General features: G+C 61.7%; 97 protein-coding genes and 6 pseudogenes. 52 read left to right on the top strand and 51 right to left on the bottom strand.

Annotated elements, in window-relative coordinates; all coding sequences use genetic code 11:
* Nucleotides 1-389: 389 nt before the first annotated feature.
* Nucleotides 390-794, bottom strand: a complete 405-nt coding sequence (locus tag LPA36_RS27490; protein WP_228883600.1) for a type II toxin-antitoxin system HicB family antitoxin — start codon at nt 792-794, stop codon at nt 390-392.
* A 378-nt stretch (nt 795-1,172) separates the two neighbouring features.
* Here LPA36_RS27490 and LPA36_RS27485 point away from each other — a divergent pair, with 378 nt between their 5' ends.
* Nucleotides 1,173-1,490 carry a hypothetical protein gene (locus LPA36_RS27485; RefSeq protein ID WP_228883599.1) on the top strand — a complete coding sequence of 106 codons (318 nt, stop codon included), beginning with the start codon at nt 1,173-1,175 and terminating at the stop codon, nt 1,488-1,490.
* 711 nt (nt 1,491-2,201) lie between these two features.
* Entirely contained in the window at nt 2,202-2,549 is a 348-nt protein-coding gene (locus LPA36_RS27480; RefSeq protein ID WP_228883598.1) for a Spy/CpxP family protein refolding chaperone, read from the top strand.
* Between the two features lie 149 nt (nt 2,550-2,698).
* Here the strand turns inward: LPA36_RS27480 and LPA36_RS27475 are convergent, their stop codons facing one another.
* On the bottom strand, nt 2,699-2,854 hold the full coding sequence (locus LPA36_RS27475) for a hypothetical protein (protein ID WP_228883597.1): 156 nt from the start codon (nt 2,852-2,854) through the stop codon (nt 2,699-2,701).
* 488 nt (nt 2,855-3,342) lie between these two features.
* On the opposite strand from LPA36_RS27475, the pseudogene LPA36_RS27470 reads away from it, so the two are divergent.
* A pseudogene (locus tag LPA36_RS27470) lies at nt 3,343-3,586 on the top strand (helix-turn-helix domain-containing protein); the annotation flags it as partial.
* A 181-nt stretch (nt 3,587-3,767) separates the two neighbouring features.
* Here the strand turns inward: LPA36_RS27470 and LPA36_RS27465 are convergent.
* Nucleotides 3,768-4,568, bottom strand: a complete 801-nt coding sequence (locus tag LPA36_RS27465; protein ID WP_228883596.1) for a PRC-barrel domain-containing protein — start codon at nt 4,566-4,568, stop codon at nt 3,768-3,770.
* 31 nt (nt 4,569-4,599) lie between these two features.
* Entirely contained in the window at nt 4,600-4,746 is a 147-nt protein-coding gene (locus tag LPA36_RS27460; protein ID WP_228883595.1) for a DUF3096 domain-containing protein, read from the bottom strand.
* 326 nt (nt 4,747-5,072) lie between these two features.
* Here LPA36_RS27460 and LPA36_RS27455 point away from each other — a divergent pair, with 326 nt between their 5' ends.
* The 5 genes from LPA36_RS27455 to LPA36_RS27435 all read left to right on the top strand — a co-directional run bounded on the left by LPA36_RS27455 (nt 5,073) and on the right by LPA36_RS27435 (nt 8,645).
* Nucleotides 5,073-5,231, top strand: coding sequence for a DUF3309 family protein (locus LPA36_RS27455; protein ID WP_228883594.1), 159 nt, complete (start codon nt 5,073-5,075; stop codon nt 5,229-5,231).
* 152 nt (nt 5,232-5,383) lie between these two features.
* Entirely contained in the window at nt 5,384-5,587 is a 204-nt protein-coding gene (locus tag LPA36_RS27450) for a hypothetical protein (protein WP_228883592.1), read from the top strand.
* A gap of 220 nt (nt 5,588-5,807) precedes the next feature.
* A complete protein-coding gene (locus LPA36_RS27445; protein WP_228883591.1) occupies nt 5,808-6,062 on the top strand; it encodes a DUF2513 domain-containing protein in 255 nt (84 codons plus the stop codon).
* A 1,131-nt stretch (nt 6,063-7,193) separates the two neighbouring features.
* Nucleotides 7,194-7,781 (top strand): BPSL1445 family SYLF domain-containing lipoprotein, encoded by a 588-nt coding sequence (locus LPA36_RS27440; RefSeq protein ID WP_228883588.1) that lies wholly within the window; start codon nt 7,194-7,196, stop codon nt 7,779-7,781.
* A gap of 60 nt (nt 7,782-7,841) precedes the next feature.
* Nucleotides 7,842-8,645, top strand: a complete 804-nt coding sequence (locus tag LPA36_RS27435; RefSeq protein WP_228883586.1) for a PRC-barrel domain-containing protein — start codon at nt 7,842-7,844, stop codon at nt 8,643-8,645.
* Nucleotides 8,646-8,759: 114 nt separating this feature from the next.
* On the opposite strand, the gene LPA36_RS27430 is transcribed toward LPA36_RS27435, so the two are convergent.
* From LPA36_RS27430 to LPA36_RS27405, 6 genes are all read right to left on the bottom strand, one after another.
* Nucleotides 8,760-10,211, bottom strand: coding sequence for an NAD(P)(+) transhydrogenase (Re/Si-specific) subunit beta (locus LPA36_RS27430; RefSeq protein ID WP_228883585.1), 1,452 nt, complete (start codon nt 10,209-10,211; stop codon nt 8,760-8,762).
* Between the two features lie 10 nt (nt 10,212-10,221).
* Nucleotides 10,222-10,572, bottom strand: a complete 351-nt coding sequence (locus LPA36_RS27425; RefSeq protein WP_228883582.1) for an NAD(P) transhydrogenase subunit alpha — start codon at nt 10,570-10,572, stop codon at nt 10,222-10,224.
* A 19-nt stretch (nt 10,573-10,591) separates the two neighbouring features.
* Nucleotides 10,592-11,788: an NAD(P) transhydrogenase subunit alpha gene (locus tag LPA36_RS27420; protein WP_228883581.1), complete on the bottom strand. Its 1,197-nt coding sequence runs from the start codon at nt 11,786-11,788 to the stop codon at nt 10,592-10,594.
* An 18-nt stretch (nt 11,789-11,806) separates the two neighbouring features.
* Nucleotides 11,807-13,189 carry an NAD-dependent succinate-semialdehyde dehydrogenase gene (locus LPA36_RS27415; protein ID WP_228883612.1) on the bottom strand — a complete coding sequence of 461 codons (1,383 nt, stop codon included), beginning with the start codon at nt 13,187-13,189 and terminating at the stop codon, nt 11,807-11,809.
* A gap of 59 nt (nt 13,190-13,248) precedes the next feature.
* Nucleotides 13,249-14,286 carry a zinc-dependent alcohol dehydrogenase family protein gene (locus LPA36_RS27410; protein ID WP_228883579.1) on the bottom strand — a complete coding sequence of 346 codons (1,038 nt, stop codon included), beginning with the start codon at nt 14,284-14,286 and terminating at the stop codon, nt 13,249-13,251.
* Nucleotides 14,287-14,790: 504 nt separating this feature from the next.
* Complete coding sequence (locus LPA36_RS27405) at nt 14,791-15,366, bottom strand: hemerythrin domain-containing protein (RefSeq protein ID WP_228883577.1); 576 nt, start codon at nt 15,364-15,366, stop codon at nt 14,791-14,793.
* A 300-nt stretch (nt 15,367-15,666) separates the two neighbouring features.
* On the opposite strand from LPA36_RS27405, the gene LPA36_RS27400 reads away from it, so the two are divergent.
* Nucleotides 15,667-18,090 carry a response regulator gene (locus LPA36_RS27400; protein ID WP_228883575.1) on the top strand — a complete coding sequence of 808 codons (2,424 nt, stop codon included), beginning with the start codon at nt 15,667-15,669 and terminating at the stop codon, nt 18,088-18,090.
* Nucleotides 18,091-18,094: 4 nt separating this feature from the next.
* On the opposite strand, the gene LPA36_RS29625 is transcribed toward LPA36_RS27400, so the two are convergent.
* The 4 genes from LPA36_RS29625 to LPA36_RS27380 form a co-directional block, all read right to left on the bottom strand.
* Complete coding sequence (locus tag LPA36_RS29625; protein WP_407674343.1) at nt 18,095-18,373, bottom strand: polyphosphate kinase 2 family protein; 279 nt, start codon at nt 18,371-18,373, stop codon at nt 18,095-18,097.
* Between the two features lie 99 nt (nt 18,374-18,472).
* Nucleotides 18,473-20,845 (bottom strand): HAD-IC family P-type ATPase, encoded by a 2,373-nt coding sequence (locus LPA36_RS27390; RefSeq protein WP_407674342.1) that lies wholly within the window; start codon nt 20,843-20,845, stop codon nt 18,473-18,475.
* A 174-nt stretch (nt 20,846-21,019) separates the two neighbouring features.
* Nucleotides 21,020-22,687 carry a phosphoglucomutase (alpha-D-glucose-1,6-bisphosphate-dependent) gene (gene pgm, locus LPA36_RS27385; protein WP_228883573.1) on the bottom strand — a complete coding sequence of 556 codons (1,668 nt, stop codon included), beginning with the start codon at nt 22,685-22,687 and terminating at the stop codon, nt 21,020-21,022.
* A 119-nt stretch (nt 22,688-22,806) separates the two neighbouring features.
* Nucleotides 22,807-23,679 carry a slipin family protein gene (locus LPA36_RS27380; RefSeq protein WP_228883572.1) on the bottom strand — a complete coding sequence of 291 codons (873 nt, stop codon included), beginning with the start codon at nt 23,677-23,679 and terminating at the stop codon, nt 22,807-22,809.
* A 509-nt stretch (nt 23,680-24,188) separates the two neighbouring features.
* On the opposite strand from LPA36_RS27380, the gene LPA36_RS27375 reads away from it, so the two are divergent.
* The 4 genes from LPA36_RS27375 (at nt 24,189) to LPA36_RS27360 (ending at nt 27,738) form a co-directional block, all read left to right on the top strand.
* On the top strand, nt 24,189-24,992 hold the full coding sequence (locus LPA36_RS27375) for a sensor histidine kinase (protein ID WP_228883570.1): 804 nt from the start codon (nt 24,189-24,191) through the stop codon (nt 24,990-24,992).
* Nucleotides 24,993-25,330: 338 nt separating this feature from the next.
* Nucleotides 25,331-25,510, top strand: coding sequence for a hypothetical protein (locus tag LPA36_RS27370; RefSeq protein ID WP_228883568.1), 180 nt, complete (start codon nt 25,331-25,333; stop codon nt 25,508-25,510).
* Between the two features lie 539 nt (nt 25,511-26,049).
* Nucleotides 26,050-26,553, top strand: coding sequence for a universal stress protein (locus LPA36_RS27365; protein WP_407674344.1), 504 nt, complete (start codon nt 26,050-26,052; stop codon nt 26,551-26,553).
* Between the two features lie 141 nt (nt 26,554-26,694).
* On the top strand, nt 26,695-27,738 hold the full coding sequence (locus tag LPA36_RS27360; RefSeq protein ID WP_228883564.1) for a lysylphosphatidylglycerol synthase transmembrane domain-containing protein: 1,044 nt from the start codon (nt 26,695-26,697) through the stop codon (nt 27,736-27,738).
* Nucleotides 27,739-28,069: 331 nt separating this feature from the next.
* Here the strand turns inward: LPA36_RS27360 and LPA36_RS27355 are convergent, their stop codons facing one another.
* The gene (locus LPA36_RS27355; protein WP_228883609.1) at nt 28,070-28,639 is read right to left on the bottom strand and encodes an acetate uptake transporter; all 570 of its coding nucleotides are present in this window, start codon (nt 28,637-28,639) and stop codon (nt 28,070-28,072) included.
* Between the two features lie 67 nt (nt 28,640-28,706).
* Complete coding sequence (gene acs, locus LPA36_RS27350; protein ID WP_228883562.1) at nt 28,707-30,680, bottom strand: acetate--CoA ligase; 1,974 nt, start codon at nt 30,678-30,680, stop codon at nt 28,707-28,709.
* A 680-nt stretch (nt 30,681-31,360) separates the two neighbouring features.
* Here acs and LPA36_RS27345 point away from each other — a divergent pair.
* A complete protein-coding gene (locus LPA36_RS27345) occupies nt 31,361-32,650 on the top strand; it encodes an NRAMP family divalent metal transporter (protein WP_228883560.1) in 1,290 nt (429 codons plus the stop codon).
* Between the two features lie 31 nt (nt 32,651-32,681).
* On the opposite strand, the gene LPA36_RS27340 is transcribed toward LPA36_RS27345, so the two are convergent.
* Both LPA36_RS27340 and LPA36_RS27335 read right to left on the bottom strand, forming a co-directional pair.
* Nucleotides 32,682-32,990, bottom strand: a complete 309-nt coding sequence (locus tag LPA36_RS27340) for a chaperone modulator CbpM (protein WP_228883558.1) — start codon at nt 32,988-32,990, stop codon at nt 32,682-32,684.
* Between the two features lie 6 nt (nt 32,991-32,996).
* Complete coding sequence (locus LPA36_RS27335) at nt 32,997-34,013, bottom strand: DnaJ C-terminal domain-containing protein (protein ID WP_228883556.1); 1,017 nt, start codon at nt 34,011-34,013, stop codon at nt 32,997-32,999.
* A gap of 157 nt (nt 34,014-34,170) precedes the next feature.
* On the opposite strand from LPA36_RS27335, the gene LPA36_RS27330 reads away from it, so the two are divergent.
* Entirely contained in the window at nt 34,171-34,584 is a 414-nt protein-coding gene (locus LPA36_RS27330) for an ATP-binding protein (protein ID WP_228883555.1), read from the top strand.
* Between the two features lie 102 nt (nt 34,585-34,686).
* On the top strand, nt 34,687-35,406 hold the full coding sequence (locus LPA36_RS27325) for a Crp/Fnr family transcriptional regulator (RefSeq protein WP_228883553.1): 720 nt from the start codon (nt 34,687-34,689) through the stop codon (nt 35,404-35,406).
* Between the two features lie 354 nt (nt 35,407-35,760).
* Here the strand turns inward: LPA36_RS27325 and LPA36_RS27320 are convergent, their stop codons facing one another.
* The 3 genes from LPA36_RS27320 to LPA36_RS27310 all read right to left on the bottom strand — a co-directional run bounded on the left by LPA36_RS27320 (nt 35,761) and on the right by LPA36_RS27310 (nt 37,430).
* Nucleotides 35,761-36,591, bottom strand: a complete 831-nt coding sequence (locus LPA36_RS27320) for a PRC-barrel domain-containing protein (RefSeq protein ID WP_228883544.1) — start codon at nt 36,589-36,591, stop codon at nt 35,761-35,763.
* 32 nt (nt 36,592-36,623) lie between these two features.
* On the bottom strand, nt 36,624-36,770 hold the full coding sequence (locus LPA36_RS27315) for a DUF3096 domain-containing protein (protein ID WP_228883607.1): 147 nt from the start codon (nt 36,768-36,770) through the stop codon (nt 36,624-36,626).
* Nucleotides 36,771-36,839: 69 nt separating this feature from the next.
* Nucleotides 36,840-37,430: a BPSL1445 family SYLF domain-containing lipoprotein gene (locus LPA36_RS27310; protein WP_228883605.1), complete on the bottom strand. Its 591-nt coding sequence runs from the start codon at nt 37,428-37,430 to the stop codon at nt 36,840-36,842.
* Nucleotides 37,431-37,628: 198 nt separating this feature from the next.
* Between LPA36_RS27310 and LPA36_RS29475 the strand changes: the two genes are divergently transcribed.
* From LPA36_RS29475 to LPA36_RS27295, 3 genes are all read left to right on the top strand, one after another.
* Complete coding sequence (locus LPA36_RS29475) at nt 37,629-37,817, top strand: DUF3309 domain-containing protein (RefSeq protein WP_324250988.1); 189 nt, start codon at nt 37,629-37,631, stop codon at nt 37,815-37,817.
* A gap of 730 nt (nt 37,818-38,547) precedes the next feature.
* Nucleotides 38,548-39,282, top strand: a complete 735-nt coding sequence (locus LPA36_RS27300; protein WP_228883542.1) for a CBS domain-containing protein — start codon at nt 38,548-38,550, stop codon at nt 39,280-39,282.
* A 63-nt stretch (nt 39,283-39,345) separates the two neighbouring features.
* On the top strand, nt 39,346-39,522 hold the full coding sequence (locus tag LPA36_RS27295) for a CsbD family protein (RefSeq protein WP_228883539.1): 177 nt from the start codon (nt 39,346-39,348) through the stop codon (nt 39,520-39,522).
* 19 nt (nt 39,523-39,541) lie between these two features.
* Here LPA36_RS27295 and LPA36_RS27290 read toward each other — a convergent pair.
* The 4 genes and pseudogenes from LPA36_RS27290 to LPA36_RS27275 all read right to left on the bottom strand — a co-directional run.
* Nucleotides 39,542-39,680 (bottom strand): annotated as a pseudogene (locus tag LPA36_RS27290) (SfnB family sulfur acquisition oxidoreductase); the annotation flags it as partial.
* Between the two features lies 1 nt (nt 39,681).
* The gene (locus tag LPA36_RS27285) at nt 39,682-40,146 is read right to left on the bottom strand and encodes a hypothetical protein (RefSeq protein ID WP_228883537.1); all 465 of its coding nucleotides are present in this window, start codon (nt 40,144-40,146) and stop codon (nt 39,682-39,684) included.
* A gap of 803 nt (nt 40,147-40,949) precedes the next feature.
* Nucleotides 40,950-41,570: a group II intron maturase-specific domain-containing protein gene (locus LPA36_RS27280; protein ID WP_228883536.1), complete on the bottom strand. Its 621-nt coding sequence runs from the start codon at nt 41,568-41,570 to the stop codon at nt 40,950-40,952.
* Between the two features lie 16 nt (nt 41,571-41,586).
* A pseudogene (locus LPA36_RS27275) lies at nt 41,587-42,159 on the bottom strand (IS110 family transposase); the annotation flags it as partial.
* Nucleotides 42,160-42,306: 147 nt separating this feature from the next.
* On the opposite strand from LPA36_RS27275, the pseudogene istA reads away from it, so the two are divergent.
* The 3 genes and pseudogenes from istA to LPA36_RS27260 all read left to right on the top strand — a co-directional run bounded on the left by istA (nt 42,307) and on the right by LPA36_RS27260 (nt 45,873).
* Nucleotides 42,307-43,538, top strand: a pseudogene (gene istA / locus LPA36_RS27270) (IS21 family transposase).
* Nucleotides 43,535-44,401 (top strand): IS21-like element helper ATPase IstB, encoded by an 867-nt coding sequence (gene istB, locus LPA36_RS27265; RefSeq protein ID WP_228883534.1) that lies wholly within the window; start codon nt 43,535-43,537, stop codon nt 44,399-44,401. Before istA ends, istB begins: the two are co-directional and overlap by 4 nt.
* Nucleotides 44,402-44,861: 460 nt before the next feature.
* Nucleotides 44,862-45,873, top strand: a pseudogene (locus LPA36_RS27260) (IS30 family transposase).
* 451 nt (nt 45,874-46,324) lie between these two features.
* On the opposite strand, the gene LPA36_RS27255 reads toward LPA36_RS27260, so the two are convergent.
* The 5 genes from LPA36_RS27255 to LPA36_RS27235 all read right to left on the bottom strand — a co-directional run bounded on the left by LPA36_RS27255 (nt 46,325) and on the right by LPA36_RS27235 (nt 53,102).
* Nucleotides 46,325-47,425, bottom strand: coding sequence for a porin (locus tag LPA36_RS27255; protein WP_228883532.1), 1,101 nt, complete (start codon nt 47,423-47,425; stop codon nt 46,325-46,327).
* Nucleotides 47,426-47,955: 530 nt separating this feature from the next.
* Complete coding sequence (locus LPA36_RS27250; protein WP_228883530.1) at nt 47,956-48,870, bottom strand: LysR family transcriptional regulator; 915 nt, start codon at nt 48,868-48,870, stop codon at nt 47,956-47,958.
* 38 nt (nt 48,871-48,908) lie between these two features.
* Nucleotides 48,909-50,042, bottom strand: coding sequence for a serine hydrolase domain-containing protein (locus tag LPA36_RS27245; protein WP_228883528.1), 1,134 nt, complete (start codon nt 50,040-50,042; stop codon nt 48,909-48,911).
* A gap of 37 nt (nt 50,043-50,079) precedes the next feature.
* Nucleotides 50,080-51,561 carry an NAD-dependent succinate-semialdehyde dehydrogenase gene (locus LPA36_RS27240; RefSeq protein WP_228883526.1) on the bottom strand — a complete coding sequence of 494 codons (1,482 nt, stop codon included), beginning with the start codon at nt 51,559-51,561 and terminating at the stop codon, nt 50,080-50,082.
* Nucleotides 51,558-53,102 carry a carotenoid oxygenase family protein gene (locus tag LPA36_RS27235; RefSeq protein ID WP_228883525.1) on the bottom strand — a complete coding sequence of 515 codons (1,545 nt, stop codon included), beginning with the start codon at nt 53,100-53,102 and terminating at the stop codon, nt 51,558-51,560. The genes LPA36_RS27240 and LPA36_RS27235 overlap by 4 nt, the downstream gene beginning before the upstream one ends.
* Before the next feature lie 285 nt (nt 53,103-53,387).
* On the opposite strand from LPA36_RS27235, the gene LPA36_RS27230 reads away from it, so the two are divergent.
* From LPA36_RS27230 to LPA36_RS27220, 3 genes are all read left to right on the top strand, one after another.
* Nucleotides 53,388-54,863, top strand: a complete 1,476-nt coding sequence (locus tag LPA36_RS27230; RefSeq protein WP_228883523.1) for a benzaldehyde dehydrogenase — start codon at nt 53,388-53,390, stop codon at nt 54,861-54,863.
* A 489-nt stretch (nt 54,864-55,352) separates the two neighbouring features.
* Nucleotides 55,353-56,546 (top strand): C45 family autoproteolytic acyltransferase/hydolase, encoded by a 1,194-nt coding sequence (locus tag LPA36_RS27225; protein ID WP_228883522.1) that lies wholly within the window; start codon nt 55,353-55,355, stop codon nt 56,544-56,546.
* A 124-nt stretch (nt 56,547-56,670) separates the two neighbouring features.
* Entirely contained in the window at nt 56,671-57,954 is a 1,284-nt protein-coding gene (locus tag LPA36_RS27220) for an MFS transporter (protein WP_228883520.1), read from the top strand.
* A 169-nt stretch (nt 57,955-58,123) separates the two neighbouring features.
* Here the strand turns inward: LPA36_RS27220 and LPA36_RS27215 are convergent, their stop codons facing one another.
* From LPA36_RS27215 to LPA36_RS27175, 9 genes are all read right to left on the bottom strand, one after another.
* Complete coding sequence (locus tag LPA36_RS27215) at nt 58,124-58,807, bottom strand: 2-dehydro-3-deoxy-6-phosphogalactonate aldolase (protein WP_228883518.1); 684 nt, start codon at nt 58,805-58,807, stop codon at nt 58,124-58,126.
* A gap of 99 nt (nt 58,808-58,906) precedes the next feature.
* Entirely contained in the window at nt 58,907-59,830 is a 924-nt protein-coding gene (locus tag LPA36_RS27210; protein ID WP_228883516.1) for a 2-dehydro-3-deoxygalactonokinase, read from the bottom strand.
* A 93-nt stretch (nt 59,831-59,923) separates the two neighbouring features.
* Nucleotides 59,924-61,108, bottom strand: a complete 1,185-nt coding sequence (locus LPA36_RS27205; protein ID WP_228883515.1) for a mandelate racemase/muconate lactonizing enzyme family protein — start codon at nt 61,106-61,108, stop codon at nt 59,924-59,926.
* Between the two features lie 20 nt (nt 61,109-61,128).
* Nucleotides 61,129-62,205 carry an ABC transporter ATP-binding protein gene (locus LPA36_RS27200; RefSeq protein WP_228883514.1) on the bottom strand — a complete coding sequence of 359 codons (1,077 nt, stop codon included), beginning with the start codon at nt 62,203-62,205 and terminating at the stop codon, nt 61,129-61,131.
* On the bottom strand, nt 62,192-63,151 hold the full coding sequence (locus LPA36_RS27195) for a dihydrodipicolinate synthase family protein (protein ID WP_228883513.1): 960 nt from the start codon (nt 63,149-63,151) through the stop codon (nt 62,192-62,194). The genes LPA36_RS27200 and LPA36_RS27195 overlap by 14 nt, the downstream gene beginning before the upstream one ends.
* Nucleotides 63,148-63,966, bottom strand: coding sequence for an SDR family NAD(P)-dependent oxidoreductase (locus LPA36_RS27190; protein WP_228883512.1), 819 nt, complete (start codon nt 63,964-63,966; stop codon nt 63,148-63,150). Before LPA36_RS27190 ends, LPA36_RS27195 begins: the two co-directional genes overlap by 4 nt.
* Nucleotides 63,963-64,802 carry a carbohydrate ABC transporter permease gene (locus tag LPA36_RS27185; RefSeq protein ID WP_228883511.1) on the bottom strand — a complete coding sequence of 280 codons (840 nt, stop codon included), beginning with the start codon at nt 64,800-64,802 and terminating at the stop codon, nt 63,963-63,965. The genes LPA36_RS27190 and LPA36_RS27185 overlap by 4 nt, the downstream gene beginning before the upstream one ends.
* 2 nt (nt 64,803-64,804) lie before the next feature.
* Complete coding sequence (locus tag LPA36_RS27180) at nt 64,805-65,734, bottom strand: carbohydrate ABC transporter permease (protein ID WP_228883510.1); 930 nt, start codon at nt 65,732-65,734, stop codon at nt 64,805-64,807.
* A gap of 118 nt (nt 65,735-65,852) precedes the next feature.
* A complete protein-coding gene (locus LPA36_RS27175; protein WP_228883508.1) occupies nt 65,853-67,097 on the bottom strand; it encodes an ABC transporter substrate-binding protein in 1,245 nt (414 codons plus the stop codon).
* Between the two features lie 229 nt (nt 67,098-67,326).
* On the opposite strand from LPA36_RS27175, the gene LPA36_RS27170 reads away from it, so the two are divergent.
* From LPA36_RS27170 to LPA36_RS27160, 3 genes are all read left to right on the top strand, one after another.
* A complete protein-coding gene (locus tag LPA36_RS27170) occupies nt 67,327-69,078 on the top strand; it encodes an SMP-30/gluconolactonase/LRE family protein (protein WP_228883507.1) in 1,752 nt (583 codons plus the stop codon).
* A gap of 290 nt (nt 69,079-69,368) precedes the next feature.
* Nucleotides 69,369-70,367, top strand: coding sequence for a porin (locus tag LPA36_RS27165; RefSeq protein WP_228883505.1), 999 nt, complete (start codon nt 69,369-69,371; stop codon nt 70,365-70,367).
* Nucleotides 70,368-70,655: 288 nt separating this feature from the next.
* Complete coding sequence (locus tag LPA36_RS27160) at nt 70,656-72,350, top strand: methyl-accepting chemotaxis protein (protein WP_228883503.1); 1,695 nt, start codon at nt 70,656-70,658, stop codon at nt 72,348-72,350.
* Nucleotides 72,351-72,432: 82 nt separating this feature from the next.
* On the opposite strand, the pseudogene LPA36_RS27155 reads toward LPA36_RS27160, so the two are convergent.
* Nucleotides 72,433-72,960 (bottom strand): annotated as a pseudogene (locus LPA36_RS27155) (substrate binding domain-containing protein); the annotation flags it as partial.
* 832 nt (nt 72,961-73,792) lie between these two features.
* Between LPA36_RS27155 and LPA36_RS27150 the strand changes: the two are divergent.
* The 3 genes from LPA36_RS27150 to LPA36_RS27140 all read left to right on the top strand — a co-directional run bounded on the left by LPA36_RS27150 (nt 73,793) and on the right by LPA36_RS27140 (nt 76,708).
* Nucleotides 73,793-74,506: a PadR family transcriptional regulator gene (locus LPA36_RS27150; RefSeq protein WP_228883501.1), complete on the top strand. Its 714-nt coding sequence runs from the start codon at nt 73,793-73,795 to the stop codon at nt 74,504-74,506.
* Nucleotides 74,507-74,544: 38 nt separating this feature from the next.
* Nucleotides 74,545-75,354 carry a siderophore-interacting protein gene (locus LPA36_RS27145; protein WP_228883500.1) on the top strand — a complete coding sequence of 270 codons (810 nt, stop codon included), beginning with the start codon at nt 74,545-74,547 and terminating at the stop codon, nt 75,352-75,354.
* Nucleotides 75,355-75,442: 88 nt separating this feature from the next.
* Nucleotides 75,443-76,708 (top strand): MFS transporter, encoded by a 1,266-nt coding sequence (locus LPA36_RS27140; RefSeq protein WP_228883499.1) that lies wholly within the window; start codon nt 75,443-75,445, stop codon nt 76,706-76,708.
* Nucleotides 76,709-76,732: 24 nt separating this feature from the next.
* Here the strand turns inward: LPA36_RS27140 and mmsB are convergent, their stop codons facing one another.
* From mmsB to LPA36_RS27120, 4 genes are all read right to left on the bottom strand, one after another.
* A complete protein-coding gene (mmsB, locus tag LPA36_RS27135) occupies nt 76,733-77,629 on the bottom strand; it encodes a 3-hydroxyisobutyrate dehydrogenase (protein ID WP_228883498.1) in 897 nt (298 codons plus the stop codon).
* Between the two features lie 46 nt (nt 77,630-77,675).
* Nucleotides 77,676-79,211: a CoA-acylating methylmalonate-semialdehyde dehydrogenase gene (locus LPA36_RS27130; RefSeq protein ID WP_228883497.1), complete on the bottom strand. Its 1,536-nt coding sequence runs from the start codon at nt 79,209-79,211 to the stop codon at nt 77,676-77,678.
* A 110-nt stretch (nt 79,212-79,321) separates the two neighbouring features.
* On the bottom strand, nt 79,322-81,031 hold the full coding sequence (locus LPA36_RS27125; protein ID WP_228883496.1) for an AMP-binding protein: 1,710 nt from the start codon (nt 81,029-81,031) through the stop codon (nt 79,322-79,324).
* Between the two features lie 50 nt (nt 81,032-81,081).
* Entirely contained in the window at nt 81,082-82,215 is a 1,134-nt protein-coding gene (locus LPA36_RS27120) for an acyl-CoA dehydrogenase family protein (protein ID WP_228883495.1), read from the bottom strand.
* A gap of 252 nt (nt 82,216-82,467) precedes the next feature.
* Here LPA36_RS27120 and LPA36_RS27115 point away from each other — a divergent pair, with 252 nt between their 5' ends.
* The 6 genes from LPA36_RS27115 (at nt 82,468) to LPA36_RS27090 (ending at nt 88,397) form a co-directional block, all read left to right on the top strand.
* Nucleotides 82,468-83,526: an AraC family transcriptional regulator gene (locus LPA36_RS27115; protein WP_228883493.1), complete on the top strand. Its 1,059-nt coding sequence runs from the start codon at nt 82,468-82,470 to the stop codon at nt 83,524-83,526.
* A gap of 65 nt (nt 83,527-83,591) precedes the next feature.
* Nucleotides 83,592-85,121 carry an NfeD family protein gene (locus tag LPA36_RS27110; RefSeq protein WP_228883491.1) on the top strand — a complete coding sequence of 510 codons (1,530 nt, stop codon included), beginning with the start codon at nt 83,592-83,594 and terminating at the stop codon, nt 85,119-85,121.
* Nucleotides 85,118-85,891, top strand: a complete 774-nt coding sequence (locus LPA36_RS27105; protein ID WP_228883489.1) for a slipin family protein — start codon at nt 85,118-85,120, stop codon at nt 85,889-85,891. Before LPA36_RS27110 ends, LPA36_RS27105 begins: the two co-directional genes overlap by 4 nt.
* 137 nt (nt 85,892-86,028) lie before the next feature.
* Nucleotides 86,029-86,304 (top strand): DUF4148 domain-containing protein, encoded by a 276-nt coding sequence (locus LPA36_RS27100; protein ID WP_228883487.1) that lies wholly within the window; start codon nt 86,029-86,031, stop codon nt 86,302-86,304.
* 98 nt (nt 86,305-86,402) lie between these two features.
* Nucleotides 86,403-86,927: a YaiI/YqxD family protein gene (locus LPA36_RS27095; RefSeq protein WP_228883485.1), complete on the top strand. Its 525-nt coding sequence runs from the start codon at nt 86,403-86,405 to the stop codon at nt 86,925-86,927.
* A 168-nt stretch (nt 86,928-87,095) separates the two neighbouring features.
* Nucleotides 87,096-88,397, top strand: coding sequence for an NCS2 family permease (locus tag LPA36_RS27090; protein ID WP_228883483.1), 1,302 nt, complete (start codon nt 87,096-87,098; stop codon nt 88,395-88,397).
* Nucleotides 88,398-88,553: 156 nt separating this feature from the next.
* On the opposite strand, the gene LPA36_RS27085 is transcribed toward LPA36_RS27090, so the two are convergent.
* Nucleotides 88,554-88,844, bottom strand: a complete 291-nt coding sequence (locus tag LPA36_RS27085; protein ID WP_228883481.1) for a DUF1488 family protein — start codon at nt 88,842-88,844, stop codon at nt 88,554-88,556.
* A 440-nt stretch (nt 88,845-89,284) separates the two neighbouring features.
* Here LPA36_RS27085 and LPA36_RS27080 point away from each other — a divergent pair, with 440 nt between their 5' ends.
* A complete protein-coding gene (locus LPA36_RS27080) occupies nt 89,285-91,231 on the top strand; it encodes a sigma-54-dependent Fis family transcriptional regulator (RefSeq protein ID WP_228883474.1) in 1,947 nt (648 codons plus the stop codon).
* A gap of 204 nt (nt 91,232-91,435) precedes the next feature.
* Entirely contained in the window at nt 91,436-91,744 is a 309-nt protein-coding gene (locus LPA36_RS27075) for a 2Fe-2S iron-sulfur cluster-binding protein (RefSeq protein WP_228883471.1), read from the top strand.
* An 8-nt stretch (nt 91,745-91,752) separates the two neighbouring features.
* Here LPA36_RS27075 and LPA36_RS27070 read toward each other — a convergent pair whose 3' ends face one another.
* The 4 genes from LPA36_RS27070 to LPA36_RS27055 all read right to left on the bottom strand — a co-directional run bounded on the left by LPA36_RS27070 (nt 91,753) and on the right by LPA36_RS27055 (nt 93,947).
* The gene (locus LPA36_RS27070; RefSeq protein WP_228883469.1) at nt 91,753-91,947 is read right to left on the bottom strand and encodes a YqaE/Pmp3 family membrane protein; all 195 of its coding nucleotides are present in this window, start codon (nt 91,945-91,947) and stop codon (nt 91,753-91,755) included.
* 46 nt (nt 91,948-91,993) lie between these two features.
* Complete coding sequence (locus LPA36_RS27065; RefSeq protein ID WP_228883467.1) at nt 91,994-92,218, bottom strand: DUF1653 domain-containing protein; 225 nt, start codon at nt 92,216-92,218, stop codon at nt 91,994-91,996.
* Nucleotides 92,219-92,234: 16 nt separating this feature from the next.
* Nucleotides 92,235-92,879, bottom strand: a complete 645-nt coding sequence (locus LPA36_RS27060; RefSeq protein WP_228883465.1) for a helix-turn-helix transcriptional regulator — start codon at nt 92,877-92,879, stop codon at nt 92,235-92,237.
* A 96-nt stretch (nt 92,880-92,975) separates the two neighbouring features.
* The gene (locus LPA36_RS27055) at nt 92,976-93,947 is read right to left on the bottom strand and encodes an ornithine cyclodeaminase family protein (protein WP_228883464.1); all 972 of its coding nucleotides are present in this window, start codon (nt 93,945-93,947) and stop codon (nt 92,976-92,978) included.
* A gap of 208 nt (nt 93,948-94,155) precedes the next feature.
* Here LPA36_RS27055 and LPA36_RS27050 point away from each other — a divergent pair, with 208 nt between their 5' ends.
* From LPA36_RS27050 to infA, 5 genes are all read left to right on the top strand, one after another.
* Nucleotides 94,156-94,932: an ABC transporter substrate-binding protein gene (locus LPA36_RS27050; RefSeq protein WP_228883461.1), complete on the top strand. Its 777-nt coding sequence runs from the start codon at nt 94,156-94,158 to the stop codon at nt 94,930-94,932.
* Between the two features lie 144 nt (nt 94,933-95,076).
* On the top strand, nt 95,077-96,318 hold the full coding sequence (locus LPA36_RS27045; protein WP_228883460.1) for an NAD(P)/FAD-dependent oxidoreductase: 1,242 nt from the start codon (nt 95,077-95,079) through the stop codon (nt 96,316-96,318).
* Nucleotides 96,319-96,475: 157 nt separating this feature from the next.
* Complete coding sequence (locus tag LPA36_RS27040; protein ID WP_228883458.1) at nt 96,476-96,694, top strand: hypothetical protein; 219 nt, start codon at nt 96,476-96,478, stop codon at nt 96,692-96,694.
* Between the two features lie 537 nt (nt 96,695-97,231).
* Nucleotides 97,232-97,513, top strand: a complete 282-nt coding sequence (locus LPA36_RS27035; RefSeq protein ID WP_090534236.1) for a hypothetical protein — start codon at nt 97,232-97,234, stop codon at nt 97,511-97,513.
* Nucleotides 97,514-97,626: 113 nt separating this feature from the next.
* Nucleotides 97,627-97,902: a translation initiation factor IF-1 gene (gene infA, locus LPA36_RS27030; RefSeq protein ID WP_228883456.1), complete on the top strand. Its 276-nt coding sequence runs from the start codon at nt 97,627-97,629 to the stop codon at nt 97,900-97,902.
* 80 nt (nt 97,903-97,982) lie between these two features.
* Here the strand turns inward: infA and LPA36_RS27025 are convergent, their stop codons facing one another.
* Nucleotides 97,983-98,723 carry a GntR family transcriptional regulator gene (locus LPA36_RS27025; RefSeq protein ID WP_228883454.1) on the bottom strand — a complete coding sequence of 247 codons (741 nt, stop codon included), beginning with the start codon at nt 98,721-98,723 and terminating at the stop codon, nt 97,983-97,985.
* Between the two features lie 238 nt (nt 98,724-98,961).
* On the opposite strand from LPA36_RS27025, the gene LPA36_RS27020 reads away from it, so the two are divergent.
* The 7 genes from LPA36_RS27020 to LPA36_RS26990 all read left to right on the top strand — a co-directional run bounded on the left by LPA36_RS27020 (nt 98,962) and on the right by LPA36_RS26990 (nt 109,200).
* The gene (locus tag LPA36_RS27020) at nt 98,962-100,242 is read left to right on the top strand and encodes a cyanate transporter (RefSeq protein ID WP_228883448.1); all 1,281 of its coding nucleotides are present in this window, start codon (nt 98,962-98,964) and stop codon (nt 100,240-100,242) included.
* A 504-nt stretch (nt 100,243-100,746) separates the two neighbouring features.
* Nucleotides 100,747-101,949, top strand: a complete 1,203-nt coding sequence (locus tag LPA36_RS27015) for a nitrate/nitrite transporter (RefSeq protein ID WP_228883446.1) — start codon at nt 100,747-100,749, stop codon at nt 101,947-101,949.
* A 16-nt stretch (nt 101,950-101,965) separates the two neighbouring features.
* Complete coding sequence (nirB, locus tag LPA36_RS27010; RefSeq protein WP_228883444.1) at nt 101,966-104,398, top strand: nitrite reductase large subunit NirB; 2,433 nt, start codon at nt 101,966-101,968, stop codon at nt 104,396-104,398.
* 16 nt (nt 104,399-104,414) lie between these two features.
* Entirely contained in the window at nt 104,415-104,738 is a 324-nt protein-coding gene (gene nirD, locus LPA36_RS27005) for a nitrite reductase small subunit NirD (protein WP_228883602.1), read from the top strand.
* Nucleotides 104,739-104,755: 17 nt separating this feature from the next.
* Nucleotides 104,756-107,437: a nitrate reductase gene (locus LPA36_RS27000; protein WP_228883442.1), complete on the top strand. Its 2,682-nt coding sequence runs from the start codon at nt 104,756-104,758 to the stop codon at nt 107,435-107,437.
* Nucleotides 107,438-107,471: 34 nt separating this feature from the next.
* A complete protein-coding gene (locus LPA36_RS26995) occupies nt 107,472-108,047 on the top strand; it encodes an ANTAR domain-containing response regulator (protein WP_228883440.1) in 576 nt (191 codons plus the stop codon).
* A 10-nt stretch (nt 108,048-108,057) separates the two neighbouring features.
* A complete protein-coding gene (locus LPA36_RS26990; RefSeq protein WP_228883438.1) occupies nt 108,058-109,200 on the top strand; it encodes a CmpA/NrtA family ABC transporter substrate-binding protein in 1,143 nt (380 codons plus the stop codon).
* Between the two features lie 6 nt (nt 109,201-109,206).
* Here LPA36_RS26990 and LPA36_RS26985 read toward each other — a convergent pair whose 3' ends face one another.
* Nucleotides 109,207-109,998: a phytanoyl-CoA dioxygenase family protein gene (locus tag LPA36_RS26985; protein WP_228883436.1), complete on the bottom strand. Its 792-nt coding sequence runs from the start codon at nt 109,996-109,998 to the stop codon at nt 109,207-109,209.
* Between the two features lie 171 nt (nt 109,999-110,169).
* Between LPA36_RS26985 and LPA36_RS26980 the strand changes: the two genes are divergently transcribed.
* Nucleotides 110,170-111,296: dihydroxy-acid dehydratase (locus LPA36_RS26980; RefSeq protein WP_228883434.1), on the top strand; the 1,127-nt coding region annotated here is incomplete at its 3' end.

The raw sequence follows: 111,296 nt of genomic DNA, 5'->3' as shown, positions 1-111,296 counted from the left end.
TCCGATGATCTGGCTTTCCGTGAATCTGGACGTCTTCATGCAAAATTTCCTGTTGATCCTGCTGCTAGAAAATTCTACCTTGAACACCCGTTAATTCTCGGGGGGACTACCGTATTACTTCGTCATCCGTCGCGGTCTCTGCTGCTTCTCCATCCTTCTTGCTTTCCGCTATTTCTTTTATTTCTTCCGCATTCACACGTTCATCTATCACGCTGCTCTCTCACTGTGAGACAAACTGGTTCGCCAATCGCCTGTTGCGGCCGCCCTCATCTTCATAGTTGAGTCGAAGCGCCGCATCGCAAGTTGGAATTCAAGTTGTAACGGCCGTCGCAACGTGAAGAGTGTCATGCATCGGCGAGAGACCGCCAGGCGGCCGGCCAGCAGGACGATTATCTGCTTTGTCGATTCTCCAGTTCATGCACGGCAGCCAGTGTGATGAACGCAGAGCGTGTCATGTGTCGTTCTTTTGCTGCTGCATCGACTTGCTGAAGCAGACTCTCAAGCAGGCTGAGTTGAAGGCCTACGGCTTTCGAGGTAACCCGTGCGAGGTTGATATCGACAAACATCCAGATTCCTTCGCCGTCGTCCATGTCGAGCACGTGCAATTCCGATGTATTGCAGGTGGGTGCGGGTATGAGCTGATCGCTGTGGTCATACATCAACTCCACTACCGCCTGAGCGTTGCGCGTCAGTTCGTCAAACGAATAGCCACTCGCATCGGCGTTGGGAAAGTCGGGGAAACTGGCGCGAAAACCAGTATTGCTATCGCGGTGAACATACAGCGGATATTGCATGACCTGCTCCTTGCGAACGGAGCGCCGACTGACGCTCACTGCGCAACGGTATGCTGGGGGGTGTTTTTTGTACGGACAACAGCCGATGAAGGCTGCACGCATGCTTCATTAGACGCTTCATGTGCGAATACGCAATGACTTTCTCGTGTCATGCTGACGCCGAACCATGTCATTGCGTGACGTTGTCCCGCCGGGAGATTGCTTGCACGATGCAGTAACTGCCCAAAGCACCCGGCTGGTATCTGTGCCGATAGCAACGTCCGCTCGCTGGACGAGCCCGTGCGCCTGGACCGGTCAGTCTTGGCTTAGACCGATAGTTGAGGCTCTTTGGCCACAACAGGGCTACACTCGAAATGGGATAAATTCCGGAGCAAGACCATGACTGACGCTACCCCTCAAAGCACATTTCGCGGTCTTCCCTTGACTCCGGACCAGGACACAGAAATCAGGCACTACATAAAGAAGAAAGAGCAGCATGATGCGCCGTGGGACACAGCGGAGTTGGAGGCCATGCTTCGAGACATGCTGGAGCCCCCGGGCGACGACGACGGAGGACTCGGCTCCACCGTTGACGAAACGAAGGCGGCCACAGAACGCGCGACAGCTTCCATCGACGAGACTATGGAACCCATTGAGGCCTGCGAAGAGCGGAACGCTGCGATGGAAACCGAGGGTATGAGGGGACCGAAGCGTTGAATCCCAGGCGGCGCCCGCCACTGGTGTCGACATTCACCCTGCGCGTTCAGACTGTGGCATGAGCCGCACGACTCCGCGGGACTCTTTATATCCGCGGCGCCCTGTCGGTGTATGCCTTATCGCGGAGCCACGCCGCGAGAAGACCCGCGTCCTGTCCTGGGACACTAACGCGCAAGAATCACTCGCGGCCTTCATGAGCCCCACGCGGCCACGCAAAGACTCTCTCGACCACCCCACAATACAAACGCTCACCTCGTGAACCCAACAAGGCAGTTGAAGAGAATCAATCGGACAGACAGTTAAGCCGATGCGATCGCCCTCTGGTACTTTGACGCTCCCCGAACGTACGAGTCGCGCATGCGCCAGGTCCAACCTTATTGAACCTTCCGTTTCGCCTCGCGCCAGTACGAATCCGTACGGTGCCGTACCGGCATCGCAAGAGCAAACCTGTTCAGCGTCCGGCACCGGACAGACGCCGGTCAGAAATGAGCACATACATGAACTGTTCGATCAAAGTTCGTCCGCGACGACAGAAAAGCGCTGGCGGGCGCCCACCAGATTGCCCCGGAGACCACCATGAAAACGAACACTCCCACCCTTCCGCCAGGACGTGCATCTGCAGTCGCAGCGGGGTTCTTTCTCGCGATAGCGGCGTTCACGAGCCCGGCAAGCGCCGCGACGCCCTCGCAAAGTCCCGCACCAGCACATGTGATGACCGCGGCAGCCCACGAGTCGATTGACTCGCGCATCAACAGCCTTCACAGCAGGCTTCAGATCACTCAGGCGCAGGAAGCGCTCTGGCAAAAGGTCGCGCAGGTCATGCGCGACAACGCGGACACGATGCACGCGCTTAGAGCGACTCGCGTGAGTCAAATGAACAGCATGAACGCCATGGATGATCTCAAGTCCTACAGTCAGGCCGCAGACGCGCATGCCGACGGTATAAGAAAGCTCACACCGGTCTTCCAGACGTTGTACGACAGCATGTCCGACGAGCAGAAAAAGAATGCCGATCTGATCTTCCGGACCGATCACCACCATCCGGCAAAGAAAAGCTGATCGCGAGCCACCCGGAATCGGCGTGACTCGAAGCAGCGTAGTGCGCCGCTTCGGGCCGTAGACAGGAGAACATGATGAGAAACACGGAAAGACGAACTGCATACAGGGGTTCAGCGAAAAGCCGGATTGCGATGGCATCCGCTGTCACGTTAGTCGTCAGCGGGGTGTTCGTTGCGCCTGCGCTGGGTGCCAACAACAATCAGCACGAGGAGCAGCAACACACGACCAGTGGCGGGAATCACCACGAGCAGGAACATCATGCCGCTCACCGGGATCAACATTATCAGCACGATGCCCGGCGTCATGGCGAGGACTATAGCCGTCAGGACTACGTCTACTCTCCACCGCCCGTTGTCTATGCTCCCGAGGAGTCACCTGGCATTAGTCTGTTCATACCAATTCAACTCCGCTAACAAGAATGACACGTAAGCCAGGCCGCGCGCGATGGAACTGACCTGCCATCGTAGAACAGAGGGGGACATAGAAGACTTCCCTGCGCGCACCTGTGGCCTTCGGATCGCTCCCCCGAAGCAGGCACGCGGAGGAGGCCGTCACCTGGAACCGTGCAGCCGTGAGCTAACCGCCAATGGCAGCAGCGTGCTTCGACACGGACGCGGTCCATGCCTGACCGCCGTCGTTGTTGGATTGAACTACTCCGGATGCGTTTGACGGCACCCATGCAGCGCGCACCGTCGACGCGTCTTTCATCTCATCTGGTTCGCGTCAATCTGCCCTTCGGACACATCGCATACGAGTCGGGTGATCGGCTCGATCGCGTCTATTTTCCTGTCGGCTCGATCGCCTGCCGTCCAACGAACTGAAGATGACGCAGAAACTGATTGCCAACCTGCTCGGCGTGCGGCGTTCGGGGTTACAGAAGCGGCGTTGACGCTTCAGGATGCGGGGCTGATTCGGTACACCCATGGTCATATTGAAGTGCTGCATCGTCCCGGGTTCGAAAAAAGTGTGTGTGTGAGTGCTACAACGTGGTGAGACGGGAATTTGATCGCCAGCTACCGGACCTCAAAGCGGTATAAACGGCGCGTCGCGAAGAACGCCCCCTAAGCCCCGATGATCGCCTTGAGTGCTCGCACGTGCGCAACGCTCACGTGAACGTTGAGGCTATCCCCGGGTTTGCAGTTGCAAGTAGTTCGTGGCCCGCTGTCGATTTGATTGCCGCGCAGCCAGCGCAGCGGCATGGGCGTCGTGATCGTAACGTTACGGCTTCAGCGATGCCGCAGTCATCCCTGACCAGTACCCGGGTTTCCCATAAAACAGATAAAGCTCTGTTTCGAAGTTACGCACTACCGGAACCGAGTTGTCGTAGGCCGGGCTGTTCTTGATGGAGTCGCGTGTGAGCTCGGTGGACACCGTGGATCCAAACCAGTCGATCAGGAAGATCCAGTCAGTCGCCAGCAGCACTTCTTTGCCGGTTGGCCACCAGCTTCGCGTATCAATGGTGAGATAGCGAATGGTCCACGTCTCATCGTCGAAAATAAATCCGGACACGCGACCGATCGCTCCATCAGCCGCTTCCACATGATAGCCGTTCACCTCATCCGTACTGCGCAGATGACTATCCCCTGGCGGCTTGTCACCGTACAGCGCGAGTTGATCGCGCATATCCGACGATACGTCCCACCGGGCCGCCGGACTGAACGCCGGGTAGCTGCTCATCCCCCACACACCCAGACCGCCCCAGTACGTCGGGTAGCCGAAATAGCGCAGATATTCGACTTCATGCTGCCGCGATACCGGTTTGTGAGTATCGATAGCGGGGCTGTCGCTTACCTGCTGCCGTGTCAGATTGACATGGACGCCTGTCGTCCCCGGATCCGTGTGTTTGACCGAGTAAGGGGAGATCAACACGCGTCTTTCGCTGATCCAGCTCCCCGTTTTCACCACGAGATACCGTACGCCCCACGCTTCATCATCGAAATAGACTTCTTCGATATGGCCTATTTCACCATCGCTGGCGGCGACGGCGACTCCCTTCAGACTCTCGACGCTTCGCAACATGGTTCGATCCTCCCGCCACGGTAACGCGGCGTCAGTGAAGATGGTTTCCGAACAGCCCCAGAAGCCCGATCGCGATCAGGTAAATCGCCACGATGTCATTCAAAAGGCGCGGCACCACCAGAATCAGAATGCCTGCGATCAGTGAAACCGGTGGGCCTTCCTTTGTCTGAAAGTGCATGACGGCTTTCGTCGGGACTGAACGAAGAATGAGTGCACACAGCGTCGCTGCGCCGCCCAGTAGAGCGATTTGAGCCGGGTCGCCTGTCCGTCATAGCATTCCCGCCTTCTTTCACTAACTGATGTTTCCGACGTTACGCGAGTGCCGATGCGAATGCGGTACGACACCGTACGGACAAGTCGTCGTGCATTTCCTGCGCCTGAGGCCAGATGACGGGTCAGACGATCCTCGGCCGCCCGGCATTGAGGGCACCCGCAAGGAAATCATTCAGGTCGTGGATTTCGAAGCGGGTCCCGTAATCGCACCAGGGCTCGAGAGGGGCCGATATGAGTATGGGCGTGCCTGTACTGATCGCCCTTGTCGTCCTGCTTGTCGCTGCGCTGCCGCCCTGGCCGCATAGCTGCAGCCAGGGTTATCTTCCGACCGGCATGCCGGGTGTGATCATGGCAGCGATACGCGTACTGGTTCTCATGGGCAAGATGTAAGACCTGTCCGCGCCTGGCTGTAACGTCGTCGGCCCCCTCTCTTGCTGCGGCTACGGTTCAGGCGGTCCATACGGCGTACGGTAGCGTGCAGACATGCAACTTCGTTCGCCACATACTTGAAGCGGGTTATTGAACGGCGCTCGAGGGGAACGATGCAGCACTATCAATTCGAAGAGGACCTTACGCACCTCGAACAGATCATTCCACAACTGTTCAAGGGAAATCCCCTTGGACTTTCATATTGGCGGCGCCGCGTCTCTGAATTGGCGATGTATCAGGGCCTGGTTCCCGACGGAACGAAACGGGTGACCCGGTTGCTCAGGTTATTCGAAGAAATCGAACGCACGATGACATAAGGGAGACCCGCGGATAGCCGGCACGCGCGCAATCGCGAGGCACAAAAAAATGCATTCGGTCACGTCACTGCAATTTTGACCGAGAACGTGTCACCTTTTTCACGGAATGTCCGCAGACATGACAAGCCGTGTTACGCGCCACGCCCAGGAGGCGTGCAGGGATGTTTTGCCCGCGACGCCCGCTCGATGAACATGCCTGGCTAAGACAGGAGCAGAGATCGTGAAACGCGATATGAATCTGGCGCTCGCAATTTTGAATGCGCTCGAGGAAAACAAGTCCCCGCACCTCAGCGAATTTGACATTGAAGGCGCGCTCAAAAATACGTTCGAAGTTTCGAACCGAGCTGTGTGGTATCAGCTGAACCTGCTGGCCGATGCCAATCTCGTGCGCTCGATGGGCAGCGACTGGCGGCTAACCTGGGACGGCCACGAGTTTTTGAAATCTGCCGCTCCGCATACCTTCGAAGACACCTGAAGAGCAATTGCGCGTGGGACACGTCCGTCTGTCCCGGAGAGGAACAACCCGAGTGAGCGCCCTTTTCGTGCGTTGCGCCCGCACTGAAAGTCAAGTTGACCTTGAACGCTTGTCGGACGTAACGAAGCAATCCCTAATCATATTGTCCGCAGTCAGATACGCACCTGATTAGCCCACGCGGTGTAGCAAGCGACCGGAACAGCATAATCCGCGGGCGCTTACACCATACGGGCGGCACTGTCCGACTATGACGCCCGCAATCTTCCAGCGGTTTCACGGTTGACTCCATGCCCGCTCGTTACATCCATTCTGCCGATCAGACCTCGGGACGACGCGGCGCGAATGAGCGAACGCATGTGAGGTGGACAGGCGCATATCAGGCGCCGGCAGGTCCTTACGCCATCACGTTCGCGCGCCATTGTTTGCAGGGGAAACTGCAGGCGATAGCGACCTCGCCAGTGAGCGTTATCGTGGCCCCGATGTGGTTATTGACATGTCATCCAGCGTGATCTGGCGCGTCGTGCTCGCGGCGGTTTTCGCGGGTCGATAGCGCCACTTTGCGGCTGCCGGATCAATCCTGGCCGCATCCTGCGCGCGCCTTTTCTCACGCTCCTCTTCGGCCTGACCGTATTCCACCCGTCTGTTCCGGGTGGGGTCATTTGCATCACGCAGGAATGGCATAAGGCCTCCTTTTGTCGGCTGGGTTGATGCTCAAAGCGATCCGGGCGGCACAAACCGGACGATCCACCCGATCGTGCGCCCCCGCTTTGATCGTTTCCGTGACTAGAGGCCGTAACGCTCACGCAACCTGTCCTGCTCGCGCGTTCCGGTCGACTGGCGGGGGCGCTGCCCATGCTCGGGCGGATGTCCATATCGGTAAAAGGAAACGCAAAAAATCAGCGCCATCCCGATCAGGATTCCCCACATTGCGTACGTCATGGTGTGCCCTTAAAGGTGGTAGAGACGGCTCATCGCAAGCGTTGCGTCGACACCTCTGGTGGAGTGCGAAACGAGTGAGAAGCAGGAACGCATAGTGCAGTCAATAAAGCCAGTCGTCTGTACGCTGTCGTACCGCATCTGCTTTCGCCAAGGCGCAAGGTCAGAGTCATCATCGGAAACCAGGAGAACACCATGCTCAGACGGACCTTCATATGGACTACGCCAGGGTCAATACTGGCAGTTGGCCTCGCCCTCGCTGGCTGCACCACAACCAGCCCGACCGACGCTCGCGGTCAGCAGATGGACAAGCGCCACACGATTGATGCAGAGGTCGACTCGACTCTGGCGCGCCTTTATGTCGCCGCAAATGGCTCGCGTGAACTGGTCGGCAAGGCACGCGGCGTGCTGATATTTCCGTCGGTCATCGATGCAGGCTTCGTGGTCGGCGGCCAGTATGGGGAAGGCTCATTGCGCGTTGGCGGAGATACCGTCGGGTACTACAGCACGGCAACGGGTTCGGTCGGATGGCAGATCGGCGCGCAGTCGCGGGCAATCGTGTTCCTGTTCATGACGGAGCAGTCGCTCAACCGGTTCCGAAGCACCGATGGCTGGTCGGCTGGCGGAGACGCGTCGGTGGCGGTACTGAAACTCGGCGCGAACGGCGCGGTCGATACGAGTACGGCCACGGGACAGGTTGATGCCTTTGTTCTGGCAAACGGCGGGTTAATGGCGGGCGCATCGCTCCAAGGTACGAAGGTCACCCGGCTCACATCGCTCTAGCGAGCTCGTCATAAAGAACATCGAATGTGAAGATGTTCTCCTTCAGGTTGTGGAGAAATCATGTTCCGAAGCATAAAAAGCCTGCACGGATGCGTCGTTCGTGCATTTGACGGCGACATAGGCTCTGTCAACCAGGTCTACTTCGACGATGAGTCGTGGGGTGTCCGCTATCTCGTGGTCGAAACGGGTAACTGGCTAAGCGACCGGCAGGTACTGATTTCTCCTTATTCGGTCGAGCATGCGGACGTGGCGTCAAACGCCATCCATGTGAGCCTGACCCGGCAACAGGTAAGGGACAGCCCGCATATAGACGCGCACAAGCCGGTGTCCCGTCAACATGAAATCGAGTACCTCCGCTATTACAACTATCCGACGTATTGGGGTGGGCCTAACCTGTGGGGAATGGGCGCCTACCCTGCGTTCGATCCGACAACATCGACGCCAGATGAAAATAAGGCGTTGCCGGCGCGTCCCATACTGCACACGAGCCGGCCGCGTGCCGACGTCCATCTGCGCAGTACGCAAGCGGTCAAAGGCTACCACCTGCAAACGGCCGACGGCAGTATTGGACACGTGTCAGATTTCATTTACGACGACGAAGCCTGGGTCATTCGTTATCTGGTTATCGATACGCGTAACTGGTGGCCCGGTGGCAAGGAAGTACTGATCGCGACGCACTGGCTGGACGAGATCGACTCGTTCGCGTCTACCGTGTCAACCTCGCTGACCCGCAAGGTCATCGAGCAGAGTCCGGCCTATGACGACTCGGTTCCACTCCACCGAAGTTACGAAGTAGCGCTCCATCACTTCTATGGGAAACACGGTTACTGGTTGAACGCAGGCCTTCACGGCCACGCTCCCTAATCCACATCCGGCTGCAAGGCAGACGCACCACCAACCATCGCCTGAGCCTTTTCGGATCGTGACGGGCGTTCAGGAAGCGCCCCGCTGTTCAGTTGAATCGAGTTCGATGCATTCTCAGGCTACGGCGGGCAACCCCAGCCCTCTGACTGCCTCGATCATCCTGATGAGCACGCCCTGGGCGTCGCCATAGACCATGCTGCAGTTGTCGGCGTAGAAGAGACCATTGACGATGCCTGCATAGCCCTTGCCCTCCCCACGCTTGATTACCAGCACCTTTTTGGCCATGTCGGCGTTGAGAATTGGCATGCCGTAAAGCGCCGAAAACCTGTCGGTGCGCGCGACGGGATTCACCACGTCGTTGGCGCCGATCACCAGTGCCACGTCGGTGCTGGCAAACTCGTCGTTGATATCCTCTAGCTGAAAGATCATGTCGTATGGCACGCCGGCCTCGGCCAGCAGCACGTCCATCTGACCTGGCATGCGGCCGGCAACCGGGTGAATCGCAAACTTCACCGATACCCCGCCCGCCTGCAAGAGCTTGACGAACTCGAAGAGCTTGCCCTGTCCTTGCGAGACGGCAAGACCATAGCCTGGCACGATGATGACCGAAGCGGCATAACGCATGTCGATGCCAGCGTCGCCGGGCTGCTCCGGCTTCAGTTCGCCCTTGATCTTGCCCTGCCTGTGCTTTGCTCCATCGCCGAAGTTTGTAAAGATCACATTGCTGACCGAGCGGTTCATCGCTTTGGCCATCAGCAGCGTGAGCAGCATGCCGGCCGCCCCTACCACCATTCCGGCAATCATCAGCGCGGGGTTCTGAAGCACATAGCCTTCGATGCCGACCGCAAGTCCCGTAAAGGCGTTGAAGATCGAAATCACGACCGGCATGTCGGCACCGCCAATCGGCAGCGTCATCAGGATGCCCACCGCCAGCGCGCAACCGAAAAATATATATACGGCGGTAGACATCATCAGTGTCCGCGCTGCCTCGTCCACGCTCGCGACGACGATGCAGGCACCCACGGCGACCGTGAGGAGCATGACGAGCCCATTGACGACCTGCTGTCCTTTCACGCGCACCGGCTGTTTGATGACCCCCTCAAGCTTGGCCCACGCGATCAGCGACCCGGACATCGACACCGCGCCGATCAGCGCACCCACCAATGTCATGACGAGTTCCGCATTGCCCTGCGCCTTGTCGCCCACCAGCACCACGGCGGCAATTGCGCCAGCCGCGCCGCCGCCCATACCGTTGTATATGGCCACCATCTGCGGCATTGCTGTCATCGCGACCTTGCGACCGCCCCACCAGGCCACACCACCGCCGATTCCGAGCGCAATCACGGCAAGTCCGACGTTTTCCAGCAGGTGTGGCCGGGCCGCGGCGCCGACGCCGAAGGCATACAGAAAGCTGGCGAGGACGGCGACCGCCATGCCGATGCCAGCGACGAAGATGCCCGAAGGCGCCGTCACTGGCGAGGACATGCGATGCAACCCGTAGAGGAAGAGAAAGGCAGCAGCGAGGTCGGCTGTATCGATCGCGAGTTGGGCAATGAGTGTCAGCATTGCGGTATCCTCAATGCTTCTTTGCGTGAATGGGCTTCACGCTGGCCGCCTTGCGGTGAGCTGGATGAGCGCTCGTCCTGAACATCGCGAGCATGCGATCGGTAACGGCATAACCGCCCGCGGCATTGCCGGCCCCCAGCAGGACCGCAAAAAAGCCGATCACCTGCTGCTCTACTGTGCTCGCGTTTAGCAGCGCATAGATCCCACCAACTACGACAATGCCGTGCACGAAATTCGAGCCTGACATCAAAGGTGTATGCAAAATGGCCGGCACGCGGCCAATGATCACCCAGCCGGCAAAAGCGGCCAGCATGAAAATGTAAAGCGCAATGAACCCGGAAACGCTGATGTTGAAGTACACGTCTGAACCCTCTGTCGACTCACGCCTCGGCCGGTGAGGCCGGTGTCTTCACAACAGGCAGCGTACCCGATGCCACCGCTCCGGCCGCCTTGACCGCAGGAATCGCGTTGTCGGCGATCTCGGCCTTGTTCTCGCCCGCATGCGTGAGGACCGTCCCAGCAAGAATTTCGTCGCTCCAGTCGATCTCGATGACGTTATTTTTCATCATCAGAGCGAGCAGGTTGTACTGGTTCTTCGCATATAGCTCGCTCGCGTCCTCGCCGAGCAAAGACGGCACATTCAGCGGCGCCACTATCGTTACCGGACCGATCCGCACGGTCTCACCAGGCCGTGTGTCGTCGCAGTTACCGCCGCCCTCGGCCGACAGATCGACGATCACGGCGCCAGCCTTCATGCCGGCCAGTTGCACGTGGCTGATGAGCTTCGGCGACGCCTTGCCCGGAATCGCGGCCGTGGTGATGACCAGGTCCGCGCTCTGGATGTGCTTCGTCAGCACAGCGGCGACGCTGCTCTTTTCCTCGGCGCTCAATTCGCGCGCGTAGCCACCTTTGCCGCGCGCATCGATGCCGGTATCGACGAAAGAGCCGCCCACCGAGAGCGCCTGTTCGCGGGTTTCGGGCCGCACGTCGTAGCCCTCGACAATCGCGCCGAGGCGATGCGCCGTGGCCATCGCCTCCAGTCCCGCTACACCCAGGCCCATCACCAGCACACGGGCTGGTCCGATCGACCCGGCCGCGCCGGTGATCTTCGGCACCACGCGGGTCAGCGTCGTCGAACCCAGTTGCACGGCGTAATACCCTGCCAGCGCAGACTGGCTTGACAACGCGTCCATCGCCTGCGCCCGCGTGATGCGCGGCACGCGTTCCATGGCAAAGCAGGTGATCTTCCTGTCGAGCAGGCGCTTCACCAGCGCTGGTTCGTTGTGCGCATAGATAAAGCAGATCAGAATCGCACCCTCCTTCATCGCGCTCACCACTTCCAGTGCCGGTGGCTGCACGGCGAGCACGACATCGGCATCCTTGACGAGTGCCGTACGATCGGCGATCCAGGCGACGTTTTGGAACGCAGCGTCTTCCAGATGGATAGCGGCTCCCGCGCACGGCTGCATGTGCAACCGGGCACCCAGCTTGACCAGTTTCGGAATCACGGAAGGCACGAGCGCCACACGGCGCTCGTGTGCCCGGGTCTCCGTTAGAACAGCAACGTTGACGTACATGGCGGCTTTCCTGATGCTCTATGCCGGAGCGTCGATGTGAGCGGTGCGAACGAGTTTCTTGTTGACGAATTCCTGGATGCCCATGTTGCCAAGCTCCCGTCCGTAACCCGAATCCTTGATCCCGCCAAATGGCAGCTCAGCGTCAGACCAGTCGATGTTGTTGATGAACATCATCCCGGTGTCGACTGCGCTGGCCACACGTTTGCCGCGCGCGGCATCTTCCGTGAAGACCGAACCGCCGAGACCGAAGTCGGAGTCGTTTGCCAGGGCAATCGCTGCGGCCTCGTCCTTGACGCGGAAGAAGGAAACGACCGGACCAAAGAACTCGTCACGGAAAGCCGGGTTGTCGGGCTTGATGTCCGTGAGGATCGTCGTTTCCATGAACGAGCCTGGCCGGTTGATGCGCTTGCCGCCCATGACCAGCGTGGCGCCATGTGCGACCGCATCGTCGACCTGTCTGAGCAGTTGTACGAGAGCGGCTTCAGTGGACAACGGACCATGCGTGGTCTTCTCATCCATTGGATCGCCAGGCTTCAATTCCGACAACGCTGCCTTGAACTTTTTGATGAATTCGTCCGCAATAGAATCGAGCACGATGAATCGCTTGGCCGCGCAACAGGTTTGGCCCGCGTTATACATGCGCCCCCAGACTGCCCACGGAATTGTCTTCTTGAGGTCAGCGTCATCCAGCACGATGAACGCATCACTGCCGCCGAGTTCCATCGACGTCTTCTTGAGGAATTGTCCCGCTCTCGCCGCAATACTTTTTCCCGCCGCGACGCTGCCGGTCAGCGCCACGCCCTTGATGCGCGGGTCGTCGATGACACGGTCAGACTGTTCATGCGAGATCAGCAGGTTGGTGTACGCGCCTTTGGGCGCGCCCGCGTCGATCAGCAACTTTTCGAACCCAATAGCACACTGCGGCACGCAGCCAGCGTGCTTGACCACCAGCACGTTGCCCGCCATCAATTGCGGTCCGGCGACGCGCGCAAGCTGGTAGAACGGAAAGTTCCATGGCTCGACGCAAAAGAGCACGCCGAACGGGCTGCTTTCCATATGCGCCTCGCCGACTTTGGGACTGAGCTTCGTCGGCGCCAGAAAGGCTTCGGCGTGCGCCGCATAATAGGCAAGGATATCGGCGCTGAACTTCACTTCGCCGCGTGCTTCGTCGATGCGCTTGCCCATTTCAAGGGTCGCGAGCTTTGCAAACTCGTCGACGTTTTGACGCATGATCGCTGCAGCCTTGCCGACAATTTGGGCACGTTCCGCGTAGCTCGTGCGCTTCCACGTCCCGGAACAGGCCTCGGCGGCAGCCAGGGACTGTTCGAGTTGCGCGTCGCTCAGTTCCTCGAAGCGCTTTATGGTTTTTCCATCGTTAGGGTTGACGCTCTGGTAAGTCATAGTATGGTTTTCGTCCTGTAGGGCTGTATCCGATCCTGAAGAGTTCATGGCAAGCATGGTCAGGCTTCGATGATCACCTTGAGCGCACGCGTATCCGCAGCGTGCGCGAAGGTTTCATAGGCGTCGAGAATCTGGTCGAGCCTGAAGCGGTGAGTGATCAGGAGCTTGGGATCAAGCTTGTGCGAACGCAGCGTGTTCATGAGCATCGGCGTGCTGACGGTATCGACCAGCCGGGTCGTGATCGTGACATTGCGGTCCCACAGATGTTCGAGATGGAGGTCCACCTTGGTTCCATGCACGCCGATGTTGGCTATCGTGCCACCGGGCGCGACAATGCCCTGGCACAATTCGAATGTGGCGGGAATCCCGACGGCCTCGATCGCAGTGTCTACGCCGCGGTCTCCCGTCATCTGCATGACTGCCCGGATGACGTCGCCATCGGCGCTATTGACGACCGCCGTGGCGCCGAACCGCTTCGCTGCTTCAAGACGGGTTTCGTCCAGGTCGATCATTATGATTTCGGCCGGCGAGTAAAACTGGGCAGTCAGGAGCGCAGCCAGGCCGATCGGGCCCGATCCGACGATCGCGACGGTGCTGCCTGGTTGAACCTTGCCATTGAGCACGCCGCACTCGAAGCCTGTCGGCAGAATGTCGCTCAGCATCACCAGCGCCTCTTCGTCTGCATCGTCCGGAACGCCATAAAGACTGGTATCCGCATAGGGAATTCTGACGAACTCCGCCTGGGTGCCGTCGATCTTGTTGCCAAGGATCCAGCCGCCGCTGGTGCAATGGGAGAACATGAGTTTGCGGCAGTAGACGCACTTGCCGCACGCGCTGATGCAGGAGATCAGAACCCGCTGGCCCGGCTTGAACGCCGTGACGGCCGGACCCACCTCTTCGATCACGCCAATTCCTTCATGGCCCAGAATGCGGCCTGGCTCGCACGTCGGGACGTCTCCCTTGAGAATGTGAAGGTCGGTGCCACAGATGGTCGTCTTGGTCATTCTGACGATGGCGTCAGTGGACGCCTTGATTTCTGGTCTGGGACGATCTTCCAGGGCTTTCTTTGCAGGACCGCGATAAACGAGCGCTTTCATGTTCTGACATCTCCATCGGGGGTCATTCGGCCACGAACTGCCGTTGTGGCATCCTCAGGAGAGCGGTGTCAGTCAGCAGTCGTGTAAGTACGTTGATGCCTTCGATCATAGGCGGCGACAGTGCGGGAGCGATAGCCTCGGAAACTACTCAGACTCGCCGCGCGCAGGTCAAGCCCGCTGGCCCGATTGATTTTCGATTACGCCAGCGAATGCGATGGAGCCTGTGCCATCGAAAGGGACAAGCCCAATTGCCGCGTGCCGAAATACGCGCGGAATACCAGACCCTTGATGGGTGGACAAAACTGTCACCGAGGATTTCGTCGCGCTCAGCGCGTATCCGACAAAAGAAACGCTCTTCTCACCTCATTGATCACACGTCGGACGAAGTTGCCGTAACCGGAACGGCCTGGCGCTTCCGCGTCCCGGTTGCGCACCTCACCATCCTGAAGCGAACGTGCGGTGAGCGAGATCGCGCCGTTTGCTGGTATCGAATCGGCGCTCCCGTTAAAGGATCTCTTCAGTGCAGGCAGCGTTTGCTTCGGCAGTAACGACACGATATAACTCGGCGAACCGCTCGGCGACCTGTCCGTCGAAGAGCGGATCGCACTGCCCCTGGGCTTCTTTGTCTTCTATCGCACGCCAGTCTTCATCGCCAAGGCTGCGCTCCGCAGCCGGAAACAGCGTCAACTCCTCGACGACCATGTTGTGTCGCAACCGCTCGGCGTAAAGCCGAACGTGGATGTCGACAAGCTCCTGCGACATATTTTCTCCCCGGGCCGCAGACTCCAGATCACGCAGCAGATCGCGGCCATCCCGGATCAATATCACGTGTTGTTCCTCGATCTCCCGTCCGACTTCAACGGATAACGCCTTGCGCGCCAGTAATCTTTCGACCATCCGGTCCTCAATGGTGTGATGCGTCACATCGGGAAAACGTGTCAGATAAAAAAGGGCGTCCACCAGCAACTCGATATTCGGCACGGTCGCATCGGTGCGCAAGAATGACTGACTGTCAAGCAGACGTACCAGACGTGCGAGCCTGACGTGCTCAGTGTGAAGTCTTTCAATGACGGTGTGCATTGTGCGCTCCTGCAAGTCCGCTGTGCCTTCATGCCGATACGTAACAGTCGTTCAGCTACGTAAAACCCGCACATTCTGCCCACCAGCGCAGGCCTGTTTGCCCGAGTCGTCGGCAAGGCACGTCCATGCTCGAAAAGCATACAGCCGGGCGATTGCCATGGACAGCCTCGGAAACTACTCAGACCTGGCCTGCACCGGGCTGGAAACACGGTCCTGGGCGTACCCGCGCGTTGCGGGGAAACTCGTGTACCATCGAATTTCGTCTCCTCTGCGGAGACATTCCCGCCAAGGCGAACTGTAATGCCTGAACGCCGTCCTCATCAGGCTGACAAATATCGATCGCAATCGAACAGGGAAGCATCGTCGATCAGGAAAGAACATCCATCGACAAATGAAGCGTTGCTGACGTCAAAGAAGGAATTGCAGTCGCTCAACGAGACGGTGACCGCACTCAACGGCCAGTTGCGGGATGCGCTGGAGCAACAACGCACGACATACAGCGATCTGCATAACTTTCTTGACAGCACCAACGTTGCGACCCTTTTGCTCGACAAGGATCTCAACGTCCGCTTTGTCACCCCAGCTGCGAAATTGCTGTTCAGCGTAATTCCCGACGACCTCGACCGGACTCTTGCCGGCCTGAGACCGTTCGCAAAGGACAGCGAACTCCTGCCGGATGCCCGAAAGGTATTGCAAACGCGTGAGCTGCTCGAACGAGAGATCGAAGCATGTAGCGACGTGTGGTTCATTCGCCGGATCCTGCCGTATCGCACACATGACAACGAGGTTGACGGCCTGGTTATCACCTTTATCGACATCACCGGGCAAAAACTTGCCGAGAATGCACTCGCCGCCGCTGCACAAGAGGCACAACGGGCCAATGATGTCAAAGCGCGCTTCCTCGCCGATGTGAGTCACGACCTGCGCCAGCCGATGCAGACGCTAAGGCTGCTTCACGGTCGTCTCTCGAAGCTGGCTGACGGCGAAGCCGCACAGACAATCATTGAAAGGCTCGATCTGACGTTAGCCGCCATGTCCGGCATGCTTAACACATTGCTCGACATCGACCGGATCGCGGCCGGTACCGTACATGCGGAAATCGTCAGTTTCCCGATCAACGACCTCCTTGTGCGACTCACAGACGAGTTCAGAGTGCACGCGAAGGCACAGGGGCTAACCTTTCGCTTTGTTCCGTGCCACCTGTCCATACGAAGCGATCCGCGTCTGCTCGATGAGATTCTCAGGAATCTGCTTTGGAACGCACTGAAATACACACCGCGTGGCAAGGTGCTGCTCGGTTGCCGTCGCCGCGAAGGCATGCTCAGCATTGAGATCTGGGGCACCGGAATTGGCATCCCTCATGCAGAAATCGATGCCATTTTCAACGAGTACGATCAGTTCGATAACGCCGCGCTCGAACGAGGCCGTGGGCGTGGCCTTGGGTTGTCGATCGCGCAAAGCCTGGCGGGGCTGCTGGATCATCGGATACACGTACGCTCACACCCGGGGAAAGGCTCCGTCTTCGCCATAGAGGTTGGAAAGCCAGCAGCTGAAGCAACAATAATGGACGCCATTCGCCAGCCGGCCGACAAAGCTTGCGCGCCTCAGCAGGCCCGACGAACCGGGACGATTCTCGTCATCGAGGATGAGCCCGATCTGCGTGATCTGCTTGAGTTGATATTCACGGACGACGGCCATCGCGTAGCAGTCGCACCAGACGGAGTCACCGCGATCGAACGGGTGATACGCGACAGGCTACAGCCGGACCTGGTGCTCGCCGACTACAACCTGGCTGACGGGATCAACGGCTTGCAGACCGCCGTGAAGCTGAGGGCTGTGCTTCACCGGCAGTGTCCCGTTGTTATTCTCACCGGCGACATATCGACGGAAACGTTACGTGCGATCACGTCGGAACACTGCACGCAACTTGACAAGCCGGTGCAGATGGAGAAACTCACGCAGACAGTCCAGCGCCTCCTTGCGTTATCGCCGCCGTCCTCGACTGTCGCAGCGGCTCATCGGGTTGAACTGGCCCAGGATAGCGGAGAACAGGCGCCCGCTGTCATCTTCGTCGTTGACGACGACGGTCCAGTGCGCGAGGCGATTCGAGCCATCCTCGAGGAGGACGGGCTTGCGGTCGAAACCTTTGCGACGTGCGAGGCTTTTCTCAAAGCGCGTTACGAGGGCCGGGAAGGATGTCTGTTGATTGACGCCTATCTACCGGGAATGAGCGGACTCGATCTGCTGGACCGGCTGCAGGAGGCCAGAGAGCCGTTGCCGGCCATCATGATCACAGGTCATAGTGATGTTTCGATGGTCGTCCGCGCCATGAAGGCAGGTGCCGCGGATTTCATCGAAAAACCCGTTGGGCGTATCGAGCTGCTAGACAGTATCAGGCGCGCACTGGAATTGTCACGCGACGCAAACAAGCTGTTTGTCTGGCGGGAAGCCGCCGCGCGCCACATTGCCACCCTGACGCAGCGACAGCGGCAAATCATGGAGCAGGTCCTGATCGGCCAGCCGAGCAAGATTATCGCCGCAGAGCTCGGGATCAGCCAACGCACGGTCGAGAATCACCGTGCCGCTATCATGAAGAAGACCGGCTCCCGGTCACTGCCCGCGTTGGCTCGCCTGGCGCTCGCCGCTGCATCGCCCGATGCGCAGGCACCATCGTCAGCGGGCGAGGATTTCCCGGTGACGCCCGTCGCGCGAAAATCGAGGTGACAGATCAGATTCGATAACGGACCCCTCGTGCAAGATCCGCAATCGATCGACACAGGTCGTGCCAGACCGCTTCCCTGTCGAGCGGCACATCCGGCAGCGCTTCGCGAGGCAGCATCTCTGGATGGAGACATACGATCAGCACTTTCTCGCAGGATGACCGGTTGAAAATCCCAATTTGGCCGCCCGTGGGCAAATCACGCGTGGTACGCCAGAGAAAATCGTGTTTCGCGTTCAAGTGGCGTGGGATGCTTGTAGCTGAAGACCTGGTATCCCTGCGACTCACCCCGACATCACATGTTTGATCGCACCTTCCTTGCCTGCCGCATCCGTCGCGGCCAATCGATCCGGAGTCCCGGTATCGACGGGAGCAATATCACGCGTTCTACGTGATCCTCAGATGAGCGAAGAGGGGTATCTTGATTGCGTCCAGCACGACTGAAAATACCACTGCTGCGGCAAGCAGCCCCGCTATCACAGCGAGCGGCAGCGACGTCATCGCGATCCCGCAGGCGGCCAGGATTACGGCGATCACGACATCCGTAACCGACGACGCAAACAGCCAGAGACTGGGACGGGAACCCCACCGTCGCCGGCGTTGACGAATCGCATACAGTGTCGCCTGACTCCCGAAGACAAGGACCAGGAACGTTAACGTCTGCAGTGCGCCGGCGCTCAGGTCCAGCACATACCTGCCGATTGCCAGCGCGCCGGTGCAGAACGCCAGCAAGGCGATGCCGATGATTACACCCGCAATCGTCAGGTTGCCGATTCGCCAAACATTGGGCGAAGGCGAAGGATGCACGTTGTCCGTCGTGAGCGACATGGCAAGAAAATCGCCAGCGATCATCAGAATCACCATCAACAACGGGGTCAGGATTGCATGGCCGGTCATGATGAGGCCGAACACCAGCAGAAGCGCAGTCACGATCTTCTTGATAATCGAATTCAACGTATACGTGAGGATGCGCTGGAACGTCACACGGCCTTCTTTCACCGCGGCCACGATGCCGCCGAGCCCGGGTTCGGTCAGCACCATCCCGGCAGCGGATTTGGCGACGTCCGTCGCCGTCGACACCGCGACGCCGATTTGCGCCTGGCGTAGCGCGGGCGCATCGTTGGCCCCGTCGCCGCACATGGCGACAATGTGGCCGCACTGCTGGAATGCCTTGACAAGTTTGTATTTGTCCTCCGGGAGCACCCCGGCGAACACTGCGAATGCTTCCGGCGTTATGCCGTCAGGAATCGGACCCGGCGGACAGATTGCGCCATCGAGACCGACCGCATGGGCGACGATGGCCGCAGTCGCTGGCGCGTCGCCCGTTACCATCACAGCGAGCACGCCGAGACCGTGCAACTCTGCGATGAGTTGAGCCGAATCGTCGCGCGGCGGGTCGCTCAGTGCAATGAGTCCGGCCAGCTTGAGCGCCACCGGCGTGCCGGCTGCAACGGCGAGCACCCGAAAGCCGTTCCCCTCGAGTTCGCTGGCCAACGCTACCGCGCTCGGAGACGGCTCTGCAAGCGCTGCCACGACCGCGAAGGCGCCTTTCACGATATGCAGCGCGCCGCCAGAGATATCGGTCGCGCTCGCTTCGGACATCTTCTTCGCAGGATCGAAGGCGGTGAACCGGACCAGTTCGGGCGCGTCGGAGTCGACCGCGACTGTCGCCGCTGCGCGAATCGCTGTATCGACTGGATCCTGGCCCCCTTCCGCGCTCGCTAGCGCCGCGAGCGTCAACACATGCTGGCTATCGAAGCCAGGCATCGGCTGCACAGTCATGACGGTCAGCGCGTTGCGCGTCAGCGTGCCCGTCTTGTCGGCGCACAGTACGTCCATGGTGCCGGCCTCGTCCACGGCGGTGAGGCGCGTCGACAGTACGCCGTGCCCTGCCAGGGCGCGCGCGCCGAGTGCGGCCGATAGCGTGAACGTGGCCGGCAACGCGACTGGAATTGACGCAAGCACGGCCGTCAACACGAGCGGCACGATATCGGATAGGGGCAAGTGAAGATACAGCGCGCAGGCAAACAACATCGCGATGACGACGCTGCTAAAAATCGCCAGATTGCGCACGACAAGCATTACCGCTTTCTGCTGCGAACTCACCACATGTGCGGTGCGAATCAGTTCGGCCGTGCGACCAAAGCGCGTGCGGACGCCCGTCGCCGTCACCACCGCCACCGCCTCGCCGCGCCGTACCAGCGCACCGGCAAATGTCTGCGCGCCTGCCGCGGCTTCGACCGGCACCGATTCGCCGGTCAGCATCGAGTGATCCAGTAGCGCGTTGCCCGAGACGAGCCTCATGTCCGCCGCGACCACGCCGCCCAGCGACAGCTTGACCACATCGCCCGGTACCAGATCCGTAGCCGGGACGATCGACCACACGCCGTCGCGCTGCACCGAAGCGTTAAGCGCAAGGCGAGATTTCAGCGCATTCAACGTCGCCTGGGCGCGACTCTCCTGAACGAGTCCGAGCGCTGCGTTAAACACGAGGAGTCCCGCAATGATTCCTGCCTCGACGAATTTCCCAGATATGCACTCCAGCACGATGGCCGCTTCCAGCATCCACGGCACCGGCGCCCAAAACTTCCCGAATGCTCTGCGCAACGGGTGCGCGGAGGTATCCGGCATTGCGTTCGAACCGGACGCCGCCAGCCTGCGGCGAGCTTCAGCACTGCTCAGTCCGCCCACAGCCGGAGCCACGGGTGAGCTCGCGGTATCGGTTGCGGTAGGTGGCGCTATCGCCGTCGCCGGGGTCATGGGGTGTTCTCCTGTGTGCACAGACACCAGCTAAAGCGGCCAGTGCGTCTCTCCGTTTTTACTTATCGGTAACTAAAGCGACTCGCTGCCTGCGTCTGAACGTTAGCGTCGGGGGAATCGGTACGGCGGCTTGCATTCGTACCGACTTCGCTTCAGGTTGCGAGCAACGTATCCCTACGCGCCATCATCCGCGGCGGCCTCTGCCTCAAGCGTGCTGTCGACCAGGGCCTCAGCCTCGTCGACGATGCGTGACAGGTGATCCTCGCCGCGGAAGCTCTCCGCATAGATCTTGTAGATATCTTCGGTGCCTGATGGGCGGGCCGCAAACCATCCGTTCTTCGTGACCACCTTGATGCCACCAATGGCCGCGCCGTTGCCAGGCGCCCGGTCGAGCACCTGCTCGATTTGTTCACCGGCAAGCTCAGTGTGGCGAAACTGCGCGGGCGAGAGCCGGGCAAGCAGCGCGCGTTGCGGCGCTGTAGCCGACGCCTGTACGCGACGTTCGACCGGCTCGCCCAGCCGCCGGGTCAGATCCCGGTAGATTTCAGCGGGATCCCGGCCTGTGCGGGTCGTGATTTCGGCTGCAAGCAACGCAGGCACGATACCGTCCTTGTCGGTGCTCCATGCCGTACCGTCGAGCCGCAGACAACTGGCGCCCGCGCTCTCTTCACCGGCGAAACCCAGCGAGCCGTCGAGCAGCCCACCGACAAACCATTTGAAGCCCACTGGCGCTTCGTAAAGCGGGCGGCCGAGTTTTTCCGCCACCCGATCGATCATCTGACTGCTGACAATGGTTTTGCCCACCGCCGCCTGAGCGCGCCACAGCGGGCGATGGGTATACAAATAGTGAACGAGGACCGCGAGATAGTGATTCGGTGGCAGCAGCCCTTCTTGCCGGGTAACGATGCCATGGCGATCGTGATCGGTGTCGCAAGCAAAGGCCACGTCGAAGCGATCTTTCTGGTTGATCAGCGTCTGCATCGCATACGGCGACGATGGATCCATGCGAATCTGCCCATCCCAATCGACGCTCATAAAGCGGAAGGTTGGATCGACCTCGTTGTTTACCACAGTGAGATTCAGGCCATAGCGTTCGGCAATCGGCCCCCAGTAGTGCACGCCGGCTCCGCCAAGCGGATCGACGCCAAGGCGGATTGTCGCGCCACGCGTCACATTCATATCGATGACGTTGACAAGATCGCCGACGTAAGCGTTGAGGAAGTCATGCCGGTGTGTCGTCGTGGCGCGCAGTGCTTTTGGCAAACATACGCGCAGCAGACCATCAAGCCTGCTTTCGAGCAATCCGTTCGCCGCTTTTTCGATCCAGCCGGTTACCGTCTCGTCGGCGGGCCCACCGTTAGGCGGGTTGTATTTGAAACCTCCGCTTTCCGGCGGATTGTGCGACGGCGTCATGACGATGCCGTCTGCGAGACCCGCAGTGCGGCCGCGATTGTATGCAAGGATGGCGTGCGACACCGCGGGCGTGGGCGTGTATTCGCCGTTTTGCGCGATCATGACTTCGACGCCGTTGGCGGCCAGCACCTCGAGTGCGCTTGCATAAGCTGGTTCCGATAGTGCATGCGTGTCGATACCGATAAAGAGCGGACCGTCGATACCCTGCTGCTTCCGGTAATGGCAGACGGCCTGCGTGATGGCCAGCACATGCCACTCATTGAAGCTGCGCACAAACGCTGAGCCGCGGTGCCCGGATGTGCCGAACGCGACGCGTTGCGCCGGGATCGCAGGGTCCGGCTTATCCGTGTAATACGCCGTCACGAGCCGTGGGACGTTGACCAGCATCGCCAGGGGCGCCGGCTTGCCGGCGAGAGGACTGAGGTTCATCACTGTCTCCAGGGGGCATCGCAATTCACGACAGCAATGCCTGCGCGCGACGCTACCGCCGGATCAACGCACACGTCGAACTGTCGTTTCATGAATCGGTGTCACCATCGCCGGTCCGTCTACGCTGCGGTCTTGAGCGGACTCACTGAAGCCTCTCCCGCAAGATCGTGCCCAGCGATCGCGAGCGCCAACGCTGGATTCAGGCTGTCAACCATGGAAGTTGGCATGAGGATGGTCGCCCCGCGTTCCTTGGTCGTTTCGTAAATGATGTTCATCGCACGAAGTTGAAGCGCGCCTGGCTGGTTTTGATAGACGCGGGCTGCCTCGACGAAATTCGCCGCGATCGCGGCTTCGGCGGAACCGAGAATGACGCGTGCCTGTTTTTCACGCTCGGCCTGCGCCTGCCGGGACATCGCGTCCTGCAGCGCGACCGGAATCGCAACGTCTCGAATTTCCACGGAACCGACCGCAATGCCCCACTCAGCCGTCTTGCTGCCAATCACGTCTCTTAGATGGGAATCCGCGTACGCCCGATCCGAAAGCAGTGTGGCCAGCATCGACGATCCGATTAATTCGCGCAGCGTGGTCTGAGATACCCGATCGATGGCCTGGCGATAATCTGTAATGGCGAGCGCCGCCTTTTTTGCGTCCTCGACATGCCAGAAGATGATCGCATCGACATTGACCGGCACCGTATCTTTGGTCAGTGCCTGTTCTGCATTGAAAGCCGTGGTCTGGATGCGTTCATCGATGATTGCCACAACGTGATCGAGCATCGGAATGATCATGAAAAATCCCGCGCCCTTGACGCTCTGCAGTTTGCCAAGCCGCAGGATCACGAATTTCTCCCACACATTGGCCACCCTCACGGACAGTCCTGTCAGGATGCCGATGATGATCAAGGGGGGTGCCAGATAGATGCTGAGCCATTGGCCAGCCGCAGCGCCGGCCAGCACAAAGGCAACGGACAGAAACAAGGTAATCGGATTCATGGTTGCTAACCCCGTCTTGTGGAGGATCGCAACCGGTGAAAGCGATCGAACAGGATCGTGTCTCACGCAGCCGCGTCGAAAGCGCCTCGAAACTAAAAACGTAAGGCCTCGGAGACACGGTGCACATCATTGAGATCGGAGTCGGTACGGTGCCGTACCGGGGTCCGGCCTGAAAGCAGGCCGGACCGGCAGCGCAATCGGGATCAACGACCGTTGGCGGAATCAGACGTCCGCAAACCACTCGCCATATTTGCGCAAAGCTGCATGAGTATCTATCGGCGATACTAACTTGAACGCCACCGTACAGACTTACCTCAACGTAGGTGGGATCGTGCTACTTCAACCTGCTCATAGCAGTGACCTTCGGGTCACACCCGCGAAGCAGGCACTGGCGAATCGCCTGCTACTGATGCATCGCGCCCGAAGGGTGCGACATGAGGATCAACATGTCAGTACGTTCAACGTCTTTCCGGTGGTCTGTTGGCACTCACGACGCATGCCGTGCAGAAGTGACAGATGAAATCATCGAACACCCCCTGCGGCGCCCGGCCGTCGTCCTCCTCAATGCGGCCCGTCCGGTGGGCGACCATGTCGGCGCACCGAAACTGAAGAATCAGGTTCTAGCCATGGTGGCGCACGAGCTTCGTGGGCCGCTCACGCCTCTGCAGCTCGCTACCCAACTCATTCGCAGGGCGTCGGCAGATCGACCGGAAGTGCTTCGGTCGGTTGACATGATCGACAGACAAATCGCACAGATAGCCCGGCTCGCAGAGGATTTAATGGACGCTACCCGGATCGGGCGCGACGCCCTTCGCATGAGCCAGGATCGCGTCGACGTAGTCTCGTTTCTGGCCGCCCCACTCGCCGCGGCTGGACTGGCGACGGCCAAACGTGGCCAGACATTCATGGTGCAGATTGCCGACAGGACGCTACGCGTTGAAGGCGACCCGGTCCGTCTTGCACAGGCCGTCAACAACCTCCTGCATAACGCGGTGAAATACACGCCTGAAAGTGGGAGCATCGAGGTGAATGTACTTTCAGACGGAAAGGACTTCGTCGTATCTGTCAAGGACAATGGTCTTGGCATATCGGCAGCGCTTTTGCCACATATATTCGACCTTTTCGCTCAGTCCAGCAGAACGATCGCTGCGAGTGCTGGCGGTTTGGGAGTGGGTCTTGCCGTCGTGAAAGCCATCGCCGAGTCACACGGAGGAAGCATATCGGCGACCAGTGCCGGGGCAGGTGCAGGTAGCGAATTCACACTCCGGCTACCCATCGTGATCGAACGACGCGTAGCAGGTGAGCGTGCATGATGGCGGCAATTCCGCGCGACCGTCCTGTCTGGAGCTTGCCCGGCATCCGTGCGGCCCTCCGTAACCGGACGGCGGGTCGACAGTGCCGAATGACAAGAGCGACAGATCGTCATCCGACGCCCCGATCGAGAATCTTCCTTGAAGGTCCAGTCGATGCAATTTCAACAAACACATCAAGTTCCCGCCCCACCAGATAGACAGGTCTCAAGCCAGTTCTTTTAGCTTTGACTGTTGCTGCGCTAATGCGTATTGCCGGCATCACATTCAGTGAGCGAACACCACGCCGAAGGCGCACAACCAGATTGCCGCACCCAGCATAACCCTCTTAAGGAGTAGCCGTGAGCACCGAAGCCATGAAGGAATTGTGGGCAAAGTTCGATGACCTCGCCTCGAAAAGCGAGAACGAGGACGTTCAATTTATGATCAAGGCGATCAAGTTACATGCGGAAGTAGTGAGCTCCCGCCTCAGCGCACTTGAAGCAACCGCGAATACGATGGCCATGCAATCAGCGAAGTAGCGCCAGACGGTCCGGACGACGGATCCGGCCGGCCGCCGCCACTTTTGGAACTATCCTCTCGAGAAGGGAAAACCTGTTTCAGGTTGATGATCGGACACCCTGTCCGGCACTTTAAACGCTCGGCAGGAACTGAGTGCACACACATGCAGTTGATCTGTACGCGCCGTTGCGGGACGGGCTTCGCGTCGACCTGACGCGTGATCGCACGGTCATTGAAAATCGGGGCAATTTCAGGAGTCGGATAAATCACGATGGCGCACGAGGCGCCAGATTGCCTGACGCTTCGACGAACTGGAGCGCGTATCGAATCTTCCGTTACATCCTTCAGGGTCTTTCGAAATGCGTCGTACGGCATCGTACCGACTACGGTCACGATTGCGAGCACACTTTCCGTGACTGCGGCGAGGTCAACTCCAGAATACTCGTGCCGTCGGCCTGCGCGGGACAGGACCTTCTCCGCACGCCAGCTTCTCCCCTCATGGTTACTCCGTAAATGTGCTGCGGTCCCGCACCCAATGGAGGCCCTTCCCAAGGTCAATATGTTTAGACGAATTCTGGTAGCGATCGATGGCAGTGAGACGGCCAGGCAAGCCTTTGAAGCAGCATTGCAACTCGCTCGCGAAAGCAGTGCACAACTGCTGCCTCTCTACGTCGTCGACAATCCGCTAATGGCCTACGATGCGTTAGCGTATGACCCTTCGATCCTGCGCGAAGCTTGTCTTGAGGCGGGTCGCGGGCTCGCCGCAGCTGCATTGGCAGAGATGAAGCGCGCCGCCGTAGCCGGCACGCCCAGGATCGTCGAGGTGGATCACGCCGGCGAGGACATTGCTGAGCGTATCCGGATCACCGCGAACGAATTCGCGGCAGACCTCATCGTGCTCGGCACGCATGGTCGACGTGGGTTTCGACGGCTTTTTCTCGGTAGTGTTGCCGAGCGCGTCGTACGTATCGCGTGTTGTCCTGTGCTGCTGGTGCCAGGTCAACACGGTCGTCAAACGTCAACGCCGGCGGCTGCCCGGGAACCGGCGGACGAGCCGTTGTAACAGTAAAGTTACCGTGTCTGGCCTTCCTGTCTCCATGAGATGAGCATTCCACACGTTCGCCCCGTCCGTCCGCGTATCGCGTCCCGCGATGATGCGTTCCTGCCGCAGTCAGGGCCACCGCCCGCTACCAGGACAGGATTGGTGCGCGTCGCACCGGGTCTGCCAGGCAAAGCGTCACGGCTACATTCACTCCTGTTCTGGGCGGTTGGTCTGGTTGCGTTTCTCGCTGTCATTCTTGTCGTGCTGCACTTCGGCTCACTGCAAAAGATGGTTGAACTTGCGCGATCGGCACGTCCGGGCTGGCTGCTCGTCGCGCTCCTCGTACAGGCGGCAACGTATGTCAGTGCGGCCTGTGTATGGGATCGGGCGTTATATCGCGCCGGACATCCGCTATCGTTGCGGACGCTCGTTCCGCTCGGGATAGCCAAGGTCTTCACCGACCAGGTTCTGCCGAGCGGCGGCATCAGCGGCACAATGCTGGTCGTTCGCGGACTGATCCGGCGGCACGTGCCGGCTGAGATTGCTATGGCAGCCATGCTGGTCGGCCTCGTGTCGTACGACGGCGCGTATCTCATCGTCGTGCTCGCCAGCGCCAGTGTGCTGTGGCTACAACATCGGATGAACCTTCCGCTCTTCGTCGGAGTCGCGATTTTCGTGGTCGTCACGGTCGCGGCCCCGACTGCAGTCCTGGGACTGAAACAGTGGGGCAAGCGCAAGCCGATTGCCTGGCTCAGCAAATGCCTGGGCAGCACCGCCCTCCTTCAGGAGCTGATCGACGCGCCCACCCATTTGCTGCGCAGCCCGCGCCTGCTTCTGCAAACCGTCGCGCTGCAGTTGGCCATCTTCGTCCTTGATGCCTTCACGCTCTGGCTGGCATTCAATGCGATCGGAAAAGCGCCGCAACTCTGGGTCGTCTTCGTTAGCTTCACCATCGCATCAATGGTAGCAACGATTGGCCCGATTCCAGTGGGCCTCGGGACCTTCGAAGCCACCTCGGTAGGTATGCTGAGCCTGCTTGGCGTGTCGGTGGAGGCGGCATTGGCAGGGACGCTCCTGCTCCGCGGGCTGACCTTCTGGCTGCCGATGTTGCCCGGTGTCTGGCTGGCGCGGCGGGAACTGAATATTCCACGCCAAAGTGAACAGGGGTTTCAGGGCAAAAAGAACACGGATTCCACGGCAACGTGAATGCCGGGTCCACGGCAAAAAGAACAGGGTTTCCGCGCCATCGCGAACAGTATTATGGGGGGCGCGCGCGGGTCAACGGTGCCACGAACGACGATTTTGTCGAGACTGCCGGACGGCGAATGTCAGGCTGGGCATATGCAAAATCAGAGAAGTGCTGCGGCTGCATTTTGAGTGCGACCGCAATCAGACGGAGATCTTCGACGCGGTCGGCGCCTCGACTACGACGGTGTGGCAACACCTGCGCCGCACACGGCTGGCAGGCTTGAACAGACGGATATGCAACCAAACCGCGGCCAGCCCGCCGAACCGAAAGAAACTGGCGCATATGGGATTAGAGAACGACTGCATGCCGCTTAAAAACACGCGGCTCACCGACAGGCAAAACATCACGCTGATAAACCTCATTGAGCAAATCGGCCGCTGACAGATAGAACGCCAGGGCTGCCGTCACCAGCCCCACGTAGCCGCCGGCGACATGCAGGATGCCTGAACCTGTCCATTCCCCGCCGGCCAGTAAAAGGAACGTAATCCACAGCGCCAGAAAGATGGCCTGCAATGCACGCGGCGACCGAAATGTGGCAAGCCACATGTAAAAGGTGAACGTTCCCCACAGAAACAGATACCAACCGATAAACGCGGCGGGCACCTTGTCGTGCAGGAACAGCACGAACAGCGCAAAGGACCACCAGAACGCGCCATAGCCGAGGAATGCAGTCGCGCCGAATGTATTGCCGCGCGGCACTTCCATCAATCCGGCGATGACCTGCGCAGTGCCGCCAAAGGCGAGCGCGCAGGCGAGGACCATTCCCATCGAATCCGCCGTAAACCAGCCTGTGTTGATCATGCTCAGCAGCCACGTCGTCAACGCGAATCCCGCGAGACCCAGCGGCGCAGGGTTCATTTGTTTCACCTGACCATGTACATTGCTCACTGCGACCTCCCAATATTTTCTAAAGGCATCCCGACGATCAACCCAGTTGATCGAGAATGGCGGGGTTTTCGAGCGTCGACACGTCCTGTGTGATCGTCTCGCCCGCTGCGAGCGAACGCAACAGGCGGCGCATGATCTTGCCCGAACGCGTTTTCGGCAGGTTTTCGCCGAAGCGAATCACTTTCGGTTTCGCAATCGGTCCGATCTCCTTGCCGACCCACGCTCGCAGTTCGTTTGCGATCTTCACCGCCTCTTCGCCCTCAGGACGCGCGCCCTTCAACACCACGAATGCGACGACGACTTCCCCGGTCGTTTCGTCCGTGCGGCCGACCACCGCTGCTTCTGCAACGAGTGGATTAGCGACCAGCGCCGACTCGATTTCCATCGTGCCGAGACGGTGTCCCGACACGTTCAGCACGTCATCGATGCGGCCCGTGATGGTGAAGTAGCCCGTCTCGCTGTCGCGAACCGCTCCGTCGCCGGCGAGGTACAGCTTGCCACCGAGCTCCTCCGGAAAGTAACCCTTGCTGAAGCGCTGTGGATCGCCCCAGACGGTGCGCAACATCGACGGCCACGGACGCTTTACCACCAGGATTCCGCCCTGCCCATCCGGTACGTCCTGGCCCGTTTCATCGACGACTGCCGCCAGGATGCCGGGCAGCGGCAGCGTGCAGGAGCCAGGAACCAGCGGCGTCGCGCCCGGCATCGGCGCGATCATGTGGCCGCCCGTTTCGGTTTGCCACCATGTATCAACGACCGGGCAGCGGGACCCACCGACGTGCTCGTAGTACCACCTCCATGCCGCCGGATTGATCGGCTCGCCGACCGTGCCGATGACCCGCAGAGTCGACAGATCGAAGCTGTCGGGATGCACTTTCATATCGGTTTCCGCCAGCTTGATCAGAGAACGGATCGCCGTCGGCGCGGTATAGAAAAGCGACACCTTGTGCCGGGCGATCATGTCCCAGAAACGGCCGGCATCGGGATAGGTCGGGACGCCTTCGAACATGACCTGCGTCGCGCCGAGAGCAAGTGGACCGTACGCGATATAGCTGTGGCCCGTGATCCAGCCGATATCGGCGGTACACCAGAACACATCTGCTGGCTTCCAGTCGAAGGTCCACTTCATGGTCTGCGCGGCCCACAGCAGATAGCCGCCGGTGCAGTGCTGAACGCCCTTCGGCGTACCCGTCGAACCAGACGTATAGAGGATGAAAAGCGGATGTTCCGCGCCAACCCATTCGGGCGCACACTGATCCGGTTCGTTCGCGACGATCTCGTGCATCCACAGATCACGGCCTTCGCTCCACGCGACCTTGCCGCCCGTTCTCCGGTATACGATCACGCTCTTCACCGCTTCGCAGCCGCCCATTGCCAGCGCTTCGTCGGCGATACTTTTCAGCGGCAGGGCCTTGCCGCCGCGCATCTGTTCGTCACAGGTAACCAGTGCGGTTGCGCCGACGTCGACCAGCCTTTCGTTGAGCGACTTCGACGAGAAACCGCCGAACACGACCGAATGTGTCGCGCCGATCCGCGCGCATGCCTGCATCGCAACAACACCTTCGACTGACATCGGCATATAGATCACGACGCGGTCACCCTTCTTGACGTCGAGTTTCTTTAGCGCGTTGGCAAAGTGGCACACGCGTTGCAGCAAGTCGTCATAGGTGACGCGAGTGACAGTGCCGTCATCGGCCTCAAAGATCACTGCGACCCGCCCGCCGTTGCCGGCTTCGACATGGCGGTCGATGCAGTTGTATGACGCATTGAGTTCGCCGTCCTCAAACCACGTGTAGAACGGCGCCTTCGCTTCATTCAGCACCTGCGTAAAGGGTTTGTGCCAGCTGAGCGTTTCGCGCGCGAGACGGGCCCAGAAGCCTTCGTAATCGCGTTCGGCCTCTGCGGCGAGCGCACGGTAGGCGCCCATACCGGAGATGGTTGCGTGCGCCGACATTGCCTCAGACGGGAAGAACACTTCCGGTTCCTGAAGTATCGAATCATTGACTGGCATTTTTGAATCCCCTGCGGGTATGAGCATGGGTTCGCGGCGACTTCACCACACTCTGGTTCGGGCGTGAGGCGCAGTTCCGGGTACGCGCGAAAGGTGGATTGCACAGCGATCCAGGCCTCTCGCGAATTGAACCGTCCGATGGCGCAATAGCATTGCAACGACGCTCGCCGCCACGAACGCCGCGGAGAGAAATAGTGTGATCGGGTGCCGGTCATGGCGGCCACTCCCATGCGGGGTCGAGCGGCCTGAACGGATAATCGAAGACAAGCACGTTGCGCGAGGCTGTTCCGGCGGCCTTTCTTTGAATGACAGACGCAAGGCAACTATCGACATGGTGCGCGTACCTGCGCCGGATCTCGGTACGGTGCCGTACGGGCATGTACCTGCGTTGATACGCAACGCCTGAAAGCTGACAGGAAGTGATCGTCGGCCACATGAGCGGAACAGCGAATTCGACGCGCTCTAACGGAGTAGACAGAGGGTGGCGAGTAGTCTCCGTCATCTTCAAGGCAGCATGCGACGCGAGGCGTTGAAGAGGAAGCGCATACCCGTACGTCGCCGTACCGACTTTGATCTGGATCAGGTGCACACTCTTTCGTCGAAGGCGGGTTTACGTTTTCTTGTGGCAATCAATGAAGGGAAACGGCGTGCCCCGCGGGGGCGGCCGGGGAGCGGCCGAAATGGACACACTCACACCAGCGTCGGTCAAACAGCCCGAGCGTCCAAAGCTTTTGCAGATCATGGGGCCCGGACTCATCACAGGTGCGTCCGACGATGATCCCAGCGGCATTGCAACCTACTCCCAGGTGGGCGCCCAGTTCGGTTACGGTCTTGCGTGGACCTTGCTGTTCAGCTATCCGCTGATGGCCGCGATCCAGGAGATCAGCGCACGTATCGGACGGGTCACCGGCTACGGCATCGCCGGCAACCTTCGCCGGCACTATTCGCCGTGGCTCTCGAGCACGATCGTCGGCATGTTGCTGATCACGAACATCATCAATCTTGGCGCCGACCTTGGTGCAATGGGAGCGGCACTCAAACTGCTGATTGCCGGACCCGCCCTGCTCTATGTCGTTCTGTTCGGCCTGCTCTCCACCACGCTGGAAATTTTCACGCGTTATGCACGTTACGTGTCAGTGCTGAAATGGCTGTGTCTGTCGCTGTTCAGTTATGTCGTATGCGCGTTCGTCGTCAAGGTCCCGTGGACCGAGGTCGGCTGGGCGGTGATCTGGCCGCATCTGTCGCTGAAACCCGACTACCTGGTAGCGATCGTAGCCGTCATGGGGACGACCATCAGCCCGTATCTGTTCTTCTGGCAGGCTGAACAGGAAGTCGAAGACGAGCAGGAACGCTCCGGCGCACTCGCCCTGACCCGCGCCCCCGAACAGGCGCAGACAGAGTTCAGCCGCATTCGCATCGATACGTATCTCGGCATGGCGCTATCGAACGTCATCGCGTTCTTCATTGTCGTGACGACGGCGACCACCCTGCACGCACACGGCGTCACGCATATTCAAACGTCGGCCGAAGCCGCCGAAGCCCTGCGCGCGGTAGCGGGCCAGTTCACGTTTATCGTGTTTGCGGCCGGCATCATCGGCACCGGCATGCTGACGCTTCCCGTCCTCGCCGGATCGGCCGCGTATGCCGTGGGCGAGCTGTTCTCATGGCGCGTCGGTCTTGCGCGCCGGCCGTTCCAGGCGAAAGCGTTCTATGGCGTGATCGCCGCCGCGACCGCGATTGGTGTCGGTCTGAACTTCACCTCAATCGACCCCGTCAAGGCACTGTACTGGAGCGCGGTTCTCAACGGCGTGGTCGCTGTGCCTGTCATGGTTGCGATGATGCTTCTGTCAATGCGCGCAGACATCATGGGCGGCTTTACGCTGCCGTTACCGTTACGCGCGCTCGGCTGGACTGCGACGGTCGTGATGGCAACGACCGTCGTCGCCATGGGTATGACATGGTTCAGCTAAAACGATGCATGCGCGCTGAAACAGCGTGAGGCTACGCTCGCGTAATACGCGAGCGTAGCGAGTCGATTTCATCGAGCAGATCGAGGGCCAGCGCGATGCCAGGCGCGTTGATCTCGAAGTCGCTTGCCAGCCGCAAGGCGATGCGCGCGCGATAGAGCGACGATCCTGTAAATCGCCACGTGTGCGGCGCGCCGCCCTGCACCCCGAAGGTACCTTCCGATACCCACAGAACAAGCTGGGACTCCGAGGCGCCCGACGCCCGACATAAACCAGACAGTGTGAACTCGCTGTCTTCTTCGACAATGTGACCTTCGAGCCAGGTCGTCGACCGTTCGCTCATTGTGATTCACCTGTAGAAATCGGCCCGGGGATCGAAATCGAATGCCTGTTTCATCGTGGCCCACGTCGCTCTTGCGTTCTCGCTGTCGGCAGGGGGCAGCGCGATGTTCAACGTCACGTACAGGTCGCCCGGCGGATTGCCCGGAATACCCTTACCCTTGAGTCGCAAACGCCGGCCGCCGCCTGAGTCCGGCGGGATCGTCATGTCGACGGAGCCGTCGGGCAGCGGCACGGTCACGCTCGCGCCGAGTGCCGCTTCCCAGGGGGCGACTGGCACGTCAAGCGATACGTCGCGTCCGTCGACACGAAAACGTGGATGATCGCGCAAACTGATTTCCAGATAGAGGTCGCCTGCAGATCCCTGTCCGAAACCGGCACCGCCCTGGCCAGAAAGCCGCAGATGCTGCCCGCTTCGCGTTCCCTTGGGAATCGATACGTTGAGCGTGCGTGACTGCAACGAAACGTGGCCTTGCGCATCGAGGATCGGTGTTTCAAGCGAGATGGCGCGCTGTGCGCCACGATACGCATCTTCGAGATCGATCGTGATCCTGGCGTGATGGTCCTGTCCCGGCATCGCGCGTTGCGCCCCGCCGTAGGCGTCCTCGAGATCGCTTGCCGTCTGCCCGGCGTGATCCGTTGGCCATGTCTTTCCGTTTGCAGGTCGTCCTTGACCGCCTCCGTGTCCACTGCCGAACATCGCTTCGAAGAAGTCACTGAACTCCGTGTCTGCGCGGCTGCGGCTTTCCTTTCCGTTGAATTCGAAGTTGTCGTCCCACTGCGGCGGCGGCTGAAAATCCTGACCTTCGCGCCACCGACTTCCCATCCGGTCGTAGACTGCACGTTTCTCCGTATCCTTGAGCACCGTGTACGCCTCGCCGAGTTCCTTGAAGCGCTCCTCTGCATCGGCGTGCGCGCTGAGGTCCGGATGATATTTGCGCGCCAGCTTCCGGTACGCATGCTTGATACCGTCCTGCGTCGCGTCGCGGGGCAATCCGAGGATCTCGTAATAGTCCCTGTATTTCATCTTGAAGGCTCGGGCGCGAAGAGGCGGGTGCGCACGCCATTCGTCGTCGGGGTTGGTCTCGTCGCGGTGCCTGAAGCAGCGTGTACGACGTGCGCAGAATCATTACGGTGCACGTAGATGCGATGGAAATCGGTACGGTGCCGTACGTGCGGGCGCCGTGCGCAAGGTTCTGATTCTGTGCGAGAGCGATGACGGGCTCGGCATTTCTGCCGCGCTGCTGCCGCACATTTTCGACCTGCATGCTCAATCCAGCCGGACGATCGCGGCCAGTTCCGGCGGTCCCGGTATCGGGCTTACCGTCATAAGAGCGATTGCGCATGCGCATGGCGGAGCTGTGTCGACGAGCAACGCAGACCCCGGGGGGGTGGCGGCGAATTTACGCTCCGGCTGCCAGTCGCTGCGGCATCGAACGCATCCGGGCGCACCTGACGCCGCCTTGGCGGCGCAGGTCGCCGGCGCCCAGTTTCTTTCAGCTGAAAGTATGACCGCCAGGAATCCGTGGCTTTCTTCGCGGGTCCTGGCCACCTTTTTTGCCCGCGAATCGCCGGAACGCGGCATGATGCCAAGCTGACGCGCCCGATCTATAATTCGAGGGAGGCCCCCGCCGCCTGGTTCGGGAGAGCGCAGAGGCGAATCCGTCGCCGGTTTTCAGCAGGACGTTGAGGAGCGATGCATGGCAAACGTAGATCCTGCAAGGAAAAATCTTCTGCTCTCCGTTCTGCAAGAAACGGAGTGGGCGCGCGTGTCATCTCATCTGGTGCGTGTCGATATGCCCTTGGGGCAGGTCGTATATGAATCTGGCGATCGGCTCAATCACGTCTATTTTCCGACTACAGCCATCGTCTCGTTGCTTTACGTGATGGAAGACGGCGCGTCGGCAGAAATCGCGATTGTCGGCAGGGAGGGGCTCATCGGTATTGCACTGTTTATGGGCGGGGAGACAACGCCAAGCCGCGCAATCGTGCAAAGCGCCGGCGAGGCTTACCGGCTCGATGCGCGGATTCTGAAGGAAGAGTTTCACCGTGCCGGTCCGGTGCAGCGACTGTTGTTGCGCTACACACAGGCGCTGATCACCCAGATGGCGCAGACGGCCGTGTGCAACCGCCATCATTCGATCGATCAGCAACTGTGCCGCTGGCTGCTCCTCAGCCTCGACCGCCTGCCATCCAACGAACTGAAGATGACGCAGGAACTGATCGCCAACATGCTCGGCGTGCGGCGTTCCGGCGTCACCGAAGCGGCGTTGAAACTGCAGGATGCGGGACTGATTCGCTACAGTCACGGGCATATAGAAGTACTCGATCGCCCCGGACTTGAAGCACGTGTATGCGAATGCTACGGCGTGGTGAGACGGGAATTCGACCGCCTGTTACCCGATCTGAAAGCGTTGTAGATAGCGGTGTCGACTGCGCATCCGGCTGTCGTACTCGTCACGGCCTTTACTGGATTCGGGTGCGCATTGTTGAACGTCTGTGTTGCGCTAAAGCGCCTTGCTACTTCCAGCCTGTTGTCGTCAAGAGCGATCACGATGGCCTCTGCGGGAGAATGGAACCGCACAGTAAGCAGCGTGGCCAGCCCAACTCGCCCCGCGCCAACGATAGCGTTCGCCGAAGCCTGGCTTTCCGGTATTCGATGCTGATCCAGCGTTTTTCAGAAGGCCCCTGATAGACGGGTACTCTCATTGACGATCCCCCGGTCGTATGGTCGGGCAGTCGCAGCGAGTCATGAATCGCGCCCGGCGGAAGCTTTATGGCGCCGCGAAGGCTGCACCGCCCGGTTCCTTCAGTCGCAATGACGCCCTTTCCTCCGACCAATACCCCGCCTTGCCATAGAACGCGTAGAGCTGCGTTTCAAAATCGCGCTCCAGTGGAATCCTGCTGTCGTAGGCAGGGCTGTCTTTTATGGCGTCGCGTGTCAGTTGCGTAGAAACGGAGGATTGGTACCAGTCGATCAGAAAAATCCACTCAGTGGCCAGCAGCACTTCCTTTCCGGAAGGCCACCAGTTTTGCGTATCGACGGTGAGATAGCGGATGGTCCAGGCCTCATCATCGAAAATGAATCCGGACACGTGACCGACATCGCCATCAGCCGCCGCAACGTGGTAACCATCCACCGCGTCCGTACTACGCAGATGGCCGTCGCCAGGCAGTTTGTCGCCGTACAGTGCGAGCTGCGCGAGTGTCTCCGGCGACACCGCCGACAGCGCCGCACGGCTGAACGCCGGATAGCTGCTCATCCCCCACACGTCGACGCCGCCCCAATATGCCGGGTATCCGTAATAGCGGTGATACTCGGCTTCGTGCTGACGCGAGACGGGTTGGTGGGTATCGACGGGAGGACTGTCGCTCACCTGCTGCCGCGTGAGATCGGCGTAGACGCTCAGCCCCCCAGGATCCATGCGGATGACCGAGTACGGTGAAATCAGCACGCGCCGCCCGTCGATCCAGTTTCCCGTTTTGACGACGAGATAGCGGATACCCCACGCTTCATCATCGAAATAGAGTTCTTCGACACTGCCTATTTCGCCATCGCTCGCGGCCACCGTACATCCCTTCAGACTCTCGACACTTCGGAACATGATTCGATACTCCTGCTACGGGTGCGCCTGCATCAATGAAGATGGCTTCCGAACAGCCCCAGTAGCCCGATAATGATCAGATAGATCGCCACGATGTAATTCAACAGGCGCGGCACCACCAGAATCAGAATGCCCGCGATCAGTGAAACCAGTGGCCCTGCGCTCGTCAGAAAATGCATGATGCTTTCACCATTGCTGAACGACGTTGCTGAACGAAGAACGACTGCCGTCGCCGATGCCATTGCCCCTTACAGCGATTTGAGCGGAGTCACTTTCGTACCGTCCACAGTCGCGCCTGCCATCAATCCGCCGTTTGTCAGTACGAAAGCATTGATTTGCCCGGTCGCCGTGCCTGTATCGACATCGCCGTTAGCGCCGATCTTCAATACCGCCACCGACGCGTCGGCGCCCGCTGACCAGCCTTCACTGCTGCGAAACCGCTCGAGTGCGTTTGCGGTCATGAACAGATAGACAATCGCCCTGGTTTGCGCGCCGGCTTGCAATCCGACTGAAGCACTTGCGGTGCTGTAGTACCCCACCGATTTTCCACCGACACGCAGTGCGCCTTCGCCATACTGTCCGCCCAACCCGAAACCGGCATTGATGACCGTCGGGAACACGAGCATGCCTGTCGATTTTCCGGCCAGTTCGCGGGCGCCGGGAGCCACGTTATAGAGCCGGGCGAGCGTCGAGTCGACACCGGCGTCGATGGTGCGGCGCTTATCCTTCTGTTCGCCCATCGTGTCGGACGCAGCAGGCGTCGTTGTACAACTGGATAGCGATACGCTGATCGCGATCAGCGATCCCGGCACGCCCCAGAGAAATGTTCGTCGTTGCACGGCCGTCTCCTTTATCTGGCAAATGCTTGCGACGCTACGCGCAAAGATGGACCAAAGCGGTACGACAGCGTACAGACAGGCCGGCGCGCACTCATCAAGCTGAAGCTTGACGGTGAACGAAGTGGTTGACCGCCGCTGGCCTTGAGGCTTGTGGATGAGTAAACCATACAAGCCATCAATTTCGATGAAGCGCGGGCGTTGTTGCACGAATGCTCAGAAGGAGCTGATCTGGGTACAGGCCTTCCTGTACTGGTCGTTGTTGTCGTTGTGGTCGTCGCTACGCTGCCTCGCTGGCCACATAGCCGCAATTGGGGCTATTTCCCGACCAGCATGCGCGGTGTTGTCGTGATCGCTCTACTCGTGATGGTTCTCATGGGCAAGATATAGAGTCCGCCTTTCCACTGCCAGTTCACCCCAACGTGACGGACAGGGCAAATCCAAAGGAACGCCATGACCTACGCAATGTGGGGCATTCTGACCGGGATGACCGTTATGGTCGCCGTCTCGCTTTACCGATATCGGCAAAGTCTCGCGCGAAAGCAGGAAATCCACTGGCTGAGCGAGCACCACGTGATTGACAGACTACGTGCGAGGATCGGATTGTAGTAGCGGACAGGCAACAGAGCGGGCCTCTTCGTCAGGGGCCGCCCGTGTGTGCGTTAAGGTCGCGTCCAATGCGCCAGGGTGGCGTATTGAGCGTCATGGACGATACGCGGCTCCGGTTGTGCGTGGTCTGCGCCTGTCGGGACATCGCATCCTGCAATGCCTTCGGCATCGCAATATCCAGTGTTTCGCCAGAACAAAGTGCAATTCTCCATCCGCATCCCGCTGCCAACTTCGTGAGCCTGCATACGGGAAGGCTGTTCGCGCGACACCTCGCCTGGCAGGGCGCGAACGGATATTCGGCGTAGCCTGAACCCGGTCTGCGCACTGTTACGCTGGAATTCGGTACGGTGGCGGACGGCTTCCGCGACCGCCGACGCCTGACATTGCCCGAATATCTGCAAACTGCTTACGCTGGTCCGGCCAGCCACCCTGTGATCATCAGGCAACGCATGCGACTGTCGCGTGAATCTCAACGTGCGACCGCCCACAACAGTGTTCAAGGAGCGACGCAATGCTGGTCAAAGAAGTGATGAAAGAGCCCCTCTGCGTCCAGGCGGACGAAATGCTTGACGCAGCCTCCAGAAAGTTCAAGAAGAACAACGTCGGGGCGTTGCCGGTGTGCCTGAACAACAAGGTGATCGGCATGATTACCGATCGCGATGTCGCCTTGCGCGGCGTCGCCGACGCGCGCGATGTGAGTCGAATGACGGTGCGCGAGGCGATGTCGGCAGATATTCTTTTTTGCTTCGAGGACGATCCGGTTGAGGAAGCTGAACGGATCATGCGTGAGCATCACGTACAGCGGCTCGCCGTCCTTGATCGCGCGGATCAGCATCTGGTCGGGATCATTTCGCTCACCGCGTTAAGCGGCGGCGCTTCCGAACGCCGACCTTACGAGATTGCCTTTCACAAGACGTTCCTTGATCACAGCGGGCGTCCGCATCACAGTGAACTCATGCGCGTGACTGTGGCCCAGGGCACGAAAGGAGAAGCCATCGTCATCGGCATCCGCCAGTTCGAAGAAATGAACCATGTGAAAGCATGGCATCAACTTGCCGACGGATACGATGTCACGACCGTGCATGTCGACGCCGGCGGCGAAACAGTTGAAGAGCGCGAACCAACTTCCGCGAGGGAAGCGGGCATCCTGGTCCGCGCACGCGAGTTATGGGAGCACGCGGGTAAGCCACAAGGACGCGACAAGCAGTTTTGGGAACAGGCAGCGTGCGAGGTCGACAGCGCGTGACCCCGTCAGGCCCGGCGAGTTTCTATCCTGTTTCAACCGAAGCGGCACACAAGGAGCGATGTGATGAACAAGGATCAGATGCGCGGCTGGACAAAGGAGATTGCCGGCACCCTGCGTGCGCATATGGGTAGAGTCATTGGCAATCGGGCGCTCACGCTGAAAGGCCGCGTTGGGCAAGTAATCGGCAGGACCCAGGCTTCTTACGGGAGCGCGAGGGCCCGCCTCAAGAAGCGCGCGTGAGTGACCGCGTCGTGGCGTGCAGCGCAAGCTTGCCGAAGCGTTCAAGCGTGAGCGGATCGTCGCTCGCACGCCCCACGCCGCTGTCGACGCACGGACGCGAACGCTCGCGCGATGCCGGGATCGACGTCTGCATGAATGCTCTGACCTACTGGGCCGACGTCAGGAAGTACTCTGTATATACCCGTTCACATGTTTGTTGACTGTCAAGAACATCTCCGCCTGGCAGTTCGCTAACACGCTGAAAAAGATGCACCGTACGTGGCACGCGAACAACCGCGCCTCACTGCACGTTCGTTGCGATGGCTCGCGCACGAGCCACGCGTAGTAGCCGCTCGTGGAGACTCCGAACAGCCGTGCCGTCATGGCAATGGGCCAGCGGGCGGGTTCGCTCTCGTGAATCCGTACCGCCCTTCGGTGGCAAGGCTCCGTCTCCCACGCGAACCAGGCCGCGGCGTGAGAGAGGATGTCGCGCTCCATCTCGAACTGGCGAACCTTGCAACGTCGCCGCGTACGCTCCTGGCGCCCGGCGGTGGTCAGCCCCTTCTGGCGCACGCCAGCATCACGATCGGCCAGCACCACCCGGTTGACGATCGTCTGCGGCGCCGGCTCGAATTCGCGCGGCAACTCCTCCCGTGTACGGCCCGCTTTCTCTTGCTCTCAGTCACCCCCGAAAAAATTGCGCGTCGCACAGCGAAAACTCGCGTTGCCGCAGACCTTGTTGCATCTGAATGCCCGTTCGACCCTTCCCGCAGACCTGGTTGTCTGGCGATACCCGTATCTGCACACACTAAAGTCTGCGGGAAAAAATGACTGTGAGGCCCGTTGTTACGTTGCATCTATGTCCACAAAAACCCTGCAAAAGTCTGCGGGAGCGAATGGCATACCCCTGACTGCGTTAATTTCGCGAACATAAAGTGTGCGGGAGACCCTTCGCACAAGCGTTAGATGAGTATCAAAAATTCGGGCCGCACCACATATATTGTGCAACGCAACAGCCATCGACGACGACGTTTTCGCCGACCAATTAGTCAGTTCGCAGAGGGAAATTGAGCTCACGCAGCCTCTTCCTGTTGCCACGGCTAGAAGCGGCAAAGTCGACTTAGGTCCACTTATTCAAGCAATCGCTTTTTATAATGAATCACCAAAAACTATCGGCTCGGTCGAGCATTTATGGTGCCGCGTCCAGTTGCCTGAACAAGACTCGACGCCACGACATCGCGGTAGTGGCCACCCACGATGAAGTCGTTAGCAGACGAGCGTATTGCCACACAGCTACGAATGTCGCGGTAGGGATGCCCATTACTGGGCCCCCCGCACAGATCCCGTCAGGATCGCGGCTCGGGCGCCACAAGCCCACATTTGAGCCAACACCACATATCGCAACAACGCTCTCCTGTTTTGCTTCACATCAAGAGTTATGGGACCTGTCATGCTGGGGACGCTTTCGGCGCGGCGGTACGGCGAACCCGATAGTCATTAAACAGCTTCAGTTCTTCATACAGCCAGCGCCTACTCCACCTCTTCCAGCCGAAGCCCCGTCGATTCCGAGATCGACCCATGTGGCGTCGAATCTTCTTTTCCACCCAGTCTTTGATGAAGCTGAAGCACTCGCTGGAATGTCCAACAGCGAAGTAATTCACCCAACCGCGTAACACCGGATTGATCAGTGCTACCACCCGATCCACCGGCTGCGACTGGTATCGCCGGAACACCTCTTTGAGCTTGTGCAATAACGCCGTCCGCTTCTTCAGCTTGGGCGTGTAGTGCGCTCGCCACACGTGCTTCTTTACGCTGCGGAGTCGACGGAAGTCGAATCCCAGAAAGCCGAAGCTCTCTGCGCGGTCCAGATCCACTGTGCGACTCTTCTCTTCATTAACCTCGACCTGCAGTTTGGCAAACTCTTCCCGAAGTCGCTTGCTCACTGCCCCCAACAACCACGCATGGCGCGGGTGGGCATCGATCAGCACGACCAGATCGTCAGCGAAGCGGACATATTCGACGTACGTGTACTTCCCGTTTCGCGTGGCATCTTTCGCACGCTCCAGCATCCGATCCACCTCGGTGAGATATGCGCCCGCGCAATGCCTCGCGTAGTTCACTCGTCTTCTTGCGCGCGTGACCTTGCGCCAGTGCCGCGTGCAGCACCGGATCGTCCTCACCCGAGATGATAGCCTTCAGGATCGCGCGCCCGCTGCCGCCAAGTACGTCAGAAAGGACACTGCCCAGTTTGAGATTGGCATCCTCGAGCACCTTCTGGACACGCAGACAATGCTGGGCGATCTCGCGCGTCAGCTGTTTGCGTGTGCGTGTCAGATCACGTAACTCCTGGATCGCAGCCGGCGGGACGAAGCTGGAGCGGATCAGCCCGTGTGCGAGCAGGTCTGCGATCCACGTCGCATCGTTCACATCGGTTTTGCGGCCAGGCACGTTCCGGATATGCGCAGCGTTGCCCAGCACGAGTTCGAAGGAGCCCTCGAGAACGTGCCACACTGGCTTCCAGTAACCGCCGGTGGCTTCCATGGCCACGTGGGAACAGCCATGGACGGCCAGCCAGTCCGACAGCACCAGCAATCCCTTAGTGGTACTGCAAAAGCTCTGCACTTCACGGTGCTCCGGCGCAGACACACAACGGACGCAGGTGTCGCCGTCGGATGAATAATCCCCACTTTCGTCGAAGTAAAAATCCCCAGTTGGTTGAAGGATGAGGTGCGCGGCGTAGCCGCGCGCCTCATCGCCTGATCACCGACGATAGCCCCGTTCAGGCCCACGCTGACGGGGATGTCGATGATCGATCTGGGAGATGTGATGACGATCTTGGAACTGCATCGGCAGGGACTGAACGTCTCGGCCATTGCCGCCCGGCTTGGTATGGATCGCAAAACGGTTCGCAAGTACATCAGGGACGGCGTTCAGGTGCCTCGCTACGGCCCGCGTGCGCCGCGACCTTGTGTCGTCGACCCGTTCATCGGCTATGTAACCGAGCGGGTGCGTGCCTTCCCCGAACTGAGTGTCGAGCGCCTGCTGCGGGAGATCCGGGCGATGGGCTATCCGGGCAGCCGCAGCGCGTTGGGCGATCTGGTGCGCGAGGTACGGCCACCGCGTCAGCGCGGCTTTGAAGTGCGTTTCGAGACGCCTGCCGGCCAGCAGGCGCAGGTGGACTTCGCCCATTTCAACGTGGAATTCGACGACACACCCGGCCAGCGCCGCTCGATCTGGCTGTTCTCGATCGTGCTGGGACACAGCCGGTATCTCTGGGCCCGTTTCGTCGAACATCAGGATCTGCAGACCGTGCTGCGCTGTCACATGGAAGCGTTCGCCCATCTGGGTGGCGTGCCGTGCGAGATTCTCTATGACCGGATGAAGACCGCCGTGCTCGGCGAGCTCGAAAGGCACGTCGTCTACAACGCAAAGATGATTGCATTCGCCCAGCACTACAGTTTTACGCCGCGTGCGTGCAAGGCGTATCGCGCCAAGACCAAGGGCAAGATCGAGCGTCCATACCGCTATATCCGGCAGGATTTCTTCCTCGCACGCCGTTTCCAGAATCTCGGCGACCTGAACCGGCAACTGCGTGAATGGCTCGATACCGTCGCCAACGTCCGTGTGCATGGCACCACGCAGCGCGTCGCCAGCACTTCAGCGAGGAGCGTGCCGCGCTCCAGGCGTTGCCCGCGGGCCTGTTCAATGGTGTGATCCGGCTCGAGCGGCGGGTCAGCCACGAGGGTCTCGTCTCCGTCGGCGGAAACTACTACAGCGTGCCTGACCGGACACGCAGACGCACACTCGAGGTTCACAGCTTGGCCCATGAGGTTCGCATCTACGAGGACGGCGAACTGCTGGCTGTTCATCCCGTGCTCGAAGGCAGACGACGAACCTCGCTGCTGCCGGGACATCGACGCTCGCATCACCGGCAGGAGCACACGGTGCCGCCAGCATCGCCGGTCGTGAGCCGTCGCCCGCTGTCGTTTTATGATCAGGTGGCGCGACGTCTGGCTAATGCCGGGAGCTCCGCATGAACAACATGCCGGCATCCACACTTGAGCGGATCCGCAGGTACATGGTCGGCCTGCGTATGCCACGCGCACTGGAGGCGCTGGATGCGACCCTGGCACGGTTCGAACAGGGCGACAGTTCCATGCTGGAGGTGCTCGAAACGCTGCTGGGCGAGGAGTTCACGACGCGGGAAACCCGCCGCATCAAGATGGCGCTGCAGACCGCGCGCCTTGGCACGATCAAGACACTGGCTGGCTACGACTTCAGCTTCCAGCCGGGCCTCGATCGTGATCGCGTCATGGCACTGGCACAACTCGACTTCATCGAACGACGCCAGGCCGTGCATTTCCTCGGTCCGCCTGGAACCGGGAAATCGCACCTGTGCATAGCGCTTGGCGTGGAGGCGGTACGCGCCGGCAAGAGCGTCTACTTCGGTACGCTTGCCGAGATCGTCGCGTCGATGGTCAAGGCCGAGCGTGAAGGTAACCTCGCACAGCGCGTGCGCTTCCTTGCGCGCAACAGTCTGCTCATCGTCGATGAGATCGGATATCTCCCTGTCGGCCTGAACGGCGGCAACCTGTTCTTCCAGCTCGTCAACGCCTGCTATGAACGGTGCGCAATCATCCTGACGTCGAACCGCAGCTTCGGTGAATGGGGCGAGGTGTTCGGCGACAGCGTAGTGGCAGCGGCGCTGCTTGACCGGCTGTTGCATCACGCCGTCGTTGTCCACATCGAGGGCTCGTCGTATCGCCTGCGCGAGCATGCCGACCTGCTACCCGAGCATTTACGTAACCGGCCGTCCTCGCTCAATCCCGCACCCGCCGAACCCGTCCGTCGGCGTCCGGGCCGTCCCAGGAGGAGCTCATCCGATCACAACCCCGGCTGATCACCGGTTACACAGGGTGGGGATTTTTACTTCGACACTTCTGGGGAAATTACGGGCGGCATTGACAGCAGGCGACGATGATGTCCTTATGTATGTCCAGCCCGGCACAGCGCGGATAGAGTACCTGCATGCTGCCCTCCTGCAAGATAGAGAATGGCAGCGGCGACAACCCTCGTTATCGGATTCTGGTAAGCGTGCTCCGGCAGGGCGACATTTGCCCTCGGTCACAATTCGGGGTGCTCGCAGGGTTGCGGGTCCAACTCTCAAACGGGCTCAGTGCACCTGATAATGGGCCGACCTCGACCACCGCTGCCTCGTAATCGTATTCCTTCCCAGATCCGCCTGCAGCAGTCGTGCGCTTCATCCTTCGGGGTCGGGCAAAACCCGATGAATCACTCTCAAGAGTTGGAGCCTCCACAAAATCCGGGGCGGTTCACCCCAACTCGTATAAGGTGTTGCAATGGAAAAGCAATATCAACAGCTACAGCCCGAAGAGCGGCTGACGATTGCCAGCATGCACTTGCAGGGTTCAAGCATGCGGGCCATGGCCCGCATGCTTGGGCGCTCGCCAGCAACCGTGAGCCGTGAGTTGGCCCGCAACTGCCGGTTTGAGAACTACGCGTCCATACCGGCCCCGGCGTTGAGCGTCGCACGACGCATCGCTGCGCGCCCTCCAGCCAGGCTTGACCCAAAGGGCGTCACATGGCGCATCGTACTTACGCTGCTGGACTGGAAATGGTCACCCCAGCAGATATCGGGTACGCTCAAGCGCATGTACCCGAACGATTCGACCCAGCAGGTCTCGCACGAGACCATCTACACGGCAATCTACGCCCGGCCGTACGGGGAGCTGCGTCGCCAGCTCGTTGCCTGTCTGCGTCACCATCGTACCGATCGCATACCGCGAAGCAGGGGTACCGACCGGCGCGGACAGATTCCCGAGATGGTCAGCATCCACGTGCGCCCGCCCGAAGTGGATGACCGCGTGATGCCGGGCCACTGGGAAGGGGACTTCATCAAGGGTGCGAACAATGCCTCTTCCGTCGGCGTGCTGGTCGAACGCACCAGCCGTCTGGTGCTGCTTGCCCGGATGGACGATGCAACCGCGGCTTCCGCGCTCGCAGGCTTCTCTGCCAAACTCAACTCTATCGCCGCACCACTGCGACAAAGCTTCACGTACGACCAGGGTAAGGAGATGTCGCGCCACCGGGAACTCACCGCCGCTACCGGCGTGAAGGTGTACTTCTGCGACCCTCACAGCCCCTGGCAGCGTGGCACCTGCGAGAACACCAACGGCCTGCTACGCCAGTATCTGCCCAAAGGCACTGACCGTGTACAGTCAGGATGACCTCGATGCCATCGCCGATAGCCTCAACGGCCGGCCTCGTGCCACACATGCATTCCACTCGCCCTTCGAAGTCTTCGCCAGCATGCTTGAACTTGCGTCTCGACCTGATACTTCCGTTCACTAAGCTCCGTGTTGCGCTTCACCTTTGAAACCGCCAGTGCTACAAATAGATTAAGAGCCATGGCAAAAACGATACTCGACACTGAACTGTGGTCACGCACCCAACCCCTACGGTTATCACAGAAGCCGTCCCGGATACGATACCCCGGACGCGAGTCACTCGACGCTCGTGCTGACGCTCGCCCCCATTTCTCTCCGAACTGTCCCGCGCATCGGCTTACTTGCACAGACGCGCGACAGCAACCTCTCCAGCGTTTGCCACGATTCGCATCCCATCGGCATTGCCTAGTTGCCGGATCACTCGAAATAAGTGCATGGCCGCTCGCCGGTGTAACTGTCGGCAATTCACTCCAGGATTTAGCGCAGAATAATCGCGGACTCACGGACCTGCGGCTTAGCACGGTGTCAGCACTGGAACCGTCACCAGCAGACGGTCCGCTCATACGGTGCAACCATCAGAACCGGTGTTGGATGCCAAAACCGACGGTGGTCGTATTCGCGCCCGGATAGCCACTCGTCAACTGCGCCGTAGTCAGCGCTGTGAGCGCATTCGCGCCCTTCTTCGCCGCCATCAGGCCGACATAACCGTATAGCTTCGTCCGCTTGCTGAGTGAGTAATCGTCGCTGAGCACGTACATCGAGGTCGCGTTGGTCGTGTCCATCCTGTTCTCGGTGAAGTAGTAAGCGGCCGTGAGCTCCTGCGCCACCGTGATCTGCCAGTTCACACCGCCGCCGGCCATGATGACGCGCGAAGGCGGCGTCGTACCGATGGGCGCGACCGCATTACCCTGCGGCAGGTCATAGTTGACGTAGAGCGCCTTCACCGTCACGGTGCCGACGCGGTATCCCAGACCCGCCTCCCAGATGCGCAGATCGCGCGTCCCTGTCGCGTCGTTCTTGGTCAGGAAGCCGCCATTGCCGATCAGGCTGCCGTTGTCGTAGCCGATTGCCGCGGACATGACGCGCCCGTGCGACAGCGCGCCCGGCAGGCCGCCGAACCGGTACAGAACGCCAGTGTTGAAGCCATGGCCGCGGTACGAATACGACACGGCGTTCGACTCGTAGGCTGTATCGCCCGGCGCGGGATCCTGGCCCTGGAGGAAATTCCACGCGCCGGCCGCGCTATACGCGTTCTTCGCATCGCGCGGATCGGAAAAGACCAGTGCGAGATACGCGGGATCGATCTGCTTGCCGACCGTCACGCGACCGTACGGCGACTGAAACCAGACGTTCGATTCTGCGCCGAACAGCGTGCCGCTGCTACGCAGTGCCCCGCTGCCGCTGTCGAACTCGCCCATCAGCTTGAAGCCGGTCTGCATGCCCGAGCCCAGGTCCTCGAGTCCCAGCATGCCGAATTCGTTGTTGTCGCTGCCGCCAGCGCCCGAGAACATCGTGACGCTATTCTTCGTTTTTCCGCCCAGCCCGGTTCCGCCGTTCTGGTTCTGGTACAGCAGGCCCGCATCGATCACGCCGAACAGCGTCACCGAGCTTTGTGCATGTACCTCCGGGAGCGACATCGTGAGCAAGACCAGCAAAAGCGTTTTCTTCATTTTCATGATCGGATCTTTTTGACGGGATAGATTGGATCGAACGAATGCGATAGATCGCAGATTCCGACAATCAGGACTACGTACGCATTACACTCAAACCGGCCACATCGACTTTCGCGCAATGCCCATGCCGAACAGCGAGAACATCCCCAATTGAAGTCCCCGCCTCAAGCTCCGGCCTCGGCAGGTCAAGAACCTTACGCTCGTATACCGTGTCGTGTGGCTGCGCGGTCTGAGCACGCTTTTCGTGGCGTAGCTGCATTTGTGTCTCCTGTACATTGGCTCATAGACAGCAGGACTAGGCAGTCCATGCCGATCCTTTCAGTCTGGACGCAAGGCTACGCGGGTACATAAGCGCGTTCAAGCGAGATCCGGAACGCTGCGTTCCGTACGGGAAACAATGCGCTGCGGCCTGCATCGCAGCACCCATCGTTGGGTGAACTATCGGTAAAAGTACCGAACGCCGGAGACGGTCGGATGGCGCGGCATGTTTGACGCGTGAGACGCGAGATAGGGAATGAGAGAGGAATGCGGCGCTATCGCCGGGTGCGCCCGGAGCCGAAGCGCTCTGCGAACGCGTTGAGCAGCGCCGTCACGCGTGCCGGGACGGTCTTGCGACTCGGCAGCAACGCGTAGATGGCCAGCGGAACCGGCACGAACTCGGGAAGGATGCGCACGAGACGGCGTGACGCGAGTGCGTCCTTGCAGAGCAGCGTGGGCAGCACGGCCACGCCAGTGGCCTTTTCGGCGGAACGCAGGCGCACCTGCGCGCTCGGTACGGCGAGGCGCGGTTGCGTCGCCAGCGAGTGCATCGCGCCCGTCGGCGCGTGCTTGAACTGCCATACCTGACCCACGCTGGTCGCGACCATCGGCCACGATTGCAGGTCGGCAGGCGATGTCGGCAGGCCGTACTTGCGGATCAGCGACGGCGCGGCAAAGATACCGAACTCCACGTCGTAAAGATGCCGCGCGACGATGGACGAATCAGGAAGCGGCATCTGGCTCTGATAGAGCAGCAGATCGTAGCCGCCTTCGATAGGGTCGACAAGGTGATGGGTGATCTCGATGGTGGCCTGCAGCTCGGGATACGTCGAAAGGAAATCCGGCAGGATGTCGAGGAGGCTTTGCGTCGCGATTTCATAAGACGCCGCGATGCGCAGCACACCGCGCGGCCGCCCGCTCAACGACTCGTGCTCGTTGAGGATGTCGTTGAGGTCGGTGACGAGCGGCTGCGCACGCGCAAGCAGGTCGCGGCCCGCATCGGTCAGCCGCACGGTCCGGCTCGAGCGCTCGAGCAGCCGCTCGCCGAGCCGCGCCTCGAGCGCAGCCACGGCACGGCTCACGGTGGACTTGGGCCGGCCGAGCCGCTCGGCGCAGCGCGTAAAGCTGCGCAGTTCCGCAACGCACAAAAAGACTTCGAGTTCATCCCACTGCATGGCACTCACTATCACGACCTGGATTCCGGCAGATTATGAGTGACGTGCTGGTGTCAGTCCAGCGCTCCTGCGATCGCGCGAAAAAGCGCCACCGACTCCACCTGGCGGTTGGTGGCCTCGGTCATCGTGGTGCCGTAGCGCCGGTTCGCCGACAGCTTCACGATCACCACCTCGCGCGACGGATCGACATAGACGAACTGGTTGTAGACGCCGGCGGCGAGGAATTCGCCGCGCTCGCTTTCCGGTACCCACCACTGATAGCCGTAACCGAACGGCACTGACTTGATGCTGCCGGGCAACAGGTGCGGCGCGTCCGGGGTGACCGACGCCCTGACCCACGCTGCAGGCACGACCTCGCGCCCGTCCCACATGCCGCCGCGGCGATACAGCTCGCCGAGCTTCGCGAAGTCGCGCGCAATGAGGTTCACGCCGGCGAACGCCATCTCCATGCCGGCGCTGTCGATGAGCCAGTAGCCGGCGGCATTCATGCCAAGCGGCCGCATCAGCTTCTCGTGCATGTAGTCGGAGATCGACCGGCCCGTTGCGGCGACGAGCAGTTGCCCGAGCATCTGCGTATCGCCGGAGTTGTATCGGCACAGCGTGCCGGGTGTAGTGTCGCGAATCATACCGCGCACGAACGCGAGCAGGCTGCCGCCCTGCCCCATCGCGGCGCCGAGCCGGAACACCTCCGAGCCGGGGTCGCTATAGGTCTCGTCCCAGCGGGCGCCCGAGGACATCTGCAGGACGTCCTTGATCATCACACCGTCGTAGGCGGAGCCCGGCGGCACAGACACGTAGTCGCTGATCGGCGAGTCGAGTCCCGCAATGAAGCCCTCCGCAATCGCGATCCCGACGAGCGCCGACACGAAGCTCTTCGCCACCGAGAACGAAATCCACTGCACGTCCGGGCCACCGGTCAGCCAGTACTGCTCGTGGCGGATCTCACCCGCCTTCAGCACGAGCAGCGCGGATGTGTCCGTGTCCGCGAGAAACGCGGCGCTCTCGCGCCGCGCGCCGTCGAACTCGTACGCGGGCGGCAGTTCGGCCGGCATACCCGCGCCGAATTGCCAGGGCCGCGCGGCCGGCTCCATGCGCCGCGTGGGAAGCATGAACTTCATGTTGGCGAGCGTTTCGTGCTGCGGCTGACCGTTGAAGAGCGGCAGGTCCTTGAGTGTCGTTTTTTCCATCGATAGGTCCTTGTCTGTCTGATGCCGACGCCCGTCCTTACTTCGCGGCCGCGCTGTCGAGGCAGATGTATTTGGTCTCCAGATATTCGTCGATGCCGTACTTCGATCCCTCGCGCCCCAGACCCGACATCTTGATGCCGCCAAACGGCCCCACCGCACTCGATATCAGGCCGGTATTGACGCCGACCATGCCCGATTCCAGCCGTTCGCTGACACGCAGCGCACGCGCCAGATCGTTGGTGAAGAGATAGGCCGCGAGGCCGAACGGCGTATCGTTCGCGAGCGCGATGCCTTCGTCGAGCGTGTCGAACGGCGTCAATGCCGCCAGCGGCCCGAATGTTTCTTCCGACGCGATCAGCGAGTCCGGCGGCACATCGACGATCAAGGTCGGCTCGAAGAACGTCGGGCCCAGCGAATGACGGCCGCCGCCCACGAGCACGCGTGCGCCGCGCGAGCGCGCATCGTCGAGATGCCGCTCGACCTTGGCGACGGCCCGCGCGTCGATCAGCGGCCCGAGGTCAACACCCGCTTCGAAACCGTTGCCCACCTTCAGCTGCGCGACACGCACGGCCAGTTTCACGGCGAACGCATCGTAGAGCCCGCGCTGCACGTAGATGCGATTCGCGCCCACGCAGCTTTGCCCGCTGTTGCGGAACTTGGCCATCATCGTGCCTTCTACCGCGATGTCGAGGTCGGCGTCGTCGAAAACGATGACGGGCGCGTTGCCGCCCAGTTCGAGCGACAGCCGCTTCATCGTGGGCGCGCACTGCTCCATCAGCATCACGCCCACCGCGGTCGAGCCCGTGAAAGACAGCTTGCGAACCGTGCTGCTCGCGGTCAGCACGCCGCCGACCGTGCGCGGATCACCGGTCACGACGTTGAATACGCCTCGCGGCACGCCGGCTTCGTGGGCGAGACAGGCCAGCGCGAACGCCGAGAGCGGTGTCTGTTCCGCCGGCTTGAGCACGACCGTGCAACCGGCCGCCAGCGCCGGGCCCACTTTGCGCGTCACCATCGCGAGCGGGAAATTCCAGGGCGTAATCGCGGCGCACACCCCGACCGGCTGCTTGATGACGTTAATGGTCCGGTTGGGCTGCGGCGCAGGGATCACATCGCCGTAGGTGCGCCGCGCCTCCTCGGCGAACCACTCGATAAACGACGCCGCGTAAGCCACTTCCCCCTTCGCCTCGGCAAGCGGCTTGCCGTTTTCCTGCGTCACAATCGCGGCAAGGTCGCCGGCGTGCTGTTGCATCAGGTCGAACCAGCGGCGCAGCACCTGCGCGCGGTGTCCGGCGGTCTGCTCGCGCCAGGCGTGCAGTGCGGTGTCAGCGCAAGCAATCGCCTGCTCGACCTGGTGCGCGGACAGCATGGGCACCGCCGCGAGCGTCCGCCCGGTCGCGGGGTCGTGGACATCGAAAGTCTTGCCGTGATCGGCCGCAATCCACTGGCCATCCACATAGCAGCGGTCGTGCAACAGATCGGGCCGCGACAGCGCAACGCGGTCGAAGACTGTACTCATGCGCGACCTCCGACGAAGTAGCCGTGAAAGCCCGACGGTACTGCATGCGGCACGAGGGCCTTCGCAATGGGTTGGAGCGTCGCGGGTTCGAGCGCGAGCAGATACGAGTGACCCGCCGTGCCGTCCAGCCCCACCGACAGCAGCACCCCGTCCGCTTCTGTCGTGCGGCCCGGGCGCGGTACGAATACGGGTTCGCCCAGATAGTGCTTGTCGACGCCATAGGTCCGGTAGTCGCCGGTGGTCAGATCGAACGAGGACAACTGGTTGTAGAACCGCGAAGTCGGGCGCTGGTCGATGCCCGTCGCATAGAAACGGCCGTAGGGCAAGCCGTTGCGCTGTGCATAGTCGACAGTCGGGAGTTCGACGCACACCTCCGCGATCAGCGTCTCCGTCACGGCGCCCGTTTGAGGATTCAGACGATATCGGTAAGGCTTTGCGTGGCTGCGCAGTTCGGGTGCGCGCGCCTCGGCAAACATCCCGCCGGGGGGGCGCAGCGCGGGATCGAGGCCGAGCTCCCATACGTGATTGCCGTCGTCGTAGACGGCCATGTCGAGCACGATCTCGTCACCGTCTTCATAGGCGTTCACCGTGTGCATCACATACGAGGGTCGCACTTCGATCGTACGCACGAGGCGCTTCTCGTCGATGTCGATGATGTGCAGATACATCGGCGTGCCGTTTCGCCAGTACACCGAGCTGGCGACCGAACCACCGCTCCCATAGCGCGCTGCATCCACGCGCAATGGCGACTCGGGCAGGATGATGTAGCGCTCGGTGACGCAAAACGCGTGAATGAACGCGGACTGGTCGGTCGGGATCGAGGCGATCGGCTCGCGCGTCACGCTGCCCTTCGGCACGCGAAAGAAGTTGTATGACTCACCAAACTCGCCATGCGCATGCTGGATGAAGTAGTTGATCGCACTACCGTCGCGAGGGTGGCGATGCCAGTGCCCTGTCGTGGCGCGCATGCGCCACTGGTTGACCGCGTTGCCTGCGCAGTCATGCGTCTGGAGCGCGTCGTCCCAGATGAGCGGCTTCAGCGTGCCCAGCGTTTCGGGGTCGAGGCGAACGGGTAGCGTGCTGCTGTCGGTCGTTGCATAGAAGTGGCCGCCGATATCGATGAATGCGACGCTCGGATTGACCGACGGCACCTCGCCGTGTATCGCCTCGTCTAGAAGACGCTGCAAGACCTGAGAGCTCACTGGCGTGCCGAACGTAAAGTGACCGAGGCTGTGATGCTTCTCGATGTGCGTATACATCGGCGAACGGCAGAAGCGGTTCAGGTAGCTGACCTGGCCGTTGTGAAAACCGAAGCGATGAAACATGGCCGGGCCGTCGAACTGATGACGGAGCAGATCGTCGCCGGCTTCGAACAGGCCCGGGCCGTTTCTGAACAATGCGCCATCGAGCCATTGCGGAAACGCGCCCTCAATCTCAAGCGCGGGCAGATCGACTTCGGCCTTCAGCGAGTTAAATGCGGCCTGGTGTTCGGGAACGGCGCCCGTATCCGCCTGGGGTTTCGTCGGGTCGAGAATATCCATCGGGTCATGCCTCCTTGGTGCGCGTCAAGCGATTCGAGCCCGCAGGCTACGCGAGCGAGGCACGCGGAGGAACCGGCGAGCAGGAACACAACGTTCCCGCTCCGGAACGACGGCCCGCAACGCCCACCACGTACGGAGGTCGCTTCATGCACTTGGGGATAGTCCTTAGAACCGCCGCTTGCATGTGCTTCGAAACGTTACGCGACAAGCCGTTGCTGCGATATAACTGTGCCCCGTGCCGGCCTTGGGAGCCGGCGCATTTCCATTTAGCAAGGAGACGATTGCATGAGCGCTGGATCCGAACACTTTGACATCACCCGCTGGCACGGCAAGCTGTTTGGCGGTACCGAAGGGACGTTGTATTCGTCGGGCGAAGTGGCCGACGTGGTCGAACCGGCCACGGGCGAAGTACTCACACGCGTCGGCATGGCGAACGCGGCCGCGATGGAGGCGGCATGTTGCAGCGCGGCGCTGGCGCAGGAGGCATGGGGCGCGTTGCCGCCGCGCGAGCGGTCCGCCGTATTCCGTCGCGCAGCATTGTGGATGGAGCAACATACCGACGATCTCGCCCGATACATCGCGCGCGAGTCCGGGAGCGTACTGCCCAAGGCGACGCTCGAAGTTCATGAGGCGATCAATCTGCTGAATATCACATCGGGGCTGCCGCTTCAACCGCCGGGGCTCGTGCTGCCGTCGTCGGGGGGACGCCACAGCTACGCACGGCGCGTCCCGCATGGCGTTGTCGGCGTGATCTCGCCGTTCAACTTTCCGCTCATTCTCTCGATGCGCTCGGTGGCGCCCGCGCTCGCGCTCGGCAACGCGGTCGTGCTCAAGCCCGACCCGCAGACTCCCGTTTCGGGCGGTTACATCCTGGCGCAAGCCTTTGAGGCCGCCGGCCTGCCAGGCGGCGTGCTTCAGGTATTACCGGGCCGGAGCGATGCCGGCATCGCGCTCGTGGCAGCGCACGAGGTCGGCATGATTGCATTCACGGGGTCCACCGCCGCCGGTCGCGCGGTGGGCGAGCTTGCGGGCCGGCATCTGAAGAAGGTTTCGCTGGAGCTCGGCGGCAAGAACGCGTTGATCGTGCTCCCCGATGCCGATCTTGACGTAGCCGCCAGCAACGCCGCCTTCGGCGCCTGGTTCCACCAGGGGCAGATCTGCATGGCGACGGGCAAGATCCTCGTGCATCGGGATATCGCCGACGCGTTCATCGAACGCCTCGTCGAAAAGGCTAACCGGTTGCGCGTTGGCAATCCGCTCGACGACGGAGTCGCATTGGGCCCCCTCATCAACGCGCGCCAGGTTGCGAATGTCCATCGCATCGTGACCGCAAGCGTGGACAGCGGCGCCACACTTGCTGCCGGAGGCACACATGACCGGCTGTTCTACCGGCCGACAGTATTGACCAACGTGAAGCCCGGCATGCCTGCGTTCGACGAGGAGATCTTCGGGCCGGTAGCGTCCGTTTCGACATTCGAAACGGACGAAGAGGCTATTGCGCTCGCAAACCAGACCCGTTACGGGTTGTCCGCGGGCGTCATCGGCAAGGACCTCGCACGCGCGATGGGCATCGGCGAAATGTTGCGCACGGGGGTACTCCATATCAATGCGCACACGGTTGCCGACGAAGGCACGAATCCGTTCGGCGGCCGCGGTCAGTCCGGCAACGGCGGCAGTATGGGCGGCCCCGCCGATCACGATGAATATACGCAGTGGCAGTGGGTCACTGTGCGTCCCGCCGCGGAGAAGATGCCATTCTGAGCACCGCATCCCTACCAACCTGACAGCGCCCCAGCACATGCCCTTTCCCGTTTGTCGCGTCTCGAAGCTCGCAGTCGTAGTTTCAAAGCTTGCTTCGCGTCGGGTTTTCCCGAACGAGAATGAATTAAGAATCAGGCCGGTAATGCCTCACCGCGGATCGTTCCATTCGGGGAACGCCACGTTCCCCGTGGGTGCTTTATCGGCTTCGGCCAGGCGCGTAATGTAGTTCCCGCGATGACTGCCCCAAAATCTATGCAGACACGTCACTGCCTCGCCATAAATTAAGCATATCTAACAACAAAATTATGCAGCGCGAGGGTGGCTCGGACCATAAACCGCTACAACGTCCGGAGCGGAATGGCGCGACATGTGGCGGAGATTGTGAACGGCCCGACCGGGATATAGCCCAGTAACGTCACGCAAGGGAGCCGCCGCTGCATGGCTCCGGTGACGCCGCCTCTATTACGCAATGCCTTCTTGGAAAATCACATGATTGAAGTTGATACGATTCTCGCAGGTGGCCCCGCTGACTTCTCAGAACCCAGACGACTTGTTTTGAGCGGTCCTCATCAGGAGATTGGCCGCCACCTCGCAGCGATCGCCGCCGAGCGCTACGGCTGGCAACCCGAGCCCGTCCATGATTCGGCACGGGTGCGTGCGCGCAAGGCCTGGTTCGCCGAACACTGGCCTACCCACGCCGCCCGCATGCGCGGCGCTGCATTGGCCTGTGGCCTGGCCTACGAAGACGACACGTTCGACCTCGGTGAAGTGCCGTATCTGATGTCGCTTGGTGCCTGCTCTGCGTCGTGGCATCCGCCCAGGCACACGTCCGATGGCCGGGGACGTCTCAGCCGCAACTACGACTTCAGCACGGGTACGCTCGGTGAGTTCATCGCAGCCTTCGCGGCGAACGGCGCATCGATGTCGCCTGCTCCTCCGCGCGCCCCCGGTCAATTGCCGATGACTGCCCGTCCCTATGTGATCGAGAGTTACCCGGATTCGGGATACGCCACGTTGCAGGTGCGGTCCTATGATCTGCTCGGCGGCTGCCTTGACGGCATCAACAGCGCCGGGCTGGCTGTCGCCCTGCTCGCCGATCTCGACGCCGCAGGCAAGACACCGACCATGGAGTTGCAGCCCGGTGTCAACGAACTCGAAGTGCCTTGCTATCTGCTGGAAACCTGCGCGAACGTGGACGAGGCACTTGAACGGCTCGCGAGGCTCGAGCACTACGTAGCGACACTCCCGTGCCATTTCATCATCGCGGACCGGACGGGGGCCTCCGTGGTGTGGGAACCATTCGCAGCAAAGGGGGCTACGACGATTTCCGGCAATGGCAAACCGCAAGTCGTAACCAACCATGAGCTGGCCCGATTCCCGTCAGTCGTCGATCTTCCGGACGAGGCTGGCCACGGCCTCACCTATCAGCGAATGCGAGCCCTCACGGAGCGCATCGGCGATCGCGCGCTCACCACGGTGGAAATCGCCGACGCAGCGGCCGCGGTTCGCTTCCCGGTGGCATCGGAAGGCATGGAGGTCCGGACATTGTGGAACTCCCAATATGACGTCGATGCACTGACCCTCGACATCACCTTCTACCTCGGCGACGAGGGCAGCACCTTGCGCTATTCGCCTGTGCAAACGCCTCAGTTGGACAGGTCCCGGGCTTTTAGCCCTGCTTGATACAGCGCTGAAGCCATGCTTTGCCCTACTGTGCGAAGCATGGCCGATACCTCGCAAATCCCACCGGCAAAGACACAATCAACAAAGGCCACCGTTTTTGAACAAGATATCAAGGAGACAAGCAATGAAATGGAAGTTAGAGAAAGACAGCACGAAAGCGAAATCCCACGATACCGCTTACGAATGGAAAGTACTCGTTCTAATGGGGCTAGGATTCGGACTGGTGGGCTTCGACAGATGGCTCATAGCCCCGCTGTTTCCTTCCATAATGCAGGACCTCAATCTCAACTATCAACAACTCGGCAACCTGTTTGGCATTCTGAGTTTCGCGTGGGGATTGTGGGCCATCCTCGCAGGGCCCATCTCCGATCGAATCGGTCGCAAGAAAATCCTCACCTTCACGCTGCTGGTGTTCTCGCTGCTTTCGTGTCTTTCCGGATTTGCCACCGGATTCGCAAGTCTGATGGCGATGCGTGCGCTCATGGGCGTGGCTGAAGGCGCGTTCACGCCGGTCAGCATTGCGACAGTGGGTGAGGCATCGCTACCCTCGCGGCGCGGCTTGAATCAGGGCCTTCAGATGGGCATGTTCTCCATATTCGGAATGGGCCTTGCGCCGATCGTCGCAACGCAACTGCTGCGGGTGGTCTCGTGGAACTGGGTGTTTCTGATTTCGGCCGCGCCAGGATTCGTCGTGGCATTGTTCACCTGGCTCACGCTTCGGCAAGATTCACACAGTGCCCCCGCATATGCAGCGAGCCAACGACCAGACGCGCGTTGGACCGAGATCTTTCGTAGTCGGAACGTCTGCCTTGGCGGGATTGCAATCCTGGGTGCGATGGCCGGCATGTTCATCTTGAGCGCAATGGTGCCGAGCTATCTCGCGGAGGTTCTGCATGTCGGAACACAGAGGATGGGATGGATTGTCTCTGCGACCGGCTTCGGTGGCACGCTTGGCCTGTTCACCATGGTGCTTCCTTCGGACTACATTGGAAGGCGCCCTGTTGCGATCTATGGATTCGTCGTATCCGCCGCTCTCCTCTTCCTCTTTACCCACGTAAGCGCCGATCACCCGTGGCTCCTGTTCTGGTTGCTGTTTCTAATTTCCGCGTTCGCCCTTCCGTTGATCAGCCTGCTGTGCGGACCGATCGCAACGGAGGCCGCGCCAGTTGGACTCGTGGCATCGTCGGTGGGCTTTGTTGTGGGCGTTGGTGAAATCTTTGGCGGAGGCCTTGCACCCGTCATCGGCGGCGCCATCGCCGAGCACCATGGCTTGCGGGCCACGCTTTACTTCGCTTGTGGGATGCTGATACTGGGCGCCGTAGCTTCCGTCTTCCTGCTTGAAACGGCGCCGCGCCGACGTCGATCGAGTGTCGCGACATCTGTGAGCGCCGTTCGCACACCTTCGTAAGCGTCGCGCGGTTAGCCAGGAGCCAGCGACCGGCGGAACGCCTTGAACGCCGGAGCACCGTCGGCGGCACACCGGCGCAGGAAAAAATCGCCATCGTGCAGGAAACACTGGAGTCGGTAGCGGCGGTGAAGGCAGCCCTGATGCGGCTCGCAGACAAATCCGGGCTGCCTCAGGAGGCGCGGAACCCGTTGTTAGCGATGCGCAAACCGTTGATATACGCCTTCGCGCGCGTAGCGGTGACCTCGACGCCCTGCCCCGGTTTGTACAGCGCGGAACCGAGTCCAAAGCCATTCGCACCCGCGCTCAGAAGCGGTCCCATGCTGTCCGGCGTGATGCCACCGACCGGTACGAGCGGCACCTCCTCTGCCAACACCGCCCGCCACGCCTTGATGACATGTACGCCCAGTTGTTCGGCCGGGAACATTTTGAGGACGTCGGCGCCGTGCTTCAGCGCCTGGAACGCGTCATTCGGTGTCGCGACGCCCGGTGCGCAGGCCAGCCCCAGCGCTTTTGCGGCCAGCACGACTTCGGCATCGCTGTGCGGCATCACAATCAGTTCGCCGCCCGCCGCTTTCACGTCATGAACCCGGTCCGGCTGAAGCACGGTGCCGGCTCCGACGATGGCGTCGCCCGGCAACGTCCGCCGGATTGCCGCGATGCTGTCAAACGGCTGCGGCGAATTGAGCGGCACTTCAACAATGCGAAAGCCGGCTTCGTAGAGTGCGCGACCGTGGTCGGCCGCGTCGGCCGGTGTTACACCGCGCAGGATGGCGATCAATGGACACGCCCTGAATGCGGCGGCTAACCCCGCGTGCGGCTGGTACGGGGCGGGCAGGTTAAGGTGAGCTTGCATGTCGATTCTCTGTGTATGGGTAACGAATCTTCCTCGAGCAACGGAGCGCGCCTGACACCCCGGCGGGGCACGCCCCAAAACGCTCGCCACTCCGGGATTTCAGGCCGACTCGCACGCCACGATGCCGGCCTCTCTGGCAACGCGCACATGGCCCTGAATGGTGGCACCGTCCCGCGCGCGAACCGACCGCAAGCCTGCCAATTGCAGAGCCGCTTCGTAACGACTCGACAGATCGTCGTCCCCAATCACGTTGATGGGTCGTTCGGCGCTCACCTTCTCCGCCGCCAGTGCGCTCGCGACCTCCACGCCAATCAGGATGCCCGAAAGATAGTCGGGCAATCCGGCCGGCGGCACTTCCCCCGTCAGCCCCGCCGTACGCGCCGCGAAGATCACGTGCGTCGCCTGCGCTAACTGAGCCAATCCGAGCTTTGCGCCGCGGACGAAAGCCTCTTTATCGCTGCCACCGAACTCCATCAGCCGGCCAAGAATGCCGTGCTTCGTGAGCAGGCCGTACAGTTCCCCGGTCATATAGGTCGCGAAGCGCGTGATCCGCGACTGTTCATCGACGAAGGCCCATTTGCTGTGCGTGCCGGGCAAGACGCACACGCTGTCCGGCGCCACGTCGGCGCCCCAGATCTGCGTTTCCTCGCCCCGCATGACGTCGTACATCGTCGTCTTCGAGCCGCAGCGCAGGCCGGGAATGATGTGCATGTCGACGCGGTTCGAAATCTGCAGTGTCGTGAGCGCGCGCGCCGCAGTGGCCGGCGTCGCCGGGCAGTCGAGATAAGGCGCTTCCACCCAGCCTTGCCGGCTGCCGATCATTCCGCTGGCCACGATGGGGCAGCCGAAATTTTCAATCCAGTCGCTGCAGATCGCATGCAGTGACGCCTCGAATTGCCGGTCCTTCACCGACATCACGCCTCCCGCGGCGCTTCGCGCCTCGATGACTGCACCTTCTTCCGATACGAGTACGGCGCGCAGACTCGACGTCCCCCAATCGAGACTAATGAACGATGGCTTCATACTATGCAATCCTTATTAATTTACAGATTAAAAATTTCCCGGTCTTTACGACGCAGCGCGGATCGACTCAATCGCGCTGCGCCGGCTTCGTCTCTATACGACAGGCTTCTTGCGAATGTGCTGCCACAATTTTTCGTTGGGTTCGATACCGAGTCCGGGACCTTCCGGAAGGTGGAACGCACCGTCTGCGCAACGCATGGTCGTCTCGACGTATTGCAGGTTGTGATCGAAAACCGAATGCTGGTATTCGTGCATCGGCGCATTCGGAAGCGCGGCCGTTGCATGCAGGCTCGCCGCCTGGAAGATGCCGACGCCAATGCTCGCGTGCGGAATCACCTTCATATGGAACGCGTTGGCCATCCGCGCAATCTGCATGAACTGGCTGATGCCGATGTGTCCCATCTCCGGCTGGACGATCGACATCGATCGGCGTTCCAGACGCGGACGATATTCGAAGACCGTGCGCCACTCCTCACCCAGCGCGAGCGGCACGCGGATATTCGCGCCCACGTGCGTCTGGCCTTCGATATCCTCGGGCTGCACCGGCGCCTCGACGAAATACGGTCGATAAGGCGTGAGCCGGTCCACCAGTTGGATGGCCTCCTGCGCCGTGAATTTCCAGTGCAGATCGACCATCAGCTCCACGCCGTCTCCGAGCCCCTCGCGAAGCGCACGCATTTCGTCGACGATGCCGTCGAAGGACACCGCCGAGTGATACTTGAATGCGTTGAACCCCTTGGTTACGAAGGTGCGCGCCAGCGCGACGCGCTCATCCAGCGACCTGCCCGGCAGCCCCGAGACATAGGCGGGAATCGTGGACCGGCGCTGACCGCCGATGAGCTTGACCACGGGCTGTCCAACCAGCTTCCCGAACAGGTCCCAGATCGCGATGTCCACGCCGGCGATGGAGTCGACGTAGAAGCCGCCGAAGAATCCCCGCACCCGCATCATGTCGTACAGGTCTTCCTGGATCACCACGGCGTCGCGCGGATCGCGTCCGATCACTGCAGGTCCGAGCACGTCGTCGATGATCGCGGTCACGGCTTCCGGCGCCACGATTCCGTAGGTCTCGCCCCAGCCGACCGTGCCGTCGTCGGCGGTCAGCTTGATGAGCACCGACATGTCGGTGGTCGGGTAGATCGTGCCATTGCCTTTGCGGATCAGGTAGCCGCGGCTATTGACCTGTTCGTCCTTGCCGAGCCCGCCGAGGTAAGGCACGTCGCGCGGAATCGAAACGATGAAGGTCTCGACTGAGGCTATTTTGGGTGCGGTATTCATATCGATTGCCGGGTCGTGAATCAGGAGGCGGAAACGCGCAAGCCGCTGCCGTCGAACAAATGCAGTTCGTCGTCGATGAAGGCGAGGCCCACGGTGTCGCCCTTCGCGCAGGTCGTCGCACCGTCTAGCTTCACCATGACCGTTCCAACGGCCGTCTTCACGTAGACGAACGTCTCGCTGCCCAGTCGCTCGGCCAGATTGACTTCGCCGGTCAGGGCCGCGTCTTGCGTCGCGACGACGCGCGTGTGTTCGGGCCGCACGCCGAGCGTCAGGGTCCGGTCCGAGATGTGCTTCGTCGTCGGCACGCGCAGGCGACCGGCAGGCAGATCGACTTCGACCGAATGCGAATCGAGCGGCCTGGCCGTCACTTCGATGAAGTTCATTTTCGGCGAGCCGATGAAGCCCGCGACAAAGCGGTTTGCCGGATGGTGATACAGGTCCAGCGGACGCCCCACCTGTTCGATCTTGCCGTCGCGCAAGACGACAATCTTGTCCGCCAGCGTCATCGCTTCGACCTGATCGTGCGTCACGTACACGAAGGTCGTGCCGACCTCTTCCTTGATGCGCGCGAGTTCGAGCCGCATTTCGACGCGCAGCGCCGCGTCGAGGTTGGACAGCGGTTCGTCAAACAGGAACAGCGAGGGCTCGCGCACGATCGCGCGGCCGATGGCCACGCGCTGACGCTGGCCGCCTGAGAGATCCTTCGGCCTTCTGGCGAGAAGGTGCTCGATCTGCAGAATGCGCGCGCTCTCCTGCACCTTAGCTTCGATGCGCGCCTTGGGCACGTTCGCCATCCGCAGCCCGAAGCCCATGTTTTCCGCGACGCTCATGTGCGGATACAGCGCGTACGACTGAAACACCATCGCGATGCCGCGCTTCGCGGGCTGCAACGCGGTCACGTCCTTTCCGCCGATCGAGATCTGGCCGGACGTGCTTTCCTCGAGACCTGCGATCAGTCGCAGCAACGTGGACTTCCCGCAACCGGAGGGTCCGACGAACACGCAGAACTCGCCGTCGGCGACCTGCAGATCCACGTTGTGAATGACCGACGCGTCGCCGAACGACTTGTGAACCTGACGCAATTCAAGCTGTGCCATGGATTCCGCCTCCGATGGTGGAAAGCATTTGCTGAGGAATCAGAAGATCTTCGATGTCGTGCAGGAAGGCGTCGACATCGGCCGCGTCGGCGGCATCGAGCAACGGACCGGCCGCACGCTGCAGGCGGCACTGAATCAAGCCACGACGATGCAGCACGTACTTGGTCAGCGACCAGCGGAACACGGCTTGCACGTTCAGAATCGGCAGCATGCGCGTGAACAGTTCGCGCACCTGATCGCTCCGGCCCGCACGGTGCGCCTTGAACAGTTCGACATGCACTTCCGCGAGTTCGACCGCCGGCATGGTGCCGCACGCGCCGCGCCGCAATTCGTCGGTGATGTAGCGTCCACCCGCGCCGCCGAACACGCCGCGCAACGTCTCAGGCGCGCTGCGCTTGATGACCGTCAGGCGCTGGCCGCTCGGCAGCGTCTCTTCCTTGATGTACTGGATCGAAGGCACCGCGTTCAGAATCTCGAGCAGCACTTCGGGATCGAGACCGGCGCCGACGGGTGCCGGCACGTTCTGCAGCATGATGGGCGTGTCGGGGACAGCTTGCGCGACACGGCTGAAAAATTCGATCTGCGCTTGCGCTGTCTTGCGCCCCGGCGGGACGGCGATCATCAGCGCCGCCGCGCCGCCCTTCGCCGCCGCGTGGGCGATCCGAATGGTGACTTCGGCGTCGGTACTGGAACAGCCGGCGACCAACGGCATACGGCCGTCGATTTCGTCGAGCACGGCATCGGTGAGCATGACGCGCTCGTCGGCGCTCAACTGCCCGAACTCGCTGGCGACGCCAGGATACGTGATGCCATCCACGCCGGCCGTCACGAGGTAGCGCACCAGATTGCGCAGGCTGGCGACGTCGGGGCTCCCGTTCTCCAGGAACGGGGTGGGCAATACGGGAAAGACGCCGGCCAGACTGCGGTGGGCGATCGTCATCGTCATTTCTTGTTCTCCACGATTTGCAGGGGGGGAAGTCCCCACGAAGTCCGAATATGGTTCGAAAGCAGCGCACTGGCGGCCAACGACGTCAAGCCGCCATCGAGCGGAAGGTCCACACCCGTGATGAACGACGACTCGTCGCTCGCCAGAAACACGGCCGCATTGGCGATGTCGGCGGGCTCGCCGAGTCGCCCGAGCGGATAGCTCTGCGCGACGGCGGCGAGATCGGCGGCGCTGAGCCCCTGCGCCGTGCGCTCCGTCACGATGAACGCCGGCGAGATCGCGTTGCAGCGCACGCGCTGGATGCCGAACTCCACGGCGATCTGCTTCGTCAGCGCGTGCACCCCGCCTTTGGCCGCGGTATACGCTGCGAGGCCCGGGTTAGCCACGATCTGGTTGACCGACGCGAGGTTGATGATCGATCCGCCGCCGCGCGCCGCCATTTCCGGCAGCGCGGCGCGGCAAAAGCGAAACGTGGCCGTCAACGCCGAGTCGATCGTGCTGGCCCAGCCTTCGTCGGTCTCGTTCACGATGCTGGCGCCCGCGTAGCGTACGGCGTTGTTGACGAGAATATCGAGGCCGCCGAAACGCTCTTTCGCCGCGTAAATCGCTTCATCCACGGTCGATTGCGCGTGCGCGTCGAGGCACAGCATGCAGACACGATCGGGCGGCAGTCCGGCGACCGCGCGCCGTGCGCTCTCCGGCGAAAGCTCCACCGCCACGACCTTTGCCCCTTCCGCCACGAAGCGTTCGAGAATCGCGCGGCCGATGCCTTGACCCGCGCCCGTCACGATCGCCACTTTGTTCGCGAGTCTCATGATTTCACGGCTCCAGCGGTCAGGCCTTTGATGAAGTAGCGCTGCAGGAAGGCGAAGCCCAGCACGACCGGCAACGAAATCACGATCGACTCCGCCATCGCGCCGCCCCAGTTCGCACGGCCTTCACCCAGATAGCTCAGCAGCAGTCCCGGGCCGACCGTGCGCAGCTCCGGCGAGGTAATCAGCGTCAGCGAGAACAACAGGTCGTTCCAGGCCCACATGAACGAATACAGCCCAACGGTCACCATCGCGGGAATGGCGAGCGGCAACACGATCCGATGCAGGATGTACATCTCGCTTGCGCCATCCACACGCGCCGCCTCGATGATTTCGCTCGGAATGCTGATGAAGTAGCTGTACAGCATGTAGGTGCCGCTCGGCAGCGCCAGGATGATGTAGGCGATGATCAGCCCGATGCGCGTGTTCAGCAGGTTGGCCCATTGCAGCATCGGGTAGACGCTGATGAGCAGCATTGCGAACGGAAACATCTGCGCCGAAAGCATCATGAACATCAACGGCTTGCGGCCGAAATAACGGAACTTCGCGAAGCTGTAGGCCGCGTAGGTCGACAGCATGACCGTCAGCAACGAGCCGCCGCCCGCCGTGATCAGGCTGTTGCGCAACTGCATCAAGGTTTCGCTGTGGCCGAACAGCGCGCGATAGTTTTCGAGCGTCGGCACGTGCGGCAGAATAGAAGGAATCCGAACGAATACCTCGCCTTCCGGCTTGATCGACGTGAGCACCATCCAGATGATCGGCAGAAACAGAAAGCCGCCTATCGCGAGCAACATCACCGTAAATCCCGAGCGTGCCCGCCAGTTGTTGAGAAGCAACATGCCTAGTTCTCCCGCTTGAACAGAATGCGCAGATAGAAGATCGACGGGATCGCAATGGTCAGGAACCACAGCACGCCGATCGCGCATGCACTACCGATATCCCAGTTCTGGAACGCCTCTTTGTAGACTTCGATGGACAGCATCGTCGTGGCCTTGACCGGACCGCCCTGCGTGAGCGCGTAAATCACGTCGAAGGCCTGCAGGTTGCTCATGGCGCCGAGGATCGTCACGATGATGATGGTCGGCGCGAGGTGGGGCAGCACGACGTAGCGGAACACCGCGAAGTTTTCGCAGCCGTCCACGCGCGCCGCGTCCATCTGGTCCTGCGAGACGCCTTGCAGTCCCGCCAGGAAAAAAGCCATGAAGAGCGGCACCGAAACCCAGACGCGCGTGAGGATCACGGCCGCCATGGCCGAGTGCGCTTCGGCAAGCCAGGGCACCGGGTCATGGATGATGCCCAGTTGCAGCAGGATCGCATTGAGAATGCCGTACTGACCGTTGAAGATCCACGCCGCCAGAAACGCCGTGACAGTCGAAGGCAGGACCCAGGGCAACAGCGAAAGCGCGCGCAGCACCGCCTTGCCGCGGAACGACTGGTTGAGCACGACGGCCCACGCGAGCCCGAGGACGAGCGTGATGCTGGTGGTCAGCACGACGAAGATCAGCGTGTTGAACCAGATCGACAGTGTGTCGGGGTTGCTCAGCAGCCTTTTGAAATTCTTCAGTCCGATGAAGCTCGGCTCGTCCATCTCGATCGTATAACGATAGAACGAGAGCTTCAGCGATTGAAGAAACGGAATCAGGATGACGACGAAGAAGGCGATCAGCGAAGGCAGCGCGAAGGCGAATCCAACTCTTCGTTCGTGCGACTTCAGTGATCGGCGCTGCTTCGCGGTCCGCACATCGGACTGCGTCGTGGGTAAGCTAGCCATGTTCGTTAAAACCGGTTTCGGTTTAGGGGAAAGCCGCGGCGATTAACCGTGGAAAATACGCGCGGGCACGCATGCATTCGCGGCGAGACCGGACGTGCCGATCCGGCTCGCCGCCCGCTCATTCGATGGCCGCGCTCAGCCGTTTGCTCATAGCGTCGATGGCTTCAGCCGGCGACTTCTGTCCCAGCACAGCCGCTTGCACCTGCTCGCCGACGATGACCGTGAGGTCGGCAACGTTCGGGAAAACCGCCAGTTCGTCGCGCGTGGCATTGCGTGCATTCCTGGTCCAGTTCGCGACATAAGGGTCGCCGGACAGTTTGGCAATCGCGCTGCGTGTCACGGGAAAGAGGCCAACCTGACGGAAGTACTCGAGTTGCGGCTCGTCGGTCAGGCTAATGTAGGACACGAATTGGGCTGGCGCCGACTTCGCATCGAAACTTTGCTTGTCAGCGGCAAAACTGCCGAACAAATGCCCCCAGGCAAACGAGCGCGGCACATCGCCCTGTTTCAGGACCGGCGTTGCAACCGACAGTACGTTAGCGTCGAAGGCCGCACCCTTGCCCGAGTTGTCTCGGGCAAAACCGCGTGCTAGCGGCGCGTCCTGATAGAAGGCGCAGCGGTTCTGCGCGAACAGGCGGCGGGCGTCGTAGCGGTCCGTGTCTTTCGCGGCCAGGCGATCCTTCACGAGATTGGTCATGAATTCGAGGGTATGCACGGCAGCGGGGCTGTTGACGACGACCTGACCCTGATCGTTGAAGATGTGGCCGCCGAAGGTCCACAACCATGTCTGGAAGTCCCCCACCACCGACGCGTTGTCCTTGGTGGACATGGCGTACGGCACCGACTCCGGAAACTTCGCCTTGATCGCCTTGAGCGCTTCGAGGAACGCATCGATCGTGACAGGCGGCTGGGCAATGCCCGCCTCCTTCAGCATGGACGCATTGGCGACCATGGCGATCGAACCCATGGTCCACGGCATGCCGACCTGCTTACCCCTGAATTGCCCCAACCGCAGAATGCCCGGATCGATCACCTTTTCCAGCGCCGCCTTGCCGAAGACGTCGTTGAAGTCGACCATCTTGCCCGTGCCGCCGAATTGCGGCAGCCATTGCAAGGTCAGTTGGGCCACGTCGACAGGCTGGTGCGCGCGCAGTCGCAGGAAAAGATTTTGCTGCATCTGCGCATAAGGGAATCCCACGACATTCATGGACGCACTGGGGTCGCTCTGCTCGAACTGCTGGAACATCTTCGCGATCGTGGCCTTGCTGGCCGCCTCGTCCTGGGTCCAGCCCACGTAGGTGAAACTCCCGTTCGTGGCAGCTCTCAGCAGCGCGGGCGCCAAAACAGACGAAGCGGCCACCATGGAAATGAATTTGCGTCGGGTAAGCACAGTTTCCGTCTCCTTGTTTCTATAATTGGAACTTGTGAATCCATCATAGCACGACGTTTTTAAAAGTTCCACCCAATAGAACAAATATCGCCTGAGGCAGGCTTGCGCGTACAATGCCCTCAGGAGATACGTTCCAGCGGAACATCAGCGCACTAATTACGCCAGGGGCGAAAAAAACTTGACAAAAGCGAAACGAAAACTCGTGGAAACCGCCTCGACGAACGGGGTGGAAACGGAACTGGAGACGGAAGAACCCGCGGTGTTGGTCGCGCCGGAAGAGAAAACCCCGGCGGGCGTCGGGGTGCTCGAAAAGGCGATGTACCTGCTGAACATCGTCTCGCAGGCTCCGGCGCCGATGACCTTCACCCAATTGCTGCGCGCCTGCGGCCTGCCCAAAGGCACGCTGCACCGCATCCTGACCACGCTCCAGCGCGAGGGTCTGCTGCGCCACGACGCCTACAGCAAGACGTTCCGCCTCGGGCTGCGCTTTCTGGAACTCGCGCACGAGGTCTGGAGCGACTTCGACCTGCGGATCGCCGCACAGGACGAGCTCGTCGTGCTGCGCGATCTGGTCGGCGAGGCGGTGCATCTGGCCATTCTGGACGGCAACAGCGCCGTGGTCATCGCAAGCGAAGACGCGCGCCAGACGGGCCGCGTCGTGCTGGGCGTGGGCATGCGCCTGCCGCTGCACGCCAGCGCGGTCGGCAAGGCCATCGCCGCTTACCTCGACCCCCGCCAGCAGCAGGATCTGCTGAGTTCGATCACGCTGAATACGTTCGGGCCGCGCACGATCACGTCGGTCGACGCCCTGCGCAGCGAGCTCGACCTCACGCGCTCGCGCGGCTACGCGCTGGCCAACCAGGAAAGCTCGGACGACTCGGTGGCGCTCGCGGCGCCGATTTTCGACTTCGAGGGCCGGCCGATCGGCGCGGTGGCGGTCTCCGGCACGGCAGGCCGGCTCGACGCGACCCGCGCGCACAACCTGTCGGCAGCCGTCATGGGGGCGGCGCGCAAGATCTCGCACAACTCGGGCGGCCGGTCGATGTCGCTGTCGGCGAAAAGCCAGCCGCCCGCGCTGGCAAACGCGGACGTCCACTGCGTGAGCCAGGTGCCGGCGCTGCTCGGCGAGGCGCCCATGTGGTCGCCGCGCGACGACGCGCTTTACTGGGTCGACATCCTGACGCCAACGATCCATCGATTCGACGCGGCAAGCCAAACCAGCACGGAGACAAAGCTCGGTTCGATGCTGAGCCTGGTGATTCCGAAGGCAACGGGCGGACTGCTTATCGCGACGCCCGGCGGCCTGATGACGGTTGATGGCGCCGGAAATCTGACGCGCTTTTCCCATCCCGAATTCGACCGGCCCGGCAATCGGTACAACGACGGCAAATGCGACCGCATGGGCCGCCTGTGGGTCGGCACCATGGACATGGGCACGGCGGCAAACCGCGGCAGCCTGTTCAGGGTGGACGCCGACGGCTCCTGGAAGAAGATGGATACCGGCTTCACGGTATCGAACGGCCTGGGCTGGAATCCTGACAATACGCTGATGTACTTCACGGATTCGCACCGCAAGACTGTCTACCAGTATGACTTTGACCTGATCAGCGGAACAATTGGCAATCGCCGTCCGTTTATCACGCTGGACTCGTCAGCTGGCGCGCCGGACGGACTGACGGTCGACGCGGACGGATGCCTGTGGGTTGCCATGTGGGACGACTGGTGCGTGGCGCGATTCGATCCCGAGGGCCGCGAAATGACGCGCATCCGCATGCCGGTGCCGCGCCCCACGAGTTGCTGTTTCGGCGGCCAGAATCTCGACGTGCTCTACGTCACGAGCGCACGGGTGCGGCTCACCGAAGACCTGCTGAACAGCGCTCCGCTGTCCGGCTCGCTCTTCGCGGTCAATGTCCCCGGAGTGCGCGGGCTGCCCGAGACGACGTTCGCCGGCTAACACCCCCTCCTCGCATCAGCGAAAAACGTCGCCGGCACCGCGCCCGGCGACGCCTCCCCTCCCCAAACGCCCGTTCAAGCCCCACCCTCGGAAAATCCGGGGCCGGCGCCGCTCGCCCGCCCCGGAAGCCGCTTTCGCCCCGTTCCCGACGATTCGATTGATGCCGAATTGCAACACAATCCCTGGGGCTATCCCGAATCCGCAATAAAACGTCTTGCATAAGTTCCATCAAATGGTAGTCTCACGTTATCAGTTCCAACTAACGGAACTTAACGAGGAGACGGAGAATTATGAAAAGAAAGTTGGTCGTGGCCGCTTTGACGGTGATGGGCACAAACGCGGCGATGGCCCAGTCATCGGTGACGCTGTATGGACTTGCCGACCTCGAAGTCGGCAAGTACGACGGCAGCAATGCCATCCGGATGAATACCGGGGCAACCAGCTTCTGGGGTTTGAAAGGCGTCGAGGATCTGGGCGGCGGCTACCGGGCGATCTTCCAGCTCGAACAGCAGTTCAATCCGAACAACGGCACCTTCTACAACTCGAGTTCGTTCTTCAGCGGCCGCTCTACCGTCGGGCTCGAGGGCTGGTTCGGTCACCTCGCGTTGGGCCGCGACGTCAACGCGAGCCACTACGCCGAAGTGTCGGCCGACCCGTTCGGTCAGAACGGCCTGGCGTCGGGCTACGGCGCGCGAGGCGGCATTTCGGAGGCCAATGGCGGCCCCGGCCAGATCGATACCGTGCGGACGAACAACTCCGCCAACTACATGTACAAGTGGGCTAACGTGACGTTTCGCGCCCAGGTCGCGGCTCGCGACTCGGCGGTGACCGGCAACAACATTCCGTATTCGACCTCGATCGTCTACGAGGATCCGAAGCTCAAGCTCGCTGCCTCGTTCATCCGTCCGCAGGGCGATAACGCTCACTGGGCCTACACGTCGGGGCAGTACGACTTCGGTATCGCGCGCCTCTATGCCGGCTATGGTTTTGGCCAGAACACGTTCAGCCAGGAGATGCACAACCAGATGGTCGGCATCAACATCCCCCTGGGCCCCGCGCAGCAGATCCTGTCGACCTTCAGCCACACGACCGCCAACGGCCGGACCATTCAATGCCGTAGCGTGCTGGGCTATTTCTACTTCCTGTCCAAAGCGACGAGCGTCTACGCCGACGTCGTCTACGACACCCAGTCGGGCCACTTCACATACGGCACCACCACGGGGTGGGAGCAAACGGGCACGTCGACCAACGGCCTGGGTTACACGGTCGGTCTGCGCCACGCGTTCTGATCCGCCCAGGCGCGACAGCGGGTCGCGCGGACAACCGGCTTTGCGTTTCGCTTAGTTGTCCTGCAAGTACGGCGGTCGGTCGGCGAAGCGATGGTTCAGGCGAATTCTTCCCCGCAGATGCCTGGATCGCACGCTTCGCTGACTGCCGTTTTGCTGGCCCGGGAGGGCGGGCCAGCCTTTTCCCCGCTTGATTGCGAGAGTTCGAATTCGTATCGCTCACGACCTTGCCTGCCGAGCCCCGGGTCGTGCGTCACCCGGCCAGGACGTTAATCAGACTAAAGGGACACCATGTTGCACAACATCACCATACGGGGTGGTCTGACGCTGGTCATCGGCGTGCTGGTCGCGTTTCTTCTTACCGTGATCGGCATTGGCTATGGTGCGCTCGAACTCGCGAGCCATGGCCTCGAAGACGTGCAGCGCAACTCGGCGGCGTTGACGCATCTGAATGCCAGTTCGACGAAGCTTCTCCAGGTACGTCTCGCGCTAGGCAGCTACAAAACCTTGTTCAGCGCCGGCGCGCAAACCGACGATCTGTTGCCCGCGGCACACCGGCTGCTGGTCGAATCGAACAACGAATTCCGTACCTACGCAGCAGGCCCCTTCAGCAGCGACGACGAAGCGCGGCTCGTTCAGGCGGTGGCGACCGCGCGTGCCGCGCTGGTCGAGCACGGTATCGAACCGGAATTCGAAGCGCTTGCCAACAATGACTTCAACACCTTCCGCAGTGTCCAGGGCGAAGCCACCAGCGGCTACTACGCGACCTACACGAACGCGATCGATGCGCTCAAAGCACTGGAATCCCGCAACCAGCAGAGCGAGGCCGAAAACGCCGCCGCGCGATTCCACGTTGCCACCCTGTTGTTCGCCGCGATCGGCGTGCTGGCCATGGTGATCGGCGTGCTGGCGCGCGTCGGCATCTCCGTTGCGGTCATCACGCCGGTCAACCAGACCATTCGCCACTTTCAACACATCGCCGCGGGGGATTTGTCGATCGTGGTCCCGATCCGCTCGCGCAACGAGATGGGCCAGTTGCTCACCGCCCTGACGCAGATGCGCGATGCCTTGATCGACACGGTATCGAAGGTGCGCGGCAGCACGGGCTCGATAGCCCGGGGGGCCAACGAGATTGCCCTCGGCAATGCCGACCTGTCGCGCCGGACCGTACAACAGGCCACGGCGCTGGAGCAGACCGCGGCCAGCATGGAGGAATTGTCGGCGACCGTGAAGCAGAATGCCGACAACGCCCAGCAAGCCAACCGCCTGGCCCTCGGCGCGCTCGAAACGGTGACGCGCGGCGGCACCGTGGTGGGCCGGGTGACCGAGACGATGGACGGCATCACAGCCTCGTCACGCAAGGTCGCGGAGATTATCGGCATGATCGAGGGTATCGCCTTCCAGACCAACATTCTCGCGTTGAACGCTGCCGTTGAAGCGGCGCGGGCGGGCGAGCAGGGGCGGGGCTTCGCGGTCGTCGCTTCGGAGGTACGCAGCCTCGCGCAACGCTCCGGTGCGGCTGCGAAGGAAATCAAGGAATTGATCGGCGAATCGGTCGCGAAGGTGGGACAGGGCGCATCGCTCGTGGCGGAAGCAGGCAAGACGATGCGCGAGGCGATGTACGCTGTGGAGCGCGTGACCGGCATCATGGGTGAGATCGAAACGGCGGCGCTCGAACAGAGCGAGGGCATTGCCCAGGTCAACAAGGCGATTACCCAGATCGACGAGGTGACCCAGCACAACGCGGCGCTCGTGGAAGAGGCCGCGGCTGCCGCAAAGTCGCTGGAAGAACAGGCCGCCGTGCTCAGAGACGCGGTGGCAGTGTTCCAGCTAGACGAGAGCAAGCAAGCGGCGGTGGGTAGCGGTCGTGCTCCCGGTGCCATTCGCCGTGAGGGGGCAGCAACGGGTCACGTAATCGACCGGCCATGCAGCAGCACCGGCAGAAAAAGCGCTCAGGAAAAACCGCCAGATTCCGCACGAAAATAACAAATTACCCCATGCAAAGGCTCGAATCGCTCCAGCGACCAGCTCGCAGACCGGGGGCTTTGTGCGCCCGACTCCCCTCGCGTCAGGTCACGCCGGGAATCCCGTCGAGCTCTTGCTGAAGCTCGGCGCACCACTCCCGCAGGCGATGAGTCTGCGCCTTGGCAGGAAACATCAGGTGCACTGGCCATTCGGGCAACCGCCAATCGGGAAGAAGCCGGACGAGTCGTCCATCACGGATGTCTTGATCGACAGCGTATCGATGAATCAGTCCCACGCCAGCACCAGAGAGAAGCACCTCGCGGTGCCCAATGATCTGGTCAATCTTCAGGCGCGGTGTCACCCTGACTTTCTGCTTGCGGCCACGACGTTCAAACTCGACATCGTCACGGCCCAGAGATCCCGAGAACGCCACCCACGGCAACGTCTGCAAGTCTGCGGGTCGCGCAACCGGTCGCTTCAAATACCGTGGATGACCCACCACGACTTCTTCCAGCATAGCAAGGCGTCTTGCGAAAAGGGATGAATCCGCTAGCTGACCAATACGGATCGCGACGTCGAACCCCTCGCTGATCAGATCGCTCTCACTGTCGGTCAGGCAAAGCTCCAACGTCGCCTTCGGGTGTCAACGACGAGGTGCGCTGATTGCGCGAATCGCCATTGCGGCTGACGTGGCGTTCCCGGAGGCACTCAAGATTGTAATGCCGTGGCTCACGCCCATCCCGCTCGCGTATCACGTCCTGATAGAACTGAATCAGCAGGCACCCAAGGGATGCGTTGGCCCTATTGGTCGCCGTGGTCGACAAACGGCGGATTGCCGTTTCCCAGTTGCGTGAGAGCTTGGAAAAGATAGCGTGGGCTGACCCGGCGCTAAAAGATGACCTCAAGTTCCAGGCGCTCGAGGACTTTGTCCACAAACGTTAAGAGCATCGACGCCCGGGCCGCAAATGTGGTGAGGGCGTACGACAGCGGGCCTCCAATGCCCGCTGTCCGATGCAGCCCTATATCTCAAGTTGTAAAGCATGTCTGTGAGTGCCCTGCTCACCTGGGCACGCGGCCCTAACAAGGCCGTCCCTCCCAAAGCTCGCCAGCACAATGGCTTTTTGGACGGATTGCCCCCTTCCGCCAAATTCCTTCCCGCGCCTCACAAGTCAGAAGACGATGCTCTTCGCCCCAACTATCAGACCCTAAAATAATCCGCAGGCGTGTGTCGTATTCAGCCGAGGTCTCTCAAGAAAATGCGTCAGCTTCAGCCTGTAAAACCCTTAGAAATTGTGCAGCGCACTGCAAATTTTGCCCTTCCCGCAGACTTTTTTGTCTCTGAACGGGGCTTTCGGCGCTCCCGCAGACTTTAGTGTGCGCCGATAACCCGTCAAATTCGACTTGACAGTATATCTTTCGATATATATCTTAAGATATGTTTTACGACAAACGGAGTATCGGTCATGCGTAACCACCCACATCACGATCATTCATCCTGGCACGATCACCGGGCCCATGTTGAACGCTTTTCATGGCAGGCGCTGCATTCGTTCTGGCACGCCATCGGCCGCCATCATCACCGGCGCGGCGGTGGCCCGTTTGGCGGTGGGGGGCCGTTCGGGGGCGGCCCTGGCGGCTTCGGCGGCGAGGGCGACGGCTTTCCGCGCGGCCGCCGCTTCACGTCAGAGGACCTGCAACTGCTTCTGCTCGGGCTGCTCGCGGAACGTCCGAGCCACGGCTACGAACTCATCCGCGCGCTGGACGCGCGCTCGAACGGCTTTTATTCGCCGAGTCCCGGCATGGTGTATCCGGCGCTTACGTTTCTTGAAGAAGTCGGTCACGTCACCGTCGAAGTCGAGGGCAACCGCAAGCGCTACGCGTTGTCGGAAAGCGGCCAGCAGTACCTCGGCGAAAACCGCGAGCGCGTCGATCTGATGCTCGCGAAGCTCACTCATATCGGACGCAAGATGGATTCGGTGCGCCGTGCGTTTGCGGGTGAAGAACCCGCCGATCCGTCCGAAGGTGGCTGGGTGCCCGAACTCATCGCGGCGCGCCGCGCACTGAAAAACGCGCTGGTGCTGCGCACGGCCGCGTCGCCCGACGAACAGCGCCGAATCGCCGCAATCCTCGCGCGCGCCACGGCCGAAATTGAAGGCAAAACCGGCAGCGCGCCTTGAGCGCCGCGCCGGCCTCTCATTTGAACGGAGAACCTCGCATGCTGAATACGAGTGCCGATCTGGCGGTGGTGCGCGTGCGCCATCCGCTGAAGTTCCGACTGCTACAGGTGTCGCGGGTCGAACCGCTGACGCCGCATCTGGTGCGCATCACGCTGACGGGCGAAGACCTGCGCGACTTCACGTCCGCATCGTTCGACGATCACATCAAGGTGTTTTTCCCCGCACCGGGCGCAGACAGGCCGTTGCTGCCTGTTGCGGGCCCCGACGGCCCGGTGTTCTCCGAAGGCCAGCCGCGTCCGGTCGCACGCGACTACACGCCGCGCCGCTTCGACCGCGAAGCAGGCGAGCTTGTTATCGACTTCGTGCTTCACGCGGTCGGGCCGGCTTCGAGCTGGGCGCGCACGGCGCGTGTCGGCCAGCATCTGGGCGTCGGCGGTCCGCGTGGCTCGTTTGTGATTCCGCAGGGTTTCGACTGGCATCTGCTGATCGGCGACGAAACTGCGTTGCCCGCGATCGGCCGTCGCCTCGAAGAACTGCCCGCCGGCACGCGCGTCGCTGCGGTGCTGGAAGTACGCGATCCGTCGGCGCGCATCGACTTCACGACGGAGGCCGATCTGTACACCGTGTGGTGCTATCCGGACGATGGCGAAAGCACGCTGCTGGATGTCGTGCGCGAAACGTTCCTGCCGGAGGGCGAAGGTTACGTGTGGGCAGCCGGCGAATCGGCCGCGATCCGCGCAGTGCGCCAGTACCTCACGACTGAACGTGATGTCGACAAAACGCGCATCCGTGCAGCCAGCTACTGGAAACGCGGCGCGGCGGCCGTGCATGAATCGATCGACGACTGACGGTTCGCGATACGGCTCGTGCAACTACAACGATGACGGTGCCCGCCGCCGTCGTTCATAACAACGACAGGAAAACAGGACGTCATCGATGAATCCCTTGACCCCAACCCGTGAACGCCGCTTGCTGTGGCTTCTGGCGTTGACGCAGTTCACCATCATCATGGACTTCATGGTGATGATGCCGCTCGGCCCGCAGATCATGCATGCGTTCACGATCACGCCGGCCGCGTTCGCCACCGCCGTCTCCGCCTATTCGTGGTGCTCCGGGCTCTCCGGGCTGCTTGCCGCGACGTATATCGACCGCTTCGACCGGCGGCGGCTGCTGCTGTATGTCTATGCGCTCTTCGCGTTGTCGAATCTTGCATGCGCGCTGGCGGGCAGTTTCACGCTGCTGCTGGTCGCACGCGCTTTCGCCGGCCTGACGGGTGGCGTGCTCGGCTCGGTCATCATGGCGATCGTGACGGACGTCATTCCGCCCGCGCGACGCGGCGCCGCGACCGGCACGATTATGACCGCGTTCTCGCTCGCCGCGATTGCGGGTGTGCCTGCAGGCGTGATGCTCGGCGCGCACTTCACGTGGGCCGCGCCGTTCGTGCTGCTGGTCGCGCTGTCGGTCGCGATCTGGCTGGCGTGCTCGCGCATCGTGCCGTCGCTGTCTGAACACCTCGCACGCGGCACACCACCGCTGAACGAAGTGCTGCCCGCGCTCGGCCGGCTGCTCGTGTTACCGCGGCATCTGAACGCGTTCGCGCTGACATTCATGATGATGGTTTCGCAGATGATGGTGATCCCGTTCATCTCGCCAATGCTGGTCGCGAATCACGGCGTCGAGCCCGCGCATCTGTCGTGGATCTACATGGCGGGCGGCGCAGCGACGTTCTTCACGTCCCGCGCGATCGGCCGTCTTGCCGACCGCTACGGGCGGCGCGTCATGTTCCGCGTTTTCGCCGTACTTTCGGTGCTGCCGGTGCTGTTCGTAACGCATCTGCCGGCGTTGCCTTTCTTCATCGTCGTGCCATTCTTCGCGGTGTTCATGGTCGCGGTGTCCGGGCGGATGGTGCCGATGCAGGCGCTGATGACAACCGTTCCCGCGCCTTCTCAGCGCGGCGCATTCCTGAGCGCGAACAGCGCCGTGATGGCGCTTGGCACGGGCTGCGGCGCGTGGCTCGGCGGCCTGATGCTGTCGATCACGCCGGCCGGCCATATCGACGGTTACGGCACGAATGGCTGGGCTGCGGTTGCGCTGGTGCTGCTGGCATTTGCGTGGATCAGCCGCGTGAAGGCCGCTGACGAGGAGGTTTCGCCGGCGGATCGGAAAGATGTCGGCGTGCCGGTAAGCCGGTCGCCGGGTTAGCGAGCGCGATGTAGCCAGGCGTGGTCAGCCGGCGTCCCTGTCCTTGCGATACAGCTTGATCACCGCCGAGAAGTCCAGCCTGCCTGCGCCCTGCGTGCTCATCGTCTGATACAGCTGCTGCGCGAGCGCGCCGAGGTAGACGGGCTGGCGGGCGAACTTCGCGGCGTCGGTGGCAAGGCCGAGATCCTTCAGCATCAGGTCTGTGCCGAAGCCGCCGGTATAGCCGCGCGATGAAGGCGCCGTTTCGATCAGACCCGGGAACGGGTTATACGTATCCGAGCTCCAGCAGCGCCCCGTCGATGTATTGATGATGCTGCCCAACACCTTCGGATCGATGCCGAGCGCTTCGCCGAGCGACATCGCTTCCGCGACGCCAGCCATCGTGATGCCGAGCACGAGGTTGTTGCAGATCTTCGCGACCTGCCCCGTGCCGGTATCGCCGCAATGCACGATGTTCTTGCCCATTGCCGAGAGCACGGGCTTCACGTGCTCGTACGACGCGGCGCTGCCGCCCACCATGAACGTCAGCGTGCCCGCAGCTGCGCCGCCCGTTCCACCCGATACCGGCGCATCGACGAAGGTATTGCCGTGCTTCGTGGCGATTTCGGCGCATGCCTTGACGGTTGCGGGATCGATCGTGCTCGAATCGATGATCGTCACGCCTTTCGGGATGCCGGCGAGCACGCCGTCTTCCGCGGTGAGCACGCTGCGCACATGAGCCGCGGCCGGCAGCATCGTGACCACACATTCGACGTCGGCCACGGCCGCTTTCGCTGAGTCCGCCGCGTGGGCGCCCGCGTCGACAAGCGATTTCACCGCCTCTGCGCTGAGGTCGAACACATTGACGGTATGCCCTGCCTTCAGCAGATTGAGCGCCATCGGTGCGCCCATATTGCCGAGTCCGATGAAACCGATTTTCATGGTGCTGTCTCCGTTGCCTGCATTCAATATCGCGGCCTGCGCGCGCCTAGCGCAGGCTGATCGTGGTGTTGACGCCGTCGTTGACGGTGGCGTCATCGAACCAGCGCGCGGTGACGGTCTTGGTCTGCGTGTAGAACTGCACGACCTGCTTGCCGTACGGGCCAAGATCGCCGAGCTTCGAGCCGCGCGAGCCCGTAAAGCTGAACGAGGGCACGGGCACCGGAATTGGAATGTTGATGCCGACCTGGCCGATATCGATGTCGCTCTGGAATTTGCGCGCCGCCGCGCCGCTCTGCGTGAAGAGACCTACGCCATTACCGAACGGATTGCGATTGACGAGTTCGATGGCATCGTCGAGCGTCGGCACGCTCAGTACGCAAAGCACCGGCCCGAAGATCTCGGTGCGATAGATCTGCATATCGGCTGTGACGTCGGAAAAGATCGTCGGGCCGATGAAGTTGCCCTTCTCGTAACCCGGCACCTTGATGCCGCGACCATCCAGCGCGAGCGTCGCGCCTTCCTTCACACCGGCTTCGATCAGTCCGAGAATGCGTTCCTGCGCGGCGCGCGAGACGACCGGGCCGATGTCCGTGTTCGCTTCGCTGCCGGCATTGACCTTCAATGTTTTCGCCTTTTCGACCAGGTCCGGCAGCCACTGTGCGGACGCGCCCACCAGCACGACCACCGAGGTCGCCATGCAACGCTGGCCGGCCGCGCCAAAACCTGCGCCTGCCAGCGCGTTGAGCGTCTGCTCGCGGTTCGCATCGGGCAGCACGACGGCGTGATTCTTCGCGCCCATCATCGACTGCACGCGCTTGCCATGTTCGCTGCCGAGGCGATACACGTGGGTACCGACAGCCGTCGAGCCGACGAACGAAATCGCCTTGACGAGTTCATGCATACACAACGCATCGACGACTTCCTTGCCGCCGTGCACGACGTTCAATACGCCCTTCGGCACACCGGCTTCAAGCGCGAGTTCGACGAGTTCCATCGTCGACATGGGATCCTGTTCCGAAGGCTTGAGCACGAACGTGTTGCCGCAGACAATCGCCATCGGGAACATCCATAATGGAATCATCGCCGGGAAGTTGAACGGCGTGATACCCACGCATACGCCGATCGGTTGCCGCAGCGTATATGTATCGACGCTGCCCGCGACGTTCTCCGCGAATTCGCCCTGTTGCAGCGTGCCGATCGAACACGCATGCTCGACGACCTCGAGCCCGCGGAAGATATCGCCTTCCGCGTCGGGAATCGTCTTGCCCTGATCCGCGCTCAGTGTCTTCGCGATGCGCGGCATGTGCTCGCGAATCAGCGCCTGATACTTCAGCATGATGCGCATACGCGCACCGGTCGGCGTGTTCTTCCACGTCCTGAACGCCTCGTGCGCGGCACGGATCGCAGCATCGACTTCGCTGACCGTCGCGAACGGTACGCGCGCGAGCACATCCTGCGTCGCGGGGTTGACGATGTCGCGCCATTCAGTCGAGGTCGAGTCGACGAATTCGCCGTTGATCAACAGTTTGACGGTCGCCACGCCGGACGTCCTGCTGGCGAGGGTAGACGGATTTGCGCTCATTCGAAATCTCCTGTGCTTTGGGCTGTTACGTCTGGCCGCAGATGCAGCCCAACAACCATGCGAACGATGAAAGACGGCGATACGTATCGGGTCTGGCGTGTCTGGTGTGTCTAGCGCTTCGAAGCGGGTTCGCGCAGATCAGGGAAATCCTCTTCCCAGTATTCGTCGGGTAGGCGCGCGGGTTCCGCGCCGCGCTCCAGTTCACGTCGGCGTAACTCGACGCGACGGATCTTGCCGGAAATCGTTTTCGGCAGTTCGCTGAACTGCAACCGGCGAATCCGCTTGTAGGGCGCGAGTTTTTCGCGCGAGAACGCGAACACCGCACGCGCCAGTTCCGGACCGGCTTCGTAACCCTGACGCACCGTGACGAACGCTTTCGGCACCGACAGACGCAACGCGTCGGCGCTTGGCACCACCGCCGCTTCGGCGATGGCTTCGTGTTCGATCAGCGCGCTTTCGAGTTCGAACGGGCTCAGGCGGTAGTCGGACGACTTGAACACGTCATCGGAGCGGCCAACGTAGACGTAGTAACCGTCGTCGCGTCGCATCGCGACATCGGACGTGTGATAGAAACCGTTGCGCATCGCCTCCACCGTGGCCTTCTCGTTGTTCGCGTAGCCAGTCATGAGGCCAAGCGGACGCTGGTCCAGCGGCAATACGATTTCGCCTTCGGTCGTGGGTTGATCGTCGGCATCGACGAGTTCGATCCGGTAGCCCGGCAACGGTCGCCCCATCGACCCTGCCACGACCGGTTGACCCGGCGAATTGCCGATCTGGCAGGTCGTTTCGGTCTGGCCGAAGCCATCGCGAATCGTCACGCCCCACGCATGACGCACGCGCTCGATGACCTCGGGATTGAGCGGCTCGCCTGCGCCGACAATCTCGCGCAGCTTGACCGGGTAGGACGCGAGCGGCTCCTGTACGAGCATGCGCCAGACGGTGGGCGGCGCGCACAGGGTGGTGACGTTGTAGCGCACGAGCGCGTTGAGCGTTTCTTTCGGCACGAAGCGCGGCGTGTTGAAAATGAACACGCATGCCCCCGCATTCCACGGCGCAAAGAAGCAGCTCCATGCGTGCTTGGCCCAGCCTGGCGAACTGATGTTCCAGTGCACGTCACCGGGTTGCAGGCCGATCCAGTACATCGTCGAAAGATGGCCCACCGGATAGCTCTGATGCGTATGCTCGACGAGCTTCGGCTTCGATGTCGTGCCTGATGTGAAGTACAGCAGCATCGGATCGGTCGCGCGCGTCGGACCGTCAGGTTCGAACGCTGGCGATGCATCCGCGGCGCGCGCGAGATCGATCCAGCCTTCGCGCGGCGCGCCAACTGAAATACGCGTGAGGCCAGCATCGATTGCATCGAACTTCGCCAGCTCGCCGCTATCGACCACTGCGTACCGCGCGCCGCCGATCTGCACGCGATCGCGCACGTCGTCCGGTGACAGTTGCGTCGTTGCCGGCAATACGATCGCGCCGAGCTTCATCGCCGCGAGCATCACATCCCACAGTTCGACGCGGTTCGGCAGCATCAGCAGCACACGGTCACCGCGCCCGACGCCGATTCCACGCAGGAAATTCGCCATGCGCGACGCGCGCTCCGAAATCTGCGCATACGTGTATCGCGTTTCCTCGCCCGTTGCGCCTTCGACGATCACAAGTGCTGGCTGGTTGTTATTCCGCGCGAACGCGTCGAAATAGTCGAGCGCCCAGTTGAACTCGCCGAGCGTCGGCCACGCAAACTCGCGATACGCACTGTCGTAATCCGTGCGATGGCGAAACAACAGGTCGCGCGCCGCCAGAAAGCTGTTCGCTGCAGTCATCGATGTCTCCTGATTGGCGCGTCCGCGCTCTATGTCAGATTATTTTGCACTCAAACGGAGCGCGCGATCACCATTCTTTGTACCTCGCTGGTTCCTTCGTAAATCTGCGTGATGCGTGCATCCCGATAGTGGCGCTCGACGGCGTAGTCTTCCAGGTAGCCGTAGCCGCCGTGAATCTGGATCGCTTTCGAGCACACGTCTTCGGCGATTTCGGATGCGTAGAGTTTGGCCTGCGATGCCTCCGACAGACACGGCAAGCCTTCGCTCCGCAGTCGCGCCGCGTGATGCACGAGCAGACGCGCCGCGTTTAGCCGCGTGGTCATGTCGGCGAGCATGTTCGCGATGGTTTGATGGTCCTTTAACGCCTTGCCGAACTGGACACGTTCATTCGCATAGGCACGCGCCGCGTCAAACGCCGCACGCGCGATGCCGACAGCCTGCGCCGCAATGCCGATGCGCCCGCCCTCCAGGTTCGACAGCGCGATGCGCAAACCTTCACCGGCCTCGCCCAGCAGATTGCCTTCGGGCACGGTGCAGTCGTCGAACGAGATCGGGCACGTGTCCGACGCGCGGATGCCGAGCTTGCTTTCCGGCTTGCCGACGTTGAACCCCGGCGCGTCAGTCGGCACGATAAACGCCGAAAGGCCGCGCTTGCCGCGATCAGGATCAGTGACGGCGAATACGATCGCGACGTCGGCACGCGAACCGTTCGTCACGAACTGCTTGTTACCGTTGATGATCCACTGGCCATCGCGCAGCACCGCGCGGGTGCGCAGATTGTTCGCCTCGGACCCGGCCTGCGGCTCCGTCAGACAGAACGCCCCGATGCGTTTTCCCGAAGCGAGATCGTGCAGATACTGGTCCTTCTGCGCGTCGCTGCCGAAGTTGAGAATCGGGCCGCAGCCGACGGAGTTATGCACGCTCATCAGCGTCGCGCACGCGGCGCACCCCGCAGCGATTTCTTCAATTGCGAGCGCATAAGCCACATAATCGCTGTAGGAGCCACCCCATTCGGCCGGCACGATCATGCCCAGAAAACCGAGTTCGCCCATCTGCGTGACGATCTCCGCCGGCAATGCGCCCGCGCGATCCCATTCGCCCGCATGCGGCGCGAGACCGTGTGTGGCGAAGTCGCGCGCCGCGTCGCGGATCATCCGTTGTTCGTGGGTGTAGAAATCGTGCATGAGAACCGCCTTGCCTTGTGAGCGTTTGGAGCGCATGGGTTTTGCGCACGTTGATTCCGGTCTGCGCAATACGCGGGCGCCGTGTCGTACATGGCGCGCCGGGACCGGTTGGCCTACACTGTGTCGCCATGTTGCGGCGCAGCGTCGTGACGCGTGTGGGACGCCGTCTGCCGGGAAAAGTGTAGGCCGTCCGCAGTCGGGGTTCGATGCTCAGCCCGTTCAATCTTGGTGAGCGCATTTGCCATAGTCAGCATGAAAAGCGAAAAAGGCACCATTTCCGTCAGCCTCGTCGAAGAAACGCTCGCCCTCGCCCGTGCGCGCGGGCTCGACGTGCAGCCCGTCATCGAAGCGGCCGGCATTGCACCGCAGGTGCTGGCCTCGCCAAAAAGCCGCGTGACGTCGGCGCAATACGGCGCGTTGTGGGCCGGCATCGCCCGCGCGCTCGACGACGAGTTCTTTGGCCAGGACTCGCATCCGATGAAAAGCGGCAGTTTCGTCGCGATGACGCACGCGGCGCTCACGGCCCGCACCGGCGCGCACGCGCTCGCGCGCGCAGTCGGTTTCATGCGGCTCGTGCTGGACGACCTGCACGTGCGCATCGTGAAGGACGCCACGCGCGTCAGGCTCGAATTCACGCATCGCGAAGGCACGTCCGCGCCCACCATGTTCGCCTGTGCGACGTATTTCATCCTCGTCTACGGCCTCGTGTGCTGGCTGGTCGGGCGGCGCATACCGCTCCTGCAGGCACGTTTTCGCTGCGCGGAACCGCCAGCGGCGCACGAATACCGGCTGATGTTCTGCGACGACATGGCGTTCGGCGAGGACGCGTCGTTCGTCGATCTCGCGCCGGCGTTTCTCGACCTGCCGGTCGTGCAGACGGCGAAATCGGCAAGAACCTTCCTGCGCGATGCGCCCGGCAATTTCGTCGTGAAGTACCGCAATGCCGGGTCGCTTGCCGTGCGCGTGCGCAAGCTGCTGCGCGCGCTGCCGATGTCCGCATGGCCCGGTTCCGACGAAATGGCGTTGCGCCTGAATGTCGCCGAAGCGACGATGCGCCGCCACCTCAAGCAGGAGGGCTATACCTATCAGTCGATCAAGGACGACCTGCGGCGCGATATCGCGATTGGCGAATTGCAGGACACCGACCGCACGATCGCCGATATCGCGACCCGTATCGGTTTTGCCGAGCCCAGTGCGTTTTACCGCGCGTTCCGCAAATGGACGGGCATGCGTCCGACCGATTACCGGGTCACGTCACTTTCATCCGTTTCGTCCCTTTCATCCCTCACGCCGCCCGCCGAAGCGGACTAAGCTATAGCTATCAGGCCAGTCCTTTCCGGCCGGCACTCGCCGACAAGGCGTGCCGGCTGTCCGCGATGAGAACGCACACGTTTCTCCCGTTCCGGCAGTCTGGTCCGCACCGTTACGTACCCCGTGGCGGCCTTGCGGCCCGATGTTTCAGGTTCCTGCGCGGCGCGGCCGCGGCGGGACTGATGCTGGTTTTCCCGGCCCTTCTGCAACACGCCGCCCTGTTTGCGGCGCCGGCTTCGAAAGGCGTTGTCGTGATTCCGGTCAATGGTGCAATCGGGCCGGCAACGGCGGATTTCATCGTTCGAGGCCTTGGGCGGGCAGCGCAGGATCACGCGCAACTGGCCGTCATCCAGCTCGATACGCCTGGCGGCCTCGATACCTCGATGCGGCAGATCATCAAGGCGATCCTGGCTTCCCCCGTGCCTGTCGCTGCGTTTATCTCGCCGGGTGGCGCGCGCGCCGCGAGCGCCGGCACCTATATCGTGTACGCGAGCCACATCGCCGCCATGGCGCCCGGCACGAATATCGGCGCCGCAACGCCGGTGCAGCTCGGGCTCGGCAGCGCTGCGCCGCAACAACCGGGCACGATGCCCGCGTCGAGCGAAGGGAAAGCGGCGTCGGCGTCCAGCGCATCCGAACCAGGCGCACTTGATACGCAATCGACTGAAATCCGCAAGCAGGTGCACGATGCAGCCGCCTATATCCGTGGACTCGCGCAAATGCGCGGACGCAACCAGGCCTGGGCCGAACGAGCCGTGCGCGAGGCCGTCAGCCTGTCGGCGCGCGAGGCGCTCGACCAGCACGTGGTCGACCTGATCGCGCGCGACGTGCCAGACCTGCTGCATCAGCTCGACGGACGCACAATCAATACGGTCGCCGGCGACCAGCATCTCGCAACGAACAATGCGCCTGTCGTGTCGCTCGAACCCGACTGGCGCAGCCGTTTTCTTGCGGTCATTACCGACCCGAACGTCGCGCTGATCCTGATGATGATCGGCATGTACGGTCTTTTCTTCGAGTTTGCCAATCCGGGGTTCGTGCTGCCGGGTGTCGCGGGTGCGATCAGTCTGCTCGTCGGACTCTTCGCGCTGCAGTTGCTGCCGGTAAACTTCGTCGGGCTCGGCTTGATCTTTCTGGGCATCGCGTTCCTGATCGCCGAGGCTTTCCTGCCGACGTTCGGCACGCTGGGTTTTGGCGGCATCGTCGCGTTCGTGATCGGCGCGTTGATGCTGATCGACACCGACGTACCCGGCTACGGCGTGCCCATTCCGCTCATCGTCGCGCTGACGGTTTTCAGTGCGCTCTTTATCTTCACCGTATCGAGCGTTGCGCTTCGCGCGCGGCGACGGCCCGTCGTAACCGGTAGCGAAGCGATGCTCGGCAGCATCGGCATCGTGCTGGACGAGGGTGTCGTGGCGCCGGATGGCACGCGCGCGAACGAAGCCTGGGCGCGCGTGCATGGCGAGCGCTGGCGCGTGCAGAGCGCGGAACCGCTTGACGCAGGAGGTGAAGTGCGTGTCACAGGGCGACGCGGCCTGCTGCTGACCGTCGTGCCGCTCGTGCACCAGCCATCACAACAGGGAGAACACTCATGATCGGATTCACGTTCGGCTTTGGCAGCATCCTGATTCTGCTGGTGGTTGTGCTGATTGCTTCGGCGGTGCGCATTTTTCGGGAGTACGAACGCGGCGTCGTGTTCATGCTCGGACGTTTCTGGAAGGTCAAGGGGCCGGGGCTCGTGCTGATCATTCCAGTCGTGCAGCAGGTCGTGCGCATGGATCTGCGCACCGTCGTGTTCGACGTGCCGCCGCAGGACGTCATTACGCGCGACAACGTCTCCGTGAAGGTGAACGCGGTGATCTATTTTCGCGTCGTCGATCCGGAACGGGCCGTGATTCAGGTCGCGCGCTATTTCGAGGCGACGAGCCAGCTTTCGCAGACGACGCTGCGCGCCGTGCTCGGCAAACATGAACTCGACGACCTGCTCGCCGAGCGCGAACAGCTCAACGCCGACATCCAGAAAGTGCTCGATGCGCAGACCGACGCGTGGGGCATCAAGGTGTCGAACGTCGAGATCAAGCACGTCGATATCAACGAAACGATGATCCGCGCGATCGCGCGTCAGGCGGAAGCCGAGCGCGAGCGACGCGCGAAGGTGATTCACGCACAGGGCGAACTGCAGGCCTCCGCCCATCTGCTGGAAGCGGCGCAGATGCTCGCGCGCCAGCCGCAGGCCATGCAGCTGCGCTACCTGCAAACGCTCACCACCATCGCCGCCGACAAGAACTCGACCATCGTTTTCCCACTGCCGATAGACCTGCTGACGGCGGTGATCGACCGGATGGGAAAGCCGTCGGGCGCCTGATATGAAAGGCTTTTGAAGGCATTTGTGGTGCGGATTCATGCATTGCGGGCAACAATGCATTGCCAAATGGTGACTTTCAGTTTGTGGGCCACCGAACTAGAATCCGAGGGTTATCCCTTATAAAAGCCCACGCTACCATGAAGCTCTTTTCCCATATCGCTGCAGGCGCACTGCTCGGCGCGCTGCTCGCCCCCGCCGCTTTCGCACAGACGGCAGCGCAGTCTTACGATCCTTCGGCGCCGAAGACCCGCGCCGAAGTCAAGGCGGATCTCGTGGCCTGGCGTGCTGCCGGTTACGATCCGCTCGACTGGATCGACTATCCGGTAAATGCCCAGCAGGCAGGCGCCATTGTCGCCGCGCGACGTGCGCAATCCATGGGTGCCGGCGCCACGCCTGCTACCAGCCAGCAATAAACCTGCAGAAAACCAGTAACAGGCCACGCCCTGTGGCATCGGTCGCGCTATCCTGAGTCGGGTATCATCACGCCCCTTCGACTCCGGAAGCCGACACGATGCAAATCTGGGTAGACGCGGACGCCTGTCCGGTCGTCATCAAGGACATGCTGTTTCGCGCCGCACGGCGCGTTAGCGTGACCGTCACGCTGGTCGCAAACCAGTTCCTGCGTGTTCCCCCGTCTCCCCTGATCCGCACGATCCAGGTGCCCGCCGGCGCCGATGCCGCCGACGACCTGATCGCTGAGCGCGTTCAGGTGGGCGACCTCGTCATCACCGCCGACATCCCGCTTGCCGCAGCCGTACTGCAGAAAAACGCGCACGCGCTCGATCCGCGCGGCAACTGGTACAGCGCGGGCACGATCGAGGAACGCCTGCGCATGCGCGCGATGCTCGACCAGTTGCGCGGCAGCGGTATCGACACGGGCGGCCCCTCCGCTTTCAGCGCACGCGATACCAAAACCTTCGCCGGAGAACTCGACCGGTGGCTCTTGCGTCATGCGCCGCGGCCTGTTCCGCCTTCTTCCGCGCCAGGCGATACGTCGGCGCCTGACGGCGATCCGCAAGGTCCGCACGAAGGCTGAAACACGTCAACCCGTGTTGCACCGCCTCCACGAAGCACGCGACAGAGTGCTCCCTGACCATCAATCGTGTTTACAATCCGCCCGTAGCGTGCGGTCGTAACGGGCCTGCCCGGATCAAGGGACCGCTCATCATAAGAACACCATCAGGACACAACGAGAGACGCACTCATGGACTCCGTAAAACGCTATTTCGGCTTCGACGAAGCCGGTACCAATCTGCGCACGGAAGTGCTGGCAGGTGTGACCACGTTCCTCACGATGGCCTACATCATTTTCGTGAATCCGGCGATTCTCGGCGATGCAGGCATGCCCAAGGACGCCGTGTTCGTCGCCACCTGTCTCGTGGCCGCGCTGGCCACGCTCATCATGGGGCTCTACGCGAACTATCCGATTGCCTGCGCGCCAGGCATGGGACTCAACGCGTATTTCGCCTACACCGTCGTGAAGGGCATGGGTTTCACCTGGCAGGCGGCACTGGGCGCCGTGTTCATCTCCGGATGCCTGTTCCTGATCGTGACGCTCTTCCGGGTGCGTGAAGTCATCGTCAACGGCATTCCCCATTCGATACGGATCGCCATCACGGGCGGTATCGGCCTCTTTCTCGCGATCATCTCGCTCAAGTCCGCGGGTATCGTGGTGGGCAATCCGGCGACGCTCGTGACGCTCGGCAACCTGCACGACGCGCATGTGGTTCTCGCGATCGTCGGCTTCTTCGCGATCGTCACGCTCGACTTCCTGCGCGTGCGCGGTGCGATCCTGATCGGTATTGTGGGCGTGACGATGCTCAGCTTTTTCTTCGGCGGCAATCATTTCAACGGTGTCGTGTCCGCGCCGCCCTCGATCGACGCGACGCTCTTTCACCTCGATATTCGCGCCGCGCTCTCGGGTGGCGTGCTCAACGTGATTCTCGTGTTCTTCCTCGTCGAACTGTTCGACGCAACCGGGACGTTGATGGGGGTCGCGAACCGCGCGGGGCTGCTCGTGGAAGGCAAGATGCATCGTCTGAACAAGGCGCTGCTCGCCGACAGCACCGCGATTCTGGCGGGTTCGATGCTCGGGACGTCGTCGACGACTGCGTATATCGAAAGCGCGTCCGGCGTGCAGGCCGGCGGCCGCACGGGCGTGACGGCGATTACCGTCGGCGTGCTGTTCCTCGCGGCGCTGTTTTTCGCGCCGCTTGCAGCTGTCGTGCCGGGATACGCGACCGCGCCGGCACTCCTGTATGTGTCGTGCCTGATGCTGCGCGAAATGGCCGACCTGCCGTGGGACGATGCCACGGAAGTCGTGCCGGCCGCCCTCACCGCGCTCCTGATGCCATTCACGTATTCGATCGCCAACGGCGTCGCGTTCGGCTTTATCTCCTACGCCGGGCTGAAACTCCTGACGGGCCAGGCGCGCAAGGTAAAGCTCGTTGTCTGGATCATCGCGGCCGTTTTTCTGTTCCGCTATTTCTATCTGGGCTCCGAATAGGCCCTTTCCGGGCTCGCACGCTGCGACGCATGCTTTGACCGCACTGCGGACGTGATCTGTCATTGCAGCTTCAGTGGGGGCAAATCAGCTGGGCGAACGTCAGCGCCGCCATGTTCGATGGCGGCGGTCACACCGACTCAGGGCGTACTGCGCGACCTAATTGCGCAGGTTAGCCTCGTAGAAACGCACATAGCCGCTGCGCAGCACGAGACACTGCGCGCGCGTTTCGGACAGCAACCGGCGCGTTGCAGCTTCGATGCGTTCACGGTGCGTGGAGAATGCGCCGACCATGTCTTCAAGACGCGTCGATGCGGCCCCGTAGTGGTCTTCCAGCGTTTCGGCGGTAATCATGCACTCGACCCTCTCCCCATCGACCATTGCCGGGAATGCCAGGGTAAGTTCTTGTCCCGAGTATTCAGGGGTTTCGTTCAGGAAAATGATCTGCATGGGAATCGCCTTTCGGGTGACGAACAATCAATCGGGGCCACACATGTGTGCTAAAAGCGCCTCCTGACCGGTTACATGCGTGGATGACAGCCGCGCAAGTCCGTAACGTGACACGCCGGGCGGCTGATTTTATTCACTTTAGACGACTTCTGCCGGGCCGCAAGTTTTACATTCCACGCCCACGATATCGGTAAAGGCCCCAACGGCCACCGGCCCTTGCCGGCCGTGGATTCCGGCAGTTCCAGCCGTTTCGTTGCGACCGGTGATCGCGCGGCCTCGCGTGCGGCGCGCCCCGTTTTCTCCCGCATGTGAAGCGCGAAACGCTTCTTGTATGATGGGGAATCCATCCGCTGCCATGCTGCAGTGCGCCATGAACAGCTGCTGCGATTCGCGAGGCGATGTATCTTGCGAACGTATTCGGGAAAAACCGGAGACATGCATTGACGCAACGCCAATCGACGCCGCCCGTAACGGCGCTTCCGGATGTCATCGCAACGGCTCACGCGCGTTCGCAGAGCGTCGGGCTGCGCGCATCCGAGGCGCCCGACTTTCATCCGCTGCGCCGCCCCGCATTGCGCGAACTCGTCGAACGCAATCACGCGCTGTACGCGCATGCGCTGCCGGTGATGGAGACGCTGTACGCGCAGATCGTCGACACGCAGAGCATGGTGCTGCTCACTGACAACGAGGGCGTGATCCTGCACAGCTTCGGCGATAGCGACTTCGTCGAAAAGGCGAATCGTGTTGCGTTGCGCGCGGGTGTGTCGTGGGCCGAATCGGATCGCGGCACGAACGCGATCGGCACGGCGCTCGTGGACGGACAGCCGACAGTCATACACGCCGACGAGCATTTCCTTCACGCGAACCGCATTCTCACCTGCTCGTGCGCACCGATTGCCGATCCGTTCGGCCGCACGATCGGCGCGCTGGATGTGAGCGGCGACACGCGCGGTTTTCACAAGCACACGCTGGCGCTCGTGCGGATGTCCGCGCAGATGATCGAAAACGTGATCTTCGCGAACCAGTTCGCCGACGCCATTCGTATCCATTTCCACGCGCGCGCCGAATTCATCGGCACGCTGTTCGAAGGGCTCGCCGCGTTCACGCCGGACGGCCGGTTTCTCTCCGCCAATCGCAGTGCGCTGTTCCAGTTGGGACGGCCACTCGCGATACTGCAAACGCAGACCTTTTCCGAACTGTTTGGCATGGCGCTGCCAGCGCTCTTGAACCACACGACGTACAAACCGGGCGAATGCACGACGCTCATGCTGCCAAGCGGCGTGCGCGTCATCGCGCGCGGCGAATACGCGGCAGGCGCGCAACGGGCGTTTCGCGGGCCTGCAGAGGGTGGCTTCGATACGGCCGCGCGAGCCGCACGCCGCGCGCGCCCGGCGAATGCGCCAGCTCAGGATGTGACGTTCGCGACGCTCGACACCGGCGACGCCCAGATGTCGACGGTGCTTCGGCGCGTCGAGAAAGTGCGCGGCCGCGACATTCCGATTCTGGTGCTCGGGCAGACCGGCACTGGCAAGGAATGGCTTGCGCGCGCAATCCATAACGATTCGCCGCGTCGTGAGGCACCGTTCGTCGCAGTGAACTGCGCGTCGCTGCCCGATACGTTGATCGAAGCCGAGCTGTTCGGCTACGAAGAGGGCGCGTTTACTGGCGCAAAGAAACGCGGCAGCGTCGGCAAGATCGTTCAGGCGGACGGCGGCACACTCTTTCTCGACGAAATCGGCGACATGCCGCTCGCGCAGCAGGTGCGACTCATGCGCGTGCTGCAGGAGCGCAACGTCGTGCCGCTTGGCGGAACGCGCGCGATTCCCGTCGATCTGCGCATTGTCTGCGCGACGCATCGCAACCTGCGCGCGATGATCGAAGCCGGCACGTTTCGCGACGATCTGTATTACCGCATCAACGGTCTTGTCGTGACATTGCCCACGCTTTGCGAACGGACGGATCTCGCTGCACTGATTGCGCGCATGCTCGATCTGCAACGCGACTGCGACGCGATTCCCACGCGTGTTTCGGGCGCTGTGCTCGAACGCTTCCAGCGGTGCCGCTGGCCGGGAAACCTGCGGCAAATGGCGAACGTGCTGCGCACGGCGGCGATCATGGCCGAAGGCGAGGACGAGATCGGGCTCGAGCATCTGCCTGACGACTTCCTGCAGGATTGTGACGCGGTACCGAAAGAAAACCGCGTGTCGCCGACGATGCTGCCATCGCACGGCGCCAGCGAAACACCTGGGAACATGCAGGACTGGCAGGCTGCGCTCATCGAGCAGACGCTTGCGCGCAACGAAGGCAACGTGTCGGCAACAGCCCGTGAACTCGGACTTGCACGAAATACGGTCTACCGTTATCTGCGGCAGCGTCGCACGCATTGAAGCGTGCAGTGCGCGCAACGCGTTTTCGGCTCGCATGACGTGACGGCTTGCGCTAAGCTGCCACGTTTTGCACACCGTCTCGTGATTGCCGCGAACCCGTTATGCCCTGCCGATTCTTTTTCGAACCTCATTCAGGCCGCCGCGCAGGTATGGGCCGCGACGCGCCTGCGACGTCGCATGAAAAAAGACCGCACGGGTTAGACGATGTCTGAGCGCGCACAACCCTTCTTCGTGCGCATCGAGCCTTTAGGGAAAACGTTCGAGGCGCCGGATTCGCTGACCGTGCTCGAGGCCGCCGGCTTCGCCGGCTTGCGGCTACCGAGATCGTGCCGCAACGGCACATGCAGGACATGCCTGTGCCAGATGAAAGAAGGCCAGGTTCGATACACGATCGAATGGCCTGGCCTTACCAGGGAAGAAAAGGCCGAAGGCCTGATTCTCCCCTGCGTGGCGATCGCCGCGTCGGATCTGGTGATCGAAGTGCCCGATGTCGTCGGACTCCAGCCATCCTGAACACGAACTCACATGCGCGAACCCAGTGCGCGCTCGATCTTCTGATCGGTCTTGTACTGGCTCAATGCGTAGACCGACCAGATTGCAGCCGGAATCCAGCCAATCAACGTGACCTGAAGAATCAGGCAGATGATCCCGGCGAACGGACGCCCGATCGTGAAAAACTGAAACCACGGCAGGATAATCGCAAGCAACAGACGCATGTATGTTTCTCTTTGTGCAAATCGCGCGTTGAAAACACGCGGTTGATCAATCGATCGGCGTAAACCGCGAAACGGTTGCGCCTTCGTGTTCGACAGGCTCGAAGAACACCGAGGCCGGCCGGGTCCAGATCGTACCATTCGCCGCGCGATAGACGATCATCGTGACGTCCGGGTCCGACTCGAGCGTCGCCTCGCAGACCAGTTCGTAGATGCCGCCTTTGTAGTGCCGGTAGCGCACGGATTCTCTCCTGTTCAGTGATTGCAGCAGCATGCGGGGCGCGCGATTTTCAGCTCGCGTTTTCCTTCATCTGCTTCAGATGCTTGTAGACGGTTGCGCGCCCCATACCCAGCACGGCGGCCACATAGTTCGCCGAACTCTTGCCGCGGAATGCGCCTTCGGCGTAGAGCGCCTCGACGAGTTCGCGCCTGTGGTCACGCGTCAGTGCATTGAGGCCGATCTGCCGTTCACGCAGCCAGCCATGCAGAAACGTGTTGATGCGATCCTGCCAGTCGTCGCGGAACAGCTCGTCAGGCTGCGCGACGATGCCCGCGCCCTTGATAAAGAGGTCGAGCGTCGAGCGCACGTCTTCGAATACCGCGATATTGAAGTTAATGCACATCATGCCCGCGGGCTTGCCTTCGTCGTCGAACAGCACGTTGCTCACGCAACGCATGCGGCGGCCGTCCCAGTTCAGCTTTTCATATGGGCCGATCACCCGTTCGCGCGCGGAGTGATCGACTTCCTCGAGCGCCGAATCGTCGCCGATTTCACGCCGCGACAGGTTGTTCGCGAGATAGAGCACCGTCTGGTCGCGCAGATCGTGGATGACCACCTCGGCGTACGGAAAAAAGAGCGTCGCGATGCCGTCCGCGAGCGGGGCGTAACGGTTGAGCAGCAGGTCTTTGACAGGTGACGACTTTTTCTTGCGCATGGGTTCTATAGGCACGTGGGGCGGATCGGAACGCGCTGCCATGCTCCGGCAGTGCTGGCTCGCGCGGAGGAATCGTCGCCACCCGGAAGGTTTCTGTCAAGCATCGCGCGGCCCGCGCAGACGCTGCAGCAGGCCGTACGCGATCGCCACATCTTCGAGGCCAAGACCGATCGAGCGGAAAAAGACCGGCTTTTCGTACGACGGAACCGGGCATGTTCCGCAAAACAGTTCGGGCAGATCGCCCGCCACGCGCTGCGCCGACCAGCCATGCCGTTCGGCGGCCAGCTTCATTTCGCCCGCGCTGCCGGGCGTCGTGCGGCGGTAGTCGCAATAGACGTCCATATCCGTGAGCCACGCGGGATCGATCTCGTGCGCGTTCACAACGTTCGTGCTGATCGACGTGACGAGCGCCGGCTTCGTGATCGTGCCTCTCTGCAGCACAGGTGTGCCCGACGACGTGCAAAGCATCACGACGTCCGCATCGCGCACGCAGTCTTCCACACTCGCGCTGAATGTCGCGCGCGCGTCGATAGCGGAAAACGCGGCCTGCTTCGCGGTATTGCGCGACAGATCGGGCGAAAACACGCGAATCGATTCCCATGGCCGCAGTCGCGCAACATGCCGCAGATGCGCCTGCGCAATCGCGCCGGAACCGACGATCGCCAGATGCCGCGCGCCGGCCGCAGCGAGGTGCCCGACTGCAAGCGCGGTGGTGCCTGCGGTGCGTTCGGTTGTCAGCAGTCCCGCGTCACACCACATGAGCGGCTGCCCCGTCTCCATCGACATCAGCGCGGTCCATGCTGTCACGATCGGGCGGCCGGCCGTCACGATATACGGCGAGAGCTTGGCGCCGAACACTTTCGCCTGCGCCATCGCGCCGAGATACGTGATGAAGTCGCCGGCCTGTGCGGGAAAAAGCGTGAGCGTCTGCGGCGGCTGCACGGCGTTGTCCTCGCCCAGCGCGCGGAACATCGCGGCAAGCGTGCTCTGTACATCCAGCGAGGGAAGCACGCCCCGCACCGTGTTTTCATCGACGATCAGCGGCGTAGTGAATTCATTCCTGCTCATACGTATATCTCCAGATCGGGGTGCCCGCCAAGAGCGGGTTGCGCATTTCAAATTGTAGACATAGAGTCTACTATAGACAATTCGAACCCGATTCCATGGAATCCCTAATAGTCCACGATAGACTTTCCGTCTATATTTCGTCCACAGGTTTACCGTTTTCACGTTTCTACCCTGACTCGCAGTTCCACCCTTCGCCCAGGAACCGTTCATGAAACTCAAGCTTTCTCTTTGCCTCGCAGTCGCATTCGCCGGTCTCGCGAACACTGCCCATGCCGCCGACACACTGCGCTTCGGCGTCGAGGCCGCCTACCCCCCGTTCGAGAGCAAAAGCCCGTCGGGCGAACTGCAGGGCTTCGACATCGATGTCGGCAACGCCGTCTGCAAGAAAATGAACGTGAAATGCGTGTGGGTCGAAAACTCGTTTGACGGCCTGATTCCCGCGTTGCAGGCGCGCAAGTTCGACGTGATCAATTCGGCCATGAACATCACCGGCAAGCGCAAGCAGAGCATCGATTTCACGCCGCCGGTCTATGTCGTGCCGATCGTGATGGTCGCGAAGCGCGATTCGAAGCTGCTGCCCAACGTGAAGAGCCTGCAGGGCAAACGGGTGGGCGTGCTGCAGGGATCGTCCCAGGAAGACTTCCTGAAACAGCACTGGGCGACGGCGGGCGTTTCCGTCGTGTCGTATCAGGATCAGGACCAGGTCTACGCCGACCTCGTCGCGGGCCGGCTGGACGCAGGCGTGCAGGAAGCCCAGACCGTGCAGGACGGCTTTCTCGGCAAACCGGAAGCGCGCGACTTCGCCATTCTCGGCGAGCCGCTGAGCGACCCCGCAACGCTTGGCGAAGGTACGGGGCTGGGTCTGCGCAAGGGTGATCAGGCGTTGAAATCGAAAGTGGTTGCCGCGCTCGATTCGCTGAAGAAGGACGGCACGCTGAGCGCCCTCTCGCAGAAATATTTCAAACGCGACATCATTGCGAAATAAGCCAGTCCTGATTAGAGTCGACGGCTTCGAGCCGCGTTGCGCGCGGCGCGAAGCCGGAACTGGCGGCATATGATCGCGCCGGCCGACGCACACGGCGCGGCCGCCATGTCCTCTACCCCCTGTTCAGGCGCACCCGCGGAGCCTATGGATTTCGACGTTATTGTTCTCGGAGCCGGCATTGTCGGCGTTTCTTCAGCGCTGCATCTGCAGGATCGTGGCAAACGCGTCGCACTGGTCGACCGTCGCGGCCCCGGCGAAGAAACGAGCTTCGGCAATGCGGGTTTGATCGAGCGCTCGTCGATCGTGCCGTACGGTTTTCCGCGAAACCTCGGCACGCTGCTGCGCTATGCGCGCAACGATTCGACCGATCTCTACTGGGACTACAAGGCGATTCCTTCGTACGCGTCGTGGCTCGCGCGTTTCTGGTGGGAATCGTCGCCGGCGCGGCTCGCCAGCGCCGCGCGCGACATGCTGCCGCTCATCCAGCGCTGCGTGACGGAACACGATGCGCTGATCGCGCGGGCAGGCCTCGGCGCGCTCGTTCACGACGGTGGCTGGATCGAGGCCTTTCGTACGCAGTCGGCGTTCGACACCGAAGCGCCGGCCGCCGAAATCGCCGCGCGTGAAAACGGCCTGCGTGTCGTGGCGCTCGACGCCGCGGCACTGCGTGCGCGCGAGCCCGGTCTTGCCGAAGGATTCCGGGGCGCGCTGCACTGGCTGGACCCGAAGAGCGTCGGCAGCCCCGGTGCGCTGACGAAGGGTTACGCACGCCTGTTCGAGGCGGGCGGCGGCGCAATCCTCACGGGCGACGCCACCTCGCTGCATACTGAAGATGACGCCTGGACAGTGCAGACCGCAGCCGGCCGGATCAGCGCGAAGGAAGTCGTGGTCGCGCTCGGCCCGTGGTCGGATACGGTCTTCGGTCCGCTTGGCTACCGTATTCCGCTGCGCGCGAAGCGCGGCTATCACATGCACTACGAGCCGGCGCGGCAGATCCTGTCGGTGCCGGTTGTCGACACGGAAAAGGGCTATGTGGTCGCGCCGATGCAGGGCCGGCTGCGGCTCACTACGGGCGTCGAAATCGCGCGACGCGGCGCGCCGCCGACAGGTGTGCAACTCGAACGTGCGGAGCGCATCGCGAAGCCGGTGTTCGGCCTCGGCGCGCGTACCGACGCGGCGCCGTGGCTCGGCATGCGTCCTTGCACGCCTGACATGCGGCCCGTCATCGGCCCTGCGCCGCGCCATCGCGGGCTGTGGTTCGCGTTCGGACATAACCACCACGGCCTGACGCTCGGCCCCGTCACGGGGCGCCTGCTCGCCGAAATGATGACGGGCGAGGCGCCGTTCACCGATCCACGTCCGTACCGGCCGGAACGGTTTGACTGAAACGCCCGTAACACAGGGCCTGCGGCGAAAAACCGGCACATCCGTTTGTCGGACAGCCGCGCACCGCGTGCCTTTGCGGACATCCACGGATTTTTGTCCGGTTGGCGGCACACTAATGGCGTGCGATAAATGGCGATCGTTTTTCAGGAGCGACACGATGGCCACGCTGGAAGCGTTCCGCGCCGTGCTCGACGACACCGGCACACCCGAAATCATCAAGAACCACATCATCGATTCGCTGCAGTACGCGTTGCGCAATCACGGACAGATATTCACGGCGAAAGAAGTCGAATGGCTTGCCGCGTGGGACGACGCGCGCATCCCTCTCGCCGCTTCGCGCGAGCTGAAAAAACGCGAACCGGAAAAAATGAACTGATGCGGGTTTCCCGCGCAAACAGGATCCCGCGGGCGGCGCACGTGGACGTTGACGGCGTCCGCGCCGGATCGCCGCCCGAAGGCGCGCTGTAGAACGTCTTTACGCCGCAACCCGCCGGTGTGGGAAACTTTTTGCTATCCAAGGTGGCGCATTTAGTGCATCATATTGAAATAGCTGTACTTCGAATTTGTGGTACTGGCAGTATCGATCGGCACCAACCGGCGTCTCCGCAATACCCCCGACAGTTCGACCGCCGCCCGTCGGCGATCCCGTCACTCCGGCAATGCGCTTGTCGCGCTTATGGCGCATTCGCTGTCGCGAGTCGTGCTTTTTCATGCGCCCAGTGCCCACGCGGCATCGGCGTGTTTCTTCTCCATCGAATCCGCGAATCGGCGCGGCTGAGCGCAAGTCTCGTTGAAGCGGGCTGGCGCGATTCTTTTTTCGTGCGGCGCGCCGTCAGGCTGCACCGCCAGGCCAGTCGTTACCGTGCGTCACGCGCGGGACATGCTGGCCACGTATTACAGGACATAGTGTTTTATGACTCAAGCTGTCAGAACCTACAAAGGCTTTGAAATTCACCCGCTCGTGTATCCGCGTCGTCATTCCGACGAGCAGACGCGACGCAACCCCGACGCCGGCTACGAAGCGTCGGTGCGCATCTGCCGTGTTGGCGCGAACCCGTCGGCCGATGGCCGCGTGTTCCGGCTGCCGCATCTGTGGCCGTTCGAAGGCACGGGCAAGGCGCGTCTCGCGTGCATGGCGCACGCCGAGCAGCTGATCGACGGCCGCGTGGACGGCCAGACGGTCGCCGATCTTTGAGCGGCACCGTTTGCATTGATTGACGGGCGCGCCACGGCGCTGCCTTTTACCGCATCACACGCTTCGCCGGCATCCGGTCGAAGCGGCCCAAACTCATTGACCAGGAGCTATGCATGGCGAAAGAAGAACTGCTTGAACTGGACGGTATCGTCGACGAAGTACTTCCGGATAGCCGTTACCGCGTGACGCTCGACAATGGCGTCGTGGTAGGCGCATATGCGTCCGGACGCATGCGCAAGAATCACATCCGTATTCTCGCGGGCGACCGCGTGACGCTGGAACTGTCGGTCTATGACCTGACGAAGGGCCGTATCAACTTCCGCCACAAGGACGAACGTGCCGGCGGTGGTGGTGGCGGCGCCCGCAGCTCGCAATTCCGTCGGCGCTAGGCCGGCCGTAGCGGCCCCACGCAAGTCGTTGGGGTAGCCGCTGCTGCACTTATCGTTCGTGGGTCCGTCGGGTGCATCCGTTATTCGCTGAACAGCGCGACAGGATTGCTGCCAGATTGCAGGCGGACCTGCGCAACGACACGCGCCTCGAGCTCTTCGAGGTGAACGCGCATCGCATCCAGTGCAACGCGCAGTTTGCCTGCATCGATTGCCGCGATAATCTGCGCGTGCTCATCGGCGGAACAGGTCGATCCTTTCGATGGATCGTACAACGCCTTGTACAACTCGGTCTTTCCGACCAGTTGCATCACCAGACCCAGCAATTCCGTGCCGCCCGCCAGTTCCGTCAACAGAACGTGAAACTGCCCGGCGAGGCGCACCGTTTCTTCGACGCGGCCCGCATGCTGCGCCTTCTCTTCCTGACGCACATGTGCGGTGAGACGCCGCTTCTGCTGCACCGACAAAGCCCCGCATAACGAGGCGACCACGCCCGCCTCCACGATCTGCCGCGCGCGATACACCTGCCGGATGTCCTCTTCCGAAGGCGCCGGCACGAACGCGCCGCGATGCGCTTCAAGCACGAGCTTCCCTTCGAACCCCAGCCGCGCCAGCACTTTGCGCAATGCGCCACGCGTGCAGCCAAACGCCGCCGCGAGATCGCGCTCGACGAGCTGCGTGCCCGGACGCAGTTTGCCCTGCAGCAACGCAGCGGTGATCGACGCATAAATGCGTTCTTCGATACTGATCGACGTGGGCGCGTCAACTGCAGCAGGTGATGCCGTTTCGGCGGTCGAAGGCAAACGGCGGGCGCGTGTGGTCATAAGCGGGCGAATGGCGGCAGGCATGACGGAGTCTGGCGGCATTGTAGCGACAGGTGCGCCCGCCGGCCATCTACTGCTGCATGCCTTGCACCGGAAATACCAGGTATAGATTTCTGGTTAACCATATTACGGTAAAATGGTTAACCATAATGGTTAACCGAAATATGCCGATGCGTGCTGCGGGAGACCCTTATGCAGGTCATGCATCCCCGTTTTCACTCCTCCCGACAATGGTCCCATGAGTCAATCGCCTTCCACCGCCCGCCCATGTGCAGATACGCTCCGTCCCGCTCCGGCCGCGCGGGCACTAATCTGGCGTGACGCCGTGTGGTTGTGCGCGATCGTGGTTGTCGGCGTCAATCTGCGGCCGCTTCTGAGTTCGATCAGCCCGCTGATGGCGACGATTCGCGAGGCGACCGGCCTGAGCTTTTACGGCGCATCGCTTTTGACGAGTCTGCCGGTCGTCGCCATGGGGATCGGCGCATTCGGCGCAGGCGTACTCACGCGGACAATCGGCGAAACGCGCGGTGTTGCACTGGGTCTTCTCGCGATCGGACTTGCGTGCGCCGCGCGCTGGTCGGCGGAAACCGGCGTCGTGCTGCTGTTCTCAGCGGCGCTCGCGGGAGTCGGCGTCGCGTCGATCCAGGCGCTGCTGCCGGGCGTGATCAAACAGCGCTTCGGCGCGCGTGTGCCGCTGGCGATGGGCGTGTTCTCGGCGTCGATCATGGGCGGCGGCGGGTTCGGCGCAGGACTCAGCCCGTGGATCGCCGAGCTAGCCGGCTCCTGGCAAGCCGCGCTCGCCATCTGGGCGCTGCCGGCGTTCGTGGCGCTCGTTTGCTGGCTTTGCCTGAACCGGAAGCGCCCGGCAAACGCGTTGTCCGCCGTCGGTCATGACGCGCCGCTGCCCGCCATCAGTCTTGTATGCAACCGGCGCGCGTGGGCGCTGGGACTGCACTTCGGACTCGTCAACGGCGGCTATACGAGCCTTGTCGCATGGTTGCCCGCGTACTACCAGCAGCACGGCGCCAATGTCGCGACGAGTGGCTCGCTGCTCGCCAGCATGACCGTGTTTCAGGCTTCGGCCGCGCTCTTGCTGCCGCTTGCCGCGGCGTCGTTCCGCGACCGGAGGCCGTGGCTTGTCGCGGGCCTCTCCGCGCAGCTTGCGGGTATCGTGGGGCTCACCGCATGGCCTGAAGCGGCGCCCCTGCTGTGGGTCGCCCTTGCGGGCGCGGGCCTCGGCGGCACATTCGCGCTGACGCTCGTCACCACACTCGATCACTCCGGCGATCATCGGCTTGCCGCCCGCCTCGTCGCCTTTGTGCAGGGCGTGGGTTTTGTCGTCGCAGCGGCGGCGCCCATGCTGGCGGGCTTCGTGCGCGACCTGACGGGGACCTTCACGGCTGCGTGGATCATGCTCGCCGTGAGCATCTCCGCGATGATCGCGCTGACGTTCGTGTTTTCTCCTCGCAGTTACGATCGGGCGATGACGCGGAACGTTGGACCAAAATCCTCCGCATAAACTCGCCAGAAGATTCGCCACGGCCCCTATAAACATCTGTAAATAAAGATCTTTTCCCCGTTTTTTAGCGACGGAATGATCCGCCAGGCGATCCGCCAGCGGCCGCCTTGGAAGCGTCTTTTTCGAAGCGTCGCGGAGTCGAACACCGCCTGAACCTGCCCAGGATGAGTGGCCGCCTTCGCGCGCCACGAACGCGCCCGTCCGCGCTAACTCTGTGCGGCGACGCACCCGGCGCACTGCTGCGGTGCACCACACGGCTCGCCCCAGGTTTCACGAAACCCAGGCCCAGCAAGGCTTTGCGCCGATGCGGCAAGATGGCATGGCTGTTGCTAAATAGCTATCGCTCCCTTGCAACGGCGCAGGGACGCAGAAACTGGACACCGCGCGCAGCGCGCGGACCACGCAGCGAAACGGCACACCGTGCCGTACATCGGTCGGGCAATGGCGTTCGACGTTTGTCGTATCCGGCACTTCATCCGGATACGATCCGACGACGGAACTATCATGGACCGCAGCTTCTGGCGTAACGGCCACACCCCCACGCTGTTTTCCGCATTCCTCTATTTCGATCTGAGCTTCATGGTCTGGTATCTCCTCGGACCGCTGCAGATCCAGATTGCCCACACCTTGTCGCTCACGACCCAGCAACGCGGTTTGATGGTCGCCACCCCGATTCTGGCCGGCGCGATCCTGCGTGTGTTCATGGGCATGCTCGCCGATCGCATCGGCGCGAAGCGTGCGGGCCTGATCGGTCAGGTGCTCGTGATCGCAAGTCTGCTCGTCGCATGGCGCACCGGTGTGCATTCGATGGGCCAGGTGCTGCTGTTCGGCGCATCGCTGGGTGTCGCGGGTGCGTCGTTCGCGGTGGCCTTGCCGCTCGCCTCGCGCTGGTATCCGCCGCATCAGCAAGGCACTGCAATGGGCATCGCCGGTGCGGGAAATTCCGGCACGGTGCTTGCCGCGTTGTTCGCACCGGTGCTGGCCGTCGCGTTCGGCTGGCAGAACGTGTTCGGCATTGCGTGCATTCCGCTCGTCGCCGTGCTGCTGTTCTATACGGTGAGCGCGAAGGACGCGCCGGGCGTCGTCACCCACAAGCATCTGCGTGACTACGCCCGCATGCTCGCGAATCGCGACGCGTGGTGGTTCATGTTCTTTTACGCGCTGACGTTCGGCGGCTTCTCAGGCTTCGCCAGCGCGCTGCCCGGCTACTTCCACGACCAGTTCGGTTTCGATCCGAAACTGGCCGGCTGGGCCACGGCTGCGTGCGTGTTCGCAGGCTCGGTGATGCGTCCGTTCGGCGGATTGATGGCCGATCGCGTCGGTGGCACGCGTTCGCTCCTCAGCGTATTCGCGGCCGTCGCGGTGCTGATCGGTCTCGCGGGTTTCGGCGCAGGCGGTCCGTTCGTCACCCTGCCGCTCTTCATCGCTGCGATGCTGTGTCTCGGTGCAGGCAACGGCGCCGTGTTCCAGCTCGTACCGCAGCGCTTCGCGAAAGATATCGGCGTGATGACCGGCCTGATCGGCATGGCGGGCGGTGTCGGCGGCTTTGCGCTTGCGGCGAGCCTGGGCTCGATCAAGCAGGCCACAGGCGACTATTCGATGGGTCTCTGGCTCTTTGCCGCCCTCGCCGCGCTCGGCTGGGCCGGCATGAGCAACGTGAAGCGCCGCTGGCGCAGTGCGTGGTCGGTTGCAGCCGCACGCGTCTGAACAGGAAGACACCATCATGAACAAACCTCGCCTCGTTGTTATCGGCAACGGCATGGCCGGCATCCGTACGATCGAAGAACTGCTGACGATCGCGCCAGGCCATTACGACATCACTGTATTCGGCTCGGAGCCGCATCCGAACTACAACCGCATTCTGCTTTCGCCCGTGCTCGCCGGTGAGCAGGCATTCGGCGACATCATTCTGAATTCCGTCGAGTGGTATCAGGAAAACGACATCACGCTGCATCTGGGCAAGACGATCGAACGCATTGACCGCGTGAAGCGCATGGTCGTTGCCGACGACGGCACCGAAGCGCCCTACGACCGTCTGCTGGTCGCGACCGGCTCCACGCCGTTCATCCTGCCCGTGCCGGGCAAGGATCTGAAAGGCGTGATCACCTATCGCGACATCCGCGATACGCAGACGATGATCGATACCGCTGCGGTAAAGCGTCATGCGGTCGTGATCGGCGGCGGTCTGCTCGGCCTTGAAGCCGCAAACGGACTGAAGCTGCGCGGCATGGACGTGACCGTCGTGCATCTGGCCGACACGCTGCTTGAGCGTCAGCTCGATTCGACTGCGGGCAGGCTGCTGCAACGCTCGCTCGAAGAACGTGGCCTGTCGTTTCTACTCGGCAAATCGACGTCGGAAATCGTGGGTAACGAAGCGGGCGAAGTCAGCGGCGTCCGCTTCAAGGATGGCGATACGGTGCCCGCCGATCTCGTCGTGATGGCAGCCGGCATCCGTCCGAATACGGCGCTGGCCGAAGCGGCCGGCCTCTATTGCAATCGCGGCATTGTGGTGAGCGATTCGTTGCAGACGTACGACCCGCGCATCTACGCCGTCGGCGAATGCGTGAGCCATCGGGGCATTGCGTACGGTCTCGTTGCGCCGCTCTTCGAGCAGGCCAAAGTCTGCGCGAACCATCTCGCGCTGCTCGGTATCGGCAGCTACAAGGGTTCTGTTCTTTCGACGAAACTCAAGGTCACCGGTATCGATCTCTTTTCCGCCGGCGATTTCATGGGCAGCGAAGGCACCGAGGAAATCGTGCTGTCCGATCCTTCGGGCGGCGTCTACAAGAAGCTCGTCATCAAGGACGATCAGCTTGTAGGTGCGTGCCTGTATGGCGATACCGCGGATGGCGCATGGTATTTCAAGCTGCTGCGTGAAGGCCGTAAGCTCGGCGAACTGCGCGACCACATCATGTTCGGCGAATCGAACGTGGGCGATTCGGGCGTACAGGGCCAAAGCCGCGCTGCCGCGATGGCCGACAGCGACGAAGTGTGTGGCTGCAATGGCGTTTGCAAAGGCACGATCGTCAAGGCGATCACGGAAAAAGGCCTCTTCACGCTCGACGAAGTCCGCAAGCACACCAAGGCGTCAAGCTCGTGTGGTTCGTGCACGGGTCTTGTCGAACAGATCCTGATGAGCACGGTCGGTTCCGACTTTCAGGAAACGCCGAAGACCAAGGCGATCTGTCATTGCACCGAGCACAATCATGGCGACGTGCGCAAGGCGATCCGCGACCATCATCTGGTCACGCATCGCGAGGTGTACGACTTCCTCGAATGGCGCACGCCGAACGGCTGTGCGACCTGCCGCCCCGCGATCAACTATTACCTGCTCTCCACATGGCCGCGCGAAGCCGTCGACGATCCGCAAAGCCGCTTCGTGAATGAGCGCGTGCACGCGAACATCCAGAAAGACAACACGTTCTCGGTGATTCCACAGATGAAGGGCGGCGTGACGAATGCAGCCGAACTGCGCCGCATCGCGGATGTCGCCGACAAATACAACGTGCCGATGGTGAAGGTCACGGGCGGCCAGCGGATCGACCTGCTGGGCATCAGGAAAGAAGATCTGCCCAACGTATGGAAAGACCTCGGCATGAAGTCGGGCCATGCCTACGGCAAATCGATCCGTACCGTGAAAACGTGCGTGGGCAGCGAGTTCTGCCGCTTCGGCACGCAGAACAGCACGCAGATGGGGATCGATCTGGAAACGATGCTCGCGAACATGTGGTCCCCGCACAAGGTGAAGCTCGCCGTTTCCGGCTGCCCGCGTAACTGCGCGGAAGCAGGCATCAAGGACGTCGGCGTGATCGCGGTGGATAGCGGCTGGGAACTGTATGTGGGCGGCAACGGCGGCATCAAGACGGAAGTCGCGCAGTTTCTCGTGAAGGTGAAAACGTCCGATGAGGTCAAGGAATATTCAGGCGCGTTCCTTCAGCTCTATCGCGAGGAAGCGTGGTATCTCGATCGTACCGTGCACTACATCGAGCGCGTGGGCCTCGACTACATCAGGAAGAAGGTCGTAGACGATACGGCGAACCGCAAGGCGCTGTACGAACGGCTGATGTATTCGCTGGAAGGTTTGCCTGATCCCTGGGAAGCACGTATTGCCGGCAGGCAGAAGCATGAATACATCCCGCTGAAAATCGTGGCGTAAGGACGGCATCATGGACATGAAAGTGACTCAGGAATGGACCCGCATCTGCGACGTCGCGGATATTCCCCCGCTTGGCAGCCGCGTGCTCGAACGTGAAAGCGGCAACGTGGCGATTTTTCGCACCGCGCAGGACAAGGTGTTTGCCCTCCTCGACCGCTGTCCGCACAAGGGCGGTTCGCTCTCGCTCGGCATCGTGCACGGCGAAAGCGTGACCTGCCCGCTGCACGCATGGAATATCGATCTTGCAAGCGGTCAGGCGCGCGCGCCCGATGAGGGCTGCGCGCGGCATTTTCCGGTGCGCGTCGATGCGGATGGTTCCGTTTATCTCGGCCTCAGCTGACCGGGCGCGGAGATACGATGAAGACCGTTACCCGTTCCACCTGCTGTTTCTGTGGCGTCGGCTGCGGCGTGCTGATCGAAGCGGAAAATGGCCGCATTACCGGCGTTCAGGGCGACCCCGATCATCCGGCGAATTTCGGCAAGCTCTGCACGAAAGGGATGTCGCTCGCGCTGACCGCGCAAAGCGAAACGGGTCGCGCGACGATGCCTGAAATGCGGCTGCAACGCGACATGCCGCGTGAACAGGTTGAATGGTCGGTCGCACTCGATACCGTCGCGGCGCGCTTTGCCGAAGTGGTCGAACAGCACGGCCCGGATGCGGTCGCGTTCTACGTATCGGGCCAGTTGCTGACAGAAGACTATTACGTCTTCAACAAGCTCGCCAAGGGTCTGCTCGGCACGAACAACATCGATACGAATTCGCGCCTGTGCATGTCGAGCGCGGTCACGGCGTACAAGATGGCGCTTGGGGCCGATGGTCCGCCCACCTGCTACGACGATCTGGACCATGCGAAAACCGTGCTGTTCGCGGGCAGCAATATGGCATGGGCCCATCCTGTGCTGTTTCGCCGCCTGGAAGAAGCGAAAGCGGCCGATCCGTCGATCCGCTGGATTGTGATCGATCCGCGCCGCACCGATACGGCGGCGATGGCCGATCTGCATCTGCCGATCCAGCCGGGCACCGATGTCGCGCTCTTCAACGGGATGCTGCATCACCTGATCTGGGAAGGCCTCGTCGATCGTAATTTCATCGAACAGCACACCGCCAGTTTCGACGCGCTAAAAGCGCTGGTGCGCGATTTCACGCCACGCATGGTTGCGGGAATCTGCGGCGTCACCGAGCGCGAGATCATGCAGGCGGCCGAATGGTTCGGTGCGAGCGATGCCGCGCTTTCGCTCTACTGCATGGGACTCAACCAGTCGAGCCACGGCACCGACAAGAATCTCGCACTGATCAACCTGCACCTCGCCACCGCGCAGATCGGCCGCGCTGGCGCGGGACCGTTCTCGCTCACCGGTCAGCCCAACGCGATGGGTGGACGCGAGGTGGGCGGCATGGCAACGATGCTCGCGGCACACCGCGAGATCAGCAACGCGGCGCATCGCGACGAAGTGGCGCGGCTATGGGGCGTGTCGCAACTGTCGGACCGCCCCGGCCTGCCCGCAGTCGACATGTTCGAAGCGCTGCACGCGGGCAGGATCAAGGCCATCTGGATCGCCTGCACGAACCCGGCTCATTCGATGCCCGATATTCCGCGCGTTCGCGAAGCGCTCGCAAAGGCTGAATTCGTCGTCGTACAGGAAGCGTTCATGCTGACCGACACGGTGCCGTTCGCCGACGTCGTGCTGCCTGCTGCGACGTGGGGCGAAAAATCCGGCACGGTCACCAATTCGGAGCGCCGCATTTCGCGCGTGCGCGCTGCTGTCGAAGCGCCGGGTCAGGCGAAGCCCGACTGGTGGATCGTCAATGAGGTCGCGAGGCGAATTGAAGCGCGCAACGAGGCGCCAAAAACACTGTTCGCCTTTGAGAATCCCGAAGACGTGTTCAACGAACATCGAACGCTGACCGAAGGGCGTGACCTCGATATCGGCGGCCTCACCTGGTCGATACTTGAAGAAAGCGGCCCACAGCAATGGCCATTTCGTGCGAAAGCCCTGCAAGGCGAGGCACGCCGCTATACCGATGGGGTCTTTGCAACACAGGACGGCCGCGCGCGTTTTCATGCAACCCACTATCTGCCGGTTGCGGAAGCGACGAGCGCACGTTTCCCGTTTCGTCTGCTAACGGGACGCCTGCGCGATCAATGGCATGGCATGAGCCGCACGGGCCGCATCGGCAAACTGTTTTCGCACGCGCCGGCACCGGCGCTCAGCATGCAGCGTGGCGATGCCGCGCGTCGCGGCTTTCGTGAAGGCGACCTTGTCCGCGTATCGAGCCGGCGCGGCAATCTCGTGTTGCCGGTGCAACTGACCGATGACGTACAGTCTGGCACCGTATTCGCGCCGATGCACTGGAGCGCGCAATTTCTCGCAAGCGGCGGCATCAACGAAACGACCGTACCGGCGGTCGACCCTGCTTCGTTTCAACCGGAACTGAAGCACGCGGCGGTGCGTATCGAGCCGGTCGAGCTGCCGTGGCGGCTGGTCGCCGCCCGCCGCGGCGACGTGCTCGCGCTACAGGCCGCCGTGCAGCCGCTCCTGAAGGAATGCAGCTACGCTGCCATCAGCATCGAAGAGGACGACCTGATCGTGTTGCGCGCGGCGCACGGGAATGCGCCGGCGGACTGGCTGCCGCGTCTCTACGAGGCGCTCGATCTTCCCGTCGGCGAAGACACGCTCGAATACCGCGACGCGCGACGCAGCCTTGACAGGCGCGTCGTATGGCGCGAGAACATCATCGACGGCTTCGTTTTCGCCGGCGACGTCGCGAACGCCGAGGCCCTGCTCGCACGCCTGTGCGACGCCGCACCGTGGTCCGGGCCGCGCTTCGCGGTATTCTCTACCCAAAAGCAGACAAACGTCGCGCGCGATCGCGTGGTGTGCAACTGCATGCAGCTTGGCGAATCCCGCATCCAGGCAGCGATTGCAGCGGGCGCGACCCTGCCGGAACTGAAATCGAAGCTCGGCTGCGGCACGGTCTGCGGGTCGTGCGTCCCCGAACTGAAACGGATGTGCGAGGCGACTGCCGTTGCAACCTGAACCTCCTGAAACGGCCGATAACAACAGGCGAAAGATGCTGCGTGTACTGCTCGTCACCGACACCGACAAACCCATCGGCGACCTGCGCGATGCGCTCGCGCGGCTCGGCTATGACATGCTTGCCGAAACCGCAACGCCTGAAGCGTTGCATCGTGTCGTCCAGAGCGAGCGGCCTGATGTGATCATCATCGACACCGAGTCGCCCTCCCGCGATACGCTCGAACAGCTCTCGGTGATGAACGCCGCGGCGCCGCGCCCCGTTCTGATGTTCAGCCCCGATGCAAACCAGCAGTTGATCCGCGATGCCGTCGGCGCGGGCGTCACGGCGTATCTGGTGGAAGGTCTTGCGACGGAGCGGCTCGCGCCGATTCTCGAGGTGGCGCTCGCGCGCTTCGCGCAGGAATCGCAGTTGCGCGAACGTCTCGCGCAGGCGGAAAACGAACTGGCGGAACGCAAGCTGATCGACCGCGCCAAACGCCTGCTGATGGATCAGCAGAAAATGACCGAAAACGCCGCTTACGCCACGCTGCGCAAACGTGCGATGAACCAGGGCGTCAAACTCGCCGAGATCGCGCGTCAGTTGATCGCGGCGGCGGAATCGTCCCAATGATGGCTCGCTCATGAACGCATCTGATCAACACTCTCATTCCGACGCGCCGGCCAGGCTCGAGAAGACGCATCTGCGGCTTGGCTTTGTCGCGCTAAGCGACGCAGCGCCACTCGTCGCCGCCAAGCTGCTCGAGTTCGGCCACGCCCACGGCCTGACGCTTGAGCTCTGCCGGCAACCGTCATGGGCCGCCGTGCGCGACAAGCTCCTCTCTGGCGATCTGGATGCGGCGCACGCGCTTTACGGCCTCGTTTATGGTGTCCAGCTTGGCCTCGGCGGTCCGCAAACGGACATGGCCGTGCTGATGGTGCTCAACCGCAACGGCCAGGCCATTACCGTATCGAACCGGCTTGCCGCCGCGCTCGACGAGCACGGCACGCTGCCCGCGGCCCTGCGCACACTGGGACGCAAACCGGTTTTCGCGCAGACGTTCCCCACCGGCACGCACGCCATGTGGCTGTACTACTGGCTCGCCGCGCAAGGGGTTCATCCGCTGCGCGATATCGAGAGCGTCGTTATTCCGCCGCCGCAGATGGTCGGCGCGCTCGCGGAAGAGCGGCTCGACGGCCTGTGCGTGGGTGACCCGTGGAATGCCGTTGCAGAAGCGCAGGGCGTGGGCCGCACCGCTGCGTACAGCAGCGAAGTCTGGCCCGATCATCCAGAGAAGGTGCTCGCGTGCCGGCGCGATTTTGTCAGCGCTCATCCCAACACGTCACGCGCGCTCGTGCAAACCATGCTCGAGGCGTGCCGCTGGCTCGACGACGCCGGTCATCGAAACGAAATCGCGCAAAGGCTCGCACAACCGGAATTGCTCGGCGCACCCGAAGCCCTGATTGCGGCACGACTGGGCACTGAAGCGGCCAGTGCAACGCGCCTGCCTGTGCGCTTTTTCGAAGGTGGCGCAGTCAACTATCCGCGTGCGTCCGATGGCGTGTGGTTTCTCACGCAATATGAACGCTGGGGCATGATCGCGCAGCGCGACGACTACACGGCTATCGCGACTGCAATCAACCAGACCGCGCTCTATCGGGAAGCGGCGGAGCGTATGGGCCTCGCGGTGGCCGCAAACGAAGCGCCGCAGGTGCTGATCGACGGCCGCGTCTGGGACGCAGGCAAACCGGAAACGTATGCACAGCGATTTGACATACGCGCCTGACGACAGCTAGTACGCGAACTTCAGATAGCTTTCCGCGTCGGACAGCGCGCCTGCGTCGTCCACCTGTGGCATGTAACGCAGCAACCGTTTCGAGCGGGGGCTCAGCGCCTGGAGCACATCGCGCGGTACATCGATATGCACTTCGGGCCGGAAATACCAGCTACGGCTATAGCCGATCACAACCATCGGACGCGGCAGTGGCGTGCGGTTCGGCGTACCGCGATGGAGCGCCCGCACATCGCGGATCATTACATCGCCGAGTTTCATCGGCACGGCCACAAGCGGATACTCACCCCGCCCGTATGCCGCCATCGCCTCTTCCTTGTTGACCCTGTGCGTGCCGAGCGTGGTTTCGAACGGCCCGTTCTCCGCGGTCACATCGCATAATGGAAAATTCACCGCCAGCTGGAACGATGGAGTTTCCGCTTCACCCTCGAAGAGTTCTGGCGTGTCGCGATGTACATCCTGGTAAGTGGACCCGGCAAGCGGTGTATCGGTTGCAAGCTGGCACATCACCGGATCAGGCCCGGCAATGCGTTCGACGATAGCAAGCACGTCGGGATCGCAGAAAATGCGCTCGTCTGCGAAAACACCCGCAAACGGCAGCGTAATGTAGTGCCGGTTCTCGCCTCGCACTGCCGTCGCCTTTGCTTCGATTCTCGCCTGCAACAACGGCGAGAACGCATGTTGCCATGCAGCGAGGATCGCCCCCTGGAAATGATTGCGCAATATCACCATACCGTCCCGTTCGAAATCGCGCGCGAACGCGGCGTGCTCTTCAGCGGTGTATCGACTCACAGTTGTCTCCGTTTCCCGTCCGGTTGCGCGTAGCGATGCTGGCTTCGCGCCGCTCGATTGACTACCATCACAAGATGGCTCTGTGCAGTGCAAAATACAGGCATCGGCCGCACCAGGAAGATTCTAATAGATGTGGCATCACCTCATCGCGACGGTTTTCAGGAGACAGACATGCGCAAGCTTCGTTCACAAAGCTGGTTCGGCAGGAATGACAAGGACGGGTTCATCCATCGTTCGTGGATGAAAAACCAGGGCATCCCGCACGACGAATTCGATGGTCGTCCGGTCATTGGCATCTGCAATACGTGGTCGGAGCTCACGCCATGTAACGCGCACTTTCGAGAACTCGCGGAATATGTCAAGAAAGGCGTGCGTGAAGCCGGCGGCTTGCCGCTCGAATTCCCCGTGATGTCACTGGGGGAATCCAATCTGCGCCCTACTGCAATGCTGTTCCGCAATCTCGCATCGATGGATGTCGAAGAATCGATTCGCGGCAATCCGATGGATGGCGTGATCCTGCTCGTCGGTTGCGACAAGACGACGCCGGCGCTGCTGATGGGCGCGGCATCGTGCAACCTGCCCGCGCTGGCGGTCTCCGGCGGCCCGATGTTGAACGGCCGCTTTCGCGGCAAGACCATCGGCTCGGGCACGGGCGTCTGGCAGATGTCGGAGGAAGTACGCGCCGGCACGATGACACAGGAAGAATTCACCGAAGCCGAATCGTGCATGAACCGCTCGCGCGGACACTGCATGACGATGGGCACGGCGTCGACGATGGCCTCGATGGTCGAGTCGCTCGGCATGGGTTTGCCGCATAACGCCGCGATTCCGGCGGTCGATGCGCGCCGTCAGGTGCTCGCGCACCTGGCCGGGCGCCGCATCGTCGACATGGTTCGTGAAGACCTGACGATGGACAGGATCCTCACGCGCCAGGCCTTTGAAAACGCGATCCGCACGAATGCGGCGATTGGCGGCTCGACGAATGCGGTCGTTCATCTGATCGCGCTCGCGAAGCGCATCGGCGTGGAGCTGTCGCTCGAAGACTGGGAACTCGGTTCGAACGTGCCGTGCCTCGTGAACCTGCAGCCTTCCGGCGAGTATCTGATGGAAGACTTCTATTACGCAGGGGGTCTGCCGGCGGTGCTGAAGCAGCTCGGCGAACAGGGCCTGCTGCATCGCGATGCGCGGACTGTCAACGGCAAGACGATCTGGGACAACGTGTCCAGCGCGCCCAATTACGACGAAAAGGTCATCACGACGTTCGCCGAGCCGTTCAAGCCGAAGGCAGGCATCGCGGT

Origin of the sequence: Paraburkholderia saeva, assembly GCF_907164555.1 — a bacterium.
GTDB classification, from domain to species: domain Bacteria; phylum Pseudomonadota; class Gammaproteobacteria; order Burkholderiales; family Burkholderiaceae; genus Paraburkholderia; species Paraburkholderia saeva.
Note: the sequence above shows the minus strand (reverse complement) of the source record. Positions and strands in the feature narration are given on the sequence as shown.

Bases quoted from the DNA above. Each gene is read 5' to 3' on its own strand.
- LPA36_RS27490 (WP_228883600.1), bottom strand. From the start codon at position 794: ATGCAATATCCGCTGTATGTTCACCGCGATAGCAATACTGGTTTTCGC.
- LPA36_RS27485 (WP_228883599.1), top strand. From the start codon at position 1,173: ATGACTGACGCTACCCCTCAAAGCACATTTCGCGGTCTTCCCTTGACT.
- LPA36_RS27480 (WP_228883598.1), top strand. From the start codon at position 2,202: ATGACCGCGGCAGCCCACGAGTCGATTGACTCGCGCATCAACAGCCTT.
- LPA36_RS27475 (WP_228883597.1), bottom strand. From the start codon at position 2,854: ATGACGCCGGGCATCGTGCTGATAATGTTGATCCCGGTGAGCGGCATG.
- LPA36_RS27465 (WP_228883596.1), bottom strand. From the start codon at position 4,568: ATGTTGCGAAGCGTCGAGAGTCTGAAGGGAGTCGCCGTCGCCGCCAGC.
- LPA36_RS27460 (WP_228883595.1), bottom strand. From the start codon at position 4,746: ATGCACTTTCAGACAAAGGAAGGCCCACCGGTTTCACTGATCGCAGGC.
- LPA36_RS27455 (WP_228883594.1), top strand. From the start codon at position 5,073: ATGAGTATGGGCGTGCCTGTACTGATCGCCCTTGTCGTCCTGCTTGTC.
- LPA36_RS27450 (WP_228883592.1), top strand. From the start codon at position 5,384: ATGCAGCACTATCAATTCGAAGAGGACCTTACGCACCTCGAACAGATC.
- LPA36_RS27440 (WP_228883588.1), top strand. From the start codon at position 7,194: ATGCTCAGACGGACCTTCATATGGACTACGCCAGGGTCAATACTGGCA.
- LPA36_RS27435 (WP_228883586.1), top strand. From the start codon at position 7,842: ATGTTCCGAAGCATAAAAAGCCTGCACGGATGCGTCGTTCGTGCATTT.
- LPA36_RS27430 (WP_228883585.1), bottom strand. From the start codon at position 10,211: ATGCTGACACTCATTGCCCAACTCGCGATCGATACAGCCGACCTCGCT.
- LPA36_RS27420 (WP_228883581.1), bottom strand. From the start codon at position 11,788: ATGTACGTCAACGTTGCTGTTCTAACGGAGACCCGGGCACACGAGCGC.
- LPA36_RS27415 (WP_228883612.1), bottom strand. From the start codon at position 13,189: ATGACTTACCAGAGCGTCAACCCTAACGATGGAAAAACCATAAAGCGC.
- LPA36_RS27410 (WP_228883579.1), bottom strand. From the start codon at position 14,286: ATGAAAGCGCTCGTTTATCGCGGTCCTGCAAAGAAAGCCCTGGAAGAT.
- LPA36_RS27405 (WP_228883577.1), bottom strand. From the start codon at position 15,366: ATGCACACCGTCATTGAAAGACTTCACACTGAGCACGTCAGGCTCGCA.
- LPA36_RS27400 (WP_228883575.1), top strand. From the start codon at position 15,667: ATGCCTGAACGCCGTCCTCATCAGGCTGACAAATATCGATCGCAATCG.
- LPA36_RS27390 (WP_407674342.1), bottom strand. From the start codon at position 20,845: ATGACCCCGGCGACGGCGATAGCGCCACCTACCGCAACCGATACCGCG.
- pgm (WP_228883573.1), bottom strand. From the start codon at position 22,687: ATGAACCTCAGTCCTCTCGCCGGCAAGCCGGCGCCCCTGGCGATGCTG.
- LPA36_RS27380 (WP_228883572.1), bottom strand. From the start codon at position 23,679: ATGAATCCGATTACCTTGTTTCTGTCCGTTGCCTTTGTGCTGGCCGGC.
- LPA36_RS27365 (WP_407674344.1), top strand. From the start codon at position 26,050: ATGTTTAGACGAATTCTGGTAGCGATCGATGGCAGTGAGACGGCCAGG.
- LPA36_RS27355 (WP_228883609.1), bottom strand. From the start codon at position 28,639: ATGAACCCTGCGCCGCTGGGTCTCGCGGGATTCGCGTTGACGACGTGG.
- acs (WP_228883562.1), bottom strand. From the start codon at position 30,680: ATGCCAGTCAATGATTCGATACTTCAGGAACCGGAAGTGTTCTTCCCG.
- LPA36_RS27345 (WP_228883560.1), top strand. From the start codon at position 31,361: ATGGACACACTCACACCAGCGTCGGTCAAACAGCCCGAGCGTCCAAAG.
- LPA36_RS27340 (WP_228883558.1), bottom strand. From the start codon at position 32,990: ATGAGCGAACGGTCGACGACCTGGCTCGAAGGTCACATTGTCGAAGAA.
- LPA36_RS27335 (WP_228883556.1), bottom strand. From the start codon at position 34,013: ATGAAATACAGGGACTATTACGAGATCCTCGGATTGCCCCGCGACGCG.
- LPA36_RS27325 (WP_228883553.1), top strand. From the start codon at position 34,687: ATGGCAAACGTAGATCCTGCAAGGAAAAATCTTCTGCTCTCCGTTCTG.
- LPA36_RS27320 (WP_228883544.1), bottom strand. From the start codon at position 36,591: ATGTTCCGAAGTGTCGAGAGTCTGAAGGGATGTACGGTGGCCGCGAGC.
- LPA36_RS27315 (WP_228883607.1), bottom strand. From the start codon at position 36,770: ATGCATTTTCTGACGAGCGCAGGGCCACTGGTTTCACTGATCGCGGGC.
- LPA36_RS27300 (WP_228883542.1), top strand. From the start codon at position 38,548: ATGCTGGTCAAAGAAGTGATGAAAGAGCCCCTCTGCGTCCAGGCGGAC.
- LPA36_RS27295 (WP_228883539.1), top strand. From the start codon at position 39,346: ATGAACAAGGATCAGATGCGCGGCTGGACAAAGGAGATTGCCGGCACC.
- LPA36_RS27280 (WP_228883536.1), bottom strand. From the start codon at position 41,570: ATGCTGGAGCGTGCGAAAGATGCCACGCGAAACGGGAAGTACACGTAC.
- istB (WP_228883534.1), top strand. From the start codon at position 43,535: ATGAACAACATGCCGGCATCCACACTTGAGCGGATCCGCAGGTACATG.
- LPA36_RS27255 (WP_228883532.1), bottom strand. From the start codon at position 47,425: ATGAAAATGAAGAAAACGCTTTTGCTGGTCTTGCTCACGATGTCGCTC.
- LPA36_RS27245 (WP_228883528.1), bottom strand. From the start codon at position 50,042: ATGGAAAAAACGACACTCAAGGACCTGCCGCTCTTCAACGGTCAGCCG.
- LPA36_RS27240 (WP_228883526.1), bottom strand. From the start codon at position 51,561: ATGAGTACAGTCTTCGACCGCGTTGCGCTGTCGCGGCCCGATCTGTTG.
- LPA36_RS27235 (WP_228883525.1), bottom strand. From the start codon at position 53,102: ATGGATATTCTCGACCCGACGAAACCCCAGGCGGATACGGGCGCCGTT.
- LPA36_RS27230 (WP_228883523.1), top strand. From the start codon at position 53,388: ATGAGCGCTGGATCCGAACACTTTGACATCACCCGCTGGCACGGCAAG.
- LPA36_RS27225 (WP_228883522.1), top strand. From the start codon at position 55,353: ATGATTGAAGTTGATACGATTCTCGCAGGTGGCCCCGCTGACTTCTCA.
- LPA36_RS27220 (WP_228883520.1), top strand. From the start codon at position 56,671: ATGAAATGGAAGTTAGAGAAAGACAGCACGAAAGCGAAATCCCACGAT.
- LPA36_RS27215 (WP_228883518.1), bottom strand. From the start codon at position 58,807: ATGCAAGCTCACCTTAACCTGCCCGCCCCGTACCAGCCGCACGCGGGG.
- LPA36_RS27210 (WP_228883516.1), bottom strand. From the start codon at position 59,830: ATGAAGCCATCGTTCATTAGTCTCGATTGGGGGACGTCGAGTCTGCGC.
- LPA36_RS27205 (WP_228883515.1), bottom strand. From the start codon at position 61,108: ATGAATACCGCACCCAAAATAGCCTCAGTCGAGACCTTCATCGTTTCG.
- LPA36_RS27200 (WP_228883514.1), bottom strand. From the start codon at position 62,205: ATGGCACAGCTTGAATTGCGTCAGGTTCACAAGTCGTTCGGCGACGCG.
- LPA36_RS27195 (WP_228883513.1), bottom strand. From the start codon at position 63,151: ATGACGATGACGATCGCCCACCGCAGTCTGGCCGGCGTCTTTCCCGTA.
- LPA36_RS27190 (WP_228883512.1), bottom strand. From the start codon at position 63,966: ATGAGACTCGCGAACAAAGTGGCGATCGTGACGGGCGCGGGTCAAGGC.
- LPA36_RS27185 (WP_228883511.1), bottom strand. From the start codon at position 64,802: ATGTTGCTTCTCAACAACTGGCGGGCACGCTCGGGATTTACGGTGATG.
- LPA36_RS27180 (WP_228883510.1), bottom strand. From the start codon at position 65,734: ATGGCTAGCTTACCCACGACGCAGTCCGATGTGCGGACCGCGAAGCAG.
- LPA36_RS27175 (WP_228883508.1), bottom strand. From the start codon at position 67,097: ATGGTGGCCGCTTCGTCTGTTTTGGCGCCCGCGCTGCTGAGAGCTGCC.
- LPA36_RS27165 (WP_228883505.1), top strand. From the start codon at position 69,369: ATGAAAAGAAAGTTGGTCGTGGCCGCTTTGACGGTGATGGGCACAAAC.
- LPA36_RS27160 (WP_228883503.1), top strand. From the start codon at position 70,656: ATGTTGCACAACATCACCATACGGGGTGGTCTGACGCTGGTCATCGGC.
- LPA36_RS27150 (WP_228883501.1), top strand. From the start codon at position 73,793: ATGCGTAACCACCCACATCACGATCATTCATCCTGGCACGATCACCGG.
- LPA36_RS27145 (WP_228883500.1), top strand. From the start codon at position 74,545: ATGCTGAATACGAGTGCCGATCTGGCGGTGGTGCGCGTGCGCCATCCG.
- LPA36_RS27140 (WP_228883499.1), top strand. From the start codon at position 75,443: ATGAATCCCTTGACCCCAACCCGTGAACGCCGCTTGCTGTGGCTTCTG.
- mmsB (WP_228883498.1), bottom strand. From the start codon at position 77,629: ATGAAAATCGGTTTCATCGGACTCGGCAATATGGGCGCACCGATGGCG.
- LPA36_RS27130 (WP_228883497.1), bottom strand. From the start codon at position 79,211: ATGAGCGCAAATCCGTCTACCCTCGCCAGCAGGACGTCCGGCGTGGCG.
- LPA36_RS27125 (WP_228883496.1), bottom strand. From the start codon at position 81,031: ATGACTGCAGCGAACAGCTTTCTGGCGGCGCGCGACCTGTTGTTTCGC.
- LPA36_RS27120 (WP_228883495.1), bottom strand. From the start codon at position 82,215: ATGCACGATTTCTACACCCACGAACAACGGATGATCCGCGACGCGGCG.
- LPA36_RS27115 (WP_228883493.1), top strand. From the start codon at position 82,468: ATGAAAAGCGAAAAAGGCACCATTTCCGTCAGCCTCGTCGAAGAAACG.
- LPA36_RS27110 (WP_228883491.1), top strand. From the start codon at position 83,592: ATGAGAACGCACACGTTTCTCCCGTTCCGGCAGTCTGGTCCGCACCGT.
- LPA36_RS27105 (WP_228883489.1), top strand. From the start codon at position 85,118: ATGATCGGATTCACGTTCGGCTTTGGCAGCATCCTGATTCTGCTGGTG.
- LPA36_RS27100 (WP_228883487.1), top strand. From the start codon at position 86,029: ATGAAGCTCTTTTCCCATATCGCTGCAGGCGCACTGCTCGGCGCGCTG.
- LPA36_RS27095 (WP_228883485.1), top strand. From the start codon at position 86,403: ATGCAAATCTGGGTAGACGCGGACGCCTGTCCGGTCGTCATCAAGGAC.
- LPA36_RS27090 (WP_228883483.1), top strand. From the start codon at position 87,096: ATGGACTCCGTAAAACGCTATTTCGGCTTCGACGAAGCCGGTACCAAT.
- LPA36_RS27085 (WP_228883481.1), bottom strand. From the start codon at position 88,844: ATGCAGATCATTTTCCTGAACGAAACCCCTGAATACTCGGGACAAGAA.
- LPA36_RS27075 (WP_228883471.1), top strand. From the start codon at position 91,436: ATGTCTGAGCGCGCACAACCCTTCTTCGTGCGCATCGAGCCTTTAGGG.
- LPA36_RS27070 (WP_228883469.1), bottom strand. From the start codon at position 91,947: ATGCGTCTGTTGCTTGCGATTATCCTGCCGTGGTTTCAGTTTTTCACG.
- LPA36_RS27065 (WP_228883467.1), bottom strand. From the start codon at position 92,218: ATGCTGCTGCAATCACTGAACAGGAGAGAATCCGTGCGCTACCGGCAC.
- LPA36_RS27060 (WP_228883465.1), bottom strand. From the start codon at position 92,879: ATGCGCAAGAAAAAGTCGTCACCTGTCAAAGACCTGCTGCTCAACCGT.
- LPA36_RS27055 (WP_228883464.1), bottom strand. From the start codon at position 93,947: ATGAGCAGGAATGAATTCACTACGCCGCTGATCGTCGATGAAAACACG.
- LPA36_RS27050 (WP_228883461.1), top strand. From the start codon at position 94,156: ATGAAACTCAAGCTTTCTCTTTGCCTCGCAGTCGCATTCGCCGGTCTC.
- LPA36_RS27045 (WP_228883460.1), top strand. From the start codon at position 95,077: ATGGATTTCGACGTTATTGTTCTCGGAGCCGGCATTGTCGGCGTTTCT.
- LPA36_RS27040 (WP_228883458.1), top strand. From the start codon at position 96,476: ATGGCCACGCTGGAAGCGTTCCGCGCCGTGCTCGACGACACCGGCACA.
- LPA36_RS27035 (WP_090534236.1), top strand. From the start codon at position 97,232: ATGACTCAAGCTGTCAGAACCTACAAAGGCTTTGAAATTCACCCGCTC.
- infA (WP_228883456.1), top strand. From the start codon at position 97,627: ATGGCGAAAGAAGAACTGCTTGAACTGGACGGTATCGTCGACGAAGTA.
- LPA36_RS27025 (WP_228883454.1), bottom strand. From the start codon at position 98,723: ATGACCACACGCGCCCGCCGTTTGCCTTCGACCGCCGAAACGGCATCA.
- LPA36_RS27020 (WP_228883448.1), top strand. From the start codon at position 98,962: ATGAGTCAATCGCCTTCCACCGCCCGCCCATGTGCAGATACGCTCCGT.
- LPA36_RS27015 (WP_228883446.1), top strand. From the start codon at position 100,747: ATGGACCGCAGCTTCTGGCGTAACGGCCACACCCCCACGCTGTTTTCC.
- nirB (WP_228883444.1), top strand. From the start codon at position 101,966: ATGAACAAACCTCGCCTCGTTGTTATCGGCAACGGCATGGCCGGCATC.
- nirD (WP_228883602.1), top strand. From the start codon at position 104,415: ATGAAAGTGACTCAGGAATGGACCCGCATCTGCGACGTCGCGGATATT.
- LPA36_RS27000 (WP_228883442.1), top strand. From the start codon at position 104,756: ATGAAGACCGTTACCCGTTCCACCTGCTGTTTCTGTGGCGTCGGCTGC.
- LPA36_RS26995 (WP_228883440.1), top strand. From the start codon at position 107,472: ATGCTGCGTGTACTGCTCGTCACCGACACCGACAAACCCATCGGCGAC.
- LPA36_RS26990 (WP_228883438.1), top strand. From the start codon at position 108,058: ATGAACGCATCTGATCAACACTCTCATTCCGACGCGCCGGCCAGGCTC.